Below are 89,587 nucleotides of genomic sequence, written 5' to 3'. Positions count from 1 at the left end.
GGCGGCCTGCTCGATGCGCGCGCCAATCCCGAGCAGGTGCTGCTCTATCGCCGCGTCAACCGCGAGCTTCTGGCGCGCCTGGGCGTCGACGTCAGACGCTTCGTCGACACGGAGATCCCGGTGATCTTCCGCGCCGACATGCGCGACCCGGCCACGATGTTCGTGGCACAGCAGCTGCCGATGCAGGACAAGGACATCATCTTCGTCACCAATGCCGACTCGATCGAGCTGCTCAAGTTCCTCGACCTCGTGAACTCCGTCACCTCGACCGCATCGGGCGCCAGCAGCGACGTGATCACCACCCGCGACGCGATCCGCAAGTTCTGATGTTCGAGCCATCGCGTGCAAGGCCTCTCAGTGGCTTTGCGCGCGATGCGTCACGGCATTGGGGTGTGACGTCTGGATCCGGACGCGCGTCTGGATCGTGCCTCTCCATCAAAGACAAGGCGAAGAGCGATAGGCTAACTCGGTGCTGCGCGCCGGCGCGGCCATAGGCGCGTTATCTGCGGGCAGATGCGCTGGGGCGTCTGCATCAGGTCGCTGGGCAGTGTTCACGCAAACCGGTCGTGGCCTGCGCGAACACGTCTCAAGACGAAGATATCAGAGCGTGGATCGACCTTCGTCGGTGGCAAGACGCATCAGCGCGCCGGCGCATTCTTGAAAGCCGCCATCATCGCGTCGAACATCGGCTTCGGCTTCAAATCGCTGTCGAAAGGCAGGCCGCGCACCAGCTGGCCGTCCGGCCATTTGTAATTATCGGCGGATGAGAGCCAGGAATAGCGGTCGGTGATGCCCCAGGTCAGCACGCCGAGCATGGACGGGCTCGCCAAGGCGACATCCAGGAAACTCTTGGCCACGCTGGCCACGAACTGATCGCGCTGCGCCGGGTCGTCGGCGGGGCCGCCGCTGTCGGCAATATCGAGTTCGGTGATCATCAGCTTCAGGCCATAGCCTTCCAGATCGTGGAGGAAGCGGGCGAAGGTCTCCTCGCCGAACTTGTCCTTATAGGGCTTCAGATGTCCCTGAATGCCGAAGCCTTCCACCGGAACGTTCTTCGCCTTCAAGCGATCGAGCAGTTTCAGCACGGCGGAGCGGCGGGTCTCGTTCCAGCGCACGTCGCTTTCGATGCCATAATCGTTGAGGAACAGGATCGGCTTCGGATCGGCCTCCTTGGCGGCATGAAAGGCCATCGAGATATAGTCTTCGCCAAAGGCCTTGTACCAGATGCTGCTCGACCGCATCCGGTCCCAGCGCCAGTCGGCAGGCTCCACAGCCTCGTTGACGACATCCCAGGAGTGAATGCGTCCCTTATAATAGCCGACGACCTTGTTGATATAGCCGGTTAGAAGTTCGGTACGGGCCGTCATGTCGGGCGTTTCCAGCGCTTGTTCGAGCCATTGCGGCTGCACGTTGAACCAGACGAGCGTGTGGCCGCGCACCAGCTGGTGGTTCGTCTCGGCAAAGCGCATGATCCGGTTGGCGGGCTCGAAATTATAGACGTCGGCACGCGGCTCGATCTCGTGCCGCTTCATCTCGCCCTCATGCACCAGAATACCGGCTTCGCGCGCGACGAGATCGGCAAAGGGGCGGTCCCGCGCGATCTTGCGGGAATCGACGGCACAGCCATAGAGCAAGCCTTTGGCCTCGGCGGCCTGCCGGAGCGTTGCCTGTTCCTGCGCCATGGCCTGGCGCATCGGATAGGCCAAGCCGCTGGCCAGCATCATGCCGAGTAAGTCACGGCGCTTCATCGCGTCTCTCCTGCTGTGTCCGGAACCATGCCCTTGACAGGTGTCTCCTATCAGGCATCGCGCTCCACGGATCATGTTGCAATGCAAACCCGAGGCCCGCTCTGCGATGCGGACGACCGGCCGATCAGCGCTCTAAACCCCGTCTTCGTCGAGATAATGTCAAAGCAGATGACATGTTGCAGTGCAGGAGCGTGTTTTTTTGATGGTCTGTCTTCCGCATGACGGAAGAGCCGACGGCTGCTTGCCCGCACCCCAACAGAGCTTGTTGGTCTTGCCTGTGGAATCGGAAGCACGGGCAAGGGCTTAACGATGTTTCTTCAGGAAACGGCTGCGTAGAAGAAATCAAGCAAGCCCAAGAAGCGCTGGGGTTCTTTCGTTAATTTTCGCCATGCCGGCAAAAGCAAGAACGTAGAAATCGTTAAATATTTAAACTTTACCTTCAAAAACGCGAAAGAGGCGCTTGGTAATTTTCTCTGGACGACAGGAGAACAAGTCAGATGTCCACTGAAACCAAAGTGCTTCCTATGATTTCCGGTACATCTGCCAATGACTACATTGCCAGTACTGGCAGTGGCGCCACCCTTGTTGGCGGCGCGGGCAATGATCTTTATTTCGTGACTTCGGCCGATGACGTCATCATCGAGAAGCCCGGCGAGGGGATCGACAGCGTCATCACCTATCGCACCAGCTATACGCTCGGCGACAATGTCGAAAATCTCTCCGTGCTGGGCAATGATCTCTACGGCGTCGGCAATGCGCTCGACAATGTGCTGGTCGGGGGAAGCGGCCGCCAGACCCTGGTTGGTGGCGCGGGCAATGACACGCTGACAGGCGGTGCCGGCAGCGACATCTTCGTCCTGACACAAGGTGGCGGCTCGGATACGATCACCGACTTCGACGCCAGCGATATCGTCCAGCTCGGCGTCTATGGCTTCAAGAATTTCGCAGAAGTTTCCGACAGCCTCGTCCAGGATAATGCCAACGTCGTTCTCAAGCTGAATGACGGGTCGCAGCTGACCTTTCTCAACAAGACGATCGCGGATTTCCAGTCCAGCAATTTTCAATATGCGCTGGATACCTCGCATCTGAAGCAGACCTTTGCCGACGAGTTCAACACGCTGAGCCTCCAGCAGGAGGGCGGCATGTGGCGCACCTGGCACAATAACGGCCTCTCGGACGGCGGTCAGGCTTACCTCAATCCGACCAATTCGACGGGCGTCAATCCCTTCTCCGTGACCGATGGCGTGCTGACGATCCATGCCGACCGCGCCAGCGCCGAAACGGCCGCGTTGACCGGCAAGGAGTTTACCTCCGGCATCATGTCGACGCGCGACACCTTCTCGCAGACCTATGGTTATTTCGAGATCCGCGCCGACCTGCCCTCGCAGAAGGGCGTGTGCCCAGCCTTCTGGCTGCTGCCGGCCAACGGCAGCTGGCCGCCGGAGCTCGACGTCTTCGAGCAGGTCGGCAATGATCCCTCGAAGGTCTATCTGACGGCACACAGCAACAGCACGGGCACGCCTACCGCCACCGGCATTTCCTCTTGGATCGGCGATACGGGCGAAGGCATGCATACCTATGGCCTGCTGTGGACCAAGGATGTGCTGGTTTGGTATCTCGACGGCGTCGAGGCCTATCGCATCGCGACGCCGGCCGACATGCACCAGGCGATGTATCTCGTCACCAATATGTCCGTGGGCGGCGGCTTTGCCGGGAGCACGGATGCCAGCTTCACCGGCGCGGACTTCAAGATCGACTATATCCACGCCTACCAGCTGGAGGAGAATCTCGGGACGCGGCAGTCGATCACGGGCGAGAAATGGTCGATCACCCTCGATAATAACGGCGACGACGTGACGCTGACCGGCACGCTGAACATCAACGCGACCGGCAATGCCAAGGACAACATCCTCATCGGCAACAGCGGCAACAACACGCTCGACGGTAAGGTCGGCGCTGACACGATGATCGGCGGACAGGGCGACGACACCTACATCGTCGACAATGCAGGCGATGTGGTGGTGGAAAATGCCAATGAAGGCACCGACACCGTCCGCGCTTCGATCAGCTATGTGCTCGGCGCCAATGTCGAAAAGCTGTTCCTCACGGGAACCGACAATCTCCACGGCACCGGCAACGAACTTGACAACACCATCTATGGCAACAGCGGCGACAATGTCATCAATGGCGCCGGCGGGGCGGATGTGATGATCGGCGGCGCTGGCAACGACATCTACTATGTCGACAATCCCGGCGATATCGTCACCGAATGGTCGAATGGCGGGATCGACACCGTCTATTCCTCGATCAGCTATGCGCTGCCAAATCAGGTCGAGAACCTGACGCTGACAGGCAGCGACAATATCGACGCCACCGGCAACTGGATGGACAATATCCTGATCGGCAATGACGGCAACAACGTGCTGCGCGGCATGGGCGGCACGGACACGCTGATCGGCGGCAAGGGCGACGACACCTACTATGTCGATAGCGACGACACGATCATCGAAAAGGCCGATGGCGGGATCGACACCGTCTACGCCTCCTCGTCCTACACGCTGAGCGCCAATGTCGAGACCTTGATCCTGACCGGAAACTGGACCAGCAATGGCACCGGCAACAATCTCGACAATCTCTTGATCGGCAATAGCTGCGCCAATACGCTCGACGGCGGTCGGGGTGCCGACACGATGATCGGCGGCGCGGGCAACGACACCTATTTCGTCGACAATCCAGGCGATATCGTGATCGAAAACGCCGGCGAAGGGGTCGATCGGGTCTATTCCTCGATCTCCTACACGCTGACGGCCAATGTCGAGATGCTGCTGCTGACCGGCAAGGCGGATCTGAACGCGACGGGCAACAGCCTTTCCAACACGATCTACGGCAATGACGGCAACAACATCATCGACGGCGGAACGGGTGCCGACACCATGTCCGGCCAGGGCGGCAACGATACCTATTATGTCGATAACATCTACGACAAGATCATCGAGTGGTCGAATGGCGGGATCGACACGGTCTTAAGCTCGGTCAGCTACAGCTTGGCGGACAATGTCGAAAACCTGACCCTGATCGGCCTGGCCAACCTCAACGCGACCGGCAACTGGCAGGACAATATCCTGATCGGCAACGCCGGCAACAACATCCTCGATGGCAGCAAGGGCGCCGATTTGATGAAGGGCGGCGCCGGCGATGACACCTACATCGTCGAGAATGTCGGCGACGTGGTGGTGGAAAATCCGGGCGAGGGCATCGATACCGTCAAATCCTGGATCAGCTACCGGCTGACCGACAATGTCGAGAAGCTGATGCTGCAGAGTGCCGGCAATATCAACGGCTATGGCAACGATCTCGACAACACAATCGTCGGGTCGATCGGCAACAACATCATCGATGGCGGCGCCGGTGCCGACCGGATGCAGGGCGGCCTCGGCAACGATACCTACTATGTCGATAATCCGGGCGATCTGGTGATCGAGTGGAGCGGCGAAGGCAACGACACCGTCTATTCCTCGATTTCCTATACGCTCGTGAACAACGTCGAAAACCTGATCCTCACCGGCACGGCCAATCTCGACGGCTGCGGCAACGGGCTCGACAACACGCTGATTGGCAATGACGGCAACAATCGCCTCGATGGTGGCGCCGGCAACGACATCCTCCAAGGCGGCCTGGGCGTCGATATTCTGAATGGCGGCGCCGGCAACGATACCTTCGTCTTCAAGACCGCGGCGGACTCGGCCGTCGGCACACCGGATACGATCAATGATTTCCAGAAGGGCGACATCATCGACCTCCGGGACATGTATGCCGGCACGATGACATTCCTCGGCACCGGCGACTTCACCGGTCATAGCGGCGAGGTGCAGATCTCGGCCTATGGCAAGGGCACGATGATCAACATCGACCTCGACGGCGACAAGCATATCGACAGCCAGATCTTCGTCGCCAATCTCCAGCCGTCGAACTTCGCCAGCCAGGGCGGCATCTTCCTTCTGTAAGACGGAAACACCAGCAGCGGCGTGCGGCCTGCGTCAGGGTAGAGAACCTCGAGCGAAAACAGGTTGCATCGCATGACTTTACAAAGGCGAAACCGAGCGAAATCGACGCATGGGAGCCGGGAAGGTCCCATGCGTCCTCGTCTGCCCGGAAGCAGGACGAGAGAGAGCGCAGGCATCGGGAAAGGGCTTGTGCCAGCAGGCAGAATGCGGCGAACGACGGCCAGACAGCGCAGAGGGCTAATCGTTATTAGGCAGTAACACCAGTTGGTTAACCGACTTGATGGTTGTTCGTCATTTCTTCGCCATAGTCTTTAGTGTATTGCCGCAGTATTCCGGCTAAGGAAGCGCGTGGGGCGATTCTTTTTCTGCTGTTTCAGGTGCGCCTAAGGCATTGATTTGCCTTGCAGGCCAAGGTTGTACGCTGCTTTAGGCGGGCGTTATTAACCGAAACGCAAGGCCCAGGCAATTTAATCAGCCTATTCCTCCATCTGTGCCGGCAGTGGTGATGGCTAACCTTTCCCAAGGGGGCAGTAATATGGACAGAGCTTTCAACGGCTTGAAAATCAATGCGGCCGTCATCGGCCAGGTCGTGAACGGCTCGAGTTCAAACGATATTCTGACCGGCTTTGCTTCGGGCGGGGCCATGATGAAGGGCGGCGCCGGCGACGACACCTATTACGTGATGTCTGCCAGCGACACGGTCGTCGAGGCGGCCGGTAGCGGAAGCGATATCGTCATGACCTGGCGCACGAGCTACACGCTGGGCGCCAATATCGAGGATCTTGGCGTCTATGGCGTCAATACCTATGGCGTCGGCAATGCGCTGAACAATCAACTGTTCGGCGGTGACGGGCGGCAGGAACTCTTCGGCGGCGGCGGGAACGACACTTTGACGGGCGGCGGCGGGCGCGATGTGTTCATCGTCCAGAAGGGCAGTGGCTCGGACAAGATCACCGATTTCCAGACCGGCACGAGCGGCGACTATGTTCGCCTTGGCGATTACGGCCTGAAGAGCTTTACCGATGTCACGTCGCGCATGACGCAGAAGGGCGCGGATGTGGTGCTCCAGCTAAGCTCGACGGAGACGTTGACCTTCAGCAACCACAAGATCGCGGACTTCGGCCAGGGAAATTTCCAATACGGGGTCGACCGCTCCAAGTTCACGCTGACCTTTGCCGACGAATTCGACAAGCTTTCGCTGCAGTCGAGCGGCGGCACCTGGCGCACCTCGTTTTCCGACAATGCCGACGGGCGAACGCATGGATCGACGGAAGCGCAGATCTATACCGACAAGGCCTATAAGAACTGGGGCGTCGATCCCTTCGCCATCAATAATGGTGTTTTGACCATTCATGCCGACAAAGCCAGCGACACGGTCAAGGCAGAGTCCGGCCGGGCCTATACGTCAGGTGTGCTTGCTTCGCGCGGCACGTTCTCCCAGACCTATGGCTATTTCGAAATCCGGGCGCAGCTGCCGGCCGAAAAGGGCGTTTCGCCCGCTTTCTGGCTCTTGCCGTCCAGCGGCCAGTCTCCGCCGGAAATCGACATTCTCGAAGGCTATGGCGGCAATAAGGGCAGCGTCTTCCAGACCATCCACTCGATGAGCACGGGCAGCAAGGTCTCCACGGGCATCTCCTCCTGGGTCGGTGACACCACGGCCGGCATGCATACCTATGGCGTTTTGTGGACGCAAAAAGAGCTCGTCTGGTATGTCGACGGTGCCGAGACCTTCCGCACCGCCACGCCATCCGACATGAACCAACCCATGTATATGGTCACCAATCTGGGCGTCGGCGGCGATTGGGTCGGCACGCCGGATGCGGGCTTTAGCGGCGCCGATTTCAAGATCGACTATATTCGGGTCTACGAGCTGGGCCACACCGCCAATATCGTCAAGAGCAGCCAGTGGTCCGTGACGCTTGATGCAGTCGCCGATGGGCTTGTCCTGACCGGCAGCCTGAATCTGACGGGCACGGGAAACGCGCGCAACAACACGCTAACCGGCAACAGCGGCAACAATATCCTGGATGGCAAGGCCGGTGCGGACACCATGACCGGCGGCCTGGGCAACGACAGCTATTATGTCGACAACGTCAAGGATGTGGTGATCGAAAAGGCAGGGGAAGGGGACGACCGGGTCTATTCCTCCATTTCCTGGACGCTCGGCGCCAATCTCGAGCGGCTCTATCTGACAGGAACGGCCTCGATCAACGCCACCGGCAATAGCCTGGACAATCTCCTCCAGGGCAATGACGGCAACAATGTTCTCAATGGGGGCGCCGGCGCCGACACGATGGTGGGCGGTCAGGGCAACGACACCTATTATGTCGATAATGCCAAGGACGTCGTCACCGAATGGTCGAACGGCGGAACGGACACGGTCTATTCCTCCATCTCCTTCACGCTGCCGTCGCAGGTCGAGAAGCTGATCCTCACAGGAAGCGCCAATCTCAACGGCACCGGCAACTGGATGGACAATGTTCTGACCGGCAACAGTGGGCAGAACGTTCTCGACGGCGACAGCGGCAACGACATCCTGATCGGCGGTGGCGGTGCCGACACGCTCAAGGGCGGCTATGGCAACGATACCTTCGTGTTCAGACAGGCATCGGACTCGACGCCTCAGGCGCGCGACACCATTGTCGATTTCCAGTCCGGCGACCGCATCGACCTGTCCGCGCTGTCGGATACGACGCTGACCTATATCCACACCAATGCCTTTTCGGGCCATGCCGGAGAGGTCAAGGTCGCCGCCTACAATGGTGGCGTTCTGGTCGATGTCGATCTCAATGGCGACAAGGTGGCCGATACCGAGATCTTCCTCAACAAGGTCAGCCTCAGCACGATCCTCGCCAGCGGTCGCGACTTCGTGCTTTGATCCGCAAGCTGGTCGAAAACACGCGCCGCAGCGCCTTGGTCAAGGAGGCGGCGCGTGCCGTGCGTCCGGCGGATCACATCTTGGCCGACCTTGCCTGTTGCGGATCACTCACCCGCACAATCGCACTTTATCGTGCTCTGCCCAAAATTCGACCAGAACAGAGACATAAGCATCCTTTGTCAGGCTCTGGACATCTTTGCCAAGCTCGAGGCAGCGGCGACTTGAACCCGTCTCTGGAATAAAGCCGGGTATCATGTCATGATGGCGCATGCCTGAACAGCAGGCGGCTTTGCAATCCAGGCTTTCCGACGACGGGCTCTTGTAACCGGCGCTGCACCAACATATGGTAAATTGTTGCAGTGCGGGATAGGTGCGCCTGGGTGACCCGGGCGTATTCGAAGCCGGATATGTCGAGGGTGGCGTTTCGCTCAGGAAGACGGGCCAGGCAGCCGCTCGGAATTTTTCGCTTTCGGCAAGATGTGCTGCTGTTGCCAAGCGCTTGCATCACGAGGTGTTTTGATGGCCCGCATAGCCCATAAGGTGCCCTCCGCGGCGGCCGGCAACTTCTTCGCCGGCATGGACAAGATCGACTTCCTGGCCGTCGGCTTCTTCCTTCTGGTCATGGTGCGCTTCGCGACCGGCGAGGCGGATTCGGAATCGGCTCGTGCATTGAACGCGGCAGCCGTCGAGAGCGGCGACCTTGGTAAGCAGATCGGTTACACCTTCCTCTTCGGGTTGCTGACAGCGCTGTGGCTAATGAAGCGAGGGCTGTCGCTGCCCAAATCTCTTGGGATCATCCCTATTTTACTTATCGGCTGGATCGTGATGACCAGCTCCTGGGCATTTGCGCCGAATGTTTCCTTCCGGCGAGCCATTCTGCTCGTCTTCGTGTTTTTCAGCCTTGCATTCGTTGTGGATCTCTTGGGTCCTGGGCGCTCGATCAGAGCGCTTTATATTTCTCTTGGTATCTGCATTATTCTATCAATTATCTGCGTCTTTCTCGTCCCCTCCGTCGGACGTCATCCTATGACGGAGATGGACCAGGGCATTGCTGGCGGCTGGCGTGGAATCTTCATTCATAAAAATACGGCAGGACCTGTTGTTTCGATGGCGGCGATGATGTTTTTGCATCTTGGTCTTTCGAAGGGCCACCGCATGCACTGGTTTCTTTTCTCGTGCTCCGTGTTTTTCCTTCTCGGCAGCAAGGCTAAAACAGCCATGGGCCTCTTCCTGGTCGTTTTCGCCATCTCCTTGTTGTTCCGTCTTGCTTGCTCCGATATCCGTTTTCGGCTTCTGGTGGGTACGCTCGTCGTGCTTGCGATCGCGGGAGGCGCTGGCATGGCATTTGGTTATGCGGATGCGCTGGTACGCCTGTTCTCAGATCCCGAAGCCTTTACGGGACGTGTCGCAATTTGGCAGGCCGCCTATGATGCCGGGATGGATAATTTCTGGAAGGGTGTCGGATACAGTTCGCTCTGGGGCGTTGGTGAGCCGCCGCCCATCATGATGTGGGCGCGCTTTCCCTATCTCGAATTCATTTCGCATTCACACAACGGGTATCTGGAGCTATTTGCAACGACAGGCATCATCGGCTTGGTGATGGCAGTCTGGTTTGCTGTGGTCGGTCCGTTCCTTGTTTTCATGCGCATGCTGAACTCCTCGTATAGAGGCGCCGTCTCAGCGCTCTTCGCGATCTGGCTCTTCGGCGTTCTCGACAACTTCATGGAGACCCAGCTTTTCACCCGGGACCGCGAGATCTGGGTGGTCTACTTCTCGTCGATTTTGATCGTGACGCAGCTCTACAAGGAAGAGGTTGCGACGCGCACGCGCACGCTGTTGAACAACAGCGCGCGTCGGATGCGCGCGCGCATGCGGCTGCCGATGCCCGCTGGCGCCCAACCGGTTTCACTGGCCAAGATGAACCTAGACACCATTTCGAAATTTTGAGGAAAAGTCAGATGATCGAGAAGTTCGGGTTTCTGATCCTGGCCTTTGGTAAGGCACGCTATATTGATCAGGCGGTCGATTTGGCGATTTCACTCAAGCGGCACATGCCCCATTATCCCGTGGCGCTGGTCACCGACGGAACGTCTTTGCCCCCCGGCCTGTTCGATCATGTCGTCCCGATCGACCGCAACAAGGGTGGCGGCTTTATTCAAAAGGTGTGGCTCGACGCCTATTCACCGTTTGAAAAGACGATGTTCATCGACTCCGATTGCATTGTCGGTCGGCCTTTCGAGGATCATCTGGCCGCGCTGCAGGCCTATTCTTTCACCCCTGTTTGCGAGCGTTATCTCAAGGCGGGCGACCGCGATGAAGACGGCTGGGTCAAGGACATCGGTCTGGCGCTGGCTGCCGTCAACGGATCGCTTTATCCGAAGTTTAACGGCGGCATCTACTATTTCGACAGGAGCGAGAAATCGCAGGCTGTCTTCGAGAAAGCCCGCGCTTTGCTGAAGGACGTAGGGAGTCTCGGTCTGCAAAATCCGTCAGGCGGCGAAGTGGGCGATGAGACCTTGTTCGCCCTGGCGCTGTCGGCGCTGGGATTGACCGATCTCTATGATGACAAGGGCACGCTGATGCGCACCCCGATCGGCATCAACGGCCCCTTCGAGATGAGCGCGGATTTCAGCAATTTTCGCTTCAAGAAATATGGCCAGGTCGTCGCGCCTGCTATCTGCCATTTCGCCGGCGCCAACGTGTTGAGTTGGCCCTATCTGAAGGTCGCGACCTACGGGCGCAACGGGGCGCTCAGTGCGTTCGACCGGGGCCGTCTCGCCATTCATTACGCCCGTCACGGCTGGCCGCATTATCTTCGTGCGGCGAAACGCGCTCTTGGCCGCTGAGAGGCGTCAGGACCGCTTTTTGATGCTGGAGACGACAGGTTGTCATGCCGCGCACTTAGCGCCGTTGTCGCCAAGCTGAGGAGGGCTGCTGTGCCACCCCTCGATCATATCCATAAAGCAGCTGCCTGACTGTCAGTGCGATCTCTCCAGTTCATGCGAGGGTACGTGATGGCGGGCAGGATCGGTGGAGGTCCATGCTCCTCAATCCGACGCTCGGCGGGATGGCTTAGACTGTTGAGCTCCATCATCAGCGGCGCAGCATTTAACCTCACGCGCGGTCGAACAGAGCGATGCTGGTCGCTGCTCGCGCGGACGCGTGTAATCTCCGTCGCAATCAACCAAAGCATGGTTATATTAAACCTTGCGACGTAACCGAAAATCCTCTATTTCACAGGTTGTATTATGCACCTATCGAGGTTGCAAACATGTGCTTTTTACTTTAAACATTTTCCTGTGAATAAGCGAATCACTTGAACTGACTGTTGATTTGGATGCTACACTGGTCTCGATGGTGCAGGTACTGCCATGACAGGCGGCTATAGCAAGTGCAAGCGGCTGTGATTGAGATCGATGTGCGTCATCAATGCAGGCGGAATCTACCTAGTGGTAAGCTATCGAGCGCGCAAGAGCTGAAGTATCAGCGCGAGCTCGTCGCGTGATCAGGAATTGTGGGGCTGCTTGCGAAGATGTCGCAAAACAGCGGCTGCACCCGTATATTTCGCCAGCATGATCCCGCGATTGGCGAGCCAGCGGTAGAGAGAATCCGGCAGAACGATCTGCAGGAAAACCACCATGGCGAGGCGGGGGGAAAAGGCTCCGCTGAAAACGGCCTGCCAATACATGAGCTGAGCGCGAAAGAAATTGCGGGACGCGACTTTTTTGGCCAAATGCCAGCCACGATAGCCGAGATAGGCTTGTTTGGGGATCTTGTCCTTGAGGTCTTCCAGCCATGGGAAACTCTCGATCATCGGGCCCGATATCGACAGGCGTGTGTGGCCGACATCATCGACCCAGATAACGGTTGGCCTCTCCAGCATGCGAAATTCACATCCATCCAGTTGAAGGCGGATTGCGAAATCCGTGTCGTCACCAAAGCCGGCATCGCGCCTGTAGCGCACCCGCTTGGCGCGCTCGATCGGCAAGACCAAGCCGCTTGTCTGGACGAAGCCGCGATCATTGATGAGATATCGAGCCATGTTCTCGCCCGGCCGCAGGGCTCGGGGCGGCTTGATAAAGGTGCGCCCACGTCCTCGGTCGACGATGACGGGCGAATAGACCGCCACATCAGGTTCGGCGTCGAGAACCGCCTTCATCGTCGCCAGATGCTCAGGCAGGAAGAAGTCGTCAGAATCCAGGAAGGCGATGTAAAGCCCGTTCGAATTATCGACACCGATATTCCGGGCCGTGCTGGCCCCCTGATTGGGCACGCTGATGAAGCGGATCCGCTCATCGGGAATATTGCCAATCACCTCGGCCACATTGTCCTTTGAGCCATCATCGACAATAACGATTTCGAAGTCGGTAAAGGTTTGATTCAAAACCGACCGGATCGTTTTCTCAACAAGGCTTGCCCGGTTATAAACCGGGATCACAACGGAGAAATATGGTCTCTGATTGTTGCTCAAGTCAGTTGTCGCGCTCTATCGATGACGAAATCCGAGAATTGCCTGTATAAGCTCTCCGGCATAACTATCTGCAGGAATACAGCAAGAGCGAGCTTTGGTGAATAGCAGCCCGACGTTAATGCAATAAAATAATATTTTATGGCTAGTAAAGGGTTAGTCGGCGCCAAGCCCTTTGCCACATGCCATCCTCTATAGCCGAGATAAGCGCGACGGGAAATAAAAGGTTTCATTTCCTCAAGCCAGCCCATGACTCTGTTGCCCTTGCGGGAGGCGGAAACGCGACCCGGATCGGCAATATCGTTCCATACGACGGTCGGCCGCTCGGTCATTTTAAATTGGCAGCCAGCGGCAAAAAGCCGGATGGCAAAGTCCGTATCCTGTCCGAAAGGCATGCCCAGCCGGTATTTCACCTTGCGGGCGATCTCCGTTGGCACGATCAGTCCACTCGTCTGCACAAAGCCACGGTCGCTCATCACATAGTCGGCCATTTCCTCATCCGGCCGGATGGCGCGAGGCGGCTTGATGAAGGTCTTTCCGCCACCGCGGTCAACGATGACGGGCGAATAGACGACCGTGTTCTTGCCCGGAGCCTGATCTAGGGCCGTCTTCGCCGCGCTCAAGTGGTCGGGGAGAAACTCGTCATCGGAATCGAGAAAAGCGATGAATTCGCCCCTGGCTTCATCGATGCCGTGGTTGCGCGCAGCGCTTCCACCCGCATTCGGCTGCCGGATCAAGCGGATGCGCGGATCCTTGATAGCGTTGATCACATCCTCGGGCTGATCCTTCGACCCATCATCGATGATGACGATCTCGAAGTCCTGAAAGGTCTGCTGCAGCACGGAATCGATCGTGGCGGCAATAACCGATCTTCTATTGTAAAGAGGAATGACCACGGAAAAAAGCGGCATCAGTCGCCTCCTCATTGATTCTGGCGTGTCCAAAGCAGCCTTGCTGCTCGTGTTGCCGATCCAGTCGTCCTCTGGACCGTTTCAAAAGTCCGGCGCGCGATAGCGTAAGACAAGGCCGCTATTCACGAAGAATAGCGGCATAGCAATAGCTAGGCCTGACGCGCAAATAGTCGCTTGTTCAACCCCGTCAGTCGAAGAATCGCGTTGCACCATTCCCGATTGAAGAACCAACTCAGTCCAAGGTAGATAATACCGCCTGTCGCAACCCCTACGACAAGGCGAACAAGACTGAGTTCGAACGGCGAAGCAGCTACAAGCGCCAAGGCGGAAGCTATCGCTACAAGTATCAACGGCACAAGCCACTGTCGCGTGTATTCCCAGAGCCCGGCACCGGTCAAAGGCTTGATGACAAATGGCCATAGCGCGAAAATGAAGCAGAAATAGAACGCAGCAAGTGCGGTGGCGGCGCCGATCGTGCCCCAGTGTCCGCCAATATAGATGGTGGGAACGATGAGGAGCGCCACGAGGAGGCTTTGCGCCAAGGCCATGCGAACCTGGCCAGTGCCATAGAAGAGACTGCCGACCGGCGAGCCCAATGAGCGAAACATGCCCCAGACGGCAAGGACACCCAGCAGATCGGCAGAGGCGGCCCAGCGCGCGCCGAACACGACGTCGATCGTTTCGTGGCGGAAGATCGCCATGGCGCCATAGATCGGGAAGTTGACCGAAGACGTCATCAGGATCGTCGAGAGGTAGATCCTGCGCAGCAGTGTCTTGTCGTTCTGCGCATTGGCCATGATCGCCGTGCCGACGCGCGTGATGATCGGATTGGTGGCATACATCAGCTTGAGGCTGAGCTCGCGCGGCACGGAGTAGAAGCCGAGTGCGGTCTCGCCGACGAGGCGGCCGAGAATGATGATGTCGGCCTGGACCGTCAGCGTGTTGGAAAGCGTCGTTCCCAGCAGATACATTCCGCCCTTCATATAGGGCAGTGCCTCTCGGAACTTGAAGGTCAGCGAGGGCAGCCAGCCGCCACGGGCAAAGAGGAAATAGAACAGGCTGTTGAACAAAGCGAGCGAGACGACGCCGATGACAAGCGAATAAACGCCGAAGCCGAAAAAGGCGGCGCCGATGGTCAGGCTGGTGCTGAGCAGGGCGGAGCTCAGTTCCGAGATCGAAATCTCTTTGAAGGCCAGCCGCTTTTCGCCAAGCACCTTATATTGCTGGCCCAGCGACAGGAAGAAGAAGGACAGGCCGGCCAAAGCCAGTGGCCATGCGAGCGCCGGCGTCTTATAGAAGTCCGCCACGGTGTCGCTGAGGAACCAGACCAGCACCGAGAGCAGGGCGCCGGTGCCGACATTAAGCCAATAGAGCGTCGACAGTGCCTGCTTGGAGATATTCTGACTGTAGATGATGGTCGTGCTGACGCCGAGATCGGCAAAGAACTGGATGAAGGCGGTGACACTGAGCACCATGGCCATCACGCCGAAATCTGCCGGCTCGATCAGCCGCGTCAAGACGAGTAGCTGCAGCGTCTGAAGGATGACGCGGGTAAAGGTGATGAGACTGTTCCAGCGGATCGCGCTGAAAGCCTGTTCTGTCTTGCTCAAGGCTTTGCTACCCCTATCAGGCCATAGTGCTTGACGATCTGAGCGATCTGCTCGTCATTGCCGCCGCTGAAGCCGCGGTTGCTGTTCTGCAAGGCGACGCCTTGCGAGCCAGGCCATTCGTAAAAGCGGATCTTCTTGCCGATCTTTCGGATCGTCGCGCCGTTCAGACGGGTCATCCAGTTGAGCCAGACATCGTCTGTGGTCGGGCAGAGCGCCTTCAGGCGCTCAAGATTGGTCACATCGGGATGCAGCACGCCGGGCGGATACAGCACGCCGCCAACGCCGGTGAAGAAGATGTCGGCATCATCGGTCGGATCGGGAATCTCGAACTGCCATTGATCGTAAGGCGCCAGCCGGTCTCCGACATGCTTCATGCGATGGGCGCGATAGCACAGCACTTCCGGAACGCCGGGGCGATACTGCGTCACGAAATCCTTCAGCCAATAGCCGGGATAATAGACGTCGTCGTCCGCCGTCACGATAATCGAATCCGGATAGGTCTGAAGGGCCGGGATGATCTTCTTGTAAGACCGAAGATCGTCGGTGCCGCGAATGATCAGCCCATTCTGCTCGAGGGCGCGAACATCGGCCGGAAGCGCATCCAGATCGCCATCGGCAATCCACAGCACGACCGCGTCGGCCGCAACGCTCTGCGTCATCAGCGTTTTCAGCGTCAGCGCGAGAACGTCGTAGCGTTTGGGATAGGACGTCAGCGAGATGACCAGCGGCGAAGGCAGCCCATGGGCGCGGCCTTTCCGGCGAAGGCGCCACCGCATATGGACCGTGGCTTCAAGCCCCTTGTAGAACAAAGGCTTGATGACGGATTTGAGCCCCATGCGAGTCTCCTTGAAGGTTAGGAGCGTTCCACTATCATATTGCTGCAGTGCAATAAAGCCCGCGGCGGATGATAATGCCGCCGTGGCAGGCCGTGGCTGCGAATAATTAAACAAATGCCTTACATAGGCATGCGCGACCTGAAGCCTTCAGGTCAAGCGCCTAGCGCCATCGCGACGATCCAAAAGCGGCTTTCATGGAAAAGCCGGGATGCGGTTCAGCCCGAGGCGGTGGTGGCGGCGTCCTTGCGCCAGAATGTCCGGCGGTAAAGAAGATAATAGAGGTAATACATCCCGATTTCGCCGGCCGCGACCCCGATCAGCGATAGCGCCGCATCGGCCGTTGGAAAGACGAGGACGATCAGCGCCGTGCCGATGAGGCTGATCGGCGAGGTGTAGACCGTTACCATGGCGAGCGGACGGAAGTGTCCGCCGGCCTGCAAGGCGGCGCTTTCCGATCCGCGCAGGGCGCGGGCGAGATTGATCGCCGCCAGAAGCGAGGCGGCCAGCACGAGCTCGTTGTGATCATAGGCGCCATTGCCGATGATGTCGGGCAGCAGCCAGAGAATCGAGGCCAGGAGCAGCGCGTTAAACGCGCAGACCACGAGCGACATCAGGCGGAAAATATTGACGAAGCGCGTCAGTTCGCGGGTATTGCCCTCGGCGATCGCGTGCGCCATGCGCGGCCGTTCATATTGCGTCATCGCCTGGATCACGATGTTGACCGGACGATAGAAGAGGGTCACGGCCGCGATCGGCGCATAGGCCACCGGCCCGAGCAGAAATCCGACGAGATAGGAATGGGCGTTCGCGGTCGCCTCCGTCGTCAACACGCCGAGCAGCACCCAGCGCCCATGCTCCCTCAGGCTTTTCAGATAGGGGCGGAAGGAGGCGGAGCCGAGCGTGGTCAGGCTCATACGGCTTGCCTGTGCCAGAAGCGGAAAGGCGGCCAGGCAGCCGACGATCTGCACGACTGTCACGGAGACATTGTCGATGCGATTGAGGAGAAACAGGAGGCCGATGCCGCCAGCCACGAGCACGCCATAGGCAATGTCGGCCAGAACCGCGAGATCGTAATTTTCCTGCGCCAGCTCCGCCGAGCGGATGAACCAGCGAATGAAGCTGATGGCGCTGAGCGCGAAGAACAGCACGGAGAACAGCAGCCCGCCACCGATCTGATAGGCGATCAGCGCGCTGGCGCCGCCAAACAGCGTGGAAAAGATCCAGTTGGCCTTGGAGAAACTGCCGAAATTCTCCCGCCAGCCGGCCCTATCGGTGGCATAGATCAGGATTGGTGTTGCGAACAAGGCGTTGCAGACACTGATTCCAAGCTGCAGGAAGACCTGCGACAGCGCGAAGATGCCGAATTCCAGCCTCGAGGTTTCGTTCTGCAGCAGGAAGATCAGCAGGAAATTCGAGCCGGAATAGACCATCGAGGACAGGATGCCCGAAAAGCGCCTGGCCGTGCGGACGCCGGAGTGCCAAAGCGACCTCAACCCGTGGCGCATCAGAGACTCCCGCAGGACGTGGCGCGAGGCACCGGTCCAGGCAACAGCGTGAGACTGCCGGCCAAAGGCGCGGCATTGCGGGATCTGAAAAGCTTAGAAAACATTCTGGCATCTCGTCTTGGCCGAAGATGTCATGCGGGCGGTCCCTCGTTTATCATGTCAGTTCGGCCATTGTGCCATCAGGCATCCGCGACCGTTCGTCCCGTCCTTGGTGTCGATGCGGTTGGTTGGAAGCGGCGGCTGTTCGGCGTCATTCTGCATGCCCCTAGCCCCCTGGCGAACGGAGGACGCCTGTCTCAAGGCGCAAGGATGCGCATGCATCCTCTGAAAATCAGACCTCTTCGCCGATATCAACTAAAATATGTACCGAAAATGACGCGATGCAGCAAAGTCTTTCGTGAGTCGCTTGTCTTTGCTGCCGCAGTTCTTCTATAAGAATTTTGAGAACGGAAGATGCGGCCGATCGAAAGAACGGCATGCTGATGGAATGAAGCCGAAATTTGAGCCGCATCTGCCACGAAACCAAGGATCAAACATCGAATTCGCGTTTTCAACGCACGTCAATATTTGCGCATGCCTGGAAGGCAGTGCCATTTGCTCGCAGGCCTGCTGCCAGGCGTGGTAAACAGCAATATCGAAAGAAAACTTGGACGTCGGAAGCTTTTCGAAAGCATGTCGCGCGAAATGCATGTTTGACATTCAATCAGCAGGCGGCGGAAACCAGGAGTTCAAGTTTCCTGTGTCATTGCGGCATGACGAAATCGGCCTTTGTTGGATCCCAGATCGATTTCGCATGGTCAAAGGCAAGGGAAGCGGGGTTTAGACGAAACGCACCAACTAACGGCACGAGGCGGCAGCGCGTTCTGTTCTGCGCATACCCAGCGCTGGCCGCCGCCCGCACCGGGCGGTCCATGCGCGCCCGTGCATGAACGTAATGGAACTGCCTTCTGAGGATGACGCCTGACCGGCATGCATGGCCGACCGGCATCATCCCCTTCTTCCGATGCCTGCATCCTGTCCCGGCCGGGACGATGCGCTTTCAGCACAACCAGTCAATTTCAGGAGCGATGGAACGATGTCGATGAGAATTCTTGTCACGGGTGGCGCTGGCTTTTTGGGCTCTTACCTGTGCGAACTGCTGCTTGACCAGGGACATGAAGTTCTCTGCGTCGATAACCTGTTCACGGGGCGCCGCGCCAACATCGCGCATCTGCTCGACAACAAGTCGTTCGAGTTCATGCGCCACGACATCTGCTTCCCGCTTTATGTCGAAGTCGACCAGATCTATAATCTCGCCTGCCCGGCTTCGCCGATCCATTATCAGTTCGATCCGGTCCAGACGACCAAGGCATCGGTTATCGGCGCCATCAACATGCTGGGTCTGGCCAAGCGCCTGCGCGTCAAGGTGCTGCAGGCGTCGACGTCGGAAATCTACGGCAATCCGTCCGTTCACCCGCAGCCGGAGAGCTACTGGGGCAATGTGAACACCATCGGCCCGCGCGCCTGCTATGACGAGGGCAAGCGCTGCGCCGAAACCCTGTTTTTCGACTATCACCGCCAGCATAACCTGGCGATCAAGGTGGTGCGCATTTTCAACACCTATGGTCCGCGTATGCATCCGCAGGATGGTCGCGTGGTCTCGAACTTCATCGTCCAGGCCCTGCAGAACCAGGACATCACCATCTATGGCGATGGCAGCCAGACCCGCTCCTTCTGCTATCGCGACGACCTGGTCGATGGCTTCGTGCGGATGATGGCGACGGGCGACGATTTCGTCGGCCCGGTCAATATCGGCAATCCGACCGAATTCTCCATCCTGGAACTCGCACAGAACGTGATCGAGCTGACGGGCTCGAAGTCGCAGCTGATCTATCATCCCCTGCCGCAGGACGACCCTCTCCAGCGCAAGCCCGTGATCGATCTGGCGCGTGAGAAGCTTGGCTGGGCGCCAAAGGTCGCGCTGCGCGATGGTCTCGTCAAGACGATCGAATATTTCGACACGCTGCTGAAATCCGACGCCTACAAGGCCAGCTGACGCCGAAGATCTCGCGTTCACATTTCAAAGGGCATCCCGTGGCTTGCGGGATGCCCTTTCGGCTATCTGGTCGTTCCGTCGGTCGCAGCCGCCATGGAAACGAAGCGATCGCGCTTCGGCTGGGAATGCCCTAGCCGATCACCCATTCCGGTTTGATCCGAACCGGCGCCTGGCCGAAAGGATAGACATCGCCGGCAAAGACCGGCGTCAGATGCGCCAGCATGGTATCGCTGGACAGGCGATTGGCCAGGACGAAGCTCTGCCCCTGCTGCGCGCGCAGACTGTCGGCCACGAGCACGCAGAAGGGGTCTTCGATCAGATCCGCCTGCGGTGTTTCCGCCCGGATGATCAGCCAGGCACCCGGTGCATAGACGGCCGGTCGTGTCGGATTGCCGGCGTCGTCGAATTCAGCGTCCGAGAGCAGGGCAGTCACCGGCATGATGGTGCGTCCCCTCTCGTCCGTCCAGCATGGTTGGGATGGGCCCGGCGCCTCGGCGGAACTCTGCTGGCACATAATATGATCGATCATGAGGCTGCTCCCGAAATGGACTGGATCACGCGGCGGTTGAGCGCTGGCAGGACGCGGCTGCCGCTCAAGCCGGGTAGCGTCTGCACCGAGCCGTCATCGAACAGAAGCGTCACGTCGTGGCGGCCTGCGGGCAAGGTCAGTGTGACGATATCGGCTGCCCTTGTGGCCGCCGTGCCGGTGGTGGCGATCGGTGACGACGTTTGTCCTGCCTTTTCCAGCTGCGGCAGACCGATGCGGATGGTCGTGTCGACGGCGGTGCTGCCGGGAAAGCTGACATTGAGGCGTGCATGAAGAGAGGCCGTCGCCGCGTTCGACAGCACGAAGCTGTGGGAGAAGCGCTGCATCCGGGCCGTTAAGTTTGACCTGAGGTCCGGACTGGCTGGAAAATCCACGCCCGTCCCGGCGCTGTTGCCGACGCGGCCGCCGAGATTGAGACCTGAGAGCCCCTTTACCGGCCCCGGCAGCGCGAGGAATGCGGAATGCGTGATGCTGTCGCCGGTCGATACGGGCAGGGACAGGGCAAAATCGATCGGCGCATTCCCGGCCCCTGTGCCGGACGGCGTCGTTCCTGCCAATCTGATGTCGCTGAAGGCGATGCCGCTTTGCACGCCATAGGCATAGGTGGCAGACAGGCCCGAAGGCAGGTTGAGCACCCAGCCTGTCGGCTTCGTCGATGGCGCCACTCCGCCCGCCATGCTGTTGTTGGGGATCAGATTGGTTGCCGCGGGCTCGATGAAGAGACCGCCGCCATCGGCGTAACGCAGGCTGTCGGTCGAAAAATCGAACCAGCTCAGCCCGTCGAACGCCTTTCCGCCGGAGGCCCGGACGCAGGAGACGAGGGCCTCGACCGGAACGAGACTGCCGCCGCGCTGCGCGCGCCGGTTGACGAAGTCGATCTCGAAGGATCTCGACGGGTCGATCCATGGCGTTGCCACGCCGCGCAGACGTCGCATGGCCGGGGCGGCCTTTGTGGCCATCCGCTTATGGGCCTGCTGCTGGGGATGGACGCCGTCTGCACTCAGCGAAGAGGTGACGGTCACCCCGGCCGCATGCGCCTTGCTCAAGGGCGTGCTCAACGCCACGGAAAAGGGGCTGCTGCTTCCGGAAACCGAGACCACATGAACCGTCGTCGCGTCCTGATTGGCAGGCGTGCCGGGTTCGAAGGCCAGGAAATCGCCGCGCTCCGGAGCCTTGTTGAGGGAGATCGTCGTGGAGCCGGCCGATGCAGCGCTCGCCAGCGTCGTCTCGAAGGCTGGGATATCCCATTTGCCGAGAGACTGGACCGCGCTTGCCAGATCGACCTGGTCGTCAAGTGCTCCAGAAGCAAGGCTGGCGATGGAGGCGTTGACATCATCGCGCGCGCTGCCGGGGAGAAAGGCAGGCCGTGTCGTCTGGCCCGCCGTCGAGCTGTTTTGATCCGAAGCGCTGGTTTCTGCCAGAAGCTGCGCCTGGACGAGGCGCTGGATGCCCTCTCCGCGCAGTGCGCTCCAGAGGTTGCGCAGATCGGCCAGGAGTTGGCTCGCGCTGCGCCCCTCGCGCAAGTCTGCCTGCCCGATCGACAGCAAGGCGGCCTGTGCGCCAGCCATGCGGAGAAGCTGGCGGGTGCGCAGATTGGCGGCGGCGGCAAATTGCGCGCGGTCGCCCGCGCAGGTCACCAGAAAAACAGGCAGGCCCGCGAGCGCGGCAGCGCGCCGCAACCAGCCGCCACCGTCCGTGCCGTCGCCCGTTACGTCGGCAAGGCCGTCGAGAAGGTCGTCGCCAAGGGCGACAAGGGAGGTCACGGGCTGATCCGGCTCGCCAGCCAGCAGAATGGCATGGGGAAAATTGATGCCGCGATCGGCATCTGCCGGAACGCTCCACGAGGTGGCGTCGATATCATCCACCTCATTGGCCGGGTTGTAGAGCAGCTGGCTTTCGCCTGTCAGGCCGAGCGCCCCTGCCTGGGCGGCAATCGGCGTCTCCGGTAGATCGAGGCTCATCCGGATGAACACAGGATCGCCGGCGGCAAAGCGCAGCACGCCGAACTGGGCCGGCATCACCGGATCTGCGCGCAGATCGACCGCCCCGGCGGACAGCCTGACGGAACGCGCGCCGTCGAAGAGAAGTGGCACGGTTCTGCCACCATAATTCATGGCCGCCTTGCGAATAGTATAGGCGGCGCCACCTCTTTCGCGGGGCTGGCTGCCATTGAACCAGATATTCGAGAAGACCGGTTGCAGCACGCGCGCGCCGCCTGCGCCGATGACGAAGCGGCCGATCCCCTTCATGCGTGTCTTGGAACCCTGGCGCGCGGCGGTGGCATTGTGGGCCTGACCGCGAAGCGCGACATTTTGAAAGGCGGAGCGCCATCCGCCGCTCGCGCCGAGATGGAATCCGATGGAACCCAGCATCCTGACAATCCCCATTGCGTTGGAGGATCGTCCGGGATGGGTCATCCGGCGCGAAAAATGTCCATGCGCCATTCACCCCAGCACGATCCGATGGGGATTATCCGATCATGGGGAAAAGCGGGGACCCTCGCGCTGTCTACAACAGAGGACGCGCTGATTTCGTGCGCCCAAAGCCTGTTCAGCCGTCAGGCCTGATACGCATGATCTGAGACGGAGCCGGGCGTCCCGAAACCCTGTCGCGCAAGGGCGTCGCGATGCGCCGCCCTTATCGATCACTCCAAGGCGCCTATTGTGCCTTAGACACAGCCAGAACGCCGGCCTGCTTCATCGCCTCGGCCATATGCTCCGACCCCTGTTGCGTCAGATGTCCATAGTCGAACTGCATCGGCACCCCGTCCTGGACTGTCTGGCACGCGGCCTGCGCATCCGGGCAGAGCGTTCGGTAGGTCGAGAAATAGCTCGCACCGGCAGCCGTGGCGGCGCGCTCAAGATCGGCATCGACCTTGGACGGGTCCGGCTGACGGGAGGTCAGCAGCAGTTGGTCGCTACGTCCGTCCGCCACCTGAGCCAGTAGGCGCGGCAGCGGCATGGCATATTCGACGATCGGGCCGGATACGAGAATACGGCTGACCTTGCCGCGCAGTCGCGCCAGCGTGCTCTCCAGATTGGGAATGTCGCTTTCGATCCAGCGGGCGGACAGGATCAAGAGGTCCGGATGGGTTTCCTCCAGAATCTCGCCGAGCGCGAGGTTGATCAGCTGCGTGCAGGCCTTTTCGCCCTTGCTGTCGAAGACCGGTTTGCAGCCGGTAATCGTGGTCTGCATGACATGGGCGTCCGGCAGGCTGTCGTTCAGGCCCTTCCAGAGATGGGCGGCATGGCTGTCGCCAACCAGCAGAATGTTCGGCTTGCCGGCCTCAGCCGTCGCGCAAGCACCGCGATTATAATCGCTGAGGGCTGCCCGATGGCCGAGAAGGAAGCATTGGCCGCGCCGATAGGCCGGCGTGTCGTCATAGGCGAGATAGCTTGCCAGCCGTTCAGCCTCGTTGCGTGGCGCGCCTTGGGTCACGGCCTGGAGATAGAAGATACCGGCAATCGCGGCCAGAGCGGCGCTGACGCCGGTGGCTGCCGTAAACACGGCCTTCCGGCTGAGCACGATCGTCTTTGTGCGGAAAGGCTGCTCCACAAAGCGCCAGGACAGGATTGCCGCCAGAACCGCCGCCAACACCATCAGGACGGCTTCGATGGGCGAGGGGTCGCGCGCGGCCCAAAGGCGATAGCCGACGAAAATCGGCCAGTGCCAGAGGTAGAGGGAGTAGGAGATACGGCCGAGAAACGCCATGGGCGGCAGGGCCAGGAGGCGGGAAACCGCCGAGCCGCCCTGTCCGCCGACGGCCATTAGCGCCGCTGCGGCGGCGCAAGGCGCAAGGGCGACATAGCCAGGGAAAGCCATGCCGCCATGGATCTTGAAAAGACTGACCGCAAGCAAGCCCAGCGCCGCAAGGGCGCCTGCCTCGCGCATCCAACGCGGCAGCTTGGGAAGCGGAAAGACCACCAGCAAGGCTCCCGCCATCAGCTCCCAAGCGCGGGTCAGCGGAAAGTAATAGGCAGCGTCGCGGTCATAATAGGTCAGCACCACGCAGGCGACGAAACTTGCCGCCGCCAGGATGGCGATCGCCGGGGCGATCATCCGCCGGCTGTTGCGCAGGGCAATCAGCAGGAGAGGAAAGAACAGATAGAACTGTTCTTCCACGCCAAGCGACCACATGTGCAGAAGCGGTTGTGTGGTGACGTCCGCCTCGAAATAGCCGGCCGTGCTCAACAGGTAGAGATTGGCGGCCGACACCAACGAGGCGATCGCGGTCAAGGCCGTGATGCGGATTTCGGGATGGAACAGAAAGAAGGGCGCGGCCGCAAGGACCACGGCGATCATCACCAGCATGGCGGGCAGGATGCGGCGCACCCGGCGCTCGTAGAAGGCGGCGAGCGAAATGCCGCCGCGCCCGAGCTCCTTCAGCAAGATGCCCGAGATCAGATAGCCGGAGATCACCAGGAAGATATCGACGCCGACAAAGCCGCCACGCAGCGGACTGATGCCCGTATGGAAAATAACGACGGCGCCGACCGCGATGGCCCGCAGCCCATCAATATCGGCCCGATAGCCGGAGACGGCTCCGGTCTGGGCTCTCGCCCCCTCGTGCGAAGGGTTCATCTTGGCGTAATCGTCCCGCGCCTGTACGCCAACCGTCATGAAGTACCCCTGTTGACACCGATATCCGGTCTGACCTGTCCGGGCTCGAAACGCGACGTTTCCGTCTTGCGCCTGGCCGGCATGACGTTGCGATGGTCGTGCGAAGCAGCCGATTGCCCCTCGACATGGGGCTCCGCACGTCGACGGGCCTATGCCTGCCGCGACTGATAAGCCGCCAGCAACGCCTGAAGTCCATCTGATCCTGATCAATGCAACAAGTAGCGGCCGCACACAAGGTCTGCATGCGTCGCAGCATGGTTTCGCGTGGCGCCGGAAGCCAGCTAAGAGCAGTGTCGGCAACCCGTATGACGACAATCGAGGATTAGCCTTGGGTAGCTTTGTCTGCCCGTTTTCATTTTGTTCCTGTGAATTGCAAATTTTTTTACGGCAATTCTTCTCACGGCGTGCAGGATGCTGTATTTCGTGCGGTGCAACAAAATTCACGCGGAGTTGTCAATGTCTTCAATCGACACGGTTGTATGTGTCCCGACCTTCCGGCGTCCGCAATGGATCAAGCGCTGCGTCGAGTCTTTGGGGCGGCTGAACATCGACCGGCCGATCCGTGTCATCGTGGCGGACAATGACTCCGAGCAACAGCAGGGCAAGGCAGCCTGCGAGGCCATTATTGCGGCAGGCTTTGCCCATCCGCTTGAGATCGTCGTGGTCGAGCAGCGCGGCATCGCGCCGACGCGCAATGCGCTGGTTCGTCAGGCGCTGAAGGATCCGGCGATCCAGTGGATCGCGATGCTGGATGACGATGAATGGGCCGAGCCGGACTGGCTCGCGCAGCTTTTGCGTGTGCGTCAGCAGTATGATGCCGATGTCGTCGGCGGCCCGGTCTTCCGCGTCTTCGAAGTGCCGGTTCCCGACTATATCGCCGAGGCCAATCAGCCGGTCTTCGAAAACATGAAAACCGGCCCTTTGGACCTGGTGGATGCCACCAATAACGTGCTGTTCCGGGCCGATCTGTTCCGCGAGATGCCGGAGCCCTGGTTCGACCCGCAATATGCGCTGATGGGCTGCGAGGACAAGGACCTTTTCCTCGGTCTCCGGTTGAAGGGCAAGCGTTTTGCCTGGGCCAGCGAGGCGGTGATCCGCGAGGAAATGCCGGCATCTCGGTCCACGGTAAAGTGGATGCTCCAGCGCGCCTATCGCATCGGTAATACCGACACGATCGTCAACTTGAAGCATCGGCCCCCCGAGTTTACCGTCGTTTCGGAAGCCACCAAGATGAGCGGCGCCATGGCACTTGCGCTGTTCAATATGACGGTCATGGGCTGGAGTGCCGCCAATCGCTTCAAGGGCGCACGTCTTGCTGCCCGTGTCTTCGGCAAGGTGGTGGCGCTGACCGGGCGTCGGCACGAGGAATACCGCGTCATTCACGGGTCGTGATGTCTGGTCGATGTCCTGACGCGGTTTGACCTGCGGCGGTTGCGTGAATTGTGGGCTATATTCCAATGGGGAAGCATGGCACAGTGTTCTGGACAACTTAAGCGCGGGGGAATAGCCTTATTTGTGTCATGAAATTGAGGATAAGGCAGTTTAGATCCTCGAATTGGCACAAAGCTTGCAGCTCATCCGTCGGGTTGCTGCCAGAGTGGCGGATGACCTTGGTTGGGAAGCAATCGGGCGGCGTCGTGCCATTGATGACGACCACCGTTTTCGTCCTGCATGCACATCGATGATCGGATCGCTCAGATGTGGCTTGAGCCTGCCGGGGCTTGCCACGCCTGAGCAAGACGGAAATAAAGCGTTTAAATCGATTCTGGTCGTCTTGGCGGCCTTCGACCTGAAATTCGCGTTCTACCCTTGCTTTGTTGCGCTGCACAATTTAGGTAGGCTCGGATCATTGCGCGTAACGGTTATCTGAGTTTTAACGGAGGCAAAGAACACGTGGAAAAAGTTCAGATAAGCGAGTTCTTGCCGAGCTCCACGGAAACGGCCATCGATTTCAGCCAGATCAGAGCCATCATCCGCCGTCAGTGGAAGATCGTGGCGATTGCCGGCTTCGTCGCGCTGGTGCTCGGGGCTGTCTTCGCCTTCACGGCAACGCCGCGCTACACCGCATCCGCGACCTTGATCATCGACGCGAACAACCAGCAGATCAGCAATCAGATCCTGTCGAATGGCAATCAGAACATGCTGATGGGCCTGAAGGACGACGATGCGACGATTTTGAGCGAAGTCGAAATCCTCAAATCCGAGCGCATCGCCAAGGTCGTCGTCGACAAGCTCGATCTTCTCAATGATCCAGACTTCAACGGTGAAAACGACTCTGCTCTGAAGAAGGGCATCGCTGCCGCCAAGGCTTATGTGCGCTCGCTGGTGAAGCCTGGTAATCAGGAAGAGCTGACGCTCGACGTGCAGAAGCAGAATGCTGCCGATCTGCTGCTCAACAATTTGAATGCCAGCCGTGTCGGTCGCACCCTGCTGCTCGGCGTCGATTACACCTCCACCTCGCCTGAGCTGTCCGCCAAGATCGCCAATGCGGTCGTCGACGCCTATCTCGACGATCAGTTCACCTCCAAGCTGGAATCGACGCGCCGGGCCGGTGACTGGCTTCTGTCCCGCATCAACGATCTGCGCGAACAGTCGCTGCAGAGCGATCTGGCCGTCCAGAAATTCAGGGCTGACAAGGGCTTGATCGCCAGTGGCGGCGAGCTGGTCAGCGACCAGCAGCTGACGCAGATCAACAGCAAGCTGATCGAGGCGCAGAACGAAACGGCCGGCGCGCAAGCCAAGTATCGTGAGATCCAGGCAATCGTTGACGGCCATGAGGTCAACGCAGCCGTGCGCGCGACGCTCGACAGCGACGTCATCAACAAGCTGCAACAGGAATATCTCGATGCATCGCGGCGCGAGGCCGAGATTTCCAACCGCTACGGCGAAAACCATTATCAGGCTGTGCGTCTGCGCGACCAGATGAAGGAATATGAGCGCGTCATGTTCGAGGAGCTGGGCCGTATCGCCCAGACCTACAAGTCGAACTACGAGATCGCGCTTGCCCGCCAGCGCGCGCTCGAGCAGCAGGTCACCACTGCGACCTCGAAGTCCGCGCTTGCCAATGACGACCTCGTGCAGCTGCGCGAGCTGGATCGGACGGCCAGCGCCTACAAGACGCTGTACGAGACCTATCTGCAGCGCTTTCAGGAGTCGACGCAGCGCGAGAGCTTCCCCGTGACGGAGGCCCGTGTGGTCAATCGTGCGGACGTTCCCCAGCTGGCCAGCTATCCGAAGAAGCCGATCATCATGATCCTGGCGCTGGTGCTCGGTTGTGGCCTTGGTGCCATGGTCGGTGCCGTTCGCGAGGTGGGCGAGCGCTTCTTCCGGACCGGCGAACAGGTTCGCGAGACGCTCGACGTCGAGTTCCTCGGCCAGATCCCGCGTGTCGAGGACGAGCCTCTGCGGCAATCGCGTGATGAGCCGACGGCGCGCAACGCCATCATCAATCACTCGTCGATCGACCGCTTCGCGATCGACAAGCCCTTCTCGTCCTTCACCGAGACGATCCGCGCCGCCAAGATCGCGGTCGACTTCATGGCCAAAGGCCAGGGCGGCAAGATCGTCGGCATCGTGTCCGTTCTGCCTGGCGAAGGGAAATCGACCGTCGCCGTGAACTTTGCCCAATATCTCGCCAAGCAGGGTGCGCGGACGCTGATTATCGATGCGGACTTGCGCAATCCCGGTGCCACGCGCGCCATCGGGCGGCATGCACAGAACGGAATTTTCGAGGTTCTGCGGGAAAATGCGCCCTTCCGTGATGTGGTCCTGACCGATCCGGAAACCTCGCTGAACTTCCTGCCTGCCGTGTCGAAGCATCGCATCCCCTTCTCGGCCGAGCTGCTGTCGTCGGAGTCGATGGACGAGCTGCTGACACATCTGTCCAAGGTCTATGACTACATCATCCTGGACCTTCCGCCGCTCGGTCCGGTGGTCGATGCGCGCGCTATCAGCAGCAAGATCGGCTGCTTCGTGATGGTGATCGAGTGGGGGCAGACCGCACGTCGTGTGGTGCGTACGGCGATGCAGAGTAATCCGGAAGTTATGCGCAAGTGTGCGGGCGTAGTCCTGAACAAGGTCGATCTGCGCAAGCAGGGCCTGTACATGCACCAGGACGATGGCTTCTATCAGAACAGCCGGTACAACACCTATTATACCGACGACAAATAGGGCTCTTGACGCTCCGCTCACTGATGGGTCGGAGTGTCAAATACAGGCGCTCTCTTTAAGACAACGTCCCGGCCGTTCTAGGCCGGGCAAGTCTAATGCCATCCCGCCGGCTGGTTTTCGAGGGTGGTACGGAACAAACAAGACTGTCGGTTGTCAAAGCTCGTTCGCTCACGGCATGAGGCAAGTTCGCGCCGACCAAAACAGGATCATTCTGAATCGCTGCGAGCCGCCCGGGCGGCCTATTGCCATGTATGTTCGCATATTGTGAATTTTTTCTTACATAGTGTTCGCAGCGGATATGGTCGGTGTCGGTCTGGATTGCGAACCAATCCGTAACCATGTAATGTTGCGATGCACAAATTCCGGGTCGCCCACGATGATTGGTCTGTCGGCCCGGCTATTCGCCTGAGACGCACGTGTAGCGGCAAGGATGCGCAGATGGGGACGCGCCTTGTAAAGAGTGACGACCCCGTCTGAAAGAGCGATAAGAGGATGAAGATAGCAGTTGCCGGTCTCGGCTATGTCGGGATTTCGAACGCCATGCTGCTGGCACAGCATCATGAAGTCGTGGCCTTTGATACCAATGCCGAAAAAGTGGCCAAGATCAATGCGGGTGCCTCGCCGATCGTCGATCCTGAAGTCTCCGATTTCCTGCAGCGCGGCCTGAACTTCCGCGCCGCCGTCGACAAGACCGACGCCTACCAGAATGCTGATTACGTCATCATCGCCACGCCGACCAACTACGATCCCGACACGAATCACTTCGATACGCGTTCGGTCGAGGCGGCCATCAACGATGTCTTCGCCGTCAGCCCGAACAGCGTTGTCGTGATCAAGTCGACCATTCCCGTTGGCTACACGCAGAAGCTCCGTGCCTCGCTTGGCAAGGACAACATCATCTTCTCGCCGGAATTCCTGCGGGAAGGCAAGGCGCTGTACGATAACCTCCACCCCTCGCGCATCGTCGTCGGCGAGCGCTCCGACCGTGCGCAGGTCTTTGCCGATCTGCTGCTCGAAGGCGCGGTGAAGAAGGATGTTCAGGTCCTCTTGACGGATTCCAGCGAGGCCGAGGCCATCAAGCTGTTCTCGAACACCTATCTTGCCATGCGCGTTGCCTATTTCAACGAGCTCGACACCTATGCCGAGCGCCATGGCCTCAACACGCGCCAGATCGTCGATGGCGTCTGCCTCGATCCGCGCATCGGGACGCATTACAACAATCCCTCCTTCGGCTATGGCGGCTATTGCCTGCCCAAGGACACCAAGCAGCTTCTCGCCAACTACCAGGATGTGCCGCAATCGCTGATCAGCGCGATCGTCACCGCCAATACCACGCGCAAGGACTTCATTGCAGACAGCATTCTGCGCCGCCAGCCAAAGCGCGTCGGCGTCTATCGCTTGGTGATGAAGGCCGGCTCGGACAATTTCCGCGACTCCTCGATCCAAGGGATCATGAAGCGGATCAAGGCGAAGGGCGTGGAGATCGTCATCCACGAACCGGCTTTCGAAGGCACGCATTTCTTCAATTCCCCGCTCGTGCAGGATTTGGAGGAGTTCAAAAAGACCTGCGATGTCATCATCGCCAACCGCTTCGCTCCGGAACTCGGTGATGTCAGCGACAAGGTCTACACCCGCGATCTGTTCGGATCGGATTGATAAGTGATGGTGTGCGGACCATCTGAGGCGTTTCGCTTCGGTGACGTGCTGCCCCGTGACCGAGCCTGCGGCGCCGCCTCGCGCCGCAGGGAGTAGCAGGAGCCGAGCCGGCTCTGACATGTCGTTGTCATAATCCGACTGCAAGGCGTCAGGCAGATGCGGATGAGGGCCGGTATGATAGGAAATACGAACAAGCGCGTCGGCTCGCAGTCGGTCGCGCCGCCAGCGGAGTTTTGTCGATGATGAAGACCAATCGTGTTTTGATCGGTGGTATCCCGACGGATTGCGTATCCACGCAAGACCTGATTGCCATGATGGAAGCTCCATCGACGGAACAAGGCGCGAAGCTGCTCTTTGACATTAACGGTCATGGGCTGGCGCTGGCGTCCTCCGACAAGGCGTATCGCGAAGATCTGCTGAAGGCGGATGTCATCCATGCCGATGGCCAGCCTTTGGTTATTGCGTCGCGCATGCTGACCCGTTCGCCGATCCCGGAGCGGACCGCCACGACCGACCTGTTTCACGATTGCGCCCGCGCCGCCGAAATCAGCGGCAAGAGCTTCTACCTGCTGGGTGGAACCAAGGATGTGGTGACGGCCTGCGCTGCCAAGATGCAGGCGCTCTATCCCCGCCTCAAGATCGTCGGCGTTCGCGACGGCTATTTCTCGGAGAGCGAAGAAGAGGCGGTCTGCCGCGACATCAACGAGTCGGGCGCAGACATCGTCTGGGTCGGTCTCGGCAAGCCGAAGGAGCAGAGCTTCTGCGTGCGCAACCGCCACCGGATCAACAAGGGTTGGCTGGTGACGAGCGGCGGCTGCTTCAACTATGTCACCGGGCATTACAGCCGCGCACCGCAATGGATGCAGGCCAGCGGTATGGAATGGATCCACCGCATGCTCACCCAGCCGCGCAAGCTTGGCTGGCGCTATTTCTCCACGACCCCGGTCGCGCTCTACCTGATCTGCGCGCGCACGGGCGACCTCAAGGCGCAAAACGGCTGACGCCCATAAGGCCAAGCCCACGCCGCTGGCTTCGAAAAGGAGGCAGCGGCGCTTGGCATTATCCTTGAGCATGGGCGTATATGAGCGTCCCGCCCCTGGAGGCTACACAGACAGCTCCGTACCGAGCGACGAGGCCCTGTCGCTTGTTATCGTTACGGAAGGACGCCGATCCCGAAGAGGCCGAAGGCCGGAGTGCCGGGCGCGTTGTTGGCGCGGCTGAGGCTGAAGCGGTGCCGGCCGCGTGGCAGCTCCAGACCTGCACTCACGATATTGCGGCGCGGTTGCGTCCTGAGCGTGACGCTGACTTTGGGGCGCTCATCGATCACGAGACTCACTTCGGCCGGATCGTCATTGGCCAACATCATCATCGCCACGAGACCCGTCCCCTCCCAGTCGAGCGTGAGCGCGGACGCGTCCGGCTGCGCGGCGCGCCACGCCATGTGGCCCAGCAGGATGGGGTTGAGGTTGTTATTCTTGACGAGTTCCCAGCCCTTCCGTGCTGTCGGCTGAAGCGCCTGGGCGTCGATCCATCGGGCCTTTTCGAAATGCGTGGGCGCAAGCGGCGCCGGCTGCCCCCCGACCTGCGCGGCGCCAGCCGGGGCGTGCCGAAGCGCCTCAAGCGATGCCGTGACCAGATCGGCCGTGATCTGATGTCCCTGATCGTTCGGGTGGACGATATCGACCAGCACATCGGAAGGCTTGATGAGCCCGCGGCTGACTTCCGGCCATATGGCGTCGCGGAAGCTGACCATGGGCAGGCCGTAGTGCTTGCCCACCGCCTGCTGCCAGGTCTGTTCGTTATGGCCGTTGTCATAGCTCATGAACAAAAGCATGACCGCGAGATCAGGCGAGGCGGCCAGCAGGCGCCGCACGAGGCTTTCGAACGGGTCCTGGTCCGTCCAGGCATCATTGACCGCGAATTCGACGATGACCGCGTCGGGCTTCTGCGCCAGCAGGTCCTGTTCCACCCGCAAGACGCCGAAAAGTGAGCCGGTACCGGCCACGGCAGCATTCACCCGTTTGATCCGCGCCTGCGGAAATTGTTTCTGCCACCAGTCGCAGACCAGGGCGAAATAGCCGCGTTCACCCGGCTTGCTGGCGAGCGATCCCGTGGAGATCGAGCCGCCGATGACGCCGAGGACGATCTCCTCTCCGCGCTCGGCCTTTTCGAACAGCTTGCGGAACCGCGCCGGATCGCCCGCGGACACAGCGCTACGCTTGGCGCGGTCTGCCAGCGTGCCGCTATCGGCCGCCAGAACGCTGCTTGCTGCCAGAAGGCCTCCGGTCAAAGCCAAGAGATCGCGACGCCGCATCCTGTTCTCCTATTGTCTGATATCGGTCGAGCCGTGCCAGCGCGGGATCGAAATCGGCGCGACACCGCCTGCATCCGGCCGGAGCCGTACAAAGGCGGCATCCGGGTAACGTTCAGCCGGGCGGTGGGCCCGGCTGGCGCGGCATCCTGCAGGCAAGTCAAGCCAAGAGACCGCTGCCCCTTGAGCATGTCCGATGATCAAAGGACCACCGCACACGCTCTAGACGCCGCCGACCATGATCTTTCACGCCGAATGTGGCGCGGCTCAGGCGGGAACGGGTGCGCGGCGCCGTTTGTAGAGATCAAGGAAGGGCTTTTCGAAGACGAAATAGCACAAAAGGCCGAAGGTCAGGGTCACCGCGATGCCGATCAGCGCCAGCGGAAGGTAGATCGCCACACTCGTCACATCGAAGACACGCTTGCCGACGGCCCAATATGCGCCCAGCGGGAACAGATGGAAGAGATAGATGGAATAGGACGCGTCGCCCAGCAGCTTCATCGGCGCGACGGTCGGCAGCCTGTCTTGCAGTTCAAGGCCGAGGAACAGCGTCACCACCAGACTGCTCATCAAGGACAGGATGAAGTGAACATAAAGCGGCGCCTTGACGATGCTTTCCCACGGCAGCCAGTAATAAAGCGGGCAAAGAACAAGCGCGAGAATGGCCAGCAGCAGCGCGACCGGGCCGCGCACATGCTGAATCAAGCCATGGAGATAGGCTTGCGCCACCAGCGTGCCAAAGATGAAGCCCATCAGGCTGCCGCTGGTATAGAAGCCGGCGACGAAACCGAACTCATGAGCATTGCCAAGCAGCATCAGCCCGCCGAGGATCACGACATGCGCCACGGTGCGCCAGCCAGAGGTCAGGAAGAACGAGCAGGCGAACAGCGCGTAGAAGAAGGCTTCGTAATTCAGCGTCCAGCCAAGATTGAGCAGCGGCGCCTTCGGGTCCTGCGAAGGGATGAAGAGCAGCGACTTGATGAAGCTTTCGACGTCGGGAACCGTCGTGCGGAACTGGTTGGGCATCGCCAGAGCCAGCACCGTGACGAGCAGGGTTGCGGCCCAATAAGGCGGGATGATGCGCATGATACGCCTGCTGGCAAAGCGGAGAGGATCGAAACGTCCGCGCCCGGCAATGACCGTGATGATGAATCCGCTGATGACGAAGAAGATATCGACACCGAAGCGCCCGGTCTTCAGGAGAAACCAGTTTTCCTCCGGCAGCGGCCATTGCAAAGTATGGGTTATCAGAACGGACAGCGCGGCCACCGCACGCAGATACTGGATCGACACCAGCTCTCGCCTGGTGGTGGATGCCTTGAAGATGGTCGCGTCGCTGGCAGTCATTGCCGGCCTCCCTGCCCAAATTGGTTTCTTGCCTCAACGCCATCCGCATGTGTTGCCGAAATGCGCCTATCCGCAGTCTGTCTGCAAGAGTTCATCTCTTGATCAGCGCAACGGCAGGCTTCCCTTGATGACGCGTCTGTATCCCCTAAGACAGCCAGGCTGCTTATTGCGCTGCAAAATAGCCTATGACTTGCGCAATAGGAAGTGACCGAGCCGCCACAACGCACCGTTTCATCAGGCTTTTCTTGCCAAAATTGATCCTCGGCGAGATGCGGCGACGAATAGTGGCATTTTGCCGAGCATATCCGCAAGCATCACGAGCGGGACATATGCGCCGATGACGACGGACGCTGACAAGGTTTGCGCATGCACAAGGGTCGCCCGCTCCCGCACATGTCTCTGAGGACAATGTTTCGGTGATCAATAGGCTGGCCTGGATCTATGCTGGCGACAAGAGCCAGTACGGATACGTGCTGCTCGTTGCAGAAAGGATATGATTTTGGCCCTATGCGTTCATATGGTCGATGTTTTCGGTTCGGGTGCGTTCTCGGGCAATCCTCTGGCCGTCATTACCGGTGCCGAAGGGCTTGAGGCCGAGGAGATGCTGCGCCTGACGCGCTGGTTCAACCTATCAGAAACGACGTTTCTGCTGCCTCCCACTCATCCGCAGGCCGATTATCGTGTGCGGATCTTCACCCTCGATCAAGAGCTTCCCTTCGCCGGACACCCGACGCTGGGCACCTGCCATGCCTGGCTGGAGCATGGCGGTATTGCAAAAGACCACACGGAGATCGTCCAGGAATGCGGGGCAGGATTGATCCGCCTTCGGCGCGGCCCCGATCAGCTCGCTTTCGCCGCACCCCCACGCATTCGCTCAGGTGCGCCCACAGCCGAAGAGCTGGACGAAGCATGCCGCTTTCTCGGGCTCGATGCCGAGGAGGTCGTCGCAGCGGCATGGTGTGACAACGGCCCCGGATGGCTCGGCATCCGTCTCGCCTCCGCCGACCGCGTGCTCGCGCTCGAACCGGCGCGCAGCTGGCCGCGCCATATGGACATCGGCGTCATCGGCCCACAAGCGTGTGGCGCGGAGACGGATTTCGAAGTGCGCGCCTTTTTCAGCGACCCTTCCGGCACGACGCTTGAAGATCCCGTGACCGGAAGCCTCAACGCATCGCTGGCGCAATGGCTGTTCGAAACCGGCGTGACGGAGCACGCCTACATCGCGGCCCAAGGCACCCGGCTCGGCCGTTCCGGGCGCGTCCATATCCAGCGTGAACAAGATGGCCATATCTGGATCGGCGGCCAGACACGCACGCATGTCACAGGGAATTTGGTGGGACTGAGTCGGGAGGCTTAAGAGGGGCCGCACTCCATCGTCAGGACTGCTTGAGCCCGATCAGATTGCCGGCGCGATGGTGATTGCGTCTGCAGAAGGAATGCAGTGTAGCATTGGGCATTTTGAAAAAACGAGCGGAAGCCCAAACATAAATGGCGGACAGAGAGGGATTCGAACCCTCGGTACGCTTTCACGTACACACGCGTTCCAGGCGTGCGCCTTAAACCACTCGGCCACCTGTCCGTCCTGTCGTCCTGGCCGTGGTTTGAGCGGCGAGGCCAGCCTGTTGAGGGGCCGGTTCGGCCGGTTTCCCGGCGGACGGGCGGATATATACCGATCGTGTTCACGAGATCAACCGCTTCGTGACAAGTTTTTGAACTCTTTGATCTCATGCGCCTTTGGAGCGGATTGTCGCATCCGCAGAGCGCGCCTATGTTGAAGCGGTGACAGACGAGGCCGCAGCTGAAGGTCGCAGGTTCCTGGAAATGGAGCCGGGCGGCGAAGCGGCAAGAAGAAGCCTCGATGGCCTCCCTTTTGCCTGGCCATGGCCGGCAGGCAGACGCGGAGCCACGGTCGCGTGAGGAGCATGGGAGGGAGAGGGCGATGCGGTTCTTGATGCGCGTGATGAGTTTCCTGGCCCTGGTGCTTGCCGTCGTGCTGGCAACGGTCGATGCGTTGCAGTCCGTGGCTGCGGCCGCTCCGGTTTTCATGCCGCTGTCCGAGGCGCTTGCAGGTTTCGGCAATACGGGCCTGTCGCTGGTGCAGGCCTTGGAAAGGCCGCATCCTGACATGGCCTTTGTCGATCCGATGCTGCGCATGGCGCTGATGCAGCCGGCCACCGTGATCTTTCTCGGCCTGTCCCTTTTGTTCTGGATGGCTGGCTATGTTCGTCCGCGGCCGCGGACATCGCTGGCCTGATCGACGATATCAGGGCGTTGGCTTCGCCCGCACGACTGTATCCAGCCTTTTGAAACCTGCCTCTTGGTTGTTCAGTCCTCGCGTCCCGGCCCGTTGAAACATGAGGGGCGGAGGGCCATTTGAAAGGCACGTCTCATGTCTCTCTTGTGCAAGGCGCAGCTTGGCTGGATGGCCCCGGGCCCTTCTGTGGTTTCAGGGCAATGCAGCCGGAGCGAATGGGCCTTGGGGATAGAGGCGAGGTGCACAAGCTGCCAGCCAGCCCAGGAGCGCGGATGGTGCGGCAAGAGTCACCTCATCGTCGCCAGCCGGCAATGCAGCACGAGAGCGACATACACGAAACCAGAAGAAAGGCGTGAAGCCATGCTGTTTTCCGAACTGTTCAACAAGAAGATCGAGATGCCGGCGCCAGGGTCTGTCCTGCCGGGGCGCGATACGCCGATCCCGACGGCCGATACGCATTTCGTCAATGGCAAGCCGTTACATGGTCCCTATCCCGAGGGCATGAAGAGCGTGCTGCTCGGCATGGGCTGCTTCTGGGGCGCGGAGCGATTGTTCTGGAAGATCCCAGGTATCTATGTCACCGCGGTCGGCTTTGCCGGCGGCTCGACGCCCAATCCCACCTATCGCGAGACCACGACGGGGCTGACAGGTCATACCGAAGTCGTGCGTGTGGTCTACGACCCGGCAAAGGTCAGCTTTGCCCGGCTTTTGAAGACCTTCTTCGAGGAGCATGATCCGACCCAGGGCATGCGCCAGGGCAATGATGTCGGCACCACCTATCGCTCTGCCATCTATGTGGAGAACGAAGCGGACCTGGCAGAGGCCAAGGCGGTGCGTGCGGCCTATCAGGCAGCGCTCGATGAGGCCGGGCGGCCAGCACGCATCACCACGGAGATCGCCATGGCCGGACCCTTCTTTTTTGCCGAGGAGGAGCACCAGCAATATCTCGCCAAAAATCCTGGCGGCTATTGCGGCCTGCGCGGCACGGGTGTTTCCTGCGCGGTGTAACGACGAGAGAAGACAAAGCCTCTCAAAAGGCGGTGGCGCTCGATGCTGCCGCCTTTTTCGTTTCACAGACCCGGTCGCGATTGAAAGCATGAGCGCATCGCGGTAAACATGACTGATCCGGAATAGTTAAGTCGCGCCGATGTCGCGAGAGGAGCGGCCAGATGGGCTTTCAGCCGCGCATGCACAATCGGATCGAAGGGTTCAGCGTGCTCGGTGGCCTGCGTCGGTTGAGTTTCGACGGGATGACGGCCGATCTGTGGGATGTGGCCTGCGCGTCGGAAGCCGGTGGCTATTATCTGGGCGAGGATCCCCGGCTCTTCATCGTGCTGTCTGCCACGGGTGCCAAGGCGCGCAGTCTTCGCCTTTTGGCGCAAGGGTTGCAGGCGGCGGAGGCGGGCCCAAGCGCATCCTATGTGCCGGGTGGTCTCGGCCTGTGGGGCGAGATGCGGGAGGTCGCGACCCTGCGCCATCTCGACCTCCATATCAGCCTGGATGCATTGACAGCGCGGCTGGGCGATGCGGTCGATCCGGATGCGCTGATGGCGCCACGTCTGATGCAGCCGGCACCGGAGCTCATGCCGCTTGCCGGGTTGCTGGCGGCGGAATGCGAGACGAAGACGCCGCTCCTGTCGCTATATGCCGAGAGCTTGGCGCTGGCCCTTTTGATCGGCCTTCTCCGCCTGCCCGCGCCACCCTTGTCGGTCAAGGCGGGGCTGGCGCCCTGGGCCCTGCGCCGGGTGGTGGATTTCATCGAGGCGCATTGCACGCGCACCATTCGCCTGGAGGAATTGTCCGGGCTTGCGGGCCTGTCTTCTTCCCATTTCTGCCATGCCTTCAAGGCCTCCACCGGTATGGGTGCCCATCGCTTCCAGATGGAGGCGCGGCTTGTGCGCGCCAAGGCTTTGCTCAGGGCCGGCGGGCTATCGATCAGCGAGATCGCGGCAGACACCGGCTTTGCCGACCAGGCCCACTTTACCCGCGCCTTCCGCCGCATGCTCGGCACCACACCAGCGCGCTGGGCCCGGATGCGCGCGGGAGACTAAGGCATTGGGCCGAAGGGCGGGAGCCGGCTGTCGGGCAAATCCGGTGCGACCGAAATGCCATGGTGTCTGAGACAAGAATGCCGCCCATCAGGCGACGAGGCCTACGCTTCCAAGAGTCATGGCCACGCTTTTGCGCTGAGCCCAGCATGCTTCTGAACGGATTGTGTTGTCGAACAGACACAGTCCCCATGGCCCTTTCCCGGCCACCGCAGAATGCGGCAAAAATCGCAAAATCCGACAAGCCTGCTATTAATTGTTGAGTTATCCGCTCATCTTATCGGGCCGGAACGTGGCCTTAGACGGGCGGGACGGATGATGGCGGGCAAGCGACGTTTGGATATGTGGAAGACGGGTGTGGCGGCTCTGGCGCTGGCGGCAGCCGGCCCATCCTGGATGCAGGCATTGGCGCAGGAGGCGGGCAGCGCGGCACAGGCCACCCAGCTTGAGACCATCACCGTGGAAGGCCGCGGCGATGCGGCCGGCACAGGCCCGGTCGACGGCTATGTCGCCAAGCGCAGCACGGCAGGCTCCAAGTCCGGTGCCGACCTCGTTGCCATCCCCCAGTCGGTCTCGGTCATCGCCCGGCAGGAACTGGAAGATCGCGGCGTCGTCACCAAGGTAGACGAAGCCCTGCGCTATACCGCCGGCGTCACCAGCCAGCCCTTCGGCACGGATGCGGATACGGACTGGTTCTACATTCGCGGCTTCGACGCCACGCAAACGGGCGTCTTCCTCGATGGGCTCAATCTCTATTCCTATGGCTTCGGCGGCTTTCAGATCGATGCCTATGGGCTGGAGCGAGTGGATGTGCTCAAGGGGCCGGCTTCCGTGCTCTATGGCGGCGCCAATCCCGGCGGTATCATCGATCTCGTGCGCAAGCGGCCGGACGATACGCCCTCTCGCGAGGTTGAGATCGGCGTCAACAATTTCGGCAATGCCTTCTTCGGCTTCGACGTCAACGACAAGGCCACGGATGATGGCGTGGTGACCTACCGCGTGACCGGCAAGATCGCCGGCGGCGAGCAGGAGACCGACTATAGCAATGACCTTCGCGGCTTCATCATGCCGCAAATCACCTACAAGCCCGACGACGCCACCAGCCTGACCGTCTATGCCATGATTTCGGGCCTCGACCAGCGACATACGGGCAATGGCTTCCTGCCTTATGAAGGGACGGTGACCAGCGCGCCTTTCGGTCGGATCGACAGGGATTCCTTCTTCAGCGAGCCCGATCTTGATAAGGGCCGCGCCGACCAACAGATCGTCGGCACCGAGTTCAAGCATGAATTCGACAATGGCTGGATCTTCAGCCAGAGTCTGCGCTATGCCCATCTCGATAAGCACGAGGTGCTTTTCTACCCCTATGGCTATGTGAATACGACCGATCCGAGCAATGCCGGCTATTATCAGCTGAACCGCATCGGTTTCGAGCATGACACCAAGGTCAGTTCCTTTGCCATCGACAATCGCCTGAACGGGACAGTCACGACGGGGCCGCTCAGCCATGAGCTTCTGGTCGGGCTCGATTACAAGCATTACCGGCTCGATCAGGTCCAGGCCGTTCCCGCCTGGCCGGCCGCCGCCACGCCGATCGATCCCGTCGACCCGATCTACGGCCTGCCCCAGCCCGATATCAGCGGCACCTATCTCGATCAGGTCCTGACGCTGCGTCAGCTTGGCCTTTATGCACAGGACCAGATCCGCTTCGGCAATGGCTGGCTGGTGACGCTCAACGGACGGCATGACTGGGTGGATACCGAGTCCGATGCCCGGATCGGTACCAGCTATTCCGCCAATGACAGCGCCTCGAGCGGGCGGGCGGGGCTGGCCTACGAATTTTCCAATGGCGTGACGCCCTATGTCAGCGCCGCCACCTTCTTCAATCCGCTCATCGGCACGGCCTATAATGGCGGCGCGCTGAAGCCGGAGGAGGGGCATCAGGTCGAAGCCGGCGTCAAATATGCCCCAAGCTTCATGGATGCGCTGTTGACGGCCTCGGTCTTCCACATCGTCAAGCAGAATGTCGCGCTCACCCGGCCGGATTTCCTGCAGGAGCAGCTGGGCGAGGTCACGTCCACAGGAGTTGAACTCGAGGGCAAGGTCAATCTGAACCGCAACTGGCGGGCGCTTGCCTCCTATTCCTATACGGATCTGGAAATCACCGAGGATCTGAACCCCGCCTTGATCGGCAAGCGTCCCTATCTGATCCCGACGCACCAGGCCGCTTTTTGGCTGGATTATCTGGTGACCGACGGCGCGGCGGATGGCCTGAGCCTGGGCGCGGGTCTGCGTTACCAAGGCAAGTCCTATGCCGACAATCTCAATCAGTTCGAGGTACCGGACGCGCTTCTGGTGGATGCGGCGGTCCGCTACGAAAAGAACGGCTGGGGCGCCGCGCTCAATGTCGCCAACCTCTTCGACAAGGACTATGTCAGCGGCTGCCAAGGCGTTTCCACCTGCGGATATGGTGCCGGACGCACGATCACGCTGAAGCTCAGCAAGAAATTCTAAGCTCGATTAGATGTCGACAAACTGAACGCTGCCTTATCCAAAGGCAGCGTTGTTTTTTTGACCAGTTGAGAAAAAATCCGGATGTTTTTTCCGGGGAGCCATGCAAGGATGCGCCTCAGCCAGCGCCCCTGAACTGGCGAAATCCGCATGGCTGGGCATGGGGATTTCGCAGGGTCCGTCAGGACCGTCGAGGGGAGGCCGATGGCGACAGGCCGAGAGGGGGTCGTCGCTGCCGGCAATGGTCACAGCAGGATCCAAAGGAAAACAGGGCTCAACGATGAAAAAAACTCTCCTCGGTCTCTTGGCCTTCACGCTGATGTCGGGTGCCGCCTTCGCGGCCGACGTCAAGCCGGCGATCATCTACGATCTCGGCGGCAAATTCGACAAGTCGTTCAACGAGGGTGCCTTCAACGGCGCTGAAAAGTTCAAGACCGAAACCGGTACCGCCTATCGTGAGTTCGAAATCGCCAATGACGCCCAGCGCGAGCAGGTGCTGCGCCGCTTTGCGGGCGATGGCAATTCGCCGATCGTCATGGCCGGCTTCAACTGGGCCGCCGCGCTGGAGAAGGTCTCGGCTGAATATCCCGACACCAAGTTCGCGATCATCGACATGGTCGTGGAAAAGCCGAACGTGAAATCGATCGTCTTCAAGGAACAGGAAGGCTCCTATCTCGTCGGCGTTCTCGCCGGCATGGCGTCCAAGTCCAAGACGGTCAGCTTCATCGGCGGCATGGACATTCCGCTGATCCACAAATTCGCCTGCGGCTATGTCGGTGGCGCCAAGTCCACCGGCAAGGACGTGAAGGTTCTGGAGGCCTATACCGGCACCACCCCGGAAGCCTGGAACGACCCGGTCAAGGGCGGCGAAATCGCCAAATCGCAGTTCGACCAGGGCTCTGACGTCGTCTATCACGCCGCCGGCGGCACCGGCGTCGGCGTTCTCCAGGCGGCCGCCGATGCGGGCAAGCTCGGCATCGGCGTCGATTCCAACCAGAATGGCCTGCAGCCGGGCAAGGTGCTGACCTCGATGCTCAAGCGCGTCGATGTCGCCGTCTACAACGCCTTCAAGACAGCGGCCGATGGCAAGTTCGAAACCGGCATCTCCAATCTCGGCCTGAAGGAAGATGGCGTCGGCTATGCCGTCGACGACAACAACAAGGCTCTCCTGACGCCCGAAATGACGGCTGCGGTCGAAAAGGCTAAGGCCGACATCATTGCCGGCACCGTGCAGGTCCACGACTATATGTCGGATGAAAGCTGCGCTTACTAAGTCGCCTGAGCCCGGCGCCGCACATCATTTTGCCTTGAGCATGCTGGTGTGCGGCGCCGTGGTTCGTTCCATTCCCGCTCTTTCATGCCGCTCAGGATGTGAGATGTCAGGCCGCGCCGGTCTGAGAGGCTCACGCTCTAAGTGTCAGTAATGCGGTGGTCGGGTGATGGCGGGCGCTTCGAGCGATTGTTCCTCCAGACTCAGAAAGCGTTCTGTCAGCCGGTCGAGCTTGGTGCGGACCTGTTCCACGGTCTTCCATTGCTCGGCCAATTGCTCTGACAGCTCCTCGATGGTGCGGCCCTGATGGGCCACGGTCTCTTCCAGGGTTCGGATGCGCTCGGCTTCGGTTGCTGGCATTGTGCTCTCTCTCATCCTTTCTGCCGCAAAGCGCGGCCCATGCGGCGCGTCAGGCGCGTGGTCTGATTTGACCTTTGATCCCGAGATCGCTGCAGATCGGAGTCAAATGTCAAAGTAGTCCACGAGTGGCCGCCTCGAAAGGCGGATGGGCCGGGGCTGCGCAACCCTCAAAAAAATTCAGGCTTACGCTTGCCGCCATCGGCGATAAGCCTTCTTACTGTCCAGGATAAAAGCCTGCCAGGCGCCCGGAAGAAGGCGACCAAGCAGCATCATAGAGTTGGGAAGGGCTGTCATGAGCGATATCGCCATCGAGCTCAAGGGCATCGACAAGCGTTTTGGACTGGTTCACGCCAACAAGGCGATCGATCTGACGGTTCGAAAGGGCACGATCCACGGCATCATCGGCGAGAACGGCGCCGGGAAATCGACGCTGATGTCGATCCTCTACGGCTTCTATCAGGCCGATTCAGGCGAGATCCTGATCGACGGACGGCCTGTGACGATCAAGGATCCGAACGCCGCAATCGCCGCCGGCATCGGCATGGTGCACCAGCATTTCATGCTGGTCGAGAATTTCACCGTGCTCGAAAATGTCATGCTCGGCGCCGAGGATAGCCAGATCCTCAACGCCTCCATCGCCAAGGCGCGGGTAGAGCTGAAGCGGTTGGAGAAGGAATATGCGCTGGAGGTCAATCCCGACGCGCTGATCGAAGAGCTGCCCGTCGGCCTGCAGCAGCGCGTGGAGATCCTCAAAGCCCTCTACCGCAAGGCCGATATCCTCATCCTCGACGAGCCGACAGGCGTTCTGACCCCGCCTGAGGCCGATCATCTCTTCCGCATCCTCGCCCAGCTGAAGGCTCAGGGCAAAACCATCATTCTGATCACCCACAAGCTGCGCGAGATCATGGCGATCACCGACGAGGTGTCGGTCATGCGCCGGGGCGAGATGGTCGCAACCCGGCCGACCCAGGCCACCTCGGTGGAAGAGCTGGCTGAACTCATGGTCGGCCGCCGCGTGCTCTTGCGCGTGGAAAAGGGCGCGGCCTTGCCTGGCGCCGTCAAGCTGAAGGTGGAGAACCTGACGGTGCGCGATGGGCGTGGCGTCACCATGGTCGACAATGTCTCCTTCGAGCTGAAGGCCGGCGAGATCGTCGGCATTGCCGGCGTGGCGGGCAATGGCCAGTCCGAGCTTCTGGAGGCCATCTCCGGCATTCGCCGCGCGGCCGCGGGCACGGTCTTGCTCAACGGTTCGGCCATCGACGTCACCGGTCGTGCCGATCCGGCCGAGCTGCGCCAACGCGGGCTGGCCCATGTGCCGGAGGATCGCCACCATGTCGGCCTCGTCCTCAAGTTCGAAGAGGCCGAGAATTCCATTCTCGGCTATCATCGCGAGCCGACCTACGGAAAAGGGCCGTTTCTGGACCTCGGCGCCATTCGCCGGGAGGCGGAGGAGAGTATCCGCAAATACGACATCCGTCCGCCGGACCCCCGGCTGAAGACCGCGAATTTCTCCGGCGGCAACCAGCAGAAGATCGTGCTGGCACGGGAAATGGAGCGCGGTCCGGATGTCCTGATCATCGGCCAGCCGACGCGCGGCGTCGATGTCGGCGCCATCGAATTCATTCACAAGCGGATCATCGAAATGCGCGACCAGGGTGTCGCCGTCCTGCTCGTCTCCGTCGAACTCGACGAGATCCGCGCGCTCTCCGACCGGATCCTGGTGATGTTTGCCGGCCGCGTGGTCGGCGAGCGCAAGGCAGATGCGCCGGAAGGCGAGCTTGGCCTGCTGATGGCCGGCATCGATGGCAAGATGGAGGCCGCACAATGAGCAACCCCTATGCCAAGCTGCCGGTCTGGGTGGATTACGGGCTGATCCCGCTCATCAATCTGCTCGTCGCCTTCCTCGTGGCGGGCCTGGTCGTTCTGCTCGTCGGCGAAAACCCGCTGAATGCAGCTTATTACATGATAACAGGCGCGTTCGGCCGGGGCGAATATCTGGGCTTCACGCTCTATTACGCCACCACCTTCATCTTCACCGGTCTGTCGGTGGCCGTTGCCTTCCATGCGGGCCTGTTCAACATCGGCAGCGAGGGCCAGGCCTATATTGGCGGCATCGGCGTGGCGCTTGCCTGTCTTTGGCTGGACCGCGTTCTGCCCTGGTATGGCGTCCTGCCGCTGGCGATGATCGGCGCGGCCTTCTTCGGTGCGCTCTGGGCCTTTCTGCCCGGCTGGCTGCAGGCCAAGCGCGGCAGCCATATCGTCATCACCACCATCATGTTCAATTTCATCGCCGCCAGCCTGATGGTCTACCTCCTGACGCGCGTGCTGAAGCCCATGGGATCGATGGCGCCGCAGACGCGCACCTTCGACGCCGGCGGCCAATTGCCCAAGCTCGACTGGCTGATGGGGCTGTTCGGCCTGAATATCGGCAACGCGCCCTTCAACATCTCCTTTCTCCTGGCGCTCGCCGCCGCCTTTGGCTGCTGGGTCCTGATCTGGCGCACGCGCTTCGGCTTCGAGATGCGCACCATGGGCCATAGCCCGTCGGCCGCGCGCTATGCCGGCATCAGCGAAAGTCGCATCACCATCATCGTGATGATGATTTCGGGTGCGCTCGCCGGATTGATGGCGCTGAACCCGATCATGGGCGAACAGGCGCGCATGCAGCTCGACTTCGTCCAGGGCGCCGGCTTCGTCGGCATTGCCGTGGCGCTCATGGGTCGGTCACATCCGGCCGGAATCATTCCCGCCGCGATTCTTTTCGGCATGCTCTACCAGGGCGGGGCCGAAATCGCGTTCGAAATGCCCGCGATCTCACGCGACATGATCGTCATCATTCAGGGGCTGGTGATCCTGTTTGCCGGCGCGCTGGAAAACATGTTCCGCCCCGCCATCGGCCGCTTCTTCGCCGGGCTTACCGCCCGCGCCCCGGCTGCCCGCCAAGCCAAGGGAGCCTGATCGCCATGGATTTCTTCCTCTCCCTCGTCGCCATTCTCGAATCGACCATCCGCCTGTCAGTGCCGCTGCTCTTCGCGGCCCTTGCCGGGCTCTTCACCGAGCGTGCCGGCGTCTTCGATATCGGGTTGGAAGGCAAGATGCTGGGCGCGGCCTTTGCCGCCGGCGCCGTGGCGGCCGTCACCGGTTCGGTCTGGCTCGGTCTTGCCGCCGGCATTCTCGTCTCGGTCGCCCTGTCGCTCGTCCATGGCTATGCCGCCATCACCCAGCGCGGCAGTCAGATCGTCTCGGGCGTCGCCATCAATTTTATCGTCGCCGGCGCCACGGTCATCCTGGGCGAAGCCTGGTTTCGCCAGGGCGGTCGCACGCCGGCGCTCTCAGGGAGCGCGCGCTTCCAGACCATCGACCTGCCTTTTGCCGACGCCTTGCGCGGCGTGCCCATCATTGGCCCGATCTATTCGGAGCTGCTCTCGGGCCATTTCCTGCTGACCTATCTCGCCTTTGCCATGGTGCCGCTCACCTGGTGGGTGCTCTATCGTACCCGCTTCGGCCTGCGGCTTCGCGCCGTCGGCGAAAATCCGGGCGCGGTCGACACGGCGGGCATCTCGGTCGTCTGGATGCGCTACCGCGCCGTCATCTGCTGCGGCATCCTCACCGGCTTTGCCGGCGCCTATCTGTCGCTCGCCATGACCGCCGGCTTCGTCAAGGGCATGACGGCGGGCAAGGGCTATATCGCGCTCGCAGCGCTGATCTTCGCCAAATGGCGCCCGGTCAACGTCATGTTCGCCTGCCTGCTCTTCGGCTTTCTCGATGCGCTGTCGATCCGCCTGCAGGGCAATCCGCTGCCCTTGATCGGCCAGGTGCCGGTGCAGTTCATGCAGGCGCTGCCCTATCTCCTGACCGTCATCCTGCTCGCCGGCTTCATCGGCAAGGCGATCCCGCCCAAGGCCGGCGGCGTGCCCTATGTGAAGGAACGTTGAGACCATGGAAGAGCAACTTTTTGCCGCTGCCCGCGCGGCCATGGCCAAGGCGCATGCGCCCTATTCCAAATTCCCCGTCGGCGCCGCCATTCTCGCCGAGGACGGCGCGACCTATGCCGGTGCCAATATCGAGAACCTTTCCTTCCCCGAGGGCTGGTGCGCGGAGACGACGGCAATCAGCCATATGGTCATGGGCGGCGCAAAGCGCATCAAGGCCGTGGCGGTGATTGCCGAGAAGCTGGCGCTTTGCCCGCCCTGCGGCGGCTGCCGCCAGCGGCTGGCCGAATTTTCCAGCCCCGACACGCTCGTTTTCCTCTGTGACGAGGCGGGGGTGCAGACGCGGATGCGCATGGATGCACTGCTGCCGCATGCCTTTGCGACGGATGTGATCGGATGACGGTGGCCATCGACGCGCTTCGCCCGCATCTGCATGGCCTTCGTCCGCGCACCGGCATCGTGCTCGGCTCCGGCCTTGGCCGCTTCGTCGAGGCGCTCGACGTGCTTTACCGCGTCTCTTATGCCGATCTGCCCGGCTTTCCGGTGAGCCGCGTGTCCGGTCATGCGGGCGAACTGGTCGTCGCGCGGGCATCCGGAACGCCGGTGATCGTGCTATCCGGCCGCGTGCATTTTTACGAATCAGGCGACGCCAACGCCATGCGCATGCCGATCGAGACACTGGCCGGACTCGGCATTGAAAATCTCATTTTGACCAATTCCGCCGGTTCGGTGCGCGAGGACCTGCCACCGGGCTCTGTCCTGCGCACTGCCGATCACATTGCCTTTTCCGGCCGCAGCCCGCTGATCGGCATGGAGGGTGACGACCGTTTCGTCGGCATGACCAATGCCTATGACGCCGCACTCGCCGCCCGTATGGATGCAGCGGCGGCGCGTCTTGGGGAAACCCTGCAAAGCGGGGTCTATATGTGGTTCTCCGGCCCGAATTTCGAAACGCCGGCGGAAATCCGCATGGCTCGCATTCTCGGGGCCGACGCGGTGGGCATGTCCACCGTTCCGGAAGTCATCCTCGCGCGCTATTTCGGGCTCAAGGTGCTGGCCGCCTCGGTCATTACCAATTACGGGGCCGGCATGACCGGCGCCGAGCTCAGCCATGCCGAGACCAAGGAGATGGCGCCCAAAGGCGGCGAGCGTCTCGGGCGCATCCTTCTGGCCATGCTGGAAGAAGACGCAGATGGCGCCGCCACCGGCTGAGAGTGCACGGATTTCGAAAATGCCCGCCGCCGCTTCCCCTTGAAGCCATCTGCTTTATGCTGCGCCAGCGAATCTCAGGGCCGGCTCGTGTTCATGACCGATCCGGCCTTTGGCTGCCTGATGAAGAAATGGACCCTGACAATGCTGGAAGCCAACAACCGCCAGATCGCCGCGCTCTCGCTGTCCCTTCTGGACCTGACGGATCTCGGCGAAACCACCACGGCCGAGGCGATCGACAGCCTTTGCGACAAGGCGATCACCCCTTTCGGCCCGACGGCCGCGATCTGCATCTGGCCCCGTTTCGTCGCCCAGGCCCGCGCGCGGCTCGGCGCACATCATGCGGTGCGCATCGCAACGGTCGTCAATTTCCCGTCCGGCGACCTGCCGGTCGATGCGGTGGTGGCTGAGACCGTGCAGGCCGTGGCCGACGGTGCCGATGAGATCGACCTCGTCATTCCCTATCGCGCGCTGATGGCGGGCGACGAGCAGGCGGTCGTCGATATGGTCACGGCCGTGCGGGCGGCGGCGCCCCATCCGGTGACGCTGAAGACCATTCTGGAAACCGGGGAGTTGAAGGACAAGGCGCTGATCCGCAAGGCCAGCGACCTGGCGATCGCCCACGGCGCTGATTTCATCAAGACCTCCACCGGCAAGGTTGCCATCAACGCCACGCTCACTGCCGCCGACATCATGCTCAACGCCATTCGCGAACATGGCGGCAAGGTCGGCTTCAAGCCTGCCGGCGGCGTGCGCACGGTTGCCGATGCCCAGCTCTATCTGAAGCTCGCCGCCACCATCCTCGGGCAGGACTGGCCGATGCCCTCCACCTTCCGCTTTGGCGCTTCCGGCCTTCTCACCGATATTCTCGCCACGCTCGAAGGGCGCGAATCGGCCGCGCCCCAAGCGCAATATTGAGGCTCGCCATGCGCGCGATCCCGCAGGAAATCATTCGCCGGAAGCGGGATGGTGCGGTTCTGCGCGCCGAGGAGATTGCCGCCTTCGTTGACGGTCTCAGCGCCGGCACCATCGGTGAAGGGCAGGTGGCGGCCTTTGCCATGGCCATCTTCTTCCGCGGCATGGTGCGCGACGAGACGGTGGCGCTGACGCTCGCCATGCGCGACAGCGGCACTGTGCTGTCTTGGCCCGGCATCGACAGGCCGGTGGCCGACAAGCATTCGACCGGCGGCATCGGCGATAATGTCTCGCTGATGCTTGCCCCGATTGCCAGCGCCTGCGGCCTTGCCGTGCCGATGATTTCCGGCCGGGGCCTCGGCCACACTGGCGGCACGCTGGACAAGCTCGAAAGCATTCCCGGCTATGATATCCGTCCGTCGCGCGAAAGTCTTGCGCGCATCGTCCGCGACGTCGGCTGCGCCATCGTCGGGCAGACGGAGGATCTGGCGCCGGCCGACCGCCGGCTCTATGCGATCCGGGATGTCACCGCCACGGTCGACTCCCTGCCGCTGATCACCGCCTCGATCCTGTCGAAGAAACTGGCAGCCGGGCTGCAACATCTTGTCATGGACGTGAAGACCGGCAGCGGCGCCTTCATGCGCAACAGGGAAGAGGCGGAGGAACTGGCCCGTGCTCTTGTGGGGGTGGCCAATGGCGCGGGCGTCAAGACCACGGCCCTGATCACCGATATGAACGAGCCGCTGGCCGATGCCGCCGGCAATGCGCTGGAGATGGTGCATGCGCTGGCCTTCCTGCGCGGCGAAAAAGCCGGCAGCCGGATTGAAACCATTGTTCTGGCTCTGGCCGGTGAAATGCTGTTTTCGGCAGGGCTTGCTGAAACGGCCAAGGCGGGTGAAGCCGCTGCCGCGCGGGCGCTTGCTTCCGGGGCGGCCATGGAGCGCTTTGCGGCCATGGTCGATGGCCTTGGCGGACCGGCAGATTTTATCGAGAAAGCGGACCGGCATCTGCCGGCTGCGCCGGTGGTGCGCCCGGTCCCGGCAGGGCGAAGCGGCTGGCTTGCCGGCTGCGATGCCCGCGGCATCGGCATGGCCGTGATTGCGCTGGGCGGCGGACGGCTTTCGCCAGAGCAGGATATCGATGCGCGTGTCGGCTTTTCCCGCATCGTGCCGCTTGGCCAGGCTGTCACGTCAGGCGAGCCTTTGGCCTTTGTCCATGCGGCCAGCGAGCCGGCGGCGGAGCAGGCGATCGCCGCTTACCAAGCCTGCTATGAAATCTCAGACGCCCCGCCGCCGGAGAGATCTGCCATCCTCACGCATATCGTTGCGTGAAAACTGTATTACATAGAATACTATTGACTTCAGCGTGCCGGACGGAGGGATTGGTCCGAGGTTTCGACCCTTGAGGGGACACCATCCCGCGCCTTTCCAGGCGCAGGATGGTGTCATCGCTTATTTTGTGCCGTACATGCGGTCGCCGGCATCGCCGAGACCGGGCACGATATACCCTTTCTCGTTGAGATGGCTGTCGATCGAGGCGGTGTAGATCGGCACGTCGGGATGGGCGGCCTGGAAGTTGCGGATGCCTTCGGGCGCAGCCAGCAGGCAGAGAAAACGCAGGTTGACGGCGCCGCGCTCCTTGAGCTTCTCGACGGCGGCAATCGAGGAATTGCCGGTGGCGAGCATCGGGTCGACGACGATGGTCAGCCGCTCGGCCAGGCTTTCCGGTGCCTTGAAGTAATATTCCACGGCTTCGAGCGTGTCGTGATCCCGATAAACGCCGATGTGGCAGACGCGGGCCGAGGGAACCAGCTCCAGCATGCCTTCAAGAAGACCATTGCCGGCACGCAGGATCGAGGCGAAGACCAGCTTCTTGCCTTCCAGGACCGGCGCGTCGATCGTCGTCAGCGGCGTGTCGATCGTCTCATGGGTCAATTCGAGGTCGCGTGTGACCTCATAGCACAGAAGCGTGGAAATCTCGCGCAGCAGCCGGCGGAAGCCGGCTGTGGAGGTTTCCTTCTTGCGCATGATCGTGAGCTTATGCTGCACCAAGGGATGATTGATGACGGTAACGCCGTCCATGACGAGCCTTCCTCTGCAGGGATGAACCCCAGCGTCACGAGATCGCAAAACGATCCTCGCCAGCGCCGGCTTTTGTAACGGATCCGGGCCGCAAGCAGGCGGCTTCCGCGTCTTGGAGCCAGAAAGGTCGGCACCGCAGCGCTCGACGCCAGAGAGGAGCCGCGGCAGGCGGCGGGTCTCCTGGTGACGGTCTACAGGGCATCGGCATCCAAGCTTGGACGAACCGTGAGAACAATGGAACGGGACGGCGCAATCCTGCCTGGAATCCCTGCTCTCCGCTTAGGTCGCTTGCTCTTAGCCGTGGCTTTCCTTTGGCTCTCAGCCGTTGTCACAGAAAGCGTCAGGACGGGCAAGTCCAAGCCGCGCCTTTCCTCAGGAGCTTCCTCGCATTGCAGCGGCTGGCGTTTGGTCCCGCCGTGCTTTGTCTGTTCGAATAATCAAATATCTGGCCTGTCGATCCCTCGCATGCAAAGAGGGCGGATCGTGAGATCCACCCTCTTTGCACGAGGCCGTCAGGCTCTTCATCTGAAGCGCGGCTTTGCCGGTCCTCATTACTGCGGTCGGAGGCTCTCTTAGTCGAGAACGCGAACGACCGTGTAGTTCTGCGGATTGACGATCACACGGCGCTCGTTGACGACGGTGTAGGCATAGCGATTGTCTTCCGGCACGGGCGTCAGCACCACATTGTGCGGAATGGGCTTGCCGACGACCACCGGCTGCTCGACAACCACCGACTGGGCGACCGGCTGTTCCTGCACATAGGTGACCACACGGGCCGGCGGCGGATCGATCGCGGCGCCAGCGGCCAGACCAACCGCACCACCGATGGCAGCGCCGACAGGGCCGCCGACGATCGCGCCAGTGACAGCGCCACCGGCAGCGCCGGTCACGGCGCTATCCTGCGCGAAAGCCGCAGTAGAGGTAAGACCGGCAAACATAGCTGTAAGAAGAACGATGCGGGTGTTCATGTCAGATCTCCTGTTTCTCTCCCGTCTTGCGGAGCCCATAACGCAGCATCCTCTTTTTTTGTTCCGGATGCTTCTGTTTTTCTTGAATCTTTAAATAAACGCTGTGGTTGAACTAAGCGTTAACGGCTCGTTAAAATGCCGCATTTAAAGTTCAGTGAGCGGCCCATGCCCGTAAGCCACATCAATGGGTACCGACCGGACTGACGCAGAGTCATCCGGACCCGGATCGAGCGCGTGGCATTGTCAGGCCCAGCGGGGCCGTTGGTAAGATTTTGAGACAGAAGACGAGGCTGAGCCGGGGGTCCGATCCATGCCGGCCTCGTTCTGACCCCGGAGACAGACCGTCCCTTCATGGCTTCCAAGCGCAACACCCGGCAGAAGATCGAACCGTCCTTCGTGGAAGGCGGTGCGCGTGACGACAGCCGTCTCGACATGGATGCCGGCGAGCGGGTGAGCGGCGGCGGCCGGAGCAATGCCCGGGTTAAGAATGAGGGGCGGGGCAAGAGCGAAGGGCAGGGCGCCTCCACCCGGCCGCTGAAGGCCGAGAAGACAGAGAAGGCAAAGCGGGTTCGCCCGCCGCGCAAGCGGGGCGGCTTTACGCCGCTCGCCTGGCTGCGCTCGCTGATTTACTGGACGGTCGTGGCCGGCATCTGGGGCGGTATCGTCGCCGTGGCGCTGGTGGTCTATTTCGGTTTGCGCATGCCGAGCGCCAACACCTGGGCAATCCCCGAACGCCCGCCCAATGCCAAGATTCTCGATCTTACAGGCGATGTCGTGGCCAATAGGGGCACGACCGGTGGCGAGGCCTTGGCGCTGCAGGACATGTCGCCCTTCATTCCCCAGGCGGTGATGGCGATCGAAGACCGGCGCTTCTACAGCCATTTCGGCATTGATCCCTTTGGGATCGTGCGCGCCTTCGTCACCAATCTGAGCTCGGGCCGCACGGTCCAGGGCGGTTCGACGCTGACGCAGCAGCTCGCCAAGAACCTGTTTCTCTCCCCTGATCAGACGCTGGAGCGCAAGGTGCAGGAGGTTCTGCTGGCCCTATGGCTTGAGCAGACCTACACCAAGGACCAGATCCTCACGCTCTATCTCAACCGCATGTTCTTCGGCTCGAATGCCTATGGCGTCGAGGCGGCCTCCTGGCGCTATTTCAACAAGTCGGCACGCGACGTGAATTTGGGCGAAGCGGCCGTTCTGGCCGGGGTGCTCAAGGCGCCGACGCGCCTGTCGCCGGCGCGCGACGCCGATGCGGCGGAGGCGCGGGCGCAGGTGGTGCTGGGCGCGATGCGCGAACAGGGGCTGATCACCGACGAGGAGGTCAAGACCGCCATGTCGCAGCCGCCGACCAAGGCCAAGAGCTTTTGGTCCGGCGCGCAATATTACGCAGCCGATCTGGTGATGGACGAGCTGACCAAGCTCATGGGCACGATCAAGGAGGATGTCGTCGTCGAGACGACGCTGGATTCGACACTGGAGCAGACTGCCGACAAGGCATTGAACGACGTCTTGAAGAGGGAGGGCGGCAAGCTTGGTGCGTCTCAGGCCGCGCTCGTCTCCGTCGATGGCACCGGGGCCATCCGCGCCATTGTCGGCGGGCGCGACTATGCCGAAAGCCAGTTCGACCGCGCGGTCAAGGCCCGGCGTCAGCCAGGTTCGGCCTTCAAGCCATTCGTCTATGCCGCAGCCATGGAAGCCGGCAGCACGCCGGCCTCGACCATCATCGACGGTCCCGTGCGCATCGGCAAATGGACGCCGGAAAATTTCGACCAGAAATATCGCGGCCAGGTCACGCTGGCCTATGCCCTTGCCAATTCGCTGAACACGGTGGCGGCCCAGCTCGTCATGCAGGTCGGCCCCGCTAATGTCATCCAGCTCGCCCACCGCCTGGGGATCGAATCCGAGTTGCAGAACAATGCCTCGATCGCACTCGGCACCTCCGAGGTGAGCCTTCTGGAGCTGACCTCGGCCTATGCGCCCTTCATGAATGGCGGCTTCAAGGCAACGCCGCACATCATCCGCCGCATCACCGCAACCGATGGCCGGGTGCTCTATGAAAATGCCTATGACAGCCCGCCCCGCGTGCTCGATCCGGCCGTGGTGGCCGAGATGAACCAGATGATGCTGGGCGGCGTCGAGCATGGCACCGGCAAGAACGCACAGATCAAGGGCTGGCAGGTGGCGGGCAAGACCGGCACCACCCAGTCCTTCCGCGATGCGCTGTTCGTCGGCTTTACGGCGGATCTTACCACCGGCGTCTGGTTCGGGAATGATGATGGCAAGTCGATGAAGAAGGTCACCGGTGGCGGCCTGCCGGCCAAGGCCTGGGCCGAATTCATGACCTCGGCCCATCGCAGCCTGTCGCCGCGTCCGCTCTTCGGAACGGATAGCGTGGTGCCAACCTTCGATCCGGCCCAGCCTGCGGACGCCGAAGTGCCGATTGCCGGCCTTCCGGCGCAAGGACATCAGGGGACGGAAGGCGGCGAGATCGTCTCGGGAGAAACCGTGTCCGGCATTCCTGGCGCCGATGGCGCGCCTGATGTGACGGCGCCCGGACAGCCTGGCCCGCGCGGCGACGCCGGCTGGGGCGAGAGCGGCTTCGATGCCGGAGCGCCCATGCCGCCTGCCGATGTCGGCGCGCCGCCGCCGGCGCATCGACGCACGACCCTGCTCGATTTCCTCACCGGTGGCTGAGCCTTTGCCGCTTCGTCCTCGCTGCCCGACGCAAGCCTCGCGCAAGCTTTGCCGGCGCACATCATGCGCCTCGCTCGGGCAGGCGATAAATCCCGGTCTTTTTGGCTCCGACCGGGGCTTTCGCCGCCTTGCAGTGGGAAAAACACGTCCTTATATACGGGCCATCGCCACGCCAGACGGCAGTGGCACATGCGAATCCAAGACCCCCCGAGGGGCTGTCTTATGAACGCCTGACCGGGTTCTGACAGCCCGCTGCAAGGAGATGACGATATGGCTAAAGTAATTGGTATCGACCTCGGAACGACCAACTCCTGCGTCGCCGTGATGGACGGCAAGGATGCGAAGGTCATCGAGAACGCCGAGGGCGCGCGCACCACGCCGTCCATGGTGGCTTTCAGCGATGATGGCGAGCGTCTTGTCGGCCAGCCGGCCAAGCGCCAGGCCGTGACGAACCCGGAGAACACGCTGTTCGCCGTCAAGCGCCTGATCGGCCGTCGTCACGACGATCCGACCGTGACGAAGGACAAGGCCCTGGTGCCTTACAAGATCGTCAAGGGCGACAATGGCGATGCCTGGGTGGAAGCCGGCGGCAAGGCCCAGTCTCCCTCGCAGATCTCTGCCATGATCCTTCAGAAGATGAAGGAAACGGCCGAAGCCTATCTGGGCGAAAAGGTCACCCAGGCGGTCATCACCGTTCCGGCCTACTTCAACGACGCCCAGCGCCAGGCCACCAAGGATGCCGGCCGCATCGCCGGTCTTGAAGTCCTGCGCATCATCAACGAGCCGACGGCCGCAGCACTTGCCTATGGTCTCGACAAGAAGGACGGCAAGACCATCGCCGTCTACGACCTTGGCGGCGGCACCTTCGATATCTCGGTTTTGGAAATCGGCGACGGCGTCTTCGAAGTGAAGTCGACCAATGGCGACACTTTCCTCGGCGGTGAAGACTTCGACATGCGTCTGGTCGAATATCTCGCCAACGAGTTCAAGAAGGACCAGGGCATCGACCTGAAGAACGACAAGCTCGCCTTGCAGCGCCTCAAGGAAGCCGCTGAAAAGGCCAAGATCGAGCTGTCGTCCTCGCAGCAGACCGAAATCAACCTGCCCTTCATCACGGCGGATGCCTCCGGTCCGAAGCACCTGACGATGAAGCTGTCGCGCTCCAAGTTCGAAAGCCTGGTCGACGATCTCGTCCAGCGCACCATCGCGCCCTGCAAGGCAGCGCTCAAAGATGCCGGCGTGACCGCTGCTGAAATCGACGAAGTCGTTCTCGTCGGCGGCATGAGCCGCATGCCGAAGGTACAGGAAGTCGTCAAGCAGCTGTTCGGCAAGGAGCCGCACAAGGGCGTCAACCCGGATGAAGTCGTCGCTCTCGGCGCCGCCATCCAGGCCGGCGTTCTCCAGGGCGACGTCAAGGACGTTCTGCTGCTCGACGTGACTCCGCTCTCGCTCGGCATCGAAACGCTCGGCGGCGTCTTTACCCGCCTGATCGAGCGCAACACCACGATCCCGACGAAGAAGAGCCAGGTCTTCTCGACGGCCGAGGACAACCAGAACGCCGTGACCATCCGCGTCAGCCAGGGCGAGCGCGAAATGGCGGCCGACAACAAGCTGCTCGGCCAGTTCGACTTGGTCGGCATCCCGCCGGCACCGCGTGGCGTTCCGCAGATCGAAGTCACCTTCGATATCGACGCCAACGGCATCGTGCAGGTTTCGGCCAAGGACAAGGGCACCGGCAAGGAGCACCAGATCCGCATTCAGGCCTCTGGTGGTCTGTCCGACGCCGACATCGAGAAGATGGTCAAGGACGCCGAGGCCAATGCCGAAGCCGACAAAAAGCGCCGCGAGACCGTGGAGGCCCGCAACCAGGCTGAAAGCCTGATTCACTCCTCGGAGAAGTCGCTGAAGGATTATGGCGACAAGGTCAGCGAAGCCGACTGCAACGCCATTGCCGACGCGATCGCAGCGCTGAAGAGCGCGGTGGAAGTCTCCGAGCCCGACGCGGAAGACATCAAGGCCAAGACGCAGACGCTGATGGAAGTGTCCATGAAGCTTGGCCAGGCCATGTATGAGGCGAACCAGACGGATGCCGCCCATGCAGATGCCGCACGCGACGCCGCCCGTGACGGCGACGACGTGGTCGATGCCGACTATGAAGAGATCAAGGACGACGACCGTAAGAAGTCGGCCTGATCCGCACGGGCTTAAGCTCTGAAAACGAAGGGGTGCGGGCAGCCGCGCCCCTTTTTCATGAGAAGGCCAGCCACTTTCAGGCAGATGGCCTGGCGCAGCCCAACCCGGCGAAAGCTTTGCCTGCTATGCCTTACGCTTGCCAATCTCGGCGACGCGGTTTTTCGACAAAAATGCACGCGCGCAGCCTGAAACTATGGCATCGCAGCAGAAGGTTCACTAAATCCTGTTGCGAGAAAAATTTTCGTGAGGCAGGGAACCGCCGCCGGCCTGCCGCATCACCTCAATGGGACTTGCTCAACGGATGAAACGGGATCTTTACGAAACGCTCGGCGTCGCCAAGACGGCCGACGAAAAAGAACTGAAGAGCGCCTTCCGCAAGCTCGCCATGAAGTATCACCCGGACCGCAATCCGGGCGATCCGGAAGCGGAAAAGACGTTCAAGGAAATCAACGAGGCCTATGAGACGCTGAAGGACCCGCAGAAGCGCGCGGCCTATGATCGTTATGGCCACGCCGCCTTCGAGCAGGGCGGCATGGGGCCGGGCGGTTTCGGCGGCGGCGCGGGCATGAATGCGGGCGGCTTCTCCGATATTTTCGAGGATATCTTCGGCGAGATGATGGGCGGCGGCCGTCAGCGCCAGCGCTCCTCCGGCGGGCGCGAACGCGGCGCCGACCTGCGCTACAATATGGAGATCTCGCTCGAAGAGGCCTTTACCGGCAAGACCGCACAGATCCGGGTTCCGACCTCGATCACCTGCGATGTCTGCTCGGGTTCCGGCGCAAAGCCTGGCACGCAGCCGAAGACCTGCGGAACCTGTCAGGGTTCGGGCCGCGTGCGCGCTGCCCAGGGCTTCTTCTCGATCGAGCGCACCTGCCCGACCTGCCAGGGCCGCGGCCAGGTGATTCCCGATCCCTGCACCAAGTGCCATGGCGCGGGCCGGGTGACAGAGGAGCGTTCGCTCTCGGTCAATATCCCCGCCGGCATCGAGGATGGCACGCGCATCCGCCTCTCCGGCGAAGGCGAGGCCGGCATGCGTGGCGGCCCGGCGGGCGATCTCTATATCTTCCTGTCGGTCAAGCCGCATGAGTTCTTCCAGCGCGATGGCGCGGACCTCTATTGCACCGTGCCGATCTCGATGACGACGGCGGCGCTCGGCGGCACCTTCGATGTGCAGACGCTCGATGGCAGCAAGTCGCGGGTCTCGGTTCCCGAAGGCACGCAGGCCGGCAAGCAGTTCCGCCTGAAGGGCAAGGGCATGCCGGTGCTGCGGTCGTCCCAGGTCGGCGATCTCTATATCCAGATCCAGATCGAGACGCCGCAGAAGCTGACCAAGCGCCAGCGCGAGCTCCTGAAGGAATTCGAGGAGATTTCGTCCAAGGAGAACAATCCGGAATCGACGGGCTTCTTCACCCGGATGAAGGAATTCTTCGAAGGGTGAGCCGGGCGGGCCCGCAAGGGCCTTTGGATCCCGGCGGGCTGCCTGAAAAGGCAGCTGCGCCGGGCTCGCCCGCCGGTCGATAAGCGCGCCGCGCCGCGCGGGTCTGGGAACGCACATGCCGCAGAAGGTCTATATCGAGCGTCTGGCGCTCACTGACTTTCGCAATTATCGCAGCCTGTCGCTGGCGCTGGACGAACGCCATGTGGTGCTCACCGGCGACAATGGCGCCGGCAAAACCAATCTGCTCGAAGCCGTTTCCTTTCTCTCCCCCGGCCGAGGTTTGCGTCGCGCGCCCTATGGCGACGTGGCGCGCAAGGAGGCTGAAGATGGTTTCTCCGTTTTCGCATCCCTGTCCGGTATGGCCGGGGAGGCGGAAATCGGCACGGGCACGCTCGGCGTCGAGGAAGGCCAGTCGCGCCGGCTGCGCGTCAACGGTACGCCGGCCCGCACGGTCGACGAATTGCTCGATCATAGCCGCATCCTCTGGCTCACCCCATCCATGGACGGGCTGTTTACCGGCAGCGCCAGCGACCGCCGCCGCTTTCTCGATCGTCTCGTGCTGTCCCTCGATGCCGAGCATGGCCGCCGTGCCAGCGATTACGAGCGAGCGATGCGCTCGCGCAACAAGCTGCTTTCCGAGCCCCGGCCGGACTCGCAATGGCTCGCGGCGCTCGAACGGCAGATGGCTGAACTCGGCATCGCCATGGCGATTGCCCGGCGCGAGATGATCGGCCTTCTCGAAGGGCTGATCGCGCGGGGGCTGGACGAAAACGGCGTCTTTCCCGCTGCCGGCCTGGCGCTCGATGGCTTTCTCGACGGCGACGATCATCGCCCGGCTATCGACCTTGAAGAGGATTTTGTCGAGCGGCTGGAGGGTGGCCGCTGGCGCGATGCCGCTGCCGGCCGGGCGCTGGAAGGGCCGCATCGGGCCGATCTTTTGATTCGTCATCGCGCCAAAGAGATGGAGGCGGCGCGCTGCTCGACCGGCGAGCAGAAGGCGCTTCTGGTCGGCCTCATCCTCGCCCATGCCCGTCTTGTCGCCGATATGACTGGCCATGCGCCACTGCTGCTGCTCGATGAAATCGCCGCCCATCTCGATGAGCGCCGGCGCGCAGCGCTCTTCGATCTCGTGGACGGGCTCGGCGGCCAGGCCTTCATGACCGGTACGGATGCCCAGATGTTTTCCGCGCTGGGCGGCCGCGCCCGCTTTTTTCACGTTGCCAACGGACAGGTAAGCGCATGACCGACGTGGATGACGATCGCCGCTTGGGGCCGCAGGAAATCGAGCGCTACCGCCGTCATCTGCTCCTGGCGGAAATCGGCGGCGCAGGGCAGCAGCGGCTGAAGGCGGCGCGGGTGCTGGTGATCGGTGCCGGCGGGCTCGGCGCCCCCGTTATCCTCTATCTCGCCGCTGCCGGCGTGGGCACGCTCGGCGTGGTGGATGACGACCGGGTCTCGCTCTCCAACCTCCAGCGCCAGGTCATTCACGCCACGCCGGATCTCGGCCGGCCGAAGGTGGAGAGCGCGTCGGAGCGGGTCGGCGCCATCAATCCGCATGTGACCGTCGTTCTCCATGCCGTGCGTCTGACGCCTGAGAATGCTGCCGAGCTGATTGATGCCTATGATCTCGTGATCGACGGCTCCGACAATTTCGACACGCGCTATCTCCTGGCCGATCTGGCCGAGCAATTGCAAAAGCCGCTGGTGACAGGCGCGGTCGGCCGCTTCGACGGTTCGCTCACCGTGCTGACGCCGTTTGCGAGCGGTCCCGATGGCGCTCCGCTGCCGCGCTACCGCGATCTCTTTCCCGAGCCGCCGCCCGAAGGCGTGGTGCCGGCTTGCGCCGAGGCGGGCGTGATCGGTGCGCTCACCGGTGTCATCGGCACGCTGCAGGCCATGGAGGCGATCAAGTTGATCACCGGCGCCGGCGAACCGCTGATCGGGCGTCTCCTGATGTATGACGGGCTGGCGGCGCGGTTCGAAACGATCCGCTATCGCCGGCGCAAGTCTTGAGAGAAGGGCTGAGGCGATGACGACAGACGAAGCCAGGGTCGAAATCCGCCTGTTGGATGCGCGCTTTGACGATTACGACGCGCTGCTCGACCTGATCCGCACGGCTTTCGCAAGCATGGACGGTGTGATCGATCCACCATCCTCTGCTCACAAACTGACGCCGCAGATGCTCGCCGAGAAGGCCTGCACCGAGATCGGGCTGATTGCCGTCTCGCCGGATCAGCCGGAAAGGCTACTGGGGTGCGCTTTCCTGAGGCCGGAAGCCGAGGCGCTTTATATCGGCAAGCTCGCCGTGGCGCCGCTGGCGGAAGGACGCGGCATCGGCCGGGCGCTGCTCATGCAAGCCGAGCGGATCGCGCAGGAGAAAGGGCTTGCCCGTCTCAGGCTAGAAACCCGTATCGAACTCACGCGCAATCATCAGGTCTTTGCCGCCTGGGGCTTTCACCGTACGGCGGAGAATGCCCATCCCGGCTACGACAGGGTGACCTCGGTGGAGATGAGCAAGCCGCTATCCTGAACCTTCCGGAACCGACGCGAAAACCGGCTCGCCCTCTGTCCGTTCTGTGCTTATTCCCCGGCTTCGTTGAGCGAGCGGCAATCGTCGTCGTCCAGCGCGATCTCGGCAGAGCGGATCAGGCTTTCGAGCTGCTCCAGGCTGGTGGCGCTGGCGATCGGCGCGGTAACGCCGCGTCGTGCCATGACCCAGGCGAGCGCGATTTCCGCCGGTTTTGCGCCATGCTTTTCGGCCACGGCGTCCAGAGCGCCGAGAATGCGCATGCCGCGCCCGTCGAGATACTTGCCGATGCCTTCGCCGCGCGGCGAGCGGCCGAGATCCTTGTGTGAGCGGTATTTGCCCGAAAGGAAACCGCGCGCCAGGGAGAAATAGGTGATGACCCCGATCTCTTCCTCGATGCAGAGATTGCGTAGCGCGCCCTCGAAGCTGGCGCGATCATAGAGATTATATTCCGGCTGCAGCACGTCATAGCGCGGAAGACCTTGGTCGCGCGCGACATCGAGTGCCTCGCGCAGCTGGGCGGCATTGAGGTTGGAGGCGCCGACATGGCGCACCTTGCCCGCCTTCAGGAGCGCGTCATAGGCGCCAAGCGTCTCCTCGTAAGGCGTGTCGGCATCCGGCCAGTGCGAGAGGTAGACGTCGATATGATCCGTCTGCAGGCGCTTCAGCGAATCCTCGACCGCCTGCTCGATCCAGCGACGCGACAGGCCCTTGCGGCCCTCGCCGAGATCGGAGCCGACCTTGGTGATGATCACCACATCCTCGCGCGCCCGCCCTGACTGCTTCAGCCAGCGGCCGATGATCGTCTCGGACTCGCCACCCTTATTGCCCGGCGCCCAGGCGGAATAGACGTCAGCCGTATCGATGGCATTGAAGCCGGCACCGACGAAGCTGTCGAGCAGGCGGAAGGAGGTCGCCTCATCCGCGGTCCAGCCGAAGACATTGCCGCCGAAGACCAGCGGCGCGATCGAAAGGCCGGTGCGGCCGAGCATGCGCTTTTCCATCCACAAACCTCCAGGTCGGGTGCGGACGATGCCATGAGGCCTCATCCTTAATCGATCTCCCGTTGAAAGCATGGGTCCTAAATCGATTAGCGGCAAGGCTTGAGCATGTGAAAAATTTGCGACAGGCCGGCCGCGCCCGCCGAAAGGGCAGAAAGCGCGACAGGAAAAGCCGTCCTGGCGCAGCTGTCGTCTTGCCATCGCCCTGGCTCCCATGCCCAATGCGGCCCGCCAAGAAGGAGGACAGGACATGCTGCGTTTCGGAATTCTCTCGACCGCCAAGATCGGCCGCGATCTGGTGATCCCCGCCATTCAGGATGCCGAGGGCTGCGTCGTGACCGCGATTGCCAGCCGCGATCTACCGCGCGCCCGCGCGTTGGCCGACCGCTTCTCCGTCCCGCATGCCTTCGGCTCCTATGAGGCGCTTCTGGAGAGCGACGTCATCGATGCCGTCTACATTCCGCTGCCAACGGCGGCCCATGCCGAATGGGCGATCAAGGCGGCCGATGCCGGCAAGCATGTGCTCTGCGAAAAGCCGATCGCGCTCAAGGCCGAGCAGATCGACCCGATCATCGACGCCCGCGAGCGCAATGGCGTGGTCGTCACCGAGGCCTATATGGTCACCTACAGTCCCGTCTGGACCAAGGTGAAGAGCCTGATCGAAGAGGGCGCGATCGGCCAGCTGCGCCATGTGCAGGGCGCCTTCACCTATTTCAACCGCGATCCCGACAATATGCGCAACAAGCCGGAACTCGGTGGCGGCGGTCTGCCCGATATCGGCGTCTATCCGACCATCACCACCCGCTTCGTCACCGGCCGGGAGCCTGTGCGGGTTCAGGCGACGACCGAGCGCGATCCGGATTTCGGAACGGATATCTATTCGAGCGTGCGCGCCGATTTCGGCGATTTCGAACTGTCCTTCTATGTCTCAACCCAGATGGCGGCCCGCCAGGTGATGGTTTTCCACGGGCTCGAGGGCGTGATCGAGGTCAAGTCGCCCTTCAATGCGAATCGCTATGGGGCCGAGGAGGTGGAGCTTTCCAGCCAGAACCATGGGCAGTCGCAGATCTTCCGCTTCCCCGATTCCCGCCAGTACAAGCTGCAGGCCGAAGCCTTCACCCGGGCCGTGGCGGGAGACCTCGGCGCCGTGGTCTCACTGGAAAGCTCACGCGCCAACCAGGCACTGATCGACGCCATCTACAGGGCAAGCAAGAAGGATGGCTGGGAAGCGATCTGACCCCGGCTGACACCGGCGGCGGCGCCGTGTCAAAAAGCCGATTTGAAGCAAAGGTCCGGCCCATCGCACAGGATGCGCCGGACCTTTTTCGTCATGCGAGGCCGAGGAGGTTGCCTGCCGTGGTGCCGGTGGCCAGCACCCGGTCGGCGCGCAGCGGCAAAAGCGTGCCGGCGGCAAGGCCGCTGAAGGTCACGGTCTGGCCTTCGATCAGCCTCAGCGCGACGGCGCCGGAGCTGCCGACATAGAGCGCACGGGTCACCTCCGGCAAAGCGGCGCTGTCGCTCGGTGTGATCGAAAAGCCGCGCGTGGCAGGACCGGTGATAGTCGGGGCATGGCTGGTGAAGCGATCTGGCATGGTCTCTCCTTTGAGCAGGCTGGCGTCAGACGGGCTGGTTTCAAGCCAGGGCCATGATCGCCGCCTGGCTGTGACCGGGGAGGTTCGTGCGCGTCTCTGCGGCTTTTGACGCAGCGAGACAAAAGCCGAAGCCTGAAATCCCCAGGCACCGGCATCACCTACCCTAGGGAAACACGGGATTTCCAAGGAAAATACCGGCTCCCGCATGGGTCTGCTTTGCCATCTGGCCGGTAAGCCCTTATTGTCTGTCTCTTCCCGCGGTGTCTATCTTGCGCATCCGCGGACGAGGGCGGACCGCCGCCGACAGGAGCTTCAGACCGATGAGTCTGCTTTTCGACAGCGACGCACCATCCAATCTGACGGAGTTTTCGGTCTCCGAGCTTTCCGGCGCGATCAAGCGCACGGTCGAGCAGGCCTTTGACCAGGTGCGCGTGCGTGGCGAAATTTCCGGCTATCGCGGCCCGCATTCCTCGGGCCACGCCTATTTCACGCTGAAGGACGACAAAGCGCGCATCGACGCCGTCGTCTGGAAGGGGACGATGAGCCGGCTACGCTTCAAGCCGGAAGAGGGCATGGACGTGATCGCCGTTGGCCGGATCACCACCTTCCCCGGCTCGTCCAAGTACCAGATCGTCATCGAGACATTGGAACCGGCTGGTGCTGGCGCCCTGATGGCGCTTCTGGAGGAGCGCCGGCGCAAGCTTGCCGCCGAGGGGCTGTTCGATGCAGAGCGCAAGCGGCCCTTGCCCTTCCTGCCGCGCGTCATCGGCGTCGTCACCTCGCCGACCGGCGCCGTGATCCGCGATATTTTCCACCGCATCGCCGATCGCTATCCGCTGCATGTGCTCGTCTGGCCGGTGCGCGTCCAGGGAGAAGGCTCGGGCGAGGAGGTGGCGCGCGCCATTGCCGGCTTCAACGCGCTTGAGCCGGATGGCGCGATGCCTCGCCCGGATGTGTTGATCGTCGCGCGCGGCGGCGGCTCGCTGGAGGATCTCTGGGGCTTCAACGACGAGGCCGTGGTGCGCGCGGCAGCAGCATCGCAAATCCCCCTGATCTCGGCCGTGGGCCATGAGACCGATTGGACGCTGATCGACCACGCTGCCGACCGGCGGGCTCCGACCCCGACGGGCGCGGCGGAGATGGCCGTGCCGGTCAAGGCGGAGCTTGACAGCCAGATAGCCGGCCTTGGCGCACGGCTGCAGGCGGCCGTGCGGCGGCAGATGGACAATCGCCGACAGGCAGCGCGCGCCCTTGCCCGAGCGCTTCCCTCGCTCGACCAGTTGCTCGCGCTGCCACGCCGGCGCTTCGATGAAGCGTCCGCCGGGCTCGGCCGCGCGCTACAGATGAACACGGCCGCCAAGCGGCGCAGCTTCGAACGGGTCGGAGCCCATCTGCGGCCCGAGCTCGTCACCACCCGCCTTCGCGACCGGCGTCGGCATCTCGATGAACGTTTCGCTTTGGCCGAACGACTGACCGAGCGCATGACCGAGCGCGCCGGGCGGCGGCTCTCGGCAGCAGACGTCGCTCTACGCGGCTTTCCCGCGCGGGCACTTGGCCAGATCCGCCATGGAAAGGATCGGGTGGCTACGCTATCCGCCAAGGGCGAACGGGCTGTGATTGCCGATCTCAAGCGCTTTCGTGAGCGGATCGAGGCGCAGAACCGGATGCTGCAGTCACTTTCCTATGTCAACGTGCTCGCACGCGGCTATGTGCTGGTGCGCGACGAGGCCGGCGTCCCGCTGAAGACGGTGGCCGAGACGGGGCCCGGCCGCGCCGTCACCCTGCAATTTTCCGATGGCCGGATTGCCGCTGTCACGGGCGAGGATGTTTCCGTGCTGCCGCCGGTCGAACCGGCTGCGGCTGCACGGCCCGCACGCAGCCGCAAACGCAGGAGCGAGGACGAGGAAACGCCGCAGGGGAGCCTATTCTAAGCTGTAAGTTTCCAAGGCGAAGCAGGATGATGGCGCTCGGCATGGACATGTCCATTTAGCGTTTGCTTTTATCCGGATGATCGCCGCAAAGTCCTGATCGGTTCTCGTGATCAATTATCGGGAGTAAAGCGGCATGCAGGTCTTGATCGTTCTCGCCCATCCGCTGCCGGATAGTTTCGCCGCTACCGTGGCGAAGGAGGCGCGCGCCGCCTTGGAAGGTGCGGGTCATGCGGTCGAGTTCCTGGATCTCTACGCGCAGGACTTCGATCCCCGCATGACAGCGCAGGAAAGGCGAGACCACGCCACGGCGACCGAGGCCTCGCCAGACTGTCAGGCCATGGCGGAACAGCTCGCGGCGGCCGAGGTATTGGTTCTGGTCTTTCCGCAATGGTGGTTTAATTTTCCGGCCATTCTCAAGGGCTATGTCGATCGGGTCTTCGCGCCCGGCATTGCCTTCGAAAATGTCGAGGGTGGGCCGATTCGTCCGAAGCTGACACGGCTGCGCCATCTCGTTGCCTTCAGCTCCACCGGCTCACCCTGGTGGGTGGCGCGTCTCGTGATGGGCGAGCCCGTGCGCCGGCTCCTGAAGCGCGGCCTTCTCGGCGGCTGCGCGCCCCAGGCGCGGTTCCGCATGCTGACGCTCTACGGCATCGAAGCCTCGACGCCGGCGCGCCGGCAGGCCCATCTCGCCCATGTGCGCCGGATGCTGTCGCGCCTGACATAGCGCGATATCCTCAATGCTCCGGATTTACACAGCGCAATTGCGCGTTAACCGTCTTCGGAAAGCAATCGGTAACCTGGCTAATCCTAGGCTTGCCGATCATCTTCCTCAGGCGAAAAGCCCATGCCGGTCGATCTCTCCGCAACGCAAGCCCTGACCTTGTGGCACGACGTGTCGCTCGAGCAGGTCCATGTCGATCCTCATGACCTGACGCTCAGGCAGATGGCCATTCTGCTGCATATCTATCTGAAGCCGCCGCCGCACACCGTGCGCGGGCTTGCCGCCACGCTCGGCGTGAGCAAGCCCGTCATCACCCGCGCGCTCGACACGATGGGCGCGCTTGGCCTGGTGACGCGTCTTCGCGACGAGCGGGACCTGCGCAATGTGGTGATCAAACGTACGGTCGCCGGCGCGCTCTATCTTGAAAAGCTCGGCGACCTGATCATAGATCGCGGGCGGACCCTGCCGCCGATGTGAGATCTTATGTCCGACCTTCCAGACCGCCGCCTTCATGCCTATCGTCCCGACCTCGCCGAGGAAGCCTTGCGCGGACGTGTCGAAGCGCTTGCCTTCGTTGAGGGCAATCCCGCCATGGTCACCGTTCCCGTGGTGCAGCTCAGGCCGCAGCCTGACCTCTCAGCCAGCACCGATACCGAGCTTCTGCTCGGCGAGACGGTGCGCGTTCTCGACGTTGCCCAGGGCTGGGCCTGGGTGAAGGCGGATCGGGATGACTATGTCGGCTATATTCCTGATTATGCCGTGTTGCCGGATGGGCCTGTCTCCACCCATATCGTCACGGTGCCGCGCAGCTTCGTCTATTCCGGCCCGGATTTGCGTTTTCCCACGGTTCAGGCGGTCTCCATGGGCTGCCGGCTGAAGCTTGTCGGCGAGCACTCGACGCGCGGCACGCTCTACCGCACGCTGGAGGATGGCAGTGCGGTCGTTGCCGCCCATGTCGCGCCGCTGGAAGCGCCGCCGGCCGATGATTTCGTGGCGGTCGCCGCGCGTTTTCTCGAGACGCCCTATCTCTGGGGCGGCCGCTCCGGCTTCGGCATCGATTGCTCAGGCTTGGTGCAGCTCTCGCTGATGATGGCCGGCCACGCCGCGCCGCGTGATACCGATATGCAGGAAGCCGGACTGGGACGGGCCATCGCGCCGGAAGAATTGCGCCGCGGCGATCTCGTCTTCTGGAAGGGCCATGTGGCGATCATGGAGGACGAGACGACGATCCTCCATGCCAACGGCCATTCCATGACGGTGGCGCGCGAACCGCTCGAAGAAGCGATCGGCCGCACCGAGCGGCTCTATGGCAGGCCGACGGGCTATCGCCGGCCTATTGGCTGACGGCGGCGCTGTCCACCGCCTCGATGTTGAAGGCGGCGGCCATCAAGGCACGGGTATAATCCTCGCGCGGGGCGGAGAAGATCTGCTGGGACGGGCCCTGCTCCACTACCTTGCCGCCACGCATGACGATTACCTCATTGGCCAGCGCCCGCACCACCTTCAGGTCATGGCTGATGAACAGATAGGCGAGCCGATGGCGCGCCTGAAGATCGCGCAGGAGATCGACCACCTGCGCCTGTACGCTCATGTCGAGTGCTGAGGTCGGCTCGTCCAGCATGACGAATTCCGGCTTCAGCACCATGGCGCGGGCAATGGCGATGCGCTGGCGTTGGCCGCCGGAAAATTCATGCGGATAGCGCCAGCGCGTCGTGGGGTCGAGCCCGACCTCCTCCAGCGCCTGGGCCACGCGCCGGTCGCGCTCGGCGGCCGAAAGCCCGGGCTCATGCACCTTCAGGCCTTCCGCAACGATGTCCGAGACGGCCATGCGCGGGCTAAGCGAGCCATAGGGGTCCTGGAAGACCACCTGCATGCGGCGGCGCAAGGGGCGCATGTCCTTTGCATCCAGCCCGTCGATGTTCTGGCCGACAAAGGCGATCCGGCCCTCAGAGCCGATCAACCGGGTGAGCGCCAGGCCGAGCGTGGTCTTGCCGGAGCCCGACTCGCCGACGACACCGAGTGTCTCGCCGGCGCGCAAGGTCAGATCGATCCCGTCGACCGCTTTCACGTGATCGACCGTGCGGCGCAGGAAGCCGGCCTTGATCGGAAACCAGACCTTCACCTCCCGGCCTTCCATGACGACGGGCCGCGAAGGATCGGCCAGCGGCGGTTCGCCCTTCGGCTCGGCGGCGAGCAGGTGGCGGGTATAGGCATGCTGCGGATTGGCGAAGATTTCCTTCGTCGGTCCGGTCTCGACGATCCGGCCCTTGGTCATGACGCAGACGCGATCGGCGATCTTGCGCACAATGCCGAGATCATGGGTGATGAACAGCATGGACATGCCATGCTCGTCCTTCAGCTTTTTCAAAAGCGCGAGGATCTGGGCCTGGACGGTGACGTCGAGCGCCGTGGTCGGCTCGTCGGCAATCAGCAGGTCCGGCCGGTTGGCGAGCGCCATGGCGATCATCACGCGCTGGCGCTGCCCGCCTGAGAGCTCATGCGGGTAGGCGGCAAGCCGCTTTTCCGGCTCGCGAATGCCCACCTGGTTCAAGAGTTCGAGCACCCGGGCGCGCGCCGCCGGGCCCTCCAGCCCCTGGTGGAGGGCAAGGATTTCGGCAATCTGCCGCTCGATCGTGTGGAGCGGATTGAGCGAGGTCATCGGCTCCTGGAAGATCATGGTGATGTCATTGCCGCGCACACCGCGCAGCGCCTGCTCCGACACGGCCAGCAGATCGTTTCCCTTGAAGCGGATTTCGCCTGCCGGATGACTTGCAGCCGGATAGGGCAGGAGCTTGAGGATCGAATTGGCCGTCACCGACTTGCCCGACCCCGATTCCCCGACCAGCGCCACCACCTCGCCGGGCAGAATGTCGAAGGAGACCCCTTCGACCGCTGTCGAAGTCCGTCCGCCCTGATGAAAGGCGACGGAGAGATTGCGGACGGAAAGAAGCGGTTCGGTCATGGGGCGATGCTTTGCAGGAGGGTAAGAGAGGCAAGAGGGCGGAGAGGATTGGGCAATGGTCCCCGTCAATCATTCTCCCATTCGTCGCGGAGCGCTCGAACGCGGCGCACGTCCTCTTCGACGGAGACGGGTTTCGCGCCCGAGGCGTGATGGCGGCGAATGGCTTCAAGCGTGTCTTCCGGGTCACGCAATGCTCTCACCCGTGCAACCGCCTCCTCAGCACTCACCGAATGAGGACGCGAGGCCCGAAATTTCCGCAGATGTTCGAGAAGTTCTGCCGATGTACGTGGCGTTGCATCCCCATGCGGTTCTGCATCCGGCACCTCATCAATGACGATGCGCACCATCGCGCCTTCGGGCAGACCTTCGCGCAGGTCTTCCGGCAGCTTCGAGGCGGGATAAAGCTCGCGCACGATCTTGTTCATGATGCCGCTCCTGTGCCCCACGCGGCGGACCTGCCGCACTAGCCCTATTTTACGCGATTTCACCCTCATCGGAAGGTCTTGCGCGGGTCGAAGGCGTCGCGGGTGGCTTCGCCGATGAAGATCAGGAGCGACAGCATCACCGACATGACGATGAAGGCGGTCAGGCCGAGCCAGGGTGCCTGCAGGTTGGATTTGCCCTGGGCGATCAGTTCGCCGAGCGAGGCGGAGCCGGGCGGCATGCCGAAGCCCAGGAAGTCGAGCGAGGTCAATGTGGTGATCGAGCCCGAGAGAATGAAGGGCAGGAAGGTCAGCGTCGCCACCATGGCATTGGGCAGGAGATGGCGCATCATGATCGTGGCATTGCCGACCCCAAGCGCGCGAGCCGCCCGGACATATTCGAAATTGCGCGCCCTCAAAAATTCCGCCCTGACAACGCCGACGAAGCCGACCCAGGAGAAGAGCAGCATGATGCCGAGCAGCACGAAGAAGCCGGGTGGCAGGATCGCGGCGATGATCAAGAGAATGTAGAGAACCGGCATGGACGACCAGATCTCGATGAAGCGCTGCATCAACAGATCCGTCCAGCCGCCGAAATAGCCCTGAATCGCGCCTGCCGTCACCCCGATCACGGCAGAGAGCAGCGTGAGCGCCAGGCCGAAGAGCACGGAGATGCGGAAGCCGTAGATCATCCGCGCGGCGACGTCGCGCGCCTGGTCGTCCGTGCCGAGCCAGTTGAGATTGCCGAGGATGCATTGCGGATCGCTGACGCCGCCAGCATAGCCGGCGCAGCGCTCTTCATGGCTCATCATCCAGAAGGGCGCGGTCGGCGCCGAATGCGGCACGTTGGAATTGGCGGTGCGGTAGGAATAGCGGATCGGCGGCCAGATCATCCAGCCATTGGCCTGGATCTCGTCGCGGATGAAGTCGGATCGATAATCCGTCTGGGCCAGAAAGCCGCCGAATTTCTCTTCCGGATAGTCGATCAGCACAGGCACGAGCAGCTCGCCCTTGTAGGAGGCGAGGACCGGCTTGTCATTGGCGATGAATTCCGCGCAGAGGCTGAGGCCGAAGAGAATAAGGAAAATGACCAGTGACCAGAAACCGCGCCGGTTTGCCTTGAAATTCTCCCAGCGGCGGCGGCCGACCGGGGTCAGGCCGCGCCGGCGTGCGCCATCCGCAATCGGTGCCACGAGGGTGGGATCGGCGACCATCTCGTTCATCACACGTCCCTCCGCTCGAAATCGATGCGCGGATCGACCCAGGTGTAGATGAGGTCCGAGAGCAGGCTGACGACGAGGCCGAGCAGCGAAAAGATGTAGAGCGTGGCGAAAACGATCGGATAATCGCGCTTGACCACGGACTCATAGCCGAGCCGCCCGAGACCATCGAGCGAGAAGATATATTCGATCAGCAGAGAGCCGGTGAAGAAGGCGGAGATGAAGGCCGCTGGAAAGCCGGCGATCACGATCAGCATGGCATTGCGGAAGACATGGCCATAAAGCACCCGCCGCTCCGAGAGCCCCTTCGCTCGCGCGGTTACGACATATTGCTTGCGGATCTCGTCGATGAAGGAATTCTTGGTGAGCAGCGTCGTAGTGGCGAAGGCCGAGAGCAGCAGCGTCACCAGCGGCAGCGTCATGTGCCAGAGATAGTCGAGGATCTTCTGCCACCAGGTGAGATCGGCGAAATTGTCCGAGACGATGCCGCGCAGCGGAAACCAGTTGAAGAAGGAGCCACCGGCAAAGAGCACGATCAGCAGGATGCCGAAGAGGAAGCTCGGCACCGCATAGCCGACGATGATGATGCCCGAGGTCCAGACGTCGAAGGGCGACCCGTCGGATACCGCCTTCTTGATGCCGAGCGGGATCGAAATCGCATAGGACAGGATCAGAATCCAGACGCCGAGCGAGATCGACACCGGCATCTTGTCGAGGATGAGATCGATGACGGGCGTGTTGCGGAAAAAACTCTCGCCGAAATCGAAACGGATATAATTCCCCATCATCGTCAGGAAGCGTTCGAGCGGCGGCTTGTCGAAGCCGAACTGCTTTTCCAGCTTGGCGATGAATTCCGGGTCGAGGCCCTGCGCGCCGCGATACTGGCTGCTGCCGCCATCATCCATGGCGGGGCCGCCGCCGAGATCGTTACCGCCACCGGACAGCCGGTCGCCGCTCTGGCCCGATAGATCCGAGATCACCTGCTCCACAGGGCCGCCGGGGGCGAACTGCACGACGATAAAGGAAATCGCCATGATGCCGAGGAGGGTCGGGATCATCAAGGCAAGGCGGCGCAGGATATAGGCGCCCATCAGACCGATCGCTCCGCAGAAGAGCCCGGCGCAGACAGGGTCTCGACAGGCCTGCCGCACAGAGGGGCAGGGCCGTGTTTCGATCTGCGGAGACTGGTCTGAATGCTCATGCGGTTTCTTTCTGTCCTCGCCCCGGCCGCGACGTCCGGCAGCAAGAGCCGATGGGCGAGCGGGTTGATCCCGTCTGTCGTCCGGCAGGGCAGCTCTGCCGGCGGAGTCGGCAAGTCTGGCCTGACAAACTTTCACGAGGCTGTCGTGCCGGCCGAAACCGGTGGCTATTGCCCGTCGGACCACCAGATTGCCGGAAAGCCGACCCCATATTCCGGCAGCGGGTCGGGATGTTTCAGCCGCTTGGCGTAAGCGATGTTGGAATCTTTCGAGGCGTAGCTCGGCACGATGATGTGGTGGGCAAGCAGAACCCGGTCGAGCGCATGCGTCGCAGCGATCAGCTCGTCGCGGTCCCGTGCGAAGATCACCTTGCGGATCAGCGCATCGACCCCGGGATTGCTGATGCCGGAAAAGTTCTGCGATCCTTCCCGCGTTGCCGATTGCGAGCCCCAATATTCCGTCTGCTCATTGCCAGGATTGAGCGACTGCGCCCAGCCAAGATAGAGCATGTCGTAATCGCGCCCGCGCCAGCGGTTGGTGAACTGCGCCGAGTCGACCGACCGCACACTGGCGTCGATGCCAATGCGCTTCAGGTTCTGCGCGAAGGGCAGGGCTACACGCTCGATCGTATTGCCGTCGAGCAGCATCTCGAGCTTGAGCGGCTTGCCGGTCTTCACCTCGACCATGCGGTTGTTCTTCAGCTCGAAGCCGGCCTCTTTCAGAAGCGCGATGGCCTGGCGCAGATTGTCGCGCATCTTTGCAGGGTCGCCGCCAACAGCGTTGACATAGGGCTTGGTGAAGACCTCGGGCGGGATCTGGTCCTTGACCGAATTGAGGATTTCCAGCTCCTTGCCCTCCGGCAGGCCGGAAGAGGCAAGCTCGGTGCGGAAGAAGAAGCTGTCGATGCGGTCATACTGGCCGAAGAAGATCGTCCGCTTCAGCTCTTCGAAGTCGAAAGCATAGTTCAACGCTTCGCGCAGCTTCGGATTGTCGAACGGCGCGCGGCGCATATTGTAGATGAAGCCGACCATGACGCCGGAATTGCGGTTCTCGTTCTCAAGCGATTCGCGCAGGATCCGTCCGTCCTTGACGGCGGGGAAGTCGTAGGCGGTCGCCCAGCGCCGGGCCGAATTTTCCCAGCGGTAATCCGCATTGCCGGAGCGGAAGGACTCGAAGGCGACGTCGAGATCGGCGAAATAGGTGAAGGTGATCGCGTCGAAATTGTTCTGGCCGACATTCACGGGCAGGTCTTTCCCCCAATAATCGGGGTTGCGCTCATAGCGCAGCGTCGAGCCGGGGGTCAGGCTGACCAGCCTGTAGGGTCCGGAGCCCATTGGCGCTTCCAGTGTCGTGCGGGAGATATCACGCGGCTTGCCATCCGCGCCCTGGCCCTGCCACCAAAGCTTCGGCACGATCACCAGCGTGCTGAGAATGTGCGGCAGCTCCTTGTTGCCGGTCTCGTCGAAGGTGAAGGTCACCTCGCGCTCTGCCGTCTTCTCGGCCTTCACCACATGCTTGTAGTAAAACTCGCTCTGCGGATTGAGCGTCTTCGTCATCTCGAAGCTGAAGATCACGTCCTCTGGCGTGATCGGCGTGCCATCGGCCCAGCGCGCCTCCGGCCTCAGGCGGAACTTTGCCCAGGCAATATCCTCCGGGAAGGCGACGCTTTCGGCAATCAACCCGTAACTGGAGGAAATCTCGTCCATGGAGGGCTTCATCAGCGTTTCGAAGACGAGGCCCGCAGCCAGGCCGGAGGCGTCGGCGACGGGGCCGGCGAGCCCGACCGCTGTCTCGCCCTTGGCAAGCAGCGGATTGGTGCTGTCGAAGCTGCCCATTAGGTTCAGCCTGACCTCGCCGCCTTTGGGCGCCTTGTCGTTGACATAGTCGAACCGCTTTAAGCCCTCGGGATATTTCAGCGTGCCGACGGTGGTCAGGCCATGGCGCCAGGCCGGTGCGCTCGCTTCGCCTGCCTGGCTTTGCGCCGGCTTTACGGCATCCTGCGTGAAGGCTGGAACAGCGTGAAACGCCATGGCCGCTGCGAGCGCAAACGCCGGCAGCCGGGATAAGAGGGTGGCCAGAGGGCGCGGCGTCGTCAGGTCGAACGGGGTTGTCGGGGCCAATCAGGTCTCCGTCGGGTCAGGCGGCAGGGAGGGCGGCGAGCGCAGGCGAAGCGCTTCGCTGATCATTTTGTCCTCTGCGAGAATAGGGGAAACTGCGGCAAAAGACAGGCCAAGCTGACCAAGGGTCGCCCCTTGATGCCCAATGGGCGCTTTAGCCGGCGCCTGTTGCGGTGGTTTTGGCATTTGAGATCCCGGAACGGACGCAAGTCTGACACAAAGGCGATGTTCTAGCAGAGGTCAGGGGCGCATCCGCGCCGATTCCCAAGGGCATGCGCCGCCGCTTGACGGCAGCCGACAGACGGATCCGATCATGGCTCTGCGATTTTTCCGCTTCTCCCACCTTCTCGGCGCCGCCGCGATCGCCGCGCTGCTGCCGCTGGCCGCCGCCGCCCAGGACCCTGTGCCCGCCAAGCAGGTCTTCGGTGCGGTGACCCTGCCATCCTCGGGCGCGCCTGCGCCAATCGGCTCCTATGCCAAGGGCTGCCTGGCCGGCGGACTGCAAATGCCGGCCGATGGCGCGAGCTGGCAGGCCATGCGCCTGTCGCGCAACCGGCGTTGGGGCACGCCGGAGCTTCTCGGCTTCCTCGAGCGGTTCTCGGGCGATGCCGCCAAGCTCGGCTGGGGGCGCGGCATCCTGATTGGCGACATGTCGCAGCCGCGCGGCGGGCCGATGCTCAACGGCCACGCCTCCCACCAGATCGGGCTCGACGCCGACATCTGGTTCCGGCCGATGCCCGCAAAGCCATTGTCGGCCGAGGCGCGAGAGACCTATCCCTTCGCCTCCATGCTCGACAAATCGAAGTTCCTGACCGTCGATCCGCAACGCTGGACGCCGACCCATGCCAAGCTGCTGCTGAAGGCCGCCGCCGAACCCGAGGTCGAGCGCATCTTCGTCAATCCGGCAATCAAGAAGAAGCTGTGCGACACCTGGACGGGCGACCGCAGCAATCTTGGCAAGATCCGCCCGATGTACGGCCATGACGAGCATTTCCACATCCGCCTGAAGTGCCCCCCGGGCGACAAGGCCTGCAAGCCGCAGGCCGCCGTCGCCTCGGGCGATGGCTGCGACAAGTCGCTCGCCTGGTGGTTCACGCCCGAGCCCTGGGCCAAGCCGAAGCCGAAGCCGGATCAGAAGCCGGCAAAGCCGCGCTTTACCACGCTTGCCGATCTGCCCAAGGCCTGCGCCGCCGTGCTTGCCGCGCCTGCAGCCGGTGGCGCCCGCGTGGACGCGGGCGGGGGCGCGCGGCCGCAGCTTCGCCCGGCCAAGACGGGCCTCGTGCCGCAGGGCGATGTGCCGGATGCCGAGGGCGGCGAAGACCAGTAAAAGCCGCTTTGCCCACGCCTGCCCGTCCGACAATGCCTCTCGACAGACGGCTTAAAACGATTAGAAGCTGTCAGCCGAAGGTGACAAAGGTCACGCAGCCGGCTGAGCCGGCGCGGTGAAGGAGGATGGATGGCCGGCATGCACTGCATCGCGCTGATCGCCCATGACGAGAAGAAGCAGGATCTCGCCGATTTCGCGCGCGCGCATGAGCGCGTTCTGGCGGGCTATCGCATCGTTGCCACCGGCACGACCGGAGCGCGGGTGCAGGAGGCCTGCCCCAGCCTGTCGGTAACCCGGCTGAAAAGTGGCCCGCTCGGCGGCGATCAGCAGATCGGCGCAATGATTGCCACGGGTGAGGTGGACATGCTGATCTTCTTCACCGATCCCTTGACAGCCATGCCGCATGATGTCGACGTCAAGGCCTTGATGCGCCTTGCCACCGTTTATGACATTCCCATGGCGCTCAACCGGGCCACGGCCGAGCAGTTGAACGTCTTCTCGCAAGCCTGATAGACTGACGCCATGCCTTGCAAGCAGGCTCATCTCACATGTGCTTGGGCCGGAACCGCCCAGTCAGGCATGTGCGGGAGGCTGAAAATGCTACAGTCTTGTGCGTGTTGTTGGACGCAGGATGCTGTAAGCGGCTTTGCGAGAACGACATACGCCGAAACAAGGATAGGAAGCGTGTAAGCGGATCCAAGCGATCGCGACGCGCTTTAACGCCAGCTTCACTCCACGGAACCGTCCATGTCCCTGCCCACCGATGACGACATCACCGCCGGCCTCGCCTTTCCGATCCTGATCGGCGATATTGGCGGCACCAATGCCCGCTTCGGCCTGATCGCCGATGCCGGTTCCGAGCCGCATCTTTTCCCGATCGTCCCGACCGGCGGCTATAAGAGCATCGAGGAAGCGCTGCTGACCGGGGTCCTGCCCAAGGACCGGCCGCGTCCGCGCTCCGCGATCATCGCGGTCGCGGGCCCCATCAAGGGTGATGAGATTCCTTTGACCAATGCCGGATGGGTGATCCGCCCAAAGGACATGATCGCCGCGCTTGACCTCGCCGAGGTGATCGTCATCAACGACTTCGAGGCACAGGCGCTGGCCGTGGCCGATCTGTCCGAGGCAAACCGCGCGAAGATCGGCGGCGGCGAGGCGCTGACCGATCATTCCTGCGTGGTTCTGGGCCCCGGCACCGGCCTCGGCGTGGCTGGCCTCGTGCATGCGCGCCAGACCTGGTTTCCGGTTCCCGGTGAAGGCGGCCATGTCGATCTCGGGCCGCGCACGCCCCGCGATCTCGCGATCTGGCCGCATCTGGAGGTCATCGAAGGGCGCATTTCCGGCGAGCAGATCCTCTGCGGCCGGGGCCTGCTCAATCTCTATCGCGCGATCTGCGCTGCCGACGGCAAGCCTTCGCTTTATGCCGATCCGGCCGAGGTGACCCAGGCGGCGCTCGCTCATGCCGATCCGGCGGCGGAAGAAACGCTGCGCCTCTTTGCCACCTATCTCGGCCGCGTCGCCGGCGACATGGCCATGGTCTTCATGGCGCGCGGCGGCGTGTTCCTGGCTGGCGGCATCGCGCAGAAGATCCTGCCGGCGCTGCAGGGGCCGGACTTCCGTGCCGCCTTTGAAGACAAGGCGCCGCATTCGGCGCTGCTGAAGAGCATTCCGAGCTTCGTGGTGACCCATCCCGCCGCCGCGCTTTCCGGTCTCTCGGCCTATGCCCGTGCGCCGGAACGCTTCGGACTCACCACGGAAGGTCGCTGCTGGCGGCCTTGATCTGCCCCGTCAAAGGCCGATTAAAGGGCCTGAAAGGGCCGAGACTCGCCAAAACCGTGCCAAGCGATTATAGGAGCGGCGGCTGAGGACGCCGCCGCGCACCGATCGCAATCAAGGCCCTCAAGGATAGGCGCATTGAAAGACAACAAGACCAAGCACGTTTCCGTCGACACCGAAACCATTACGAGTGTCCTCAAGCGGGTCGTGAGCGAAAATGGCCGGGCTCATCTGAGCGGCTATCTTTTCGCCATCGTCTGTCTCGGCATCATCGCCGCCTCCACGGCCTTTGCCGCCTGGATCATGGAATCGGTCGTCAACGAAGCCTTCGCCAACAAGCGCGCCGACATGGTTCTCCTGATCTGCGCGGCGATCTTCTTTTCCTTCCTCATTCGCGGCTTCGCCACTTATGGCCAGGCCGTGGCGCTGTCGAAGATCGGCAACAATATCGTCGCCAGCTATCAGCGCCGGCTTTATTCGCATCTGATGGCGCTGTCGGTCGGCTATTATACCGACACGCGCTCGGCGCGGATTTCCGCCAAGATCAGCCAGAACGTCTCGGGCATCCGCGATGTTTTGAACATGACGGTGACCTCGCTCGCGCGCGATCTTCTGACGCTGATCGCGCTGATCGGCGTGATGATCTCCAAGGACTGGCTGCTGACACTGATCGTCTTCGTGGTCGCCCCGCCGCTGCTGCTCGGCCTGCGCTATGTCTCGCGCCGTCTGCGCCAGGCAACGCGCGAATCGGTGGAGATCAACAGCCACGTGCTCGGCGCCATGCAGGAAACGATCCAGGGCATCTCGATCGTCAAGGCCTTCACCATGGAGGACCAGCTGCGCGGCAAGGTCGAAGAAATCATCGACCGGGCGGAAAACCGCGCCAACCGCATCGCCCGCCTCTCCGAGCGCACCGCACCGATGACCGAGACTTTCGCAGGCCTCGCGATCTCCAGCGTGCTTGCCTATGCCGCCTTCCGCGCGATCTATGACAACGTGCCGCCCGGCGCCTTCTTCTCCTTCGTCACCGCGCTTTTGATGGCCTATGATCCGGCGCGCCGGCTTGCCCGTCTCCAGGTTTCTCTCGAACGCGCCGTCGTCAATGCCCGGATGATCTATGAGGTGCTGGACACCATGCCGCATCAGCGCGACAAGCCGGGCGCGACCGCGCTGCATGTCGGCATGGCGACCATCGAATTCCGCGACGTCACCTTCGCCTATGCCGAAGGCGGCGACATGATCCTGAAGGGCGTCAGCTTCGTGGCCGAAGGCGGCAAGACCACCGCGCTGGTCGGTCCCTCCGGTGCGGGCAAGACCACGGTGATCGGCCTGATCCCCCGCTTCTACGACCCCACGGGCGGGCAGATCCTGATCGACGGCCAGGACATTCTCGATGTCACCAAGGCCTCGCTGCGCGCGCAGCTCGCTTACGTCTCACAGCAGCCCTACCTCTTCGAAGGCACGATCCGCGACAATATCCGCTACGGCCGCGAAGGCGCCACGGATGCCGAGGTGGAGGATGCGGCAAGGCTTGCCTATGCCCATGACTTCATCATGGCCCAGCCCCAGGGCTATGACACGCCGGTCGGCGAAAACGGCGTGACGCTTTCGGGCGGGCAGCGCCAGCGTCTATCGATCGCACGCGCGCTGGTACGCAATGCGCCGATCCTTCTGCTCGACGAAGCCACCTCGGCGCTCGACACCGAATCGGAAGCCGCCGTGCAGAAGGCACTCGATCATGCGATGGAGGGACGCACCGTCGTCGTCATCGCCCACCGTCTCTCCACCATCGTCAACGCCGACAAGATCGTGGTGATGCGCGATGGCCTGGTCGTGGAAGAGGGCACGCACGACGGACTGGCCGCCAAGCCGGACGGTCTCTATGCCCGGCTGCACAATCTTCAGGCGCCGCTTGCCGTGCTGCCGCCGGTCTCCTCGGCGGCGTCGGACGCCGCAGCGCCCACCCATGAGGAGCCTGCCGAATGAGTCTCAACGACATGAAGCTCGTGGTCGCAGGCGCGTCCGGCCGCATGGGCCAGGCGCTGATTCGCGTCATCCATCAGACGCCGGGTGCCGTTCTGCATGCCGCCATTGGCCGGCCCGGCTCGCCCTTCATCGGCCGTGATGCCGGTGAGATTGCCGGTCTCGGACCGATCGGTCTCGCAGTCACCGACGATCCGTTGAAGGGCTTGCTCGAAGCCGATGGCGTGATCGACTTCACCCGGCCGGAAACTTCGGTCGAATTCGCTGAGATCGCCGCCCAGGCGCGCATCGTCCATGTCCTCGGCACCACTGGCTGCTCGCCGACCGACGATGAAAAATTCGCCGCTGCCGCCCGCCATGCGCGCATCGTCAAGTCGGGCAATATGAGCCTTGGCGTGACACTGCTTGCCGCCCTGACCGAAACCGCGGCCCGCGCGCTTGGCCCCGATGATTGGGATATCGAAATTCTGGAAATGCACCATCGCCACAAGGTCGATGCGCCCTCCGGCACGGCGCTGCTTCTAGGCGAGGCAGCGGCGCGCGGACGCGGGATCGCGCTTGCCGGTCATTCCGTGCGCGTGCGCGACGGCCATACCGGCGCCCGGCCGGCAGGTGCCATCGGCTTTGCCACGCTGCGAGGCGGCTCCGTGGTCGGCGAGCATTCCGTCTTCCTGGCCGGTGCCGGGGAGGACGTCGTGCTCTCGCATCGCGCCACCGATCGGGCGATCTTCGCGCGCGGCGCTGTCACTGCAGCACTTTGGGCGCGTGACAAAAAGCCGGGCCTCTATACGATGCCGGACGTTCTCGGATTGAACTGATCCTGTGCAGCGCCCGCCAAGGCGGGCGCGAAACCAAACTCAAGCCTCACCGTCAACACCTCGAAGGAACGTCATTCATGAGCGGAACCCTTGTTCTCGTCCGTCACGGCCAGAGCGACTGGAACCTGAAGAACCTGTTCACCGGCTGGCGCGATCCCGATCTGACCGAGCTCGGCGTGGAAGAGGCCAAGACCGGCGGCAAGGCGCTCGCCGATACCGGCATCAAGTTCGACATCGCCTTCACCTCGGCGCTCACCCGTGCCCAGCGCACCTGCCAATTCGTGCTCGATGCCGTCGGCCAGAGCGATCTGGAAACGATCCGCAATCAGGCGCTGAACGAGCGCGACTATGGCGATCTCTCCGGCCTCAACAAGGACGATGCCCGCGCCAAATGGGGCGAGGAGCAGGTCCATATCTGGCGCCGCTCCTATGATATCGCACCGCCCGGCGGCGAATCGCTGCGTGACACCGGCGCCCGCGTCTGGCCCTATTACCTGACCGACATCCTGCCGCGCGTGCTTTCCGGCCAGAAGGTTCTGGTGGCCGCCCATGGTAATTCGCTGCGCGCGCTGGTCATGGTGCTCGACCGGCTGACCCGCGAGGAGATCCTCAAGCTCAACCTCGCCACCGGCGTGCCGATGGTCTACACCCTCAATGCCGACTCCTCCGTCGCCTCGAAGGTTGTGCTTGGCGATATGTCCGGCGCGCATTGAGCCTCTCAATGGCAAAGCCGAACCGGCTTATGGACAAGCCGGTTCAGGCCGCGCTCAGCCGCCAATCGCCCCGGCTTCCCAGCCGAGCATAGCGCGCTTGCGCGTCAAGCCCCAGTGATAGCCTGTCAGCGCGCCGCCCTTGCCGAGCGCGCGATGGCAGGGCACGACGAAGGAAATGGGGTTGCGCCCGATCGCTGCCCCTACGGCGCGCGACGCCTTGGGGCTGCCGATGCGCGCGGCGATGGCCGAATAGGTCTCGGCCCGGCCGAGCGGAATATCCAGCAGCGCCTGCCACACCCGCACCTGAAAATCCGAACCGATCAGCACCACCCGCAACGGCTCTTCCGGCCGCCATCGGGCCGGATCGAAGATCCGGCCGATCATTGGTGCCGTGGCCGCCTGATCCTCGGTGAAGTTGGCGTCCGGCCACCGGCGTGCCATATCGTCGAAACAGGCCGTCTCCCCGCCGGAATCGGCAAAGGCCAGCCCTGCCAGGCCGCGATCGGTGATCATCACCAGCGCCTGGCCAAAGGGGGAGGGATGAAAGCCGTAGCGGATCGTTAGCCCCGCACCGCGCGCCTTCCATTCGCCTGGTGACATGGCCTCATGGGTCGTGAAGAGATCATGCAGCCGACCGGGGCCGGATAGGCCGAGTTCGATACTGGCTTCGAGCAGCGGCAGGCCTTCCTGCCCGAGCAGCCGCTTGGCGTGATCGAGCGTTACCGCCTGGAGAAAGGCCTTGGGCGAAAGGCCTGCCCAGCGCGAAAAGGTCTTCTGCAGCTCGGTCGGCGACTGGCCAAGCTTGTGTGCGAGATCGTCCAGGCTCGGCTGTGCCCGATAGTCGACGGTCAAGATTTCGATCGTCCGGCAAACGGTCTCGTAATCCGCCGCCGAAGGCAGAATTTCGGTCTGAAGCGTGGCGGCAAGCGTCATGATCATCTCTCCCGAGACAGGTGCTGCGCAGGTGAAGCCTGCAAATTATGCGGCAAGGCACTCCGTCGCCACCCGTTTCTTGGAGATAGGTCAGAGAGCTCAATGCCTGACCTCGGCAAGTGCCCGCGAAAAGGCGGTCGCGAAGCTTTCGCGGTCCTCGGGATTGAGAAAGGCGCCGATCGGCACCATCCGGCCCCGCTCGGCCAGATGCATGGCGGTGATGCCGATCTCGGAATCGCGGGCAACATCGAGCCGCGTGGAAAAGGGATTGAAGCGATGCTCCACCATCGCCCCACCGGGCGAAAACTTGCGTAGAGAAATATCGATGCGGGAAATGCGCACTTCCTCCCGCGCCCGCCCGGCCCGGTGGCTCATCCAGACGGCGCCGAGCAGGAGCAGGATGTCCAGCCCGAAGAACGGCAGAACGGGCCAGGCGCCGATGGCGAGGAACAGCGTGGTGTGACCAAGGCTGAGCAGGATAGCGAGCGTGACAAGTACGCGCGTGCCCTTGGCCCCGAGCGAACGGTGCGCGTGCAACTCGGCCTCAAAGACCGGCTGCTCATTGGGGTTGATCACAGGAGGTTCGCCATGCATGGCCTGAGATCCTACAGGAAAACGATCTGCATGGCTTGGGCCATGCATGCGTCTTCCATCTTGGATCGAAAAGGCCCGTGCGGTGCGTCTGCTGGCTTGGTATAGGAAGAGCCATGCCGAAGATCAAAGCACCCGCTGCCCTGTCAGACGATATGGACCCATCACCCCGCCGCAGCGCGGCCCCTCAGGCCATGCCGGAAAAGGCCGCGCGTGCCACGCCCCGGCGCGGCGCGGGGAAGGCACGCGTGCGCACCGCTTATTCCCGCGCGGAGATCGAGGAGATCTTCCACCGCTTCTCTGTCCAGCGGCCGGAGCCCAAGGGTGAGCTGGACCATGTCAACCCCTTCACGCTCGTCGTGGCCGTGGCGCTCTCCGCCCAGGCGACCGATGTCGGTGTCAACAAGGCGACGCGGGCGCTGTTCAAGGTCGCCGACACGCCGGAGAAGATGCTGGCGCTGGGCGAGGAGAGGGTGCGCGATTATATCAAGACCATCGGCCTCTACCGCAACAAGGCCAAGAACGTGATTGCGCTCAGCGAGATGCTGGTGCGCGAGTTCGGCGGCGAGGTGCCGCGCACGCGCGAGGAGCTGGTGCGCCTGCCCGGCGTTGGGCGCAAAACAGCCAATGTCGTACTCTCCATGGCCTTCGGCCAGCCGACGCTTGCGGTCGATACCCACATCCTCAGGCTTGCCAACCGGCTGAAGCTCGCGCCGGGCAAGACGCCCGACGAGGTGGAGGAGCGGCTGATCCGGGTGATCCCCGATCACTTCCTGTTCCATGCCCATCATTGGCTGATCCTGCATGGGCGCTATGTCTGCAAGGCCCGCCGGCCGGAATGCGAGCGCTGCGTCATCGCCGATCTCTGTAAGGCCGACGAGAAGACCAATGCCGTGCCGGCGCCGCTGGTCGAATGGCCTCCAAACGGGCCTCTGCCTGTCGGTGACGGGCCAGTCGAATAGGCAGCCTCCTCTCCCACGGTGGAAGAAGAGGCAGGCAAGGGCTTTGAAAGTCGGCGCCTTAGAGCATCGGACCGAAAAGTGGGAACCGGTTTTCGGAAAAATCCGATGCGAAAATAAAAATTGAGAGCGTCAGACTGCGTAAGATTTTCAGTCCGACGCTCTAACGCTTTTCCGTCAGGGAGAAGGCAAGGGCGGCAGCCGGTAGGGCTAAGCCGAGAAGCGAGGCCGCGAGCCATCCGCCATGGGCATAGGCATAAGCGCCGAGCGCCGAGCCTAGCGCGCCACCCATGAAGAACGTTGCCATGAACAGTCCGTTCAACCGCCCACGCTGGGCCTCGCCCAGCGTGTAGATCGCCCGCTGCCCCAGCACCAGCGAGGTCGAGACCCCGGCATCGAGCAGGATGGCGGCGAGTGTGAACAGCGCGAGCGACATGGACGAGCCAGCGGGCGCGAGATAGGTGAGCAGGAAGGAGAGCGTTGCCATGATCAGCGCTACGCGCGTCGTGATCCGGCTCAAGCCAAGATCCGCGAGCCTGCCGGCAATGGGAGCCGCAATCGCCCCCGCCGCACCAGCCAGGGCGAAAAGCGCGATGGCGCGTTGCGACAGGCCGAACTCCGGACCGGCGAGCTCCAGCGGCGTCACCGTCCAGAACAGGCTGAAGGCGGCAAACAGGCCAGCCTGGTAGGCGGCGCGCCGCTGCAGCACGGGCGTGTGGAGCGCCAGGTCCTTCATCGAGGCAAGCAGAGCGAAATAGCCGAGACTGCCGGCTGGCCGGCGCTCCGGCAGGGTGCGGGCGAGAACCACGGCAAGGCCGACGAGAACAGCCGCCGACAGGAAGAAGACGGCATGCCAGGAGGCAACGCTGGCGATCAGGCTCGCGACCGGCCGGGCGAACATGATGCCGAACAGAAGCCCGCTGACCACATTGCCCACCACACGGCCGCGGGCCTCGGGCGCCACCATAGCCGATGCATAGGGCACGATGATCTGCACCGCCACCGAGCAGAGGCCGATCAGCAGCGCAGCGGTGAGAAAACTGGCCGCCTGGCCGAGCAGGCCCGCACCGAGGACGGCAACGGCATCGAGCAGCAGCATGATCAGGATCAGCCGGCGGTTTTCGACGAGGTCGCCGAGCGGGACGATCAGCAGCAGGCCGAGCCCATAGCCGATCTGGGTCAAGGTGACGATCAGGCCGCTGGCCGAAGGCGACAGGCCCAGGCTCTGGCTGATCGGCCCGACCAAGGGCTGAGCATAATAGAGATTGGCGACGATCAGCCCGCAAGCTGCCGCCAGAATGAGCGTAAGCCCCGTTGAGATGCGCGCCTCTTGCGCTGAACCGTTCATGTTGGCCTCGTGGTCTTGCCGTTTCGTCGCTCCTCCCGAAACGGCCATAGCCATGGCATGCGCGGCCGTGTTTTCGCAAGGCGGGCCGAGCCCGGCAATCTGGCCTGTCTAGTCTCAGGATTCGATATCGACATATCAGAATGATCTAACTTTATGACTGCCGTACAAACCATTTTCCTTTTCGGACGAGATGGGATAGCGCGGAGGCTGTTTTCGACGGCCGGCGACCCCCGGCTTGCCTTATCGAGCGGATCGGACTTCATGACCCATTTCGACGTGCTGACGATCGGCAATGCCATCGTCGACATCATTGCGCGCTGCGACGACGCCTTCCTCAACGACAATGCCATCATCAAGGGCGCAATGAACCTGATCGATGCGGAACGGGCGACGCTGCTTTATTCGCGCATGGGACCTGCGGTCGAAGCCTCAGGCGGCAGCGCCGGCAATACGGCGGCTGGTGTGGCGAGCTTGGGCGGGCGCGCGGCCTATTTCGGCAAGGTCTGCAACGACCAACTCGGCGAGATCTTCGCTCATGACATCCGCGCCCAAGGCGTGCATTTCAAGACCGCGCCCCTGAGCGACACGCCGCCCACCGCCCGTTCGATGATCTTCGTCACCGAGGATGGCGAGCGTTCGATGAACACCTATCTCGGCGCCTGCGTCGAGCTTGGGCCCGAGGATGTCGAGGAGGAGGTGGTGGCCGCTTCCGCCGTCACCTATTTCGAAGGCTATCTCTGGGATCCGCCGCGCGCCAAGGATGCAATCCGCGAAGCGGCTCGCATCGCCCATGCGCATGGCCGCGAGGTGGCGATGACATTGTCCGACAGCTTCTGCGTCCACCGCTACCGCGCCGAATTTCTCGATCTCATGCGCTCCGGAACCGTCGATATCGTCTTCGCCAACAAGGCCGAAGCCCTGGCGCTTTACGAGACCGAGGATTTCGAGGTGGCGCTCAATGACATCGCCGCCGATTGCAAGCTGGCGGTCGTCACCCTTTCCGAGGAAGGGTCGATCATCCTCAAGGGTGGCGAGCGGGTGAAGGTGGAGCCCCTGCCGATCGCGCAGCTGGTCGATACAACAGGTGCCGGCGATCTCTATGCGGCGGGCTTTCTCTTCGGCTACACAGCCGGGCGCAGCCTGGCCGACTGCGGCAAGCTCGGGAGCCTGGCAGCCGGGATCGTCATCCAGCAGATCGGTCCCCGCCCGCTGGTCTCTCTTAAGACCGAAGCCGCGCGCGCCGGATTGATCTGACGTCGAAGACAGCGCGTGCAAGCGAGCGAGGCAGAACCGGCCTCGCTCGTTCGAAGCCCGTCATTTGAAGGCTTCGCCCGGATAGGCGCCCCAAAGCTCGCTCTGGGCAATCCAGCCGCCCACCCCTTGCGTTTCCGCGCGGCACCAGTCGCCATTGCATTCTCGTACATGCACGATAACGCCAGGCTCCAGCCGCGCGACGATCCCGGCCCCAGAAGCCGCCTCGCGACGCATGTTGACGAAGACGCCCGAGCCCTTGCCCCGCATCCAAGGCGCTGTCAGCGCCGTGCGCTCGCCCGAAAGCAAGGCCTGGTTGACCCAGCCTTCCGTGCCCTCGGCATCGCGAATCCGGCGCCAGTTCTCATATTCCTGGATAATCTCGACGGGAATGCCGGGCTTCAGATAGCGCCAGGACACGGCATAATCGAGACTGGGCCCGACGCGCAGGTTGACGCTGCGCGATTTCAGGCTGACGAACCGGGGCAGGGGCAGCCCGCTCGCGCCCTTGGTCACCTGAGCGTGTGCCGTTCCGCTCAAGAGAGAAAGGGCCATGATTGCGCTCAGCAAGGCACACCTGATGAGCGAGACCCGGACGAAGGAGGCTCTGGGCAGGGTGACAGGGATCCGACGCATGGACATCCATTTCCTCGCGGTGCCCAACCCACGGGTGTGGCGCACACCGCAGGCATGAGGCTCCAATTTCAGCGCATTCAGCCACCTTCGACCCCTCATGGATCGAAAGCCGTCATGCGGCGCATACGGTTGCATCGTCTGGGCCGGAGCCCCGGATCTCCCTGTCTCGCACCGGCAATCCGCTGGTACGGCCCTTGCGGGCAAAGCAGGCTCTCCGGCGCGGGTCCAAGACGCCGTCGAGAGTTTTGATTGAGTTCACGGGGCGGTCTGCTAGACAATGCGCCGCTCCTGCATCATTCCTTGAGGTCGGGTTCGACCCAAAATTATGCAGCAGATTGAAAGTCCAACAGCATCCTATGTGCATTGTCTGTGGCGCATATAGAAGGCTGTCGTGTTCCGGATCCACCATTGGCCGCTCTTTGCGGCGCCCTTAAGGGCACATGTTGGATTCGGATCACCCGGTGAACATTACCGATCCTGGTTAACAGGCCGTCAACACAAGACCGGACAAAATTGCGATGACGTCGAAGAAAAAGCCGAAGGTCTTCATCACCCGCAAGCTGCCGGATCCGGTGGAAACGCGCATGCGCGAGCTGTTCGAGGCGGAGCTGAACATCGACGACCGGCCTTTGAGCCAGCCGGAACTGGTCTCCGCCGTCCAGCGCGCCGACGTGCTGGTGCCAACCGTAACAGACCGGATCGATGCCGCCCTGATCGAGCAGGCCGGGCCGCAATTGAAGCTGATCGCCAGCTTTTCCAACGGCGTCGACAATATCGATGTCGATGCAGCCGCCGCCAAGGGCATCACCGTTACCAACACGCCGAATGTCCTCACCGAGGACACGGCCGACATGACCATGGCGCTGATTCTGGCGGTGCCACGCCGACTGACGGAAGGCGCGAGCCTTCTGGCCGACCGGCGGCAAGAATGGGCCGGCTGGTCGCCGACCTGGATGCTCGGCCGGCGCATTTCCGGCAAGCGAATCGGCATTGTCGGCATGGGCCGTATCGGCACGGCGGTCGCCCGCCGGGCCAAGGCTTTCGGCCTGTCGATCCACTATCACAACCGCAAACGCATCAGCGCCGAAACGGAAGAGGCGCTGGAGGCGACCTATTGGGACAGCCTCGACCAGATGCTGGCCCGGGTGGACATCGTCTCGGTCAATTGCCCCTCGACGCCGGCCACCTACCATCTGCTCTCGGCCCGCCGCCTGCAGCTGATGCAGCCGACGAGCTATATCGTCAACACCGCGCGCGGCGGGATCGTCGACGAGACCGCGCTGATCAAATGCCTGCGCGAAGGCCGCATTGCCGGGGCAGGGCTGGATGTGTTCGAAAACGAACCGGCCATCAACCCCAAATTCGTGAAGCTCGCGGCCGAAGGCCGCGTCGTCCTGCTTCCGCACATGGGCTCCGCCACATTGGAAAGCCGCATCGACATGGGCGAAAAGGTGATCATCAACATCCGCACCTTCTTCGACGGCCACCGCCCCCCGGACCGGGTTCTGCCGAACCGGGTGTGACGCACCGAGGCCTTTCTCTCGCGTCCGGCGATAAATCGCTTGCACGACTCATAAGTCTGCGCTTATCTCAAGCGCATGACGACAGATGATCTCTTCAAGGCGCTGGCCGACCCGACGCGGCGGACGATTTTCGAAAAGCTGGCTGAGGGCGGGCGGACGGCGAGTGCACTGCGCGAGGGCATGGCGATCAGTCAGCCGGCCATGTCTCAGCATCTGGCAGTGCTGCGCAAGGCCGGGCTGTTGCGGGAAGAGCGCAAGGGCCGGTTCGTCGAATATCAGGTGGATCCGGATGGGTTGGCGCAGATCGCAGACTGGCTTGCGCGATACCGTGCCTACTGGCCGGTTCGGATCGAGGCGCTGAAGACGCTTTTGACGGAGATGGATCAATGACCGACATCGTTCCGACAGAGGCCGTTCTTCTGTTCGATTGTGAACTGGATGCGCCACAGCCGAAAGTGTGGCGGGCTCTCAGCATTCCGGCGCTGCGGGAGCAATGGTTGCCTTCGGCCGATCTGGTCGATGCGGAGGGAACGCCGATCGAGCCCGGTCAGGCGATTCGATACCGCATGCGCGAGAGCGCGCCTCCCTTCCGGGAGAGCCATGTCACCATCCGCCTTTCGCCCGGTCGGCAAGGCGGAACTCATATCCGCATCGTGCACGAGCTGGCAAAGCTCCGTGCGGCACGAACGCCAGCTGCCAATGCCAACCTGACGGCACGGCTGCGCGCCGCCTGACGGGCCAGCCCTTCTCGTTTGAAAACCTGAAACAGGAGAATTCGCCGATGCGCGAAGCGATGCAACTCGTCCCTATGGTCGTCGAACAGTCCAGCCGCGGAGAGCGGTCCTTCGACATCTATTCCCGGCTCCTGCGCGAGCGGATCATCTTCCTGAACGGCGAGGTGAATGATGGGGTGGCAGCGCTGGTCTGTGCCCAGCTCCTGTTTCTGGAAGCGGAAGACCCGAAGCGGCCGATCCACCTCTACATCAACTCCCCCGGCGGCGTCGTGACCAGCGGTTTGGCGATGTATGACACCATGCATTACGTCCGCGCGCCGGTTCATACGCTCTGCATGGGCACGGCCCGCTCCATGGGATCGTTTCTCCTGATGGCGGGTGAGCCCGGCCATCGCGCAGCGCTGCCCAATGCCAGCTTGCATGTCCACCAGCCGCTCGGCGGATTTCAGGGCCAGGCCTCCGATTTCATGATCCATGCCGAGGAAATGCAGCAGACCAAGCGCCGCATGATCCGGCTTTACTCCCAGCACTGCGGGCGCAGCGAGGAGGAGGTGGAGCGCACGCTGGACCGCGACCGCTTCATGACCGCCGAGCAGGCGCTGGAATGGGGGCTGATTGACCGGATCATGGACCGCCGCGCGCTGGATCCGGTGGCGGCATGAGCGCGCCTCCCGAGACGGCAGAGCTTAAGACGACAACGCCCCGGCGGTGGCCGCCGGGGCTTTTCAATGGCATCAGAGCGTTCAGGCGCGCAAGGTGCCGCCGGTCGCCTTGGTGACATTGG

The 89,587-nt window shown here is 62.2% G+C and carries 72 protein-coding genes, 1 tRNA gene and 1 pseudogene (1 of these 74 cut by a window edge); 47 read left to right on the top strand and 27 right to left on the bottom strand.

The window, feature by feature from the left end:
* Positions 1–327: pseudogene (locus tag BMX61_RS24620) on the top strand (polysaccharide biosynthesis/export family protein); the annotation flags it as partial.
* 311 nt (positions 328–638) lie between these two features.
* On the opposite strand, the gene BMX61_RS07155 reads toward BMX61_RS24620, so the two are convergent.
* Positions 639–1,748: an endo-1,4-beta-xylanase gene (locus BMX61_RS07155; protein WP_075628355.1), complete on the bottom strand. Its 1,110-nt coding sequence runs from the start codon at positions 1,746–1,748 to the stop codon at positions 639–641.
* A gap of 497 nt (positions 1,749–2,245) precedes the next feature.
* Between BMX61_RS07155 and BMX61_RS07150 the strand changes: the two genes are divergently transcribed.
* The 4 genes from BMX61_RS07150 to BMX61_RS07135 all read left to right on the top strand — a co-directional run bounded on the left by BMX61_RS07150 (position 2,246) and on the right by BMX61_RS07135 (position 11,476).
* The gene (locus BMX61_RS07150; protein WP_083639496.1) at positions 2,246–5,752 is read left to right on the top strand and encodes a family 16 glycosylhydrolase; all 3,507 of its coding nucleotides are present in this window, start codon (positions 2,246–2,248) and stop codon (positions 5,750–5,752) included.
* Between the two features lie 535 nt (positions 5,753–6,287).
* Positions 6,288–8,630: a family 16 glycosylhydrolase gene (locus BMX61_RS07145; protein WP_075628356.1), complete on the top strand. Its 2,343-nt coding sequence runs from the start codon at positions 6,288–6,290 to the stop codon at positions 8,628–8,630.
* Between the two features lie 519 nt (positions 8,631–9,149).
* Positions 9,150–10,577, top strand: coding sequence for an O-antigen ligase family protein (locus BMX61_RS07140; RefSeq protein WP_075628357.1), 1,428 nt, complete (start codon positions 9,150–9,152; stop codon positions 10,575–10,577).
* A gap of 11 nt (positions 10,578–10,588) precedes the next feature.
* A complete protein-coding gene (locus BMX61_RS07135; protein WP_075628358.1) occupies positions 10,589–11,476 on the top strand; it encodes a hypothetical protein in 888 nt (295 codons plus the stop codon).
* A 659-nt stretch (positions 11,477–12,135) separates the two neighbouring features.
* Here the strand turns inward: BMX61_RS07135 and BMX61_RS07130 are convergent.
* The 5 genes from BMX61_RS07130 to BMX61_RS07110 all read right to left on the bottom strand — a co-directional run bounded on the left by BMX61_RS07130 (position 12,136) and on the right by BMX61_RS07110 (position 17,960).
* Positions 12,136–13,101, bottom strand: coding sequence for a glycosyltransferase family 2 protein (locus BMX61_RS07130; protein WP_075628359.1), 966 nt, complete (start codon positions 13,099–13,101; stop codon positions 12,136–12,138).
* On the bottom strand, positions 13,098–14,009 hold the full coding sequence (locus BMX61_RS07125; protein ID WP_170854907.1) for a glycosyltransferase family 2 protein: 912 nt from the start codon (positions 14,007–14,009) through the stop codon (positions 13,098–13,100). The genes BMX61_RS07130 and BMX61_RS07125 overlap by 4 nt, the downstream gene beginning before the upstream one ends.
* Positions 14,010–14,158: 149 nt before the next feature.
* Positions 14,159–15,619 (bottom strand): MOP flippase family protein, encoded by a 1,461-nt coding sequence (locus BMX61_RS07120; protein ID WP_075628361.1) that lies wholly within the window; start codon positions 15,617–15,619, stop codon positions 14,159–14,161.
* The gene (locus tag BMX61_RS07115; protein WP_075628362.1) at positions 15,616–16,455 is read right to left on the bottom strand and encodes a hypothetical protein; all 840 of its coding nucleotides are present in this window, start codon (positions 16,453–16,455) and stop codon (positions 15,616–15,618) included. Before BMX61_RS07115 ends, BMX61_RS07120 begins: the two co-directional genes overlap by 4 nt.
* A 215-nt stretch (positions 16,456–16,670) precedes the next feature.
* Positions 16,671–17,960 carry a polysaccharide biosynthesis protein gene (locus BMX61_RS07110; RefSeq protein ID WP_075628363.1) on the bottom strand — a complete coding sequence of 430 codons (1,290 nt, stop codon included), beginning with the start codon at positions 17,958–17,960 and terminating at the stop codon, positions 16,671–16,673.
* A gap of 1,075 nt (positions 17,961–19,035) precedes the next feature.
* Between BMX61_RS07110 and BMX61_RS07105 the strand changes: the two genes are divergently transcribed.
* Positions 19,036–19,995, top strand: a complete 960-nt coding sequence (locus tag BMX61_RS07105; RefSeq protein ID WP_210186270.1) for a UDP-glucuronic acid decarboxylase family protein — start codon at positions 19,036–19,038, stop codon at positions 19,993–19,995.
* A 130-nt stretch (positions 19,996–20,125) separates the two neighbouring features.
* Here BMX61_RS07105 and BMX61_RS07100 read toward each other — a convergent pair whose 3' ends face one another.
* The 3 genes from BMX61_RS07100 to BMX61_RS07090 all read right to left on the bottom strand — a co-directional run bounded on the left by BMX61_RS07100 (position 20,126) and on the right by BMX61_RS07090 (position 25,162).
* Positions 20,126–20,524, bottom strand: coding sequence for a hypothetical protein (locus BMX61_RS07100; RefSeq protein WP_139198887.1), 399 nt, complete (start codon positions 20,522–20,524; stop codon positions 20,126–20,128).
* Positions 20,521–22,914: a phage head spike fiber domain-containing protein gene (locus BMX61_RS07095; protein ID WP_075628365.1), complete on the bottom strand. Its 2,394-nt coding sequence runs from the start codon at positions 22,912–22,914 to the stop codon at positions 20,521–20,523. The genes BMX61_RS07100 and BMX61_RS07095 overlap by 4 nt, the downstream gene beginning before the upstream one ends.
* 286 nt (positions 22,915–23,200) lie before the next feature.
* On the bottom strand, positions 23,201–25,162 hold the full coding sequence (locus tag BMX61_RS07090) for an acyltransferase family protein (protein WP_075628366.1): 1,962 nt from the start codon (positions 25,160–25,162) through the stop codon (positions 23,201–23,203).
* A 456-nt stretch (positions 25,163–25,618) separates the two neighbouring features.
* Between BMX61_RS07090 and BMX61_RS07085 the strand changes: the two genes are divergently transcribed.
* From BMX61_RS07085 to BMX61_RS07070, 5 genes are all read left to right on the top strand, one after another.
* A complete protein-coding gene (locus BMX61_RS07085) occupies positions 25,619–26,554 on the top strand; it encodes a glycosyltransferase family 2 protein (RefSeq protein ID WP_075628367.1) in 936 nt (311 codons plus the stop codon).
* Between the two features lie 175 nt (positions 26,555–26,729).
* Entirely contained in the window at positions 26,730–27,032 is a 303-nt protein-coding gene (locus BMX61_RS24265) for a hypothetical protein (RefSeq protein ID WP_139198886.1), read from the top strand.
* Positions 27,033–27,082: 50 nt separating this feature from the next.
* Positions 27,083–29,332 (top strand): polysaccharide biosynthesis tyrosine autokinase, encoded by a 2,250-nt coding sequence (locus tag BMX61_RS07080; protein WP_170854906.1) that lies wholly within the window; start codon positions 27,083–27,085, stop codon positions 29,330–29,332.
* A 492-nt stretch (positions 29,333–29,824) separates the two neighbouring features.
* Positions 29,825–30,988 (top strand): nucleotide sugar dehydrogenase, encoded by a 1,164-nt coding sequence (locus BMX61_RS07075; RefSeq protein ID WP_075628368.1) that lies wholly within the window; start codon positions 29,825–29,827, stop codon positions 30,986–30,988.
* Positions 30,989–31,227: 239 nt separating this feature from the next.
* Complete coding sequence (locus tag BMX61_RS07070) at positions 31,228–31,989, top strand: WecB/TagA/CpsF family glycosyltransferase (protein ID WP_210186269.1); 762 nt, start codon at positions 31,228–31,230, stop codon at positions 31,987–31,989.
* Between the two features lie 152 nt (positions 31,990–32,141).
* On the opposite strand, the gene BMX61_RS07065 is transcribed toward BMX61_RS07070, so the two are convergent.
* Together BMX61_RS07065 and BMX61_RS07060 are read right to left on the bottom strand one after the other, a co-directional pair.
* Positions 32,142–33,197 carry an SGNH/GDSL hydrolase family protein gene (locus tag BMX61_RS07065; RefSeq protein ID WP_170854905.1) on the bottom strand — a complete coding sequence of 352 codons (1,056 nt, stop codon included), beginning with the start codon at positions 33,195–33,197 and terminating at the stop codon, positions 32,142–32,144.
* 369 nt (positions 33,198–33,566) lie between these two features.
* Positions 33,567–34,646, bottom strand: coding sequence for an acyltransferase family protein (locus BMX61_RS07060; RefSeq protein WP_075628370.1), 1,080 nt, complete (start codon positions 34,644–34,646; stop codon positions 33,567–33,569).
* Between the two features lie 499 nt (positions 34,647–35,145).
* Here BMX61_RS07060 and BMX61_RS07055 point away from each other — a divergent pair, with 499 nt between their 5' ends.
* A complete protein-coding gene (locus BMX61_RS07055) occupies positions 35,146–36,003 on the top strand; it encodes a PhzF family phenazine biosynthesis protein (protein ID WP_075628629.1) in 858 nt (285 codons plus the stop codon).
* Positions 36,004–36,135: 132 nt separating this feature from the next.
* On the opposite strand, the gene BMX61_RS07050 is transcribed toward BMX61_RS07055, so the two are convergent.
* Positions 36,136–36,225, bottom strand: a tRNA-Ser gene (locus BMX61_RS07050).
* Positions 36,226–36,585: 360 nt separating this feature from the next.
* Between BMX61_RS07050 and BMX61_RS07045 the strand changes: the two genes are divergently transcribed.
* The 5 genes from BMX61_RS07045 to BMX61_RS07025 all read left to right on the top strand — a co-directional run bounded on the left by BMX61_RS07045 (position 36,586) and on the right by BMX61_RS07025 (position 42,732).
* Positions 36,586–36,900 (top strand): hypothetical protein, encoded by a 315-nt coding sequence (locus BMX61_RS07045; RefSeq protein WP_075628371.1) that lies wholly within the window; start codon positions 36,586–36,588, stop codon positions 36,898–36,900.
* A 360-nt stretch (positions 36,901–37,260) separates the two neighbouring features.
* Entirely contained in the window at positions 37,261–37,908 is a 648-nt protein-coding gene (gene msrA / locus BMX61_RS07040; protein WP_075628372.1) for a peptide-methionine (S)-S-oxide reductase MsrA, read from the top strand.
* A 161-nt stretch (positions 37,909–38,069) separates the two neighbouring features.
* Positions 38,070–38,951, top strand: coding sequence for a helix-turn-helix domain-containing protein (locus tag BMX61_RS07035; protein WP_075628373.1), 882 nt, complete (start codon positions 38,070–38,072; stop codon positions 38,949–38,951).
* 312 nt (positions 38,952–39,263) lie between these two features.
* A complete protein-coding gene (locus BMX61_RS07030) occupies positions 39,264–41,462 on the top strand; it encodes a TonB-dependent siderophore receptor (RefSeq protein ID WP_407703746.1) in 2,199 nt (732 codons plus the stop codon).
* Positions 41,463–41,739: 277 nt separating this feature from the next.
* The gene (locus BMX61_RS07025) at positions 41,740–42,732 is read left to right on the top strand and encodes a BMP family lipoprotein (RefSeq protein ID WP_075628374.1); all 993 of its coding nucleotides are present in this window, start codon (positions 41,740–41,742) and stop codon (positions 42,730–42,732) included.
* Positions 42,733–42,876: 144 nt separating this feature from the next.
* Here BMX61_RS07025 and BMX61_RS07020 read toward each other — a convergent pair whose 3' ends face one another.
* A complete protein-coding gene (locus tag BMX61_RS07020) occupies positions 42,877–43,089 on the bottom strand; it encodes a SlyX family protein (protein WP_075628375.1) in 213 nt (70 codons plus the stop codon).
* Positions 43,090–43,381: 292 nt separating this feature from the next.
* Here BMX61_RS07020 and BMX61_RS07015 point away from each other — a divergent pair, with 292 nt between their 5' ends.
* From BMX61_RS07015 to deoA, 7 genes are all read left to right on the top strand, one after another.
* Positions 43,382–44,917: an ABC transporter ATP-binding protein gene (locus BMX61_RS07015; RefSeq protein ID WP_075628376.1), complete on the top strand. Its 1,536-nt coding sequence runs from the start codon at positions 43,382–43,384 to the stop codon at positions 44,915–44,917.
* On the top strand, positions 44,914–46,047 hold the full coding sequence (locus tag BMX61_RS07010) for an ABC transporter permease (RefSeq protein WP_075628377.1): 1,134 nt from the start codon (positions 44,914–44,916) through the stop codon (positions 46,045–46,047). Before BMX61_RS07015 ends, BMX61_RS07010 begins: the two co-directional genes overlap by 4 nt.
* Before the next feature lie 5 nt (positions 46,048–46,052).
* Positions 46,053–47,024: an ABC transporter permease gene (locus tag BMX61_RS07005; RefSeq protein ID WP_075628378.1), complete on the top strand. Its 972-nt coding sequence runs from the start codon at positions 46,053–46,055 to the stop codon at positions 47,022–47,024.
* A 4-nt stretch (positions 47,025–47,028) separates the two neighbouring features.
* A complete protein-coding gene (locus BMX61_RS07000; protein ID WP_075628379.1) occupies positions 47,029–47,421 on the top strand; it encodes a cytidine deaminase in 393 nt (130 codons plus the stop codon).
* Positions 47,418–48,233 carry a purine-nucleoside phosphorylase gene (locus BMX61_RS06995; protein WP_075628380.1) on the top strand — a complete coding sequence of 272 codons (816 nt, stop codon included), beginning with the start codon at positions 47,418–47,420 and terminating at the stop codon, positions 48,231–48,233. Before BMX61_RS07000 ends, BMX61_RS06995 begins: the two co-directional genes overlap by 4 nt.
* Positions 48,234–48,374: 141 nt before the next feature.
* Complete coding sequence (gene deoC, locus BMX61_RS06990; RefSeq protein WP_075628631.1) at positions 48,375–49,148, top strand: deoxyribose-phosphate aldolase; 774 nt, start codon at positions 48,375–48,377, stop codon at positions 49,146–49,148.
* An 8-nt stretch (positions 49,149–49,156) separates the two neighbouring features.
* Positions 49,157–50,476 carry a thymidine phosphorylase gene (gene deoA / locus BMX61_RS06985; protein WP_075628381.1) on the top strand — a complete coding sequence of 440 codons (1,320 nt, stop codon included), beginning with the start codon at positions 49,157–49,159 and terminating at the stop codon, positions 50,474–50,476.
* 120 nt (positions 50,477–50,596) lie between these two features.
* Here the strand turns inward: deoA and upp are convergent, their stop codons facing one another.
* Together upp and BMX61_RS06975 are read right to left on the bottom strand one after the other, a co-directional pair.
* Complete coding sequence (gene upp / locus BMX61_RS06980) at positions 50,597–51,226, bottom strand: uracil phosphoribosyltransferase (RefSeq protein WP_075628382.1); 630 nt, start codon at positions 51,224–51,226, stop codon at positions 50,597–50,599.
* A gap of 572 nt (positions 51,227–51,798) precedes the next feature.
* Positions 51,799–52,194 carry a DUF1236 domain-containing protein gene (locus BMX61_RS06975; protein ID WP_075628383.1) on the bottom strand — a complete coding sequence of 132 codons (396 nt, stop codon included), beginning with the start codon at positions 52,192–52,194 and terminating at the stop codon, positions 51,799–51,801.
* A 351-nt stretch (positions 52,195–52,545) separates the two neighbouring features.
* Between BMX61_RS06975 and BMX61_RS06970 the strand changes: the two genes are divergently transcribed.
* The 6 genes from BMX61_RS06970 (at position 52,546) to BMX61_RS06945 (ending at position 61,049) form a co-directional block, all read left to right on the top strand.
* The gene (locus BMX61_RS06970; RefSeq protein ID WP_075628384.1) at positions 52,546–54,888 is read left to right on the top strand and encodes a transglycosylase domain-containing protein; all 2,343 of its coding nucleotides are present in this window, start codon (positions 52,546–52,548) and stop codon (positions 54,886–54,888) included.
* Positions 54,889–55,158: 270 nt separating this feature from the next.
* Positions 55,159–57,081, top strand: a complete 1,923-nt coding sequence (gene dnaK, locus BMX61_RS06965) for a molecular chaperone DnaK (protein ID WP_075628385.1) — start codon at positions 55,159–55,161, stop codon at positions 57,079–57,081.
* Positions 57,082–57,382: 301 nt separating this feature from the next.
* Positions 57,383–58,519, top strand: coding sequence for a molecular chaperone DnaJ (gene dnaJ / locus BMX61_RS06960; protein ID WP_075628386.1), 1,137 nt, complete (start codon positions 57,383–57,385; stop codon positions 58,517–58,519).
* Positions 58,520–58,634: 115 nt separating this feature from the next.
* Positions 58,635–59,762 carry a DNA replication/repair protein RecF gene (recF, locus tag BMX61_RS06955; RefSeq protein WP_075628387.1) on the top strand — a complete coding sequence of 376 codons (1,128 nt, stop codon included), beginning with the start codon at positions 58,635–58,637 and terminating at the stop codon, positions 59,760–59,762.
* Entirely contained in the window at positions 59,759–60,532 is a 774-nt protein-coding gene (gene moeB, locus BMX61_RS06950; RefSeq protein ID WP_075628388.1) for a molybdopterin-synthase adenylyltransferase MoeB, read from the top strand. Before recF ends, moeB begins: the two co-directional genes overlap by 4 nt.
* Positions 60,533–60,548: 16 nt before the next feature.
* Entirely contained in the window at positions 60,549–61,049 is a 501-nt protein-coding gene (locus tag BMX61_RS06945) for a GNAT family N-acetyltransferase (protein WP_075628389.1), read from the top strand.
* Positions 61,050–61,099: 50 nt separating this feature from the next.
* On the opposite strand, the gene BMX61_RS06940 is transcribed toward BMX61_RS06945, so the two are convergent.
* Positions 61,100–62,050 (bottom strand): aldo/keto reductase, encoded by a 951-nt coding sequence (locus BMX61_RS06940; protein WP_075628390.1) that lies wholly within the window; start codon positions 62,048–62,050, stop codon positions 61,100–61,102.
* 247 nt (positions 62,051–62,297) lie between these two features.
* Between BMX61_RS06940 and BMX61_RS06935 the strand changes: the two genes are divergently transcribed.
* The gene (locus BMX61_RS06935) at positions 62,298–63,284 is read left to right on the top strand and encodes a Gfo/Idh/MocA family protein (protein WP_075628391.1); all 987 of its coding nucleotides are present in this window, start codon (positions 62,298–62,300) and stop codon (positions 63,282–63,284) included.
* Positions 63,285–63,375: 91 nt separating this feature from the next.
* On the opposite strand, the gene BMX61_RS06930 is transcribed toward BMX61_RS06935, so the two are convergent.
* Complete coding sequence (locus BMX61_RS06930) at positions 63,376–63,639, bottom strand: spike base protein, RCAP_Rcc01079 family (RefSeq protein WP_075628392.1); 264 nt, start codon at positions 63,637–63,639, stop codon at positions 63,376–63,378.
* A 320-nt stretch (positions 63,640–63,959) separates the two neighbouring features.
* Between BMX61_RS06930 and xseA the strand changes: the two genes are divergently transcribed.
* The 4 genes from xseA (at position 63,960) to BMX61_RS06910 (ending at position 67,635) form a co-directional block, all read left to right on the top strand.
* Positions 63,960–65,570, top strand: a complete 1,611-nt coding sequence (xseA, locus tag BMX61_RS06925; protein WP_075628393.1) for an exodeoxyribonuclease VII large subunit — start codon at positions 63,960–63,962, stop codon at positions 65,568–65,570.
* A gap of 133 nt (positions 65,571–65,703) precedes the next feature.
* A complete protein-coding gene (locus tag BMX61_RS06920; RefSeq protein ID WP_075628394.1) occupies positions 65,704–66,294 on the top strand; it encodes an NAD(P)H-dependent oxidoreductase in 591 nt (196 codons plus the stop codon).
* Positions 66,295–66,414: 120 nt separating this feature from the next.
* Positions 66,415–66,768: a MarR family winged helix-turn-helix transcriptional regulator gene (locus tag BMX61_RS06915; RefSeq protein WP_075628395.1), complete on the top strand. Its 354-nt coding sequence runs from the start codon at positions 66,415–66,417 to the stop codon at positions 66,766–66,768.
* Between the two features lie 6 nt (positions 66,769–66,774).
* On the top strand, positions 66,775–67,635 hold the full coding sequence (locus BMX61_RS06910) for a C40 family peptidase (protein ID WP_075628396.1): 861 nt from the start codon (positions 66,775–66,777) through the stop codon (positions 67,633–67,635).
* On the opposite strand, the gene BMX61_RS06905 is transcribed toward BMX61_RS06910, so the two are convergent.
* From BMX61_RS06905 to BMX61_RS06885, 5 genes are all read right to left on the bottom strand, one after another.
* A complete protein-coding gene (locus BMX61_RS06905; RefSeq protein ID WP_075628397.1) occupies positions 67,625–69,253 on the bottom strand; it encodes an ABC transporter ATP-binding protein in 1,629 nt (542 codons plus the stop codon). The genes BMX61_RS06910 and BMX61_RS06905 overlap by 11 nt on opposite strands.
* Before the next feature lie 65 nt (positions 69,254–69,318).
* The gene (locus BMX61_RS06900) at positions 69,319–69,678 is read right to left on the bottom strand and encodes a hypothetical protein (RefSeq protein ID WP_075628398.1); all 360 of its coding nucleotides are present in this window, start codon (positions 69,676–69,678) and stop codon (positions 69,319–69,321) included.
* Between the two features lie 65 nt (positions 69,679–69,743).
* Positions 69,744–70,889 carry an ABC transporter permease gene (locus BMX61_RS06895; protein WP_075628632.1) on the bottom strand — a complete coding sequence of 382 codons (1,146 nt, stop codon included), beginning with the start codon at positions 70,887–70,889 and terminating at the stop codon, positions 69,744–69,746.
* Between the two features lie 8 nt (positions 70,890–70,897).
* On the bottom strand, positions 70,898–71,986 hold the full coding sequence (locus tag BMX61_RS06890) for a microcin C ABC transporter permease YejB (protein ID WP_075628399.1): 1,089 nt from the start codon (positions 71,984–71,986) through the stop codon (positions 70,898–70,900).
* 275 nt (positions 71,987–72,261) lie between these two features.
* Positions 72,262–74,124: an extracellular solute-binding protein gene (locus BMX61_RS06885; RefSeq protein ID WP_075628633.1), complete on the bottom strand. Its 1,863-nt coding sequence runs from the start codon at positions 74,122–74,124 to the stop codon at positions 72,262–72,264.
* 400 nt (positions 74,125–74,524) lie between these two features.
* On the opposite strand from BMX61_RS06885, the gene mepA reads away from it, so the two are divergent.
* The 6 genes from mepA to BMX61_RS06855 all read left to right on the top strand — a co-directional run bounded on the left by mepA (position 74,525) and on the right by BMX61_RS06855 (position 80,828).
* Positions 74,525–75,538: a penicillin-insensitive murein endopeptidase gene (gene mepA / locus BMX61_RS06880; RefSeq protein ID WP_075628400.1), complete on the top strand. Its 1,014-nt coding sequence runs from the start codon at positions 74,525–74,527 to the stop codon at positions 75,536–75,538.
* Positions 75,539–75,667: 129 nt separating this feature from the next.
* Positions 75,668–76,048 (top strand): methylglyoxal synthase, encoded by a 381-nt coding sequence (locus BMX61_RS06875; protein WP_075628401.1) that lies wholly within the window; start codon positions 75,668–75,670, stop codon positions 76,046–76,048.
* A gap of 243 nt (positions 76,049–76,291) precedes the next feature.
* Positions 76,292–77,317, top strand: coding sequence for a glucokinase (locus BMX61_RS06870; RefSeq protein ID WP_407703750.1), 1,026 nt, complete (start codon positions 76,292–76,294; stop codon positions 77,315–77,317).
* Positions 77,318–77,452: 135 nt separating this feature from the next.
* Positions 77,453–79,300, top strand: a complete 1,848-nt coding sequence (locus BMX61_RS06865) for an ABC transporter ATP-binding protein (protein WP_075628403.1) — start codon at positions 77,453–77,455, stop codon at positions 79,298–79,300.
* Positions 79,297–80,115: a 4-hydroxy-tetrahydrodipicolinate reductase gene (gene dapB, locus BMX61_RS06860; RefSeq protein ID WP_075628404.1), complete on the top strand. Its 819-nt coding sequence runs from the start codon at positions 79,297–79,299 to the stop codon at positions 80,113–80,115. Before BMX61_RS06865 ends, dapB begins: the two co-directional genes overlap by 4 nt.
* A 77-nt stretch (positions 80,116–80,192) precedes the next feature.
* On the top strand, positions 80,193–80,828 hold the full coding sequence (locus BMX61_RS06855) for a 2,3-bisphosphoglycerate-dependent phosphoglycerate mutase (RefSeq protein WP_075628405.1): 636 nt from the start codon (positions 80,193–80,195) through the stop codon (positions 80,826–80,828).
* Between the two features lie 54 nt (positions 80,829–80,882).
* Here the strand turns inward: BMX61_RS06855 and BMX61_RS06850 are convergent, their stop codons facing one another.
* Both BMX61_RS06850 and BMX61_RS06845 read right to left on the bottom strand, forming a co-directional pair.
* On the bottom strand, positions 80,883–81,767 hold the full coding sequence (locus BMX61_RS06850) for a methylated-DNA--[protein]-cysteine S-methyltransferase (protein ID WP_407703745.1): 885 nt from the start codon (positions 81,765–81,767) through the stop codon (positions 80,883–80,885).
* Between the two features lie 93 nt (positions 81,768–81,860).
* Complete coding sequence (locus BMX61_RS06845; protein ID WP_075628406.1) at positions 81,861–82,355, bottom strand: DUF2244 domain-containing protein; 495 nt, start codon at positions 82,353–82,355, stop codon at positions 81,861–81,863.
* 191 nt (positions 82,356–82,546) lie between these two features.
* On the opposite strand from BMX61_RS06845, the gene nth reads away from it, so the two are divergent.
* Positions 82,547–83,314, top strand: coding sequence for an endonuclease III (nth, locus tag BMX61_RS06840; protein WP_234794622.1), 768 nt, complete (start codon positions 82,547–82,549; stop codon positions 83,312–83,314).
* Positions 83,315–83,474: 160 nt separating this feature from the next.
* On the opposite strand, the gene BMX61_RS06835 is transcribed toward nth, so the two are convergent.
* Positions 83,475–84,659, bottom strand: coding sequence for an MFS transporter (locus BMX61_RS06835; RefSeq protein WP_075628407.1), 1,185 nt, complete (start codon positions 84,657–84,659; stop codon positions 83,475–83,477).
* Positions 84,660–84,920: 261 nt separating this feature from the next.
* Between BMX61_RS06835 and BMX61_RS06830 the strand changes: the two genes are divergently transcribed.
* Entirely contained in the window at positions 84,921–85,913 is a 993-nt protein-coding gene (locus BMX61_RS06830; protein WP_075628408.1) for an adenosine kinase, read from the top strand.
* A gap of 60 nt (positions 85,914–85,973) precedes the next feature.
* Here the strand turns inward: BMX61_RS06830 and BMX61_RS06825 are convergent, their stop codons facing one another.
* Positions 85,974–86,465: an SH3 domain-containing protein gene (locus BMX61_RS06825; protein ID WP_075628409.1), complete on the bottom strand. Its 492-nt coding sequence runs from the start codon at positions 86,463–86,465 to the stop codon at positions 85,974–85,976.
* A 599-nt stretch (positions 86,466–87,064) separates the two neighbouring features.
* On the opposite strand from BMX61_RS06825, the gene BMX61_RS06820 reads away from it, so the two are divergent.
* The 4 genes from BMX61_RS06820 (at position 87,065) to BMX61_RS06805 (ending at position 89,465) form a co-directional block, all read left to right on the top strand.
* Positions 87,065–88,069, top strand: a complete 1,005-nt coding sequence (locus BMX61_RS06820) for a 2-hydroxyacid dehydrogenase (protein WP_075628410.1) — start codon at positions 87,065–87,067, stop codon at positions 88,067–88,069.
* Positions 88,070–88,144: 75 nt separating this feature from the next.
* Positions 88,145–88,459, top strand: coding sequence for an ArsR/SmtB family transcription factor (locus BMX61_RS06815; protein WP_075628411.1), 315 nt, complete (start codon positions 88,145–88,147; stop codon positions 88,457–88,459).
* The gene (locus tag BMX61_RS06810; protein ID WP_075628412.1) at positions 88,456–88,803 is read left to right on the top strand and encodes an SRPBCC family protein; all 348 of its coding nucleotides are present in this window, start codon (positions 88,456–88,458) and stop codon (positions 88,801–88,803) included. Before BMX61_RS06815 ends, BMX61_RS06810 begins: the two co-directional genes overlap by 4 nt.
* A gap of 47 nt (positions 88,804–88,850) precedes the next feature.
* Positions 88,851–89,465: an ATP-dependent Clp protease proteolytic subunit gene (locus tag BMX61_RS06805; protein ID WP_075628413.1), complete on the top strand. Its 615-nt coding sequence runs from the start codon at positions 88,851–88,853 to the stop codon at positions 89,463–89,465.
* A gap of 81 nt (positions 89,466–89,546) precedes the next feature.
* Here the strand turns inward: BMX61_RS06805 and pheT are convergent, their stop codons facing one another.
* Positions 89,547–89,587, bottom strand: partial view of a phenylalanine--tRNA ligase subunit beta gene (pheT, locus tag BMX61_RS06800; protein ID WP_075628414.1) — the 3' end only. It continues 2,383 nt past the right edge of the window; the window shows 41 of its 2,424 coding nt (coding positions 2,384–2,424); the start codon falls outside the window, past its right edge; it ends in the stop codon at positions 89,547–89,549.

The sequence above is a fragment of the Xaviernesmea oryzae genome, from assembly GCF_900109605.1.
In the GTDB taxonomy this organism is placed as follows: Bacteria; Pseudomonadota; Alphaproteobacteria; order Rhizobiales; family Rhizobiaceae; genus Xaviernesmea; species Xaviernesmea oryzae.
The sequence above is the reverse complement of the archived record's forward strand: the minus strand, read 5'-3'. Positions and strand labels throughout refer to the sequence as shown.

Excerpts from the sequence above, each read along its gene's own strand:
- BMX61_RS07155 (WP_075628355.1), bottom strand. The coding sequence starts at position 1,748 with ATGAAGCGCCGTGACTTACTCGGCATGATGCTGGCCAGCGGCTTGGCC.
- BMX61_RS07150 (WP_083639496.1), top strand. The coding sequence starts at position 2,246 with ATGTCCACTGAAACCAAAGTGCTTCCTATGATTTCCGGTACATCTGCC.
- BMX61_RS07145 (WP_075628356.1), top strand. The coding sequence starts at position 6,288 with ATGGACAGAGCTTTCAACGGCTTGAAAATCAATGCGGCCGTCATCGGC.
- BMX61_RS07140 (WP_075628357.1), top strand. The coding sequence starts at position 9,150 with ATGGCCCGCATAGCCCATAAGGTGCCCTCCGCGGCGGCCGGCAACTTC.
- BMX61_RS07135 (WP_075628358.1), top strand. The coding sequence starts at position 10,589 with ATGATCGAGAAGTTCGGGTTTCTGATCCTGGCCTTTGGTAAGGCACGC.
- BMX61_RS07125 (WP_170854907.1), bottom strand. The coding sequence starts at position 14,009 with ATGCCGCTTTTTTCCGTGGTCATTCCTCTTTACAATAGAAGATCGGTT.
- BMX61_RS07115 (WP_075628362.1), bottom strand. The coding sequence starts at position 16,455 with ATGGGGCTCAAATCCGTCATCAAGCCTTTGTTCTACAAGGGGCTTGAA.
- BMX61_RS07110 (WP_075628363.1), bottom strand. The coding sequence starts at position 17,960 with ATGCGCCACGGGTTGAGGTCGCTTTGGCACTCCGGCGTCCGCACGGCC.
- BMX61_RS07105 (WP_210186270.1), top strand. The coding sequence starts at position 19,036 with ATGTCGATGAGAATTCTTGTCACGGGTGGCGCTGGCTTTTTGGGCTCT.
- BMX61_RS07100 (WP_139198887.1), bottom strand. The coding sequence starts at position 20,524 with ATGATCGATCATATTATGTGCCAGCAGAGTTCCGCCGAGGCGCCGGGC.
- BMX61_RS07095 (WP_075628365.1), bottom strand. The coding sequence starts at position 22,914 with ATGCTGGGTTCCATCGGATTCCATCTCGGCGCGAGCGGCGGATGGCGC.
- BMX61_RS07090 (WP_075628366.1), bottom strand. The coding sequence starts at position 25,162 with ATGACGGTTGGCGTACAGGCGCGGGACGATTACGCCAAGATGAACCCT.
- BMX61_RS07085 (WP_075628367.1), top strand. The coding sequence starts at position 25,619 with ATGTCTTCAATCGACACGGTTGTATGTGTCCCGACCTTCCGGCGTCCG.
- BMX61_RS07075 (WP_075628368.1), top strand. The coding sequence starts at position 29,825 with ATGAAGATAGCAGTTGCCGGTCTCGGCTATGTCGGGATTTCGAACGCC.
- BMX61_RS07070 (WP_210186269.1), top strand. The coding sequence starts at position 31,228 with ATGATGAAGACCAATCGTGTTTTGATCGGTGGTATCCCGACGGATTGC.
- BMX61_RS07060 (WP_075628370.1), bottom strand. The coding sequence starts at position 34,646 with ATGACTGCCAGCGACGCGACCATCTTCAAGGCATCCACCACCAGGCGA.
- BMX61_RS07045 (WP_075628371.1), top strand. The coding sequence starts at position 36,586 with ATGCGGTTCTTGATGCGCGTGATGAGTTTCCTGGCCCTGGTGCTTGCC.
- msrA (WP_075628372.1), top strand. The coding sequence starts at position 37,261 with ATGCTGTTTTCCGAACTGTTCAACAAGAAGATCGAGATGCCGGCGCCA.
- BMX61_RS07035 (WP_075628373.1), top strand. The coding sequence starts at position 38,070 with ATGGGCTTTCAGCCGCGCATGCACAATCGGATCGAAGGGTTCAGCGTG.
- BMX61_RS07030 (WP_407703746.1), top strand. The coding sequence starts at position 39,264 with ATGATGGCGGGCAAGCGACGTTTGGATATGTGGAAGACGGGTGTGGCG.
- BMX61_RS07025 (WP_075628374.1), top strand. The coding sequence starts at position 41,740 with ATGAAAAAAACTCTCCTCGGTCTCTTGGCCTTCACGCTGATGTCGGGT.
- BMX61_RS07020 (WP_075628375.1), bottom strand. The coding sequence starts at position 43,089 with ATGCCAGCAACCGAAGCCGAGCGCATCCGAACCCTGGAAGAGACCGTG.
- BMX61_RS07015 (WP_075628376.1), top strand. The coding sequence starts at position 43,382 with ATGAGCGATATCGCCATCGAGCTCAAGGGCATCGACAAGCGTTTTGGA.
- BMX61_RS07010 (WP_075628377.1), top strand. The coding sequence starts at position 44,914 with ATGAGCAACCCCTATGCCAAGCTGCCGGTCTGGGTGGATTACGGGCTG.
- BMX61_RS07005 (WP_075628378.1), top strand. The coding sequence starts at position 46,053 with ATGGATTTCTTCCTCTCCCTCGTCGCCATTCTCGAATCGACCATCCGC.
- BMX61_RS07000 (WP_075628379.1), top strand. The coding sequence starts at position 47,029 with ATGGAAGAGCAACTTTTTGCCGCTGCCCGCGCGGCCATGGCCAAGGCG.
- BMX61_RS06995 (WP_075628380.1), top strand. The coding sequence starts at position 47,418 with ATGACGGTGGCCATCGACGCGCTTCGCCCGCATCTGCATGGCCTTCGT.
- deoC (WP_075628631.1), top strand. The coding sequence starts at position 48,375 with ATGCTGGAAGCCAACAACCGCCAGATCGCCGCGCTCTCGCTGTCCCTT.
- deoA (WP_075628381.1), top strand. The coding sequence starts at position 49,157 with ATGCGCGCGATCCCGCAGGAAATCATTCGCCGGAAGCGGGATGGTGCG.
- upp (WP_075628382.1), bottom strand. The coding sequence starts at position 51,226 with ATGGACGGCGTTACCGTCATCAATCATCCCTTGGTGCAGCATAAGCTC.
- BMX61_RS06975 (WP_075628383.1), bottom strand. The coding sequence starts at position 52,194 with ATGAACACCCGCATCGTTCTTCTTACAGCTATGTTTGCCGGTCTTACC.
- BMX61_RS06970 (WP_075628384.1), top strand. The coding sequence starts at position 52,546 with ATGGCTTCCAAGCGCAACACCCGGCAGAAGATCGAACCGTCCTTCGTG.
- dnaK (WP_075628385.1), top strand. The coding sequence starts at position 55,159 with ATGGCTAAAGTAATTGGTATCGACCTCGGAACGACCAACTCCTGCGTC.
- dnaJ (WP_075628386.1), top strand. The coding sequence starts at position 57,383 with ATGAAACGGGATCTTTACGAAACGCTCGGCGTCGCCAAGACGGCCGAC.
- recF (WP_075628387.1), top strand. The coding sequence starts at position 58,635 with ATGCCGCAGAAGGTCTATATCGAGCGTCTGGCGCTCACTGACTTTCGC.
- moeB (WP_075628388.1), top strand. The coding sequence starts at position 59,759 with ATGACCGACGTGGATGACGATCGCCGCTTGGGGCCGCAGGAAATCGAG.
- BMX61_RS06945 (WP_075628389.1), top strand. The coding sequence starts at position 60,549 with ATGACGACAGACGAAGCCAGGGTCGAAATCCGCCTGTTGGATGCGCGC.
- BMX61_RS06940 (WP_075628390.1), bottom strand. The coding sequence starts at position 62,050 with ATGGAAAAGCGCATGCTCGGCCGCACCGGCCTTTCGATCGCGCCGCTG.
- BMX61_RS06935 (WP_075628391.1), top strand. The coding sequence starts at position 62,298 with ATGCTGCGTTTCGGAATTCTCTCGACCGCCAAGATCGGCCGCGATCTG.
- BMX61_RS06930 (WP_075628392.1), bottom strand. The coding sequence starts at position 63,639 with ATGCCAGATCGCTTCACCAGCCATGCCCCGACTATCACCGGTCCTGCC.
- xseA (WP_075628393.1), top strand. The coding sequence starts at position 63,960 with ATGAGTCTGCTTTTCGACAGCGACGCACCATCCAATCTGACGGAGTTT.
- BMX61_RS06920 (WP_075628394.1), top strand. The coding sequence starts at position 65,704 with ATGCAGGTCTTGATCGTTCTCGCCCATCCGCTGCCGGATAGTTTCGCC.
- BMX61_RS06915 (WP_075628395.1), top strand. The coding sequence starts at position 66,415 with ATGCCGGTCGATCTCTCCGCAACGCAAGCCCTGACCTTGTGGCACGAC.
- BMX61_RS06910 (WP_075628396.1), top strand. The coding sequence starts at position 66,775 with ATGTCCGACCTTCCAGACCGCCGCCTTCATGCCTATCGTCCCGACCTC.
- BMX61_RS06905 (WP_075628397.1), bottom strand. The coding sequence starts at position 69,253 with ATGACCGAACCGCTTCTTTCCGTCCGCAATCTCTCCGTCGCCTTTCAT.
- BMX61_RS06900 (WP_075628398.1), bottom strand. The coding sequence starts at position 69,678 with ATGAACAAGATCGTGCGCGAGCTTTATCCCGCCTCGAAGCTGCCGGAA.
- BMX61_RS06895 (WP_075628632.1), bottom strand. The coding sequence starts at position 70,889 with ATGGTCGCCGATCCCACCCTCGTGGCACCGATTGCGGATGGCGCACGC.
- BMX61_RS06890 (WP_075628399.1), bottom strand. The coding sequence starts at position 71,986 with ATGGGCGCCTATATCCTGCGCCGCCTTGCCTTGATGATCCCGACCCTC.
- BMX61_RS06885 (WP_075628633.1), bottom strand. The coding sequence starts at position 74,124 with ATGGCGTTTCACGCTGTTCCAGCCTTCACGCAGGATGCCGTAAAGCCG.
- mepA (WP_075628400.1), top strand. The coding sequence starts at position 74,525 with ATGGCTCTGCGATTTTTCCGCTTCTCCCACCTTCTCGGCGCCGCCGCG.
- BMX61_RS06875 (WP_075628401.1), top strand. The coding sequence starts at position 75,668 with ATGGCCGGCATGCACTGCATCGCGCTGATCGCCCATGACGAGAAGAAG.
- dapB (WP_075628404.1), top strand. The coding sequence starts at position 79,297 with ATGAGTCTCAACGACATGAAGCTCGTGGTCGCAGGCGCGTCCGGCCGC.
- BMX61_RS06855 (WP_075628405.1), top strand. The coding sequence starts at position 80,193 with ATGAGCGGAACCCTTGTTCTCGTCCGTCACGGCCAGAGCGACTGGAAC.
- BMX61_RS06850 (WP_407703745.1), bottom strand. The coding sequence starts at position 81,767 with ATGATCATGACGCTTGCCGCCACGCTTCAGACCGAAATTCTGCCTTCG.
- BMX61_RS06845 (WP_075628406.1), bottom strand. The coding sequence starts at position 82,355 with ATGCATGGCGAACCTCCTGTGATCAACCCCAATGAGCAGCCGGTCTTT.
- nth (WP_234794622.1), top strand. The coding sequence starts at position 82,547 with ATGCCGGAAAAGGCCGCGCGTGCCACGCCCCGGCGCGGCGCGGGGAAG.
- BMX61_RS06835 (WP_075628407.1), bottom strand. The coding sequence starts at position 84,659 with ATGAACGGTTCAGCGCAAGAGGCGCGCATCTCAACGGGGCTTACGCTC.
- BMX61_RS06830 (WP_075628408.1), top strand. The coding sequence starts at position 84,921 with ATGACCCATTTCGACGTGCTGACGATCGGCAATGCCATCGTCGACATC.
- BMX61_RS06825 (WP_075628409.1), bottom strand. The coding sequence starts at position 86,465 with ATGGCCCTTTCTCTCTTGAGCGGAACGGCACACGCTCAGGTGACCAAG.
- BMX61_RS06820 (WP_075628410.1), top strand. The coding sequence starts at position 87,065 with ATGACGTCGAAGAAAAAGCCGAAGGTCTTCATCACCCGCAAGCTGCCG.
- BMX61_RS06815 (WP_075628411.1), top strand. The coding sequence starts at position 88,145 with ATGACGACAGATGATCTCTTCAAGGCGCTGGCCGACCCGACGCGGCGG.
- BMX61_RS06810 (WP_075628412.1), top strand. The coding sequence starts at position 88,456 with ATGACCGACATCGTTCCGACAGAGGCCGTTCTTCTGTTCGATTGTGAA.
- BMX61_RS06805 (WP_075628413.1), top strand. The coding sequence starts at position 88,851 with ATGCGCGAAGCGATGCAACTCGTCCCTATGGTCGTCGAACAGTCCAGC.